84 protein-coding genes, 1 tRNA gene and 1 other RNA gene (2 of these 86 running past the window's edge) are annotated in these 115343 nt (G+C 63.5%); 46 read left to right on the top strand and 40 right to left on the bottom strand.

Annotated features, from left to right (window positions below; genetic code table 11):
• The 18 genes from lpxC to MAIT1_RS04165 form a co-directional block, all read right to left on the bottom strand.
• On the bottom strand, window positions 1-14 hold the beginning of the coding sequence (gene lpxC / locus MAIT1_RS04080) for a UDP-3-O-acyl-N-acetylglucosamine deacetylase (protein WP_349678466.1). 907 nt of this gene lie to the left of the window's left edge; 14 of the gene's 921 nt are visible here — the first part of the coding sequence; it begins with the start codon at window positions 12-14; the stop codon falls past the left edge of the window.
• A 368-nt stretch (window positions 15-382) separates the two neighbouring features.
• Window positions 383-1756, bottom strand: a complete 1374-nt coding sequence (gene ftsZ / locus MAIT1_RS04085; protein WP_085440983.1) for a cell division protein FtsZ — start codon at window positions 1754-1756, stop codon at window positions 383-385.
• An 85-nt stretch (window positions 1757-1841) separates the two neighbouring features.
• On the bottom strand, window positions 1842-3083 hold the full coding sequence (ftsA, locus tag MAIT1_RS04090; protein WP_085440985.1) for a cell division protein FtsA: 1242 nt from the start codon (window positions 3081-3083) through the stop codon (window positions 1842-1844).
• Window positions 3084-3329: 246 nt separating this feature from the next.
• Window positions 3330-4052, bottom strand: a complete 723-nt coding sequence (locus tag MAIT1_RS04095) for a cell division protein FtsQ/DivIB (RefSeq protein WP_085440987.1) — start codon at window positions 4050-4052, stop codon at window positions 3330-3332.
• Window positions 4049-4978 carry a D-alanine--D-alanine ligase family protein gene (locus MAIT1_RS04100; RefSeq protein WP_085440988.1) on the bottom strand — a complete coding sequence of 310 codons (930 nt, stop codon included), beginning with the start codon at window positions 4976-4978 and terminating at the stop codon, window positions 4049-4051. The genes MAIT1_RS04095 and MAIT1_RS04100 overlap by 4 nt, the downstream gene beginning before the upstream one ends.
• 119 nt (window positions 4979-5097) lie before the next feature.
• Window positions 5098-6039 (bottom strand): UDP-N-acetylmuramate dehydrogenase, encoded by a 942-nt coding sequence (gene murB, locus MAIT1_RS04105; RefSeq protein ID WP_158089304.1) that lies wholly within the window; start codon window positions 6037-6039, stop codon window positions 5098-5100.
• A 201-nt stretch (window positions 6040-6240) separates the two neighbouring features.
• Window positions 6241-7647, bottom strand: coding sequence for a UDP-N-acetylmuramate--L-alanine ligase (gene murC / locus MAIT1_RS04110; protein WP_085440993.1), 1407 nt, complete (start codon window positions 7645-7647; stop codon window positions 6241-6243).
• 267 nt (window positions 7648-7914) lie between these two features.
• Window positions 7915-9033, bottom strand: a complete 1119-nt coding sequence (gene murG / locus MAIT1_RS04115) for an undecaprenyldiphospho-muramoylpentapeptide beta-N-acetylglucosaminyltransferase (protein ID WP_085440995.1) — start codon at window positions 9031-9033, stop codon at window positions 7915-7917.
• A gap of 213 nt (window positions 9034-9246) precedes the next feature.
• Window positions 9247-10419, bottom strand: a complete 1173-nt coding sequence (gene ftsW, locus MAIT1_RS04120) for a putative lipid II flippase FtsW (protein ID WP_085440997.1) — start codon at window positions 10417-10419, stop codon at window positions 9247-9249.
• Window positions 10420-10662: 243 nt separating this feature from the next.
• A complete protein-coding gene (murD, locus tag MAIT1_RS04125; protein ID WP_085440999.1) occupies window positions 10663-12099 on the bottom strand; it encodes a UDP-N-acetylmuramoyl-L-alanine--D-glutamate ligase in 1437 nt (478 codons plus the stop codon).
• A 2-nt stretch (window positions 12100-12101) separates the two neighbouring features.
• A complete protein-coding gene (gene mraY / locus MAIT1_RS04130; protein ID WP_085441001.1) occupies window positions 12102-13181 on the bottom strand; it encodes a phospho-N-acetylmuramoyl-pentapeptide-transferase in 1080 nt (359 codons plus the stop codon).
• A 354-nt stretch (window positions 13182-13535) separates the two neighbouring features.
• Window positions 13536-14972 (bottom strand): UDP-N-acetylmuramoyl-tripeptide--D-alanyl-D-alanine ligase, encoded by a 1437-nt coding sequence (locus MAIT1_RS04135; protein ID WP_085441002.1) that lies wholly within the window; start codon window positions 14970-14972, stop codon window positions 13536-13538.
• A complete protein-coding gene (locus MAIT1_RS04140) occupies window positions 14969-16507 on the bottom strand; it encodes a UDP-N-acetylmuramoyl-L-alanyl-D-glutamate--2,6-diaminopimelate ligase (RefSeq protein ID WP_085441004.1) in 1539 nt (512 codons plus the stop codon). The genes MAIT1_RS04135 and MAIT1_RS04140 overlap by 4 nt, the downstream gene beginning before the upstream one ends.
• A gap of 6 nt (window positions 16508-16513) precedes the next feature.
• Window positions 16514-18589, bottom strand: a complete 2076-nt coding sequence (locus tag MAIT1_RS04145; protein WP_085441006.1) for a peptidoglycan D,D-transpeptidase FtsI family protein — start codon at window positions 18587-18589, stop codon at window positions 16514-16516.
• Window positions 18586-18852, bottom strand: coding sequence for an FtsB/FtsL family cell division protein (locus MAIT1_RS04150; RefSeq protein ID WP_085441008.1), 267 nt, complete (start codon window positions 18850-18852; stop codon window positions 18586-18588). Before MAIT1_RS04150 ends, MAIT1_RS04145 begins: the two co-directional genes overlap by 4 nt.
• Complete coding sequence (rsmH, locus tag MAIT1_RS04155; RefSeq protein WP_349678467.1) at window positions 18849-19814, bottom strand: 16S rRNA (cytosine(1402)-N(4))-methyltransferase RsmH; 966 nt, start codon at window positions 19812-19814, stop codon at window positions 18849-18851. Before rsmH ends, MAIT1_RS04150 begins: the two co-directional genes overlap by 4 nt.
• Window positions 19815-20182: 368 nt before the next feature.
• An RNA gene (gene rnpB, locus MAIT1_RS04160) (RNase P RNA component class A) lies at window positions 20183-20598 on the bottom strand.
• Window positions 20599-20691: 93 nt separating this feature from the next.
• The gene (locus MAIT1_RS04165) at window positions 20692-21141 is read right to left on the bottom strand and encodes a hypothetical protein (RefSeq protein ID WP_085441010.1); all 450 of its coding nucleotides are present in this window, start codon (window positions 21139-21141) and stop codon (window positions 20692-20694) included.
• A gap of 552 nt (window positions 21142-21693) precedes the next feature.
• On the opposite strand from MAIT1_RS04165, the gene MAIT1_RS04170 reads away from it, so the two are divergent.
• Window positions 21694-22509, top strand: coding sequence for a hypothetical protein (locus MAIT1_RS04170; RefSeq protein WP_085441012.1), 816 nt, complete (start codon window positions 21694-21696; stop codon window positions 22507-22509).
• Between the two features lie 450 nt (window positions 22510-22959).
• Here the strand turns inward: MAIT1_RS04170 and MAIT1_RS04175 are convergent, their stop codons facing one another.
• From MAIT1_RS04175 to MAIT1_RS04190, 4 genes are all read right to left on the bottom strand, one after another.
• Entirely contained in the window at window positions 22960-24564 is a 1605-nt protein-coding gene (locus MAIT1_RS04175; protein ID WP_085441014.1) for a SpoIIE family protein phosphatase, read from the bottom strand.
• A gap of 114 nt (window positions 24565-24678) precedes the next feature.
• Window positions 24679-26607: an ATP-binding protein gene (locus MAIT1_RS04180; RefSeq protein ID WP_143814643.1), complete on the bottom strand. Its 1929-nt coding sequence runs from the start codon at window positions 26605-26607 to the stop codon at window positions 24679-24681.
• An 87-nt stretch (window positions 26608-26694) separates the two neighbouring features.
• A complete protein-coding gene (locus MAIT1_RS04185) occupies window positions 26695-27609 on the bottom strand; it encodes a TIGR02285 family protein (RefSeq protein WP_085441017.1) in 915 nt (304 codons plus the stop codon).
• A 119-nt stretch (window positions 27610-27728) separates the two neighbouring features.
• Entirely contained in the window at window positions 27729-28259 is a 531-nt protein-coding gene (locus MAIT1_RS04190) for an alpha/beta hydrolase (protein ID WP_085441019.1), read from the bottom strand.
• A gap of 269 nt (window positions 28260-28528) precedes the next feature.
• Here MAIT1_RS04190 and rsgA point away from each other — a divergent pair, with 269 nt between their 5' ends.
• Entirely contained in the window at window positions 28529-29584 is a 1056-nt protein-coding gene (rsgA, locus tag MAIT1_RS04195) for a ribosome small subunit-dependent GTPase A (RefSeq protein WP_085441021.1), read from the top strand.
• 294 nt (window positions 29585-29878) lie between these two features.
• Complete coding sequence (locus tag MAIT1_RS04200) at window positions 29879-30286, top strand: secondary thiamine-phosphate synthase enzyme YjbQ (RefSeq protein ID WP_085441022.1); 408 nt, start codon at window positions 29879-29881, stop codon at window positions 30284-30286.
• A 286-nt stretch (window positions 30287-30572) separates the two neighbouring features.
• On the opposite strand, the gene MAIT1_RS04205 is transcribed toward MAIT1_RS04200, so the two are convergent.
• Window positions 30573-31211 carry a Rieske 2Fe-2S domain-containing protein gene (locus tag MAIT1_RS04205; protein WP_085441024.1) on the bottom strand — a complete coding sequence of 213 codons (639 nt, stop codon included), beginning with the start codon at window positions 31209-31211 and terminating at the stop codon, window positions 30573-30575.
• A 492-nt stretch (window positions 31212-31703) separates the two neighbouring features.
• On the opposite strand from MAIT1_RS04205, the gene MAIT1_RS04210 reads away from it, so the two are divergent.
• From MAIT1_RS04210 to MAIT1_RS04230, 5 genes are all read left to right on the top strand, one after another.
• Window positions 31704-32153 carry a GatB/YqeY domain-containing protein gene (locus MAIT1_RS04210; protein WP_085441026.1) on the top strand — a complete coding sequence of 150 codons (450 nt, stop codon included), beginning with the start codon at window positions 31704-31706 and terminating at the stop codon, window positions 32151-32153.
• 82 nt (window positions 32154-32235) lie between these two features.
• A complete protein-coding gene (gene dnaG, locus MAIT1_RS04215) occupies window positions 32236-34146 on the top strand; it encodes a DNA primase (RefSeq protein ID WP_085441028.1) in 1911 nt (636 codons plus the stop codon).
• A 128-nt stretch (window positions 34147-34274) separates the two neighbouring features.
• A complete protein-coding gene (gene rpoD, locus MAIT1_RS04220; protein WP_143814644.1) occupies window positions 34275-36338 on the top strand; it encodes an RNA polymerase sigma factor RpoD in 2064 nt (687 codons plus the stop codon).
• A 15-nt stretch (window positions 36339-36353) separates the two neighbouring features.
• A tRNA-Ile gene (locus tag MAIT1_RS04225) sits at window positions 36354-36429 on the top strand.
• A 266-nt stretch (window positions 36430-36695) separates the two neighbouring features.
• Window positions 36696-37910 (top strand): tyrosine-type recombinase/integrase, encoded by a 1215-nt coding sequence (locus MAIT1_RS04230; RefSeq protein WP_085441030.1) that lies wholly within the window; start codon window positions 36696-36698, stop codon window positions 37908-37910.
• 279 nt (window positions 37911-38189) lie between these two features.
• Here the strand turns inward: MAIT1_RS04230 and MAIT1_RS04235 are convergent, their stop codons facing one another.
• Together MAIT1_RS04235 and MAIT1_RS04240 are read right to left on the bottom strand one after the other, a co-directional pair.
• A complete protein-coding gene (locus tag MAIT1_RS04235) occupies window positions 38190-39173 on the bottom strand; it encodes an IS3 family transposase (RefSeq protein WP_198947790.1) in 984 nt (327 codons plus the stop codon).
• Between the two features lie 11 nt (window positions 39174-39184).
• Window positions 39185-39487 carry a transposase gene (locus tag MAIT1_RS04240; protein ID WP_085440078.1) on the bottom strand — a complete coding sequence of 101 codons (303 nt, stop codon included), beginning with the start codon at window positions 39485-39487 and terminating at the stop codon, window positions 39185-39187.
• Window positions 39488-39565: 78 nt separating this feature from the next.
• Here MAIT1_RS04240 and MAIT1_RS21450 point away from each other — a divergent pair, with 78 nt between their 5' ends.
• Window positions 39566-40228, top strand: a complete 663-nt coding sequence (locus MAIT1_RS21450; RefSeq protein WP_143814645.1) for a hypothetical protein — start codon at window positions 39566-39568, stop codon at window positions 40226-40228.
• 495 nt (window positions 40229-40723) lie between these two features.
• Here MAIT1_RS21450 and istB read toward each other — a convergent pair whose 3' ends face one another.
• The gene (gene istB / locus MAIT1_RS04250; protein ID WP_085439986.1) at window positions 40724-41524 is read right to left on the bottom strand and encodes an IS21-like element helper ATPase IstB; all 801 of its coding nucleotides are present in this window, start codon (window positions 41522-41524) and stop codon (window positions 40724-40726) included.
• Window positions 41521-43020, bottom strand: a complete 1500-nt coding sequence (istA, locus tag MAIT1_RS04255; protein ID WP_143814646.1) for an IS21 family transposase — start codon at window positions 43018-43020, stop codon at window positions 41521-41523. The genes istB and istA overlap by 4 nt, the downstream gene beginning before the upstream one ends.
• 452 nt (window positions 43021-43472) lie before the next feature.
• Between istA and MAIT1_RS04260 the strand changes: the two genes are divergently transcribed.
• Window positions 43473-46133: a PAS domain S-box protein gene (locus tag MAIT1_RS04260; RefSeq protein ID WP_085441034.1), complete on the top strand. Its 2661-nt coding sequence runs from the start codon at window positions 43473-43475 to the stop codon at window positions 46131-46133.
• Between the two features lie 17 nt (window positions 46134-46150).
• Here the strand turns inward: MAIT1_RS04260 and MAIT1_RS04265 are convergent, their stop codons facing one another.
• The 4 genes from MAIT1_RS04265 to MAIT1_RS04280 form a co-directional block, all read right to left on the bottom strand.
• Window positions 46151-51178, bottom strand: coding sequence for a PAS domain S-box protein (locus MAIT1_RS04265; RefSeq protein ID WP_085441036.1), 5028 nt, complete (start codon window positions 51176-51178; stop codon window positions 46151-46153).
• Window positions 51179-51385: 207 nt separating this feature from the next.
• Window positions 51386-52183, bottom strand: a complete 798-nt coding sequence (locus MAIT1_RS04270) for a DODA-type extradiol aromatic ring-opening family dioxygenase (protein WP_085441038.1) — start codon at window positions 52181-52183, stop codon at window positions 51386-51388.
• A complete protein-coding gene (locus tag MAIT1_RS04275; RefSeq protein ID WP_085441227.1) occupies window positions 52180-52758 on the bottom strand; it encodes a YceI family protein in 579 nt (192 codons plus the stop codon). The genes MAIT1_RS04270 and MAIT1_RS04275 overlap by 4 nt, the downstream gene beginning before the upstream one ends.
• 51 nt (window positions 52759-52809) lie before the next feature.
• Window positions 52810-53343, bottom strand: coding sequence for a cytochrome b (locus MAIT1_RS04280; RefSeq protein WP_085441040.1), 534 nt, complete (start codon window positions 53341-53343; stop codon window positions 52810-52812).
• A 108-nt stretch (window positions 53344-53451) separates the two neighbouring features.
• On the opposite strand from MAIT1_RS04280, the gene MAIT1_RS04285 reads away from it, so the two are divergent.
• The 3 genes from MAIT1_RS04285 (at window position 53452) to MAIT1_RS04295 (ending at window position 58806) form a co-directional block, all read left to right on the top strand.
• Window positions 53452-54372, top strand: a complete 921-nt coding sequence (locus tag MAIT1_RS04285) for a LysR family transcriptional regulator (RefSeq protein ID WP_085441042.1) — start codon at window positions 53452-53454, stop codon at window positions 54370-54372.
• Between the two features lie 145 nt (window positions 54373-54517).
• Window positions 54518-56134 carry a vWA domain-containing protein gene (locus MAIT1_RS04290; protein WP_158089305.1) on the top strand — a complete coding sequence of 539 codons (1617 nt, stop codon included), beginning with the start codon at window positions 54518-54520 and terminating at the stop codon, window positions 56132-56134.
• Between the two features lie 185 nt (window positions 56135-56319).
• Complete coding sequence (locus tag MAIT1_RS04295; RefSeq protein ID WP_158089306.1) at window positions 56320-58806, top strand: response regulator; 2487 nt, start codon at window positions 56320-56322, stop codon at window positions 58804-58806.
• On the opposite strand, the gene MAIT1_RS04300 is transcribed toward MAIT1_RS04295, so the two are convergent.
• On the bottom strand, window positions 58803-60860 hold the full coding sequence (locus tag MAIT1_RS04300) for an ATP-binding protein (protein ID WP_085441048.1): 2058 nt from the start codon (window positions 60858-60860) through the stop codon (window positions 58803-58805). The genes MAIT1_RS04295 and MAIT1_RS04300 overlap by 4 nt on opposite strands.
• Window positions 60861-61081: 221 nt before the next feature.
• Here MAIT1_RS04300 and MAIT1_RS04305 point away from each other — a divergent pair, with 221 nt between their 5' ends.
• From MAIT1_RS04305 to MAIT1_RS04400, 20 genes are all read left to right on the top strand, one after another.
• Window positions 61082-61585, top strand: coding sequence for a TonB-dependent receptor plug domain-containing protein (locus MAIT1_RS04305; RefSeq protein ID WP_085441050.1), 504 nt, complete (start codon window positions 61082-61084; stop codon window positions 61583-61585).
• Window positions 61582-63216 (top strand): TonB-dependent receptor, encoded by a 1635-nt coding sequence (locus MAIT1_RS04310; protein ID WP_085441052.1) that lies wholly within the window; start codon window positions 61582-61584, stop codon window positions 63214-63216. Before MAIT1_RS04305 ends, MAIT1_RS04310 begins: the two co-directional genes overlap by 4 nt.
• Before the next feature lie 4 nt (window positions 63217-63220).
• Window positions 63221-64093, top strand: a complete 873-nt coding sequence (locus MAIT1_RS04315; RefSeq protein ID WP_143814647.1) for a DUF4198 domain-containing protein — start codon at window positions 63221-63223, stop codon at window positions 64091-64093.
• Entirely contained in the window at window positions 64090-65106 is a 1017-nt protein-coding gene (locus tag MAIT1_RS04320; RefSeq protein WP_085441055.1) for a 4Fe-4S binding protein, read from the top strand. Before MAIT1_RS04315 ends, MAIT1_RS04320 begins: the two co-directional genes overlap by 4 nt.
• A complete protein-coding gene (locus MAIT1_RS04325) occupies window positions 65106-65762 on the top strand; it encodes an urease accessory protein UreH domain-containing protein (RefSeq protein WP_085441056.1) in 657 nt (218 codons plus the stop codon). The genes MAIT1_RS04320 and MAIT1_RS04325 overlap by 1 nt, the downstream gene beginning before the upstream one ends.
• Window positions 65759-66619 carry an energy transducer TonB gene (locus MAIT1_RS04330; protein ID WP_085441057.1) on the top strand — a complete coding sequence of 287 codons (861 nt, stop codon included), beginning with the start codon at window positions 65759-65761 and terminating at the stop codon, window positions 66617-66619. The genes MAIT1_RS04325 and MAIT1_RS04330 overlap by 4 nt, the downstream gene beginning before the upstream one ends.
• Before the next feature lie 12 nt (window positions 66620-66631).
• Window positions 66632-67222, top strand: a complete 591-nt coding sequence (locus tag MAIT1_RS22415) for a MotA/TolQ/ExbB proton channel family protein (protein WP_085441058.1) — start codon at window positions 66632-66634, stop codon at window positions 67220-67222.
• A gap of 2 nt (window positions 67223-67224) precedes the next feature.
• A complete protein-coding gene (locus MAIT1_RS04340) occupies window positions 67225-67641 on the top strand; it encodes an ExbD/TolR family protein (RefSeq protein ID WP_085441059.1) in 417 nt (138 codons plus the stop codon).
• Window positions 67642-67941: 300 nt separating this feature from the next.
• Window positions 67942-72042 carry a PAS domain S-box protein gene (locus MAIT1_RS04345; RefSeq protein WP_158089307.1) on the top strand — a complete coding sequence of 1367 codons (4101 nt, stop codon included), beginning with the start codon at window positions 67942-67944 and terminating at the stop codon, window positions 72040-72042.
• Between the two features lie 289 nt (window positions 72043-72331).
• Complete coding sequence (locus tag MAIT1_RS04350) at window positions 72332-73021, top strand: CpsD/CapB family tyrosine-protein kinase (RefSeq protein ID WP_085441061.1); 690 nt, start codon at window positions 72332-72334, stop codon at window positions 73019-73021.
• Window positions 73022-73093: 72 nt separating this feature from the next.
• Window positions 73094-74188, top strand: a complete 1095-nt coding sequence (locus MAIT1_RS04355; RefSeq protein WP_085441062.1) for a polysaccharide biosynthesis/export family protein — start codon at window positions 73094-73096, stop codon at window positions 74186-74188.
• A gap of 101 nt (window positions 74189-74289) precedes the next feature.
• On the top strand, window positions 74290-76194 hold the full coding sequence (locus MAIT1_RS04360; RefSeq protein ID WP_158089308.1) for a GumC family protein: 1905 nt from the start codon (window positions 74290-74292) through the stop codon (window positions 76192-76194).
• A gap of 56 nt (window positions 76195-76250) precedes the next feature.
• Complete coding sequence (locus tag MAIT1_RS04365) at window positions 76251-78818, top strand: DUF4962 domain-containing protein (RefSeq protein WP_158089309.1); 2568 nt, start codon at window positions 76251-76253, stop codon at window positions 78816-78818.
• Window positions 78819-78822: 4 nt separating this feature from the next.
• Window positions 78823-80364, top strand: coding sequence for a lipopolysaccharide biosynthesis protein (locus MAIT1_RS04370; protein ID WP_085441065.1), 1542 nt, complete (start codon window positions 78823-78825; stop codon window positions 80362-80364).
• Window positions 80361-81731, top strand: a complete 1371-nt coding sequence (locus MAIT1_RS04375; protein ID WP_085441066.1) for an O-antigen ligase family protein — start codon at window positions 80361-80363, stop codon at window positions 81729-81731. Before MAIT1_RS04370 ends, MAIT1_RS04375 begins: the two co-directional genes overlap by 4 nt.
• Complete coding sequence (locus MAIT1_RS04380; RefSeq protein ID WP_085441067.1) at window positions 81728-82873, top strand: glycosyltransferase family 4 protein; 1146 nt, start codon at window positions 81728-81730, stop codon at window positions 82871-82873. Before MAIT1_RS04375 ends, MAIT1_RS04380 begins: the two co-directional genes overlap by 4 nt.
• On the top strand, window positions 82870-83859 hold the full coding sequence (locus MAIT1_RS04385; protein ID WP_085441068.1) for a glycosyltransferase family 2 protein: 990 nt from the start codon (window positions 82870-82872) through the stop codon (window positions 83857-83859). The genes MAIT1_RS04380 and MAIT1_RS04385 overlap by 4 nt, the downstream gene beginning before the upstream one ends.
• A 9-nt stretch (window positions 83860-83868) precedes the next feature.
• Complete coding sequence (locus tag MAIT1_RS04390; RefSeq protein ID WP_085441069.1) at window positions 83869-85002, top strand: glycosyltransferase family 4 protein; 1134 nt, start codon at window positions 83869-83871, stop codon at window positions 85000-85002.
• The gene (locus tag MAIT1_RS04395) at window positions 84995-88162 is read left to right on the top strand and encodes a heparinase II/III domain-containing protein (protein WP_085441070.1); all 3168 of its coding nucleotides are present in this window, start codon (window positions 84995-84997) and stop codon (window positions 88160-88162) included. Before MAIT1_RS04390 ends, MAIT1_RS04395 begins: the two co-directional genes overlap by 8 nt.
• Window positions 88155-88925 (top strand): WecB/TagA/CpsF family glycosyltransferase, encoded by a 771-nt coding sequence (locus MAIT1_RS04400; RefSeq protein WP_085441071.1) that lies wholly within the window; start codon window positions 88155-88157, stop codon window positions 88923-88925. Before MAIT1_RS04395 ends, MAIT1_RS04400 begins: the two co-directional genes overlap by 8 nt.
• Here the strand turns inward: MAIT1_RS04400 and MAIT1_RS04405 are convergent.
• The 5 genes from MAIT1_RS04405 to MAIT1_RS04425 form a co-directional block, all read right to left on the bottom strand.
• Entirely contained in the window at window positions 88919-90307 is a 1389-nt protein-coding gene (locus MAIT1_RS04405; RefSeq protein ID WP_085441072.1) for an undecaprenyl-phosphate glucose phosphotransferase, read from the bottom strand. The genes MAIT1_RS04400 and MAIT1_RS04405 overlap by 7 nt on opposite strands.
• Window positions 90308-90358: 51 nt before the next feature.
• Window positions 90359-91489: a carboxylate--amine ligase gene (locus MAIT1_RS04410; RefSeq protein ID WP_085441073.1), complete on the bottom strand. Its 1131-nt coding sequence runs from the start codon at window positions 91487-91489 to the stop codon at window positions 90359-90361.
• Window positions 91486-92541: a polysaccharide deacetylase family protein gene (locus MAIT1_RS04415; RefSeq protein WP_085441074.1), complete on the bottom strand. Its 1056-nt coding sequence runs from the start codon at window positions 92539-92541 to the stop codon at window positions 91486-91488. The genes MAIT1_RS04410 and MAIT1_RS04415 overlap by 4 nt, the downstream gene beginning before the upstream one ends.
• Window positions 92542-92559: 18 nt before the next feature.
• On the bottom strand, window positions 92560-93528 hold the full coding sequence (locus tag MAIT1_RS04420; RefSeq protein ID WP_085441075.1) for a formylglycine-generating enzyme family protein: 969 nt from the start codon (window positions 93526-93528) through the stop codon (window positions 92560-92562).
• A 126-nt stretch (window positions 93529-93654) separates the two neighbouring features.
• Window positions 93655-94902, bottom strand: a complete 1248-nt coding sequence (locus MAIT1_RS04425; protein WP_085441076.1) for a multidrug effflux MFS transporter — start codon at window positions 94900-94902, stop codon at window positions 93655-93657.
• Between the two features lie 288 nt (window positions 94903-95190).
• Here MAIT1_RS04425 and MAIT1_RS04430 point away from each other — a divergent pair, with 288 nt between their 5' ends.
• The 9 genes from MAIT1_RS04430 to MAIT1_RS04470 all read left to right on the top strand — a co-directional run bounded on the left by MAIT1_RS04430 (window position 95191) and on the right by MAIT1_RS04470 (window position 106991).
• Entirely contained in the window at window positions 95191-95490 is a 300-nt protein-coding gene (locus MAIT1_RS04430; RefSeq protein ID WP_085441077.1) for a hypothetical protein, read from the top strand.
• Entirely contained in the window at window positions 95483-97201 is a 1719-nt protein-coding gene (locus tag MAIT1_RS04435) for an HAD-IIIC family phosphatase (protein ID WP_085441078.1), read from the top strand. The genes MAIT1_RS04430 and MAIT1_RS04435 overlap by 8 nt, the downstream gene beginning before the upstream one ends.
• Before the next feature lie 125 nt (window positions 97202-97326).
• A complete protein-coding gene (locus tag MAIT1_RS04440) occupies window positions 97327-98364 on the top strand; it encodes an SGNH/GDSL hydrolase family protein (protein ID WP_143814649.1) in 1038 nt (345 codons plus the stop codon).
• 31 nt (window positions 98365-98395) lie between these two features.
• On the top strand, window positions 98396-99253 hold the full coding sequence (locus MAIT1_RS04445) for a polysaccharide deacetylase family protein (protein WP_085441080.1): 858 nt from the start codon (window positions 98396-98398) through the stop codon (window positions 99251-99253).
• 3 nt (window positions 99254-99256) lie between these two features.
• Window positions 99257-100414 carry a hypothetical protein gene (locus MAIT1_RS04450; RefSeq protein ID WP_085441081.1) on the top strand — a complete coding sequence of 386 codons (1158 nt, stop codon included), beginning with the start codon at window positions 99257-99259 and terminating at the stop codon, window positions 100412-100414.
• Window positions 100415-100439: 25 nt separating this feature from the next.
• Window positions 100440-101912, top strand: a complete 1473-nt coding sequence (locus tag MAIT1_RS04455; RefSeq protein ID WP_085441082.1) for an SDR family NAD(P)-dependent oxidoreductase — start codon at window positions 100440-100442, stop codon at window positions 101910-101912.
• A 220-nt stretch (window positions 101913-102132) separates the two neighbouring features.
• Window positions 102133-103176, top strand: coding sequence for an IS110 family RNA-guided transposase (locus tag MAIT1_RS04460; protein ID WP_085441083.1), 1044 nt, complete (start codon window positions 102133-102135; stop codon window positions 103174-103176).
• Window positions 103177-103874: 698 nt separating this feature from the next.
• Window positions 103875-104942 (top strand): ABC transporter substrate-binding protein, encoded by a 1068-nt coding sequence (locus MAIT1_RS04465; protein WP_158089310.1) that lies wholly within the window; start codon window positions 103875-103877, stop codon window positions 104940-104942.
• Between the two features lie 15 nt (window positions 104943-104957).
• Window positions 104958-106991 carry an ATP-binding protein gene (locus MAIT1_RS04470; RefSeq protein WP_085441085.1) on the top strand — a complete coding sequence of 678 codons (2034 nt, stop codon included), beginning with the start codon at window positions 104958-104960 and terminating at the stop codon, window positions 106989-106991.
• Window positions 106992-106994: 3 nt separating this feature from the next.
• Here MAIT1_RS04470 and MAIT1_RS04475 read toward each other — a convergent pair whose 3' ends face one another.
• From MAIT1_RS04475 to MAIT1_RS04485, 3 genes are read right to left on the bottom strand one after another with little or no spacing between them, the layout of a single operon-like run.
• A complete protein-coding gene (locus MAIT1_RS04475; RefSeq protein ID WP_085441086.1) occupies window positions 106995-108131 on the bottom strand; it encodes an ABC transporter ATP-binding protein in 1137 nt (378 codons plus the stop codon).
• A 6-nt stretch (window positions 108132-108137) separates the two neighbouring features.
• The gene (locus MAIT1_RS04480) at window positions 108138-109823 is read right to left on the bottom strand and encodes an ABC transporter permease (RefSeq protein ID WP_085441228.1); all 1686 of its coding nucleotides are present in this window, start codon (window positions 109821-109823) and stop codon (window positions 108138-108140) included.
• 23 nt (window positions 109824-109846) lie between these two features.
• Window positions 109847-110872 carry a Fe(3+) ABC transporter substrate-binding protein gene (locus tag MAIT1_RS04485; protein ID WP_085441087.1) on the bottom strand — a complete coding sequence of 342 codons (1026 nt, stop codon included), beginning with the start codon at window positions 110870-110872 and terminating at the stop codon, window positions 109847-109849.
• Window positions 110873-111114: 242 nt separating this feature from the next.
• Between MAIT1_RS04485 and hemP the strand changes: the two genes are divergently transcribed.
• From hemP to MAIT1_RS04505, 4 genes are all read left to right on the top strand, one after another.
• Window positions 111115-111273, top strand: coding sequence for a hemin uptake protein HemP (hemP, locus tag MAIT1_RS04490; protein WP_085441088.1), 159 nt, complete (start codon window positions 111115-111117; stop codon window positions 111271-111273).
• A 124-nt stretch (window positions 111274-111397) separates the two neighbouring features.
• Complete coding sequence (locus MAIT1_RS04495) at window positions 111398-112663, top strand: LbtU family siderophore porin (RefSeq protein WP_085441089.1); 1266 nt, start codon at window positions 111398-111400, stop codon at window positions 112661-112663.
• 11 nt (window positions 112664-112674) lie between these two features.
• A complete protein-coding gene (locus tag MAIT1_RS04500; RefSeq protein WP_085441090.1) occupies window positions 112675-113964 on the top strand; it encodes an imelysin family protein in 1290 nt (429 codons plus the stop codon).
• A gap of 262 nt (window positions 113965-114226) precedes the next feature.
• Window positions 114227-115343, top strand: partial view of a di-heme oxidoreductase family protein gene (locus MAIT1_RS04505; RefSeq protein ID WP_085441091.1) — the 5' portion only. 323 nt of this gene lie beyond the right edge of the window; the window shows 1117 of its 1440 coding nt (coding positions 1-1117); the start codon lies at window positions 114227-114229; the stop codon falls past the right edge of the window.

Genomic DNA, 115343 nt, shown 5'->3' on the forward strand with positions numbered 1-115343 from the left:
CGTTGAAAGACCATGGCTCTATCCATTCTCGCGGATGCGCCGTTGGATGGCGTGGCCTGGTCGGGGTCGCCATCGTCGGCTTGTGACGCCTTTACGCCAAAATCCTGAACAGGGATCGTCGACATTCCGACAATCTCCTGCCGCTCCCAGGGGGATTGGCGCTGCTGAGTCACAAGCATGCATAAAGCGTGCTATTTTATGTTAACTACACTATTTTCTCACGCTCACAATATCAGGAAACACTGATTATCGAATGGATTGCAACGAAAAAGTTCCCGGAGATTGGGAAGAGCGTGGGGGAAAAACGGTCATACTGGGGATTTCCCGTCGCGCGGTCAAGCAAATTCTCGGCTCGCCGCGCGACGGGAAACGCTCCCAAAGGTCAGTCCATCTGCCGACGCAGGAAGGTGGGGACGTCGAAATCCTGCTCGTTATTGTCGCTCATTTCATTGCGATTGACCTTGATGTCGCTCATCTGCGGACGACGGCGACCCGGACGGTTGCTGCGCAGCTCATGCACGCCCGCTTGATCGGCGCCCTGGTTGGGCATTTCGAACTCGGCGGGGGTGGGCAGAGTATAGGCTTGGGGAGCCTCAGCGGCGGGAGCGGCAGGCTGTTGCTGGGCCACGGGCGCCTGCGGCTGCTGGGTCTGCACGTTGTGGGTCATGCCCGAGGCGGGCTGCGGCTGATTGTATTTTTGATTCAGGTGCGCGTTCATGGCGGCTTGGCGCTGGGCCACGGCCTGGGGCAGAGGCTGCACGTTGGCGGCCTGGGCGTTGGGGAAGGCCAGCTGCTCGGCCTTGCCGATGCCGGTGGCCACCACGGTCACGCGCACGCTGTCCTCCATGCGTTCGTCGAGCACCGCGCCAAACACGATGTTGGCGTCTTCGTGGGCCAGATCGCGCACCACAGAAGCGGCTTCGTCGATCTCCTGCAGGGCCATGTTGTAGCCGCCGGTGATGTTGATCAGCACGCCGCGGGCGCCCTGGATGGTGACATCGTCCAGCAGCGGGCTGGAGATGGCGTTGGTGGCCGCTTCCAGCGCACGGGAGTCTCCGGTGGCTTCGGCCGCGCCCATCATCGCTTGGCCCATCTCCTCCATCACCGTGCGCACGTCGGCGAAGTCCACGTTGATGAGGCCGGGGATGGTGATCAGGTCGGTGATGCCGCGCACTGCTTGATGCAGCACGTCGTCGGCTTTGCGGAAGGCTTCGATCATGGTGGTGTTCTTGCCCACCACCGACAGCAGCTTCTGATTGGGGATAGCGATCACGGTGTCCACGTGTTCGCGCAGCATGTCCAGACCCTCATCGGCGAAGCGCATGCGCTTTTTGCCTTCGAAGTGGAACGGCTTGGTCACCACCGCCACGGTGAGGATGCCCATCTCTTTGGCGGTTTTGGCGATGATGGGGGCTGCGCCGGTGCCGGTGCCGCCGCCCATGCCGGCGGTGATGAACACCATGTCGGAGTCCGTTAGCGCTTCTCTGATGCGCTCTTCGGATTCACGCGCGGCGTTCATGCCCACTTCGGGCTTGGCGCCAGCGCCCAGGCCGCGAGTGACCTCGGCGCCGATCTGAATGCGGGTGGTCGCCAGGTTGCGCTGCAGCGCCTGGGCGTCGGTGTTGCAAACGATAAACTCCACGCCCTCGAGTTGGGCCTGGATCATGTTGTTCACGGCGTTGCCGCCGCCGCCGCCGACGCCGACGACCTTGATACGGGCGTCCATTTCGTCCGTGTGTGCAAACTCAAAGTTCATTTTCTTCCCCCTATGCCCGACCCGGCAAGTCTGCGCTGACCTGTGAATTGATTTTTGTGACTGCGAAATTTCTTGTTTGCTGCTTTTAGAATGCGCCGTTGAACCAATTGCGCATGCGCTGCAACACCGAAGCGGCCCCCCCGGTATGCTCCGGGTCGTAGCCGATTCGGGACGCGTCCCGACTGAATCGGTTGGCGTATTGCACCAGCCCCACGGCCGTAGAGTAGACCGGGCTGGAGACCACATCGGTGAGTCCGCCGAACCCTTGCGGGGGGCCGCGACGCACCGGCTTGTTGAAGACCTCTTCGGCCAATTCGGCCACGCCCTGGGTAATGGAGGCGCCGCCGGTCAAAACAATGCCCGCCGCAATCTGATCCTCAAATCCGGAGCGGACGATTTCGCGCTGCACCAGAGTGAACAACTCCTCGACGCGCGGTTCAATGATTTCCGCCAGGATGTGGCGCGCCAGTTGACGCGGCTGGCGGTCGCCAATGCTGGGCACTTCGATGGTCTCTTCGGGGTTGACCAGAGAGGCCAGGGCGCAGCCGTATTTGCGTTTGAGCTGTTCGGCTTCGCGGGTGGGGGTGCGCAGCCCCACGGCGATGTCGTTGGTCATATGCTCGCCGCCGATGGCCAGCACGGCGGTGTGTTTGATGTGGCCGTCGGCGAAGATGGCGATGTCGGTGGTGCCGCCGCCGATATCCAGCAGGCAGACGCCCAGCTCTTTTTCATCCGAGGTCAGGCAGGCTTCGGAGGAGGCCAGTTGCTCGAGGATGATGTCGCCCACGTCCAGGCCACAGCGGTTGGCGCACTTGATGATGTTTTGCGCCGAGGCCACCGCGCCGGTGACGATGTGCACCCGCGCCTCCAGGCGCACGCCGGACATGCCCAGGGGCTCCTTGATGCCGTCCTGGCCATCGAGGATGTACTCCTGCGGAATGATGTGCAGAATCTCGCGATCCATGGGGATGTTCTGCGCCCGTGCGGCGTCCAGCACCCGTTGGATGTCGTTATGGGTGACTTCGCCCTCTTTGGTGGCGACCACGCCATTGGAGTTGGTGCTGCTGATGTGGGCTCCGGCGATGCCGGCGTAGACCATATTGATCTCCACGCCCGCCATCACTTCAGCCTCTTCCACCGCCATGCGCATGGATTCGACGGTGGAGTCGATATCGATCACCACGCCTTTGCGCAGACCGCGTGAGGGGTGAGCGCCCAGGCCAATGATATCCACCCGCCCGTCCGGCTGCACGTCGGCGACGATGCAGCAGATCTTGGTGGTGCCGATATCCAAGCCAATGATGAGGTTTTGGTCGTTTCTGGCCATATTCCATCCAGCCGGGGGTTGCTCGATCGCTCTTTAGAAAAGCATGAAAAGCGGCGCGACAAAAGCGTTAAAGAACTTTTTGCGAGCTGTCGATCAATCCCGGTCTATGACTCCGCGTCAATGGTGTGATCCCCGTCCCACGTCCCAGTGCGTGGGGGCCATCCTGCAATCCCTTGTCAGGCCAAAGTTTGCGCAATGCGCAATCGCTGGCGCGGCCCAAGCCAGCGTGATCCGACGAGCGGTGGATTAGCCGGTGCGTGGACCGGACTCCTCCTTCTCCAACGGGCGCACCGCTGCGCGTCCCGCCACCCGCAGATCCACCTGCCGGATCCGCCGATCCAGTATTCTGTACCGATTCTGCAAGGCGTTCAACAGCTTCAATTCACTTTCCAACCGATTCGACAACAAAAGGCGCACTCCTTCGCGGGTATACAGCACCCAGCGGCCGCCGGGCAGAGCGGTGACTTCGGACAATCGGGTTTTGAGCCAGGGGCGCTCTTCCAGCGCCGTCATGAACTGGGTGACGCGCTCGGGACGCTCATTGGGGGCGCTGAAATCGTCGGTGATCACCGGCAGAATCAGCGGGTCGCCGGGTTCGGCGGCCTTGATGCGGCGCCCGGCTTCATCCAGCAGATAGAGGGTTTCGCCTTCGCGGCTCATACACAGCGCGCGTTTTTCGGTGAGGTTGATGTCCAGCGTGCTGGGGAAGCGGCGCGACACTTGCGCCTCCTTCACCCACGGACGCTCCAGCAGCGCGGTGCGCAGCGCAATGGGGTCGATGCGCAGCATGTTGCGGGCTTTATCGATGCCCAATGCGCTGACGGTCGCCTCCACATCGGTGTGTAGCGCGCCCTCGATGCGAATCTCCTGCAGCGGGAAGCGACCCGGCGCGTGGGCGGCCTGCCAGCCGAATACGGCGGCGGCGGCCAGTACGATGAACAGCGCGCCGATGAGGGTGGAGCGGGTCATGCGCGGCTCCAGGCCGAGGCCAGAATGCGCTCGGCCAGCTCATCGAAGGGGATGCCGGCGGCGGCGGCGGATTGCGGCGCCAGACTCAGTTCGGTGAGGCCCGGGATGGTGTTGGCTTCCAGCAGCCAGGGGGCGTCGTCGGCGTCGAGCATGAAGTCGACCCGCGCCAGTCCGTGGCAGCCTAGGGCGTGATACGCCGCTACGCCGATTTCGCCCACGCGCCGGGCCACGGCCTCATCCAGGCCGGGGGGCGGAATCAGATACTCGGTGCAGCCCTTGGTGTACTTGTTGCGGTAGTCGTAGAAGCCCTCTTTGGGGCGAATTTCGATCAGCGGCAGCGCCTCGCCATCGAGGATGGTGAGGGTGAGCTCGCGGCCTGTGATCGCCTGTTCGGCCAGCACCCGGGGCGAGACTTCGGCGGCGGCGGCGAGGGCTTGTTTCAGTCCGTCGGCGTCATTGGCGCGGCTGACGCCGACGCTGGAGCCATTGGCCAGGGGTTTGATGAAAAGGGGGAAGCTCAGACCATCGATGTGGTCGGGGGCGTGAGCGGGGTCGTCGATGCGCAATTCGCGCCAGGGCGGGGTGGGCAATCCGCCATCGGCGAACAGGCGTTTGCTGATGGCCTTGTCCATGCAGATGGCCGAGGCGGCCACGCCGGAGCCGGTATAGGGCAGCCCCATCACCTCCAGCAAACCTTGCACCGCGCCATCTTCACCGTAAGTGCCGTGCAGGGCGATCACCACTACGTCGACATGGGCGTCGCGCAGTTGGGCTGGCAGGTCGCGGGTGGGATCGATGACGACCACATCGTGGCCGCGACGAGTCAACGCCGCGCGCAGGGCTTCGCCGCTGCGCAGGCTCACCTCGCGTTCAGCGGACAGGCCGCCCATCAACAATCCTATGCGTCCAGCGTCTTGCTGCGCCATGACCGCTCCCCTGTAGCCCGTGCGTTGTGCTGTTATCGGGCCGACCCCAACCAAAACTCTGCGAACCTGCCAAATTCACTCAAACCCTGCGCCGGTGACTGTTCGGCGCGGGTATTCTTCTAATCTGCATCAAGCGGCGGCTCCGTGACCAGCCGATGGCGCTCCACCAATCCCACTTCCAGCGTCAGGTCCACTCCCGTGACGGATTTGACCTGGTGGCGCGTTAGATCAATCAAAGCGCGCATGTCCGAGGCCCGGGCGCCGCCGCGATTGACAAAAAAATTACTGTGCTTCTCCGAGATCTGCGCCGCGCCGATGGCGTGGCCGCGCAGTCCGGCTTGGTCGATCAGGCGCCAGGCGCTGTGGCCCGGCGGATTGCGAAACACGCTGCCCGCGCTGGGAAACGCCAGCGGCTGGGCGTTGGTGCGTTTGCGATTGTTCACCCGCATGCGTTGCCGAATCGCTTCCGGGTCATCCCGCCTCAGGGTAAACTGGGCGGAGACAAACAGCCAATCCTTGGGCGCGCTGGTGGCGCGATAGCGCATCCCCAGCGCGTCAACATCCAACGTGTGCAGGGCGCCGTCGGGGTCCATCAGGGTGGCGGTTGCGACGATGTCGCGCATCTGCCCGCCGTAGGCCCCGGCGTTCATACGCAGCGCCCCGCCCAACGAGCCGGGAATGCCGCACAAAAATTCGGCCCCGCTCAAGCCGTTGCGGCGCGCAAAGTGGGCCAGCGCGCGGGTGTCTGCTCCGGCTTCGGCTTCGATGCGCGCATCCTGATCATCTGCGCAAATGAAACTTATCCGCTGCAAACCGCCACACAGCGTAACGGCGACGCCATCAAATCCGTCATCATTGATGAGCAGGTTGCTGCCGCCGCCCAGCAAGAGAACCGGGATATCGCTCGGCCAGGCGCGTCGCCAAAGCGCCAGATCGTCTAAATTCTGTGGAGAAAACAGCCATTTGGCAGGGCCGCCCATGCGCCATGTACAGCGATCGGCGAGAAGCGCCCCGGACGCAACCTGAGTTTGCAAACTCGCAATGGGAAACGCGCCACTCACGCTGAAAATGCCCCCTCATTCTTTTACACTAAAAAACCATATCGCCGAAGGGGTGTTCTGCACCCTTGCCTAAATTTCTGCGCAAGCCGTTGCATCAGGGGCGTATTTTTTTCGCCTCGGCCCCTTCAAGCTACCGGAATCAGCGGTCTAAACCCCTCAACAGGCTGCGCAAAATTCCGCTGATTCCCCACCAAGGCGCGCTTATACCGTCAATCCGGCGGCGAACTGGCGCGCCCGCGCGCTGATATCCCCGGCGCCCAGGAACACCAGCACATCGCCCGCCTGCAGCGCGCCGTCCAGATCCCGCCCCCAGGCGTGGTCGGCGGGCAGCGGCAGGGTTGGCGCGCCGCTGCGCTCGGCGATACCCTCCATCAGCAGCTCCTGCCCGCGCTCGCCGATGGGCCCCTCCGGCGGCGTCTCCCCGGCGCGGTAGATGGCGTCCACCAGCACCAGATCGGCTTGCTTGAAGCAGCTCTGGAACTCCTCCAGATGGTCGCGCACGCGGGAGAAGCGGTGGGGTTGGAACACCGCCGTCAGCCGCCGATTGGGGTAGCCCGCGCGCACCGCCTCCAGGGTGGCGGCGATCTCCACCGGGTGGTGGCCATAGTCGTCGATCACCACCAGATCAGCGGCCTCATGCAGCAGATCAAAGCGGCGCTGCACCCCTTTGAAGCGCGACAGGGTGCGCGCGATCACCGGCCAGGGCACGGCCAGCTCCCGCGCGCAGGCGATGGCCGCCAGGGTGTTGGCCACATTGTGGCGACCGGGCAGGGTGAGGGTGATGGGGCCGAAGGTCTCCACCGCGCCGCACTGAGGATCCTGTCTGCGCACGGTGAAGTGGGTGCGCACCCCCTCCTGACGGATATCCACCGCGCGCACGTCGGCGGCTTCGTCCAGGCCGTAGGTGATGACCCGCTTATCCGCCAGTTTGCGCGCCAAGGCGGCGGTCTCCGGGTGGTCCTGACACAGCACCGCCAGGCCGTAGAAGGGGATTTTGGAGACGAACTGCAAGAAGGCGTCGCGCACGGCGTTGAAGTCGCCGTAGTGCTCCATATGCTCCGGGTCCATATTGGTCACCACCGCGATGGTGGGGGTGAGCTTGAGGAAGGAGCCGTCGGACTCGTCGGCCTCGGTGACCAGAAACTCCCCTTCGCCATGGCGGGCGTTGCTGCCCAGCGCTTTGACGATGCCGCCGTTGACCACGGTGGGGTCCATGCCCGCTTCGTCCAGCAGGGCGGCGGTGAGCGAGGTGGTGGTGGTCTTGCCGTGGGTGCCGGCGATGGCCACGCCGCGCTTCAGGCGCATCAGCTCGGCTAGCATCTCGGCGCGGCGCACCACCGGAATGCGGTGGGCCCGCGCGGCCATCACCTCCGGGTTGTCCGGCGTCACCGCCGAGGAGATGACGATGGCGTCGGCGCCCTCCACCTGCTCGGCGCTGTGGCCTTTTTGAATGCGCGCCCCCAGGCTGCGCAGGCGCAGCACGTTGGCGTTCTCCGACAGGTCCGAGCCGGTGATGCGATAGCCCAGATTGAGCAGCACCTCGGCAATGCCGCTCATGCCGATGCCGCCGATGCCCACAAAGTGGAGTGTGCGAATGCCCGCGTACATGGAGACTCCTTAACGGAATCCTGTCTTTGCAGGATGAAAAGATTGAAAATAGAAGATATTGAGGTCTGTGCCCTCAAACTCCCTTAAGATCAACAGCCAAACCGTGATTCGGGCCATCCACCCCCGCCGGCCCCCTCACCCTTCGGGCCCGCTGCGCGAGTCCGATTCAGCAATCCTGCCGAATCGTGGGCGCTGCCCACACCCGCTGGGGGCGCGGCCCCCAGACCCCGGAAAGTTGGGCCATAAATGTCCCAACTTTCCCCCTGTTTACTTGGTTGCTTGCGCCAACTCGTAGAGCAATCTGGCGGCTTCCTGCGCCGCCTCCGGTCTACCCAGACTCTGCGCCGCCTGCGCCGCTTCAGCCAATTTGGCTGGATTCTCCAAACAGGCGCGTAGAAATTTCTGCAGATATTCGGCGGTGAACCCCTCCTGCCGCTGCATCCAGCCGCCCCCCGCCTCGGTCAACGCCTCGGCGTTGGCCGCCTGATGGTCGTCGGCGGCGTAGGGGTAGGGGACCAGCAGCGCCGGTTTGCCGCACAGCGCCAACTCCGCCACGGTGGTGGCCCCGGCGCGGGCGATCACCAGATCCGCCTCGGCGTAGGCGCGCGCCATATCGTCGATGAACGGCAGACACTCCGCCGCAATCCCCGCCGCCGCATAGCGCGCCTGAAGTTCGGCGGGCTCCATCCCGCGCACTTGCTGGCGAATCTGCAACGCCGCGCCCTCCTGGGCCAACGCGATGGCCGCAGCGGGGACCACCTCGCTGAAGATCGCCGCGCCCTGACTGCCGCCGGTGATGAGCAGACGCAGCGGACGTTGGGCGCTGAACTGCTGCGGGTAGTCGCTGGGCGCGGCGGTCAATGCCGCGCGCACCGGATTGCCGGTGAGGGTTACGCGCTGGCCGTCGAAGGCGTAGTGGGCCTGGGCGAAGCTGATGAACACATGCTTGGCCAGCTTGGCCAGACGGCGATTAGTCAGACCCGGCCGGGCGTTCTGTTCGTGCAGGGCGCAGGGGATGCCCAGCAGCCACGCCGCCGCCATGGCTGGAGCCGAGGCGTAGCCGCCCACCCCCAACGCCACATCGGGCTTGAACTGCTTGAGGACCTTCCGCGCGCGCCACACGGCGGCGGGCAGGCCCAACAGGGTCTTGAGTTTGCGCGTAATACCGCCGCCTTTGAGCTGGCCCACATCGATCAATGCCAACGCGTAGCCCTGTTCGGGGATCACCCGCGCCTCGATGCCGCGCGAGGCGCCCATGAACAGGATCTGCTGCTTGTCGCCAAAGCCTGCCGCTTGCCATGCCTCGGCCACGGCGATGGCCGGGTAGAGGTGGCCGCCGGTGCCGCCGCCAGCGATGAGCAGCCGTTTGGAAGGCGTTTCAGCCATGTCGCACAACTCGTTTGATAATAACGTTCAACAAAAGCTTAGCGCTGCTTAAGCAAGCACAAAACCCATTAACCGAGGTCCAGGAGGGCGTCCCTCCTGGCGGGTTCAGGGCGGCGCCCTGGCGGGTTAAGGGCGGAGCCCTTATGGGGTCTGGGGCGAAGCCCCAGTCTCTTTCATTTTCAAGCAGAACGTCTCAGTTCAATCAGACGTTCGTCAAGCGCGTCCAAACAGCGCCGAGAGGCGGAAGCCCCCTTTGCCGGTGGGTTCGCTGCTGATACTGGGATCGGAGGCGGCGCGGGAGAACGCCAGCAGCAGCCCCACCGCGCCCATGGAGACGATCAGCGATGAGCCGCCGTAGCTCACCAGCGGCAGGGTCAGACCTTTGGGCGGCAGCAATCCCATCACCACGCCCATGTTGGCCATGGTCTGCACGCCGATGAGCATGGAGATGCCGGTGGCGGCCAAGCTCACGAAGCGATCCTGACTGCGGCGCGCGATGGAGAAGCCGCGCCACACCAGAATGCTGAACAGCAGGATCATGAACAGCACCATGAACAGCCCCAGCTCTTCGCCGATCACCGCAAAGATGAAGTCGGTGTGGGATTCGGGCAGGTAGAACTGCTTCTGCCGCCCTTCGCCCAGCCCCATGCCGGTCAAACCGCCGTTGCCGAACGCCAGCAGCGACTGCACCAACTGGAAGTCCGAACCCAGCGGGTCGTCCCAGGGGTCGAGGAAGGAGATCACCCGTTTGAAGCGATACGGGGCCATGATCACGCCGATGGCCGCGGCGGGCACCGCCACCGCCAGCAGGCTGATGATCCACGCCACGCGCACCCCGGAGATGAAGATCATACCCAGCAGCACCGCGCCAGCGGTGACGGTGGCGCCGAAGTCCGGTTCGCTCATCAGCAGCGCGGCGGCGACGCCGAACACGCCGAGGATGGGGGCCAGACCGCCGCGCAGTTTGTGCACCCGTTCGGGGTTGGCGGTGAGCAGGTGCGCCACGAACAGCGCCAGGGTCACTTTGAACAGCTCCGAGGGCTGCATGGTGAAGGCCCCCAGGTTGATCCAGCGCCGCGCGCCGCCGCCTTCGATGCCGATGCCGGGGATCAGCACCAGCATCAGCAGCAGCAGCGAGACCCAGAAGCCGAACTGGCCGATGGAGCGGATGGTGGAGACCGGCAGGCGGCTGACCCACAGCATGGTGAGCAGGCCGCCGCCAGCGAACACCAGATTGCGCAGGGCGAAGTAGGTGGGGTCGCCGAATTTGCGGATCGCCATGGGCGAGGAGGCCGAATAGACCATCACCAGACCGATGGCCACCAGGGTGATGGCCACCGCCATGAGCAGATAGTCGATGTGTGGACCTTTGATGCGATCATTCATGGCCGAATCCTTGGTAACGCCCGTCTGTTTCCGCACGATATTTCATCGCACGGCGCCAGAGATGAACAAACACAAACCCCATAGTCCGCACACAGCCAACTCACGGGGGTCCAGGGGAATTATTCCCCTGGTGCGTGCAGGGCAAAGCCCTGCCGGGTCCAGGGCGGCGCCCTGGCGGGTTAAGGGCGGAGCCCTTATGGGGTCTGGGGCGAAGCCCCAGTCTCTTTCCTCTTCCCAAAGGCTTCAGGAAGCCATTTCCATGGGAGCCAGTCCCTGCACGGCGTCGCGAAACGCCTCGCCGCGATGTTCGAAATTGTTGAACATGTCGAACGAGGCGCAGCCGGGCGAGAGCAGCACGGTTCCGCCGCGGGGTAGCGCCGCGCGGCCCTGTTCGATGGCCGCTTGCAGCGACTCGGCCCGCGCGATGGGCGCGGCCCCGTCCAGTTGTTCGGCGATCTGATCGCTGGCCTTGCCGATGGCGATCACCTGCGTCACCCGTCCGGGCAACAGTTCGCGCAAAGGGGTGAAGTCGCCGCCCTTGGCCACGCCGCCGGCAATCAGAACCACGTTGCGCTCGAACGCCTGCAACGCTTCGATCACCGCCGCCACATTGGTGCCTTTGGAGTCGTTGTAGAAGTCTACGCCATCCACATTGCGCACCCACTCCAGCCGGTGGGGCAGGCCGGCGAACATTTCAAGTGCGCTGCCGATGGTCGGGTAGTCGACTCCGACACTCAGCGCCATAGCTGCGGCGGCTGCGGCGTTGGCGAGATTGTGGGGCCCTTTGATTTTTAAGTGCGATAAATCAAAGAATTTTTTCGGCTTATCCGGAATGCGATGATCCACCATGTGGTGATCCATCGGGTAAATCCCGCCGGGAATGGCCTGCCGCGCGCTAAATGGAATGACTGTCGCTGGTCCCTGTTTGAGTTGCTCCCACACGGGTGCGCAGGCCGGGTCATCGGCATTGATTACTGCGACATCGCCAGCCTGTTGTGCAGCAAAAATATTGGCCTTGGCGGCGCGATAGGCGTCGAAGTCCGCATAACGGTCCATGTGGTCCGGGGCGACGTTGAGCAGACACCCGATCTGGGCGCGGAATCCCGGCAGACTCTCCAGTTGGTAGGAGGAGAGCTCCAGTACATAGTGTGTATTCAATTCATGCCAGAGGGTTAGCGCCGCCTGTCCCAGATTGCCGCCGGTCTCCACCTCCAGGCCATACTGTTCCAGCATCAGTCCCAGCAGGGTGGTGACGGTGGATTTGCCATTGGTGCCGGTGATGCCGAGGAAGGTCGGCGGACCACTTGCCGCATGGGCGTTGGCGTGCTGTTGCAATAGCCACACGTCATTGATCACCGCGACGCCCGCAGCAATGGCGGCGGCGATGGCCGGGTGCGCCCGCGGCACGCCCGGAGACAGCACAATCTGCGCGCACGCTTTCAGCACAGCGGCGTCCAGCGGCTCGAATTTGACGCTGACGCCGGGAATCTGAATCAGCGCGGTGGCGGCGTCGGGGTTGTCGCGTTCGTCCCACGCCAGCACATTCTCGCCCAGCTCGGCCAGGAAGCGCGCCGCCGCTTGCCCCGAACGCCCCAGACCGATGACGGCCACAGGCGGGCTCTTCTTGCGCGGCGGCAGGGGAACCCCCATGCCGCCCGCAGCGTGTTTGGCCGCGCACATCTTCAGCGCACCTTCAAGGTGGCCAGCCCGATCAGGGCCAGAATGATGGAGATGATCCAGAAGCGCACGATGATCTTGGGCTCGGCCCACCCCTTGAGTTCGAAGTGGTGGTGGATCGGCGCCATGCGGAACACCCGCTTGCCGAACAGTTTGAACGAGGTCACCTGCGCCACCACCGACAGGGTCTCCATCACGAACACGCCGCCGATGATCATCAGCACGATCTCATGTTGGGTCATCAGCGCCACACTGCCCAGCGCCGCGCCCAGCGCCAGCGCGCCCACATCGCCCATGAACACCTGCGCCGGGTAGGTGTTGAACCAGAGGAAGCCCAGCGCCGCCCCCACCATGGCGCCGCAGAACACCGCCAACTCGCCGGAGCCGGGGATATACGGGATGCCCAGATAGCTGGCGAAGCCGATGTGGCCGGTGGCGTAGGCGATGATCAGAAAGCTGGCGGCGGTGATCATGGAGGGGCCGATGGCCAGGCCGTCGAGGCCGTCGGTGAGGTTGACGGCGTTGCCGCAGCCCACCACCACCAGCACGGCAAACGGCAGGAACAGCCAGCCCAGATCCACCAGCAGGTTTTTGAACAGCGGAAACGCCAACTGACCGAAGACGCCGGGGTTGACGACGTACTGCAGCAGTCCCGCCATGATCAGCACAATGGCGGTTTGAATCAGAAAACGGGTGCGCCCGGGCACCCCCTTGGGGTTCTTTTTGACCAGCTTGACCGCATCGTCCCAGAAGCCCACCGCGCCGAAGCCCAGGGTGGCGAACAGGGTCAGCAGCACGTAGGGGTTGGTCATGTCCGCCCACAGCCCGGTGGCGGTGACCACCGCCAACAGAATCAGCGCGCCGCCCATGGTGGGGGTGCCCTGCTTCTCCAGCACGTGGCGCTGGGGGCCGTCCTCGCGGATCGGCTGTTGGAAGCGCGCCAGCTTGCGGATCACCATGGGGCCGAACACAAACGAGATCGCCAGCGCCGTGAGCACCGCCATGATGGTGCGGAACGTGATGTACTGAAACAGGTTCAGAAACGACCAGTGGTCCGACAGCGGATAGAGTAGATTATAGAGCATGCGCGGCGTCTCTTTATGGTATGTGACGATCTCTAATTTATCGTTATGAACGCAGGTTTGGCCGGTTACTACTTTGAAAATGAAAGATATTGAGGGCTGCGCCCTCAAACTCCCCTTGGGTCAAAAGCCAAACCGTGATTCGGGCCATCCATGGCCCTCACCCTTCGGGCTCGCTTACGCGAGTCCGATTCGGCAATCCTGCCGAATCGTGGGGCGCCGCCCCATGATTGTTCTTACGGCTCCGCCTAGGGCCGCTGGGGCGCGGCCCTCAGACCCCGGAAAATCGCGCCAATAAATGTCGCGATTTTCCCCCTTTACGTTCGTGCTGACACGTATCTTTGTCCTGATGGCGAGCTATTTCCCCGTTAAGTCTTCCACCAAACGCTCCAGCTTCATGCCCCGTGAGCCCTTGATCAGCACCGCATCATCGGGGCGCAAACGCGGCCCGATGCGTCCCAGCCAATCCGCCGGGTCCGGTTCATACTCGGCGCGCACCCCTTCGGCGTGCTGCAACAGATCCCACAACGCCGCCATCTCGGTCCCGGTCAAAAACACCCGGTCGATGCCCGCATCGCCAATCTGTTTGATGATCTCCCGATGCAGCTTGTCGGAGGCAGCGCCCAACTCCAGCATGTCGCCCAGAATCGCCACCCGATGGTGGGGCCGCCCCAACCAGGAGAGGTTGGCCAGCGCCGCCGCCATGGAGCCGGGGTTGGCGTTGTAGGTTTCGTCGATGATGCGCGCGCCATTCTTGGCCTGGGTCACGCGACCGCGACCGGCGCCGGTCTGGAACGACTCCAAACCCTGGCGAATGGTCCCTTCGCTGACACCCATCATGATTGTGGCCAGGGCGCTGGCGGCGGCGTTGCTCGCCATGTGCTCGCCCACCGCCTGCAAGCGCACCGGCATGGCCGCGCGGGAGTGGCGCGACGACAGGCTCAAACGCATGCCCTGACCCGTGCCCTCCAATCCGGCGTAGTAGAACCCGGCCTCGCCCTTCTGCTTGCCGAAGCTCTCCACCCGGCAGCCTTCGGGAACTTGTGCGCGTAGCGCCGCAAAACGGGGATCGTCCGCCGGCAGCACCGCCAGTCCGCCGGGTTTGAGCCCGGCGATCAACTCGCCCTTGGCGGCGGCGATGGCGTCCAGCGCGGTTTCCGGATCCACCGTTCCATTCTGATCGAAGCCCGCCAGATGGGCGGGCAGAATATTGGTGACGATGCCGATATCCGGCTCGGCGATGCGCGCCAATTCGGCGATCTCGCCTGGGCCGCTCATGCCCATCTCCAGCGCCAGCGCATGGGTCTTGGCGGGCATATTGAGCAGGGTCAGCGGTAGGCCGATGTGGTTGTTGTAGTTACCCGCCGTGGCGTGGGTGGGGCGATCCTTGCGCAGCACCGCCGCCAGCATCTCCTTGACGGTGGTTTTGCCCGACGAGCCGGTCACCGCAACCACGCTGGGATTGACCGCCCGTCGCCACGCCTGCGCCGCATCGGCCAGGGCGGTGACCACGTCCTCCACCAGCAGCGCCGGAATCGGCAGCGGCGCGGCGGGCTGTTGGCTGATCAGCGCGCAGGCCGCGCCGTTGTCGGCGGCGGCGGCGATGTAGTCATGTCCATCCACCCGCTCGCCGGGCAGCGCGACGTAGAGCATGCCGGATTGAATCTGACGGCTATCCTGGCTGGCGCCGCTGATGGCGGGGTTCTGTTCGCCATTTTGTCCGGCGATCAGGCGCGCCTCGGGCAGCGCCTGTTGCATAAAGGCCAGATCCAGACGGGGGGTTGCGTCACTCATGCGCGCATCTCCTGAGTAAGCGCCTCACGCCACGGCGCCAGTGCGGCGCGCGCATGGGCGACATCATCAAACGGTTGCGGACCAGCGGCGCCGGTCTGGGTGGTCTCATGGCCCTTGCCTGCAATCACCACCACGTCGCCGGGCTCGGCCTGGGCGATGAGGGCGGCGATAGCGGCGGCGCGATCGCCGATCTCGTCAATTTTGGCGTCGCCGCCCGCCTCTGAACAGCCGCGCAGAACCTCCTGGCGAATGGCGGCGGGATCTTCGTTGCGCGGGTTGTCATCGGTGATGATGACGGCGTCGGCCAGCCGCGCGGCGATGGCGCCCATGGGCGCGCGTTTGCCCGCATCGCGATCGCCGCCGCAGCCGAACGCCACCCGCAGGCGCTTCTGCGTCAACGGCCGCAGGGTCTCCAGCGCGCGCTGCAGGGCGTCGGGGGTGTGGGCGAAGTCCACAATCACCGTAAACGGCTGCCCTGCGTCGATGCGCTGCATGCGCCCCGGCGCGCCTTTGGCGGCGGCCAGACCCCGCGCGATGGCCTCCAGACCGATGCCCAGCGGCAGCGCCATGGCCGCCGCGCACAGGGCGTTGTCCAGATTGAAGCGGCCCGGCAGCGGCAGCGTGGCCTCCACGGTGGCGTCGCTGAAGGCGTCCTGCAGGGTAAAGCGGCAGCCGTTGGCGTCGAACTGCGGGTTCAGCGCCGCCAGTCGCGGCAGAATCCGCGCTCCGGCCTGCGCCGCGCCATCCACCGCATAACCCAGCAGAATCGGCCCGCCCGCCAGTTCGGCGGCCAAGCGGCGCCCGCTGGCATCGCCCAGATTCAGGCACGCGGTCTGCGGATGCAGACCGCTGAACAGACGCTTCTTGGCCAGATAGTAGCTCTCCATGTCGCCATGGTAGTCCAGATGGTCGCGGCTGAGGTTGGTAAAGCCTGCGCTGACCGGTTGCAGTCCGTCCAGACGGCGCTGATCCAGCGCATGGGAGCTGGCCTCCAGCGCCACGGCGTCGCAGCCGGCGTCGAGCATATCCTTCAAAGTGGCCTGCAGCGTCACCGGATCGGGGGTGGTGAGCCCCGGCTTGCCCTGCATGCCCGGATAGCGGGTTCCGGTGGTGCCGATCACGCCGACGCTCAGGCGCGCATGGCTGAGAATGGAATCCAGCAGCGCGCACACCGTGGTTTTGCCGTTGGAGCCGGTCACCATCAGCAGCCGCAGGCGCTCGCCCGGATGGCCATAGAACGCCGCCGCCAGCAGCGCCAGGGCGCGGCGCGGTTGCGGATGAATCCACTGGCTCACCCCGTCCGGCGTCTCCACGGGCTGGCTTGCGTCATGCAGAATGATCCGCGCGCCCGACGCGATGGCTTGAGGAACGAACTGGCGGCCATCGATTTGCGTACCGCCAATGGCGGCGAACAGCGCGCCAGAGCTGACTTGGCGCGAATCCGCCGTCACCCCGGTGATCAGCAGATCGGCGGGCGCATCGGCGACCAGCCCCGCGATGGGGCGCGCCAGCAGCGTATCGACGCGCACGCTCATCTCCGCCTACCGCAACTTGACGACGGTGGCGCCGTCGTTGAGCTCTTCGATGGCGTAGACCCGGCCCGAACCTTCTACGCGCGGCATGATCCCTTTGGCTTCCAACGCCTCCAGCGCCTGCGCCAGGCTGGCGTCGGTGAGCGCGCCAGCGTCGTTGTCTGCAGGGGCGTCGTCGCCCTTCTTTTCCTCTTCGATATCGCGACTGGGATTGAACACGTAGCCGGAGATGGCCGGCAGCGGCGGCAGTTTTTTCGGCTGCTCCGGCAGCACCGCCAGCAGCGGCAGGATCTCCTGGGCGATCTCCTTGAACACTGGCGCGGCCACCTGACCGCCGTAGTAGGTGCGGCCCTGGGGTTCGTCGATGCTGGTGTAGATCACCAGACGCGGTTCGTCGGCGGGCACAAAGCCCAGGAAGCTGGAGAAGAAGCGCCCCTGTTTGTAGCCGCCGTTGTGGGCTTTACGCGCGGTGCCGGTCTTGCCCGCCACCACATAGCCCTCCACATCGGCCTTGGCGGCGGTGCCGCCGGGGGCAACCACCCCTTGCAGAATCTTGCGCATGGCCCGTGAGGTTTCCGCCTTGAGCACCTGTTGCGGCTCTTCGGTCACCTGCGGCGCCAGCTTGCCGTCGATGAGGCGACGCAGCACCAGTTTGGGGGTGAACAGCAAACCGCCGTTGACCACCGCCGAGGCCGCCGTGGCCAGTTGCAACGGGGTGACGGTGATGCCGTAGCCGTAGGAGCGGCTGGCCTGACCCACCTGCTGGTAGTGTTCGATGTTGGGGATCTTGCCCGAGGCTTCGTAGGGCAGGGGGATGCCGGTGGGGGAGCCGAAGCCGAATTTATACAGATACTGCTCCTGGGAGACCCCCTTCTTGAGCATCTCCAGACCGATTTTGGCGGCGCCGATGTTGGAGCTTTTGTGCAGCACCTGCGCCACGCTGAGAATCTTATGCGAGCGGAAGTCGCGAATGGTGCGGTCGGCCAGGCGGAAGCGGCCATTTTCGGTGTTGATCAGGGTGGTGGGGGTGACCACGCCCTGGTCCAGCGCCGCCGAGATGGTGAACACCTTGAAGGTGGAGCCCGGCTCATAGGCGTCGGTCACCGCGCGGTTACGGCGGTGGTGCGGCTCGGAGCTGGCCAGATTGTTGGGGTTGAAGCTGGGCTGATTGACCAGCGCCAACACCTGCCCGTTGCGCGGATCCATCACCACCACGCTGCCCGCTTTGGCTTTAAAGCGGTCCACCGCTTTGAGCAGGGCGCGATAGGCGATGTACTGCACGGTGGCGTCGATGGAGAGCACCAGATCGCCGCCGGGTTGAGCCGGTTCGATGGTGCGTCCGCCGGGCATGATGCGGCCCAGACGGTCGCGCACGATCAAGCGCGAGCCGGGCTGGCCGCGCAGATGCTTTTCAAACGCGCTCTCCACCCCCTCCTTGCCGACGCCGTCGCGGTTGACGAAGCCGAGGATGTGGGCGGTGACTTCACCCATGGGATAGACCCGTTTGCTGGCGGGCAGGAAGTAGACCGAGGGGATGTTCAGCCCGTCGATGCGGCGCGCCACGCTGGGCGGCACTTCGCGCTGAATCACCGGATACGCGCCCTTCTTGCCCTCATACTTGCGCAGGCGTTCGTCGAGGATGCGCCAATTGACATTCAGGTGCGGCGCCAGCTGTTTGGCCAGCACAGCGATGTTCTCCACCCGATCCATCTCCACCGAGAGGGTCTTTACCGGCAGACTGATGGCCAGGGTGGCGCCGTTGCGGTCCTCGATCAGGCCGCGTTCGGCGGGCACGGCGATCTTGCGCTGATGCTGACCCTTGGCGCGGCCGCCCAGCATCTCCCCTTGCAGCACGAACAGATCCAGCGCGCGCACGGTGAGAATCAGGAACGACAGGCCGAACAGCCCGATCACCAGGTCCAGCCGGTTGCGCGGCAGGAACTCCCGCGCGCCGTAGACCGGGGCAGTGGACGAGCCGCCGCGTCCGCCGAAACGGCGTTTGCCGCGCGAGGCGCCGGTGGGGCGATGTTGGCCGATGCGGTTGGCCAGTTTGGTCAAAAGAGGGGTTCGTCTGCGCGCGTTCATGGCTCCATCACCCGCCACTGTTCCGGCAGCGGCGGCCCCATGCCCAACTTACGGGCGCGGCGCTCCACGCTGTTCAAATCGGTACGGTAGACCCATTCCACCTGCAGGGCGTGCTCTTCATCCACCAGGCGCAGATAGGTCTGTTCGGCCTCGCGCAGATGGCGGTGGGACGCCTGCATGCCGTTGCGCGAGGTGACGATGGCCACGCCGGTGGCCAACAGGACGATCGCCAGCGCGGTATAGACCAGCCAGCTTTTGTTCATGAACGGCGCTCCTTCATACGGGGCTCCTGGCCGCTCTCGGCGGGGCGGCGCTGCAGCACGCGCAGTTTGGCGCTGCGCGCGCGCGGATTGCGCGCAATCTCCTCGGCCTCGGCGGTCAATGGTTTGCGCACCGGCAACAGCCAGTCGCTGGGCTCGGAGCGGGTCGGCAGCGGCGAGCGCGGGTCGGGGTCGGCGGGGAAGGCCGCCTGACGGAAGGTCTGCTTGACGATGCGATCCTCCAGCGAGTGGAAGGTGATCACCGCCAGCCGTCCGCCGGGCGCCAGACGCGCCATGGCGGCGGCCAGACCGCGTTCGACTTCGCCCAACTCATCATTGACGGCGATGCGCAGGGCCTGGAAACAGCGCGTGGCCGGATGGATCTTCTGCTTGTGGCCGCCGGGACAGTTGGCGGCGATGATTCCAGCCAGTTGCAGGGTGGTGGTGAACGGTTGCTCGGCGCGCGCAGCGACAATGGCGCGGGCGATGCGGCGGCTATGGCGCTCCTCGCCGTACTTATAGAAGATATTCGCCAGCGCCTCGGCGCTCTCCTCATTGACCAGATCCGCCGCCGAGGGCTCGTCGCCAGCGGAGTTCATGCGCATATCCAGCGGCCCATCCTGACGGAACGAAAAGCCGCGCTCGGCGGCGTCCAGTTGTCGCGAGGAGACCCCCAGATCCATCAGCACGCCATCCACAGCGGTTACGCCTTCGGCGTCCAGCGCGGATTGCAGCTGCGAAAAGGGGGTGTGATGGATGCGCAAACGCTCGCCGAACTGCTGCTGCAGCGGCGCGGCGTTGGCGATGGCTTCGGGGTCGCGATCGGTGGCGATGAGCAGGCCGTCGGGGGCCGAGGCGTCGAGGATCAGGCGCGTGTGTCCGCCGCCGCCCAGGGTGGCGTCCAGATAGACGCCGCCTGCGCGCGGTTGCAACGCATCAAGCGTTTGCTCAGGCATCACCGCCAGATGATACGACGACGGCGCCTGCCCATTGGGCGGCGAACCAGCGTCATCAGCGGCGCGGGCCGGGCTCTGTTGCAGGACGACTGACAAGAGGTCTCGCTCCCTAACGTGACCTGTGCGAAGGGCGCAAAACGACTGTTCGGCCCCTGCGTACCAAGTTCCCTCTGGCGTGTCCGACGGGTTGCGTAGCTGCCCGGTGAGCGCTGCGCTTTATTATAAAAGTGACCTGAAACAAGACCCACGCCGGATGAGCGTCCCATATTCGGGGCGTCGGGCGCTGCTGTCAAGGCGGCGGGGGCTGTCTGCGCAGCAAAAAACGCGATTCATTCGCTTGATGTGGGCTTTGGCGGGGGAGGTGGATGCGCGCCGTGGGACGCGGCGGGCCTGTAAGCCGGGTTCTGGTCCCCGCGTCTTTCCCACAGGGGGCGGGGCGACGATCATTCATCTAGGGCGACCCTTGCGGGCCGTCTCCAGCAGCCTACCCGGGATCAGCGGACGAATCCGCGTCTCCCCTATTTGGCCTTGCTCCGGGCGGGGCTTGCCGTGCCGCGCCTGTTGCCAGGACGCGCGGTGCGCTCTTACCGCACCCTTTCACCCTTACCGCAGCTCCCCAGTAACGACCGGGGGCGGTGCGGCGGTTTGCTCTCTGTGGCGCTTTCCCTGGGATTGCTCCCGCCGGGGGTTACCCGGCGCCCTGTCTTAAAGCGACAAACTGGGAGCCCGGACTTTGCCTCCCGTCCTGGTGACTGCGAGCAGTCCCGGGACCAGCGATCGTCCGGCCCACCGCGCGTGTCCGACGCGCATCCGGCGCCAGTATGTCATAAACCCCCGGTTGCGCCCAGAGTTGATGCGCTCTCAAGTCACAACTCCATGGGGATCTTCAGTCGGCGCGGAACTGGGCGTGGCAGGCGGCGCAGTTGGCCAGGGCTTGGGCGGCCACCTCGGCGATATCGGCCATGTCGTCGGTTTCGGCGCGGATGACGATCTCTTCAAACAGCATATGGGTGGGCGCGCCGAGCTGTTTGAACTCCATGGGGAGTTTGTCGCGCAGCGATTGCGGCGTGGCGCGCGCCATGCGGTTGCCGGAGTAGCGCGCCGCTTCGATGATGGCGGTGCGATCCTCGGTGGCGATGCCTTGCATGACGCCCTGGATGCTGATGAGCATTTGGCGCATTTCGGAGAGAAACTGCGCCCGCTCCGACGTGGTCATGTGCAGGTGAACGCGGGGGTCCGGGTCGGGCTCGGCGGCGGGGTTGGCCTGGGTGGGCGGCGAGGCGAGCCACGCGAGGAGAGTCAAGGCGAGCCAGGCGGTTTTTCTCTGGATGGGCATATTTGTCTCCGTATGAATTGACGCAATAATCGAAGTGTCATGTGAAGTGCTTTGTAAGCGCAAGGGGCTGGCGTTTGGCGCAGCGGAAAAGTGTGTGCGGGAAAGCGGTCGAACTGGCGATATTTGAGGGGGCCTCCGGCTGGCCGGAGGCGGGGTCTGGGGGCCGCTGCCCCCAGCGGGGTTTGGGGCGGAGCCCCAAGGTTTGGCCGTTGTCGTTTCCCCATTGAAGAGGGTGCGGCGCCAGAAGGACGCTGGATAAGAAGCACCGAGCATGGGGCATGCAAGGAGGCTGTCGGGGAAACGGCGGGTGAGCAGGCGCGCAGCGCCGTCGTCCGCAGGACGGCGAACTGCCCTAAAAGTTGGAGCGTGGGAAAGTCAAAAAGTGTGTGCGGGCGCATGACATTCGGTGCGTCCCCCTGGGATATCGATTCATTTCCAGATGGGCAAGTTGATGAGTGGGGATGATATCTGTCCATGACTTTTGGTATGCTGATAGACATAGCGATATCCCCATGCGGTCTACAAGCCCGCTGATATAAAGGCTATTTGTATATGATGATGCGTGATCCTGATGTCTTTGGCGAAGAGTTTGTTCTGTGCTGGCTCGCAGCGGCGAGGAGTCTTCAAGAGCATGGCGATGGCGAATCTCTCAATTGGATTAAAGACGATCTACACGCTCCTTTTCTTGAACACCTCTCTTTTCGTCTGGGGAACCAACTGTTCTTTATTCGTCTTGAGGATGTCGATCAACGCTTGCAAATTCCGGGTGATCCCATTGGGTTGAACTACATTGCCGAGAGTTGCAATGGCGTCGCGTGCCTGATGCCGATGCGGCTCCGTGAGGGAGAGTGGACGCCGCAAGCGCCCGGGTGGGGGTTGCTGGACGCCAAGAGTGGCCGCAGCTTCGACCCGGTCATGTTGGTGAGCGATGAAGAGATCGAAATGACCGACTGGGAGCTGCATGATTTCGCTGTGCAGGTGACGCGCGCTCGTGTGACAGAGAAACTGAAGCGCCCTATTCAATACTATAATGGCGACCCTGGGATTGCGCCGTCAGTCATCTTTGAAGGCGAAAGCGGTCCGGAGTGGATTGTTGTCGGCGCGGCGCGTCATCCACAACGCGTGGCCGATAAGCCGGAACAGATTGACGAGATCATCGCCCATTGCAAAAACATTGGCGATGTTGGCTATTTTGCTTCGGTCCCGGTGATCAGCGCCAATGACGGTATATTCGATCCGGCGCGGGCGTCAGTGCCTTTATGGCGCGGCCATGGTTTGCGCTACGGTTTTGCAGGGCTGGAACTGCTGTGGAAGAAGCGGGATCACCCTCTGGCCATGATGCGACGGATGTTGCTGAAGCGGCCATAATGGCCCGTTCGCAGCTCTTTGTGAAATTGCATGAGGGGGTTCTGGGGGAGTTCCGGGGAGGCTCATTTAATTCTTTGAATCTGATGCCACCAAAGAGACGCCTGCTTCTTTGCGCAAACACTTTTTAACTTTCCCTGGCGTCGAGTCTTACTGCATTCGCTCCTGTCGGCTGCGCCGACAGATCGCTCACCGCCGCTTCCCCGTTTGCCTTCCGTGCAGGCTCCCCGTTTCGCGCTTCGCTTTCAATCCACTCCCGGCTCGGTCTCCCTTGCCGGGGAAACGGCTTGAAGAGATAAGACCTTGGGGCTTTGCCCCAAACCCCATGAGGGCGCCGCCCTCAACCCGCTTAAGGGGCGCAGCCCCTTAAGAATCCCGCCGCCGACCAGTCGGCGGCCAATAGTCAGCGCTAGCTCGCACTGTGTCACGCAGACACTTTTACTCTTTGCCGGTTCACATCCGCCAGCCTATTACGCTCACATCATCCCGCCGCTTTTGCTCGCCCTGATACGCAACCAACGCCTGCTCCAACCGCTCCGCCTGCTCCGCCATGGGCAGCGTATGAATCTCCAGCAGCAGCTCCCGCAGACGCTTCTTGCCGAACATGCGCTGTTTTGCGCCGCCAATCTGGTCGGTCAATCCATCAGACGTCATGTAGAAGCGCAACCCCGGCTGCAACTCCACGCGATTGGCCGCAAACGCCTGATCCGCCGCCATGCCCCGATAGCCAATCCCGCTCTTGGTCCCCTTGATCACCCGCAGCGCGCCGTCGTCGATCGCATACAACTCAAACCGGGCCCCTACGAAGGTCATGCGCGAGCCGCCGGCGGCGATCAAACACGCCCCCAACTCCAAACCATCGTCGGATTCCCCCTGCTCGCCATGCTGCCGCAGCGTCATCTGCACCAGGCAGTGCAGGCGCGTGATCAGCGCCGCAAGATCTCCCTGGGGAACGTCATGTTTGGCCCGTTGCATCGCGCCGGTGGCGATGAGGGTCATGAATGCGCCAGGCACGCCGTGGCCGGTGCAGTCGCCCAGAATGATCAGCGTCTCATCGCCCCACGTCTCGACCCAATAGAGATCCCCGCCCACCACGTCGCGCGGTCGCCACAGAATGAAGTGGTCGGCCAGACGCTGCTGCAACAGGGCGGCGTCGGGCAGCACAGAACGCTGAATGTGCGATGCATAGTCGATGGAGCTGCGGATCAACGCATACGCTTCGCCCAATTCGCGGGTGCGCGCCGCCACCATCCCTTCCAGATTTTTGGCGTAGTCGGCCAGCTCCGCGTTCTGCTTGAGGATGGTCTGATTGAAGTGATTGATCTGGTCGGCGAAGTACTCCAACTCCAGGGATTCGAATAGATCCGCATCAATGTGGGCATGATCCTTGGCGCTGGCGCGCAGGTCCACCATCAGCTGCTCAAGAGGCTGTTTGACGGTGGCGTCGATGACCCGGAACAGCGCGAAGGTGATGGCGCTCAGGGCGATCAGGAAGCCGATGCACAGGATGTAGATCGCGCCCAGGGACATGCCCATGTACTGTTCCATGTCGACCTGGAAATCCAGCGCCGCCAGCACCGCGTTGGGCTCGATATGGTGGCAACTGGCGCAGTCCAGCGGGCCATCCTGCGTGGCGCGCAGCGGAAAGATGATGCGCATTTTATGGTCGTCGGCAAACAGGCCGGGCAGAATCACCTCTGGCAGTCCCGTGGCGAAGGCGCGGGCGATGTGCGGATCATTTTTCAGCGCCGCCTGTTCGGGCAGACCGAACTGCTCGCTCATGCTGGCGTGACGGATGATGGTGAACGCTTCAATGCCGTTGATGGCGTCGGCCTGCTGAATCAGCTCCTCCTTGTTGGTGAAGGTGCCCGAGAGCATCAGCGAGGAGAGCCCGGCGTGGATGGAGTGGGCCAGAGTGAGCCCCTTGTCGGTCATGGCGCTCTGAATCAGGGTGCGGAAGTTCAGCGCCGTCACCGCCACCATGCTCACGGTGAACAAAAACGAGATCAGAATGATCCATTTGACCGCAATGGTCTTGATGCTGGGCTTGCGGGACATGCGCCCCTCCACTCAGAGTGGGGTCCGCAACTGTGCGGAGCGCTTGGAGTGTTTGCGCTTAGCGTTGATTTTGCGCTTTTAATACGCTGACGTCCAGTGTGAGGGCGCGGGTGGTTATGCAGGCGGCAGGGCGGTTTGCAAGGTGCTGGAGGGGGTGTCGGTCTCGGCGAGTTTATCGGACCAGCGTTGCAGCGCTTCCAGCAGCTCGCGTTTGCGAATGGGTTTGGTCAGGTGCTCGTCGCAACCGACCTCCAGACTGAACTCGCGGTCCCGCTCCAGGGCGTGGGCGGTGAGCGCGATCACCGGGGTGCGCGGGGCGTTGCGCTCCTTCTGAATGGCGCGAATGGCGCGGGTGGCGCCGTAGCCGTCCAGCACCGGCATCTGAATGTCCATCAGCACCAGATCGAAGCCGCCATCCTCGGCGTAGCGATCCACCGCCTCGCGGCCATTCTCCACCATCACCAGATCATGCGGCGTATTGCGCAAAAAGGTCTGAATCAGCATGCGGTTGTCAGCGTTGTCCTCGGCCAGCAGCAGGCGCATGGGCGACGCGGGCTGCGGCGTGGGGGCGGGCGTCGGCTCACTCACGGCGGGCAGTGGCAGGATCAGATGAAAATGGCTGCCCTGGTCCGGTTCGCTGAGCAGTTGAATGGCGCCGCCCATCAGGTGGGTCAGGTGGCGGGTGATGCTGAGCCCCAGCCCGCTGCCGCCATGGCGGCGGGTCAAGGCGCTATCGCCCTGGGTGAAGGGTTCGAAGATGCGCGCCTGCTGATGCGGGTCGATGCCGGGGCCAGTGTCGATCACCTGCAGATGGATGCCGCCGCGTTGGTTGGCCGCCGGGTGCAGGCGCAGCGTCACCGCGCCCTGCTGGGTGAACTTGACCCCATTGCCCACCAGGTGGATGAGAATCTGGCGCAAACGCGCGCCATCCCCCATCACCTGTTCGGGCAGCTCGTCGCTGCTCTCCAGGTGCAGGGCCACGCCTTTTTCGTCAGCGTGCTGAGCAAACAGATTCAGCGTTTCGCGGGCGATGGCAAGGGGATTGAACGGGGCGGGCTTGAGCATCAGAGCGCCGGACTCCAGGCGCGACAGGTCGAGGATATTGTCCACCAGTTCCAGCAGGGCGTTGCCCGCCTGCTGCACCCGCGCCAGCTTCTCGGTGTCATCAGGGTTTTCGCACTGTTCGTAGAGCAGGTCGGTCAGGCCGATCACCACATTCATGGGGGTGCGGATCTCATGGCTGACCATGGCCAGGAACTCGGACTTGGCCTGGTTGGCGTCCTGCGCCTGCTCCACGGCGGTGAGCAGCGCGCTCTCGAGCTTCTTGCGCTGTTGCAGATGCGCCTGACTGGCGTCCAAAAAGGCGTTGCCGCAAGTGGTGAGTTGGCCCAGTTCATCATAGCGATGGCGCGGCAGCTCCGGCAGACGATCGCCGTTCATGTGCGCCGGGTCGATATTGGACCACGTATTCACCATATCGGTGAGCGGACGCGCCAGCAGCCGTTGAAACGCCACAAACAGCAGCAGCGCCAGCAAGAGATTGCGCAGAATGCCGGAGATCAGAATCACCCCGGCGCGGCCAAAGAAGTCGCGAAACGCCACGTCGCGATCCACCACAATGCGCAGGGAGCCATATTGGCGTGATGGATTCTCTTTGGCGTGCAGGGTGACGGCGTAGCGGGAGAGGTGGGTGGTGAACTGTTGCGTGAGCCAACGAGTGCGGCTGTTTTGATCCGGTCGCTCGGTTTTGGCCAGCACCGTGTTGAGGTCGGTGACCAGTTCGGCGGAGCGAATGAAGGGGTAGCGCAGCAGTCCGGCGACAATCTGTTGCGCCGTGAGGTCATCCAAACGCTGCGCAGTCGGCGTGGCGGCATAGGCGGCGACGGTGAGAATCTGCTCGATCTCCGCATCCAGCGCGCGCGCTTCGCGATCAAAGTCCAACCACACCTGGAACGCGCCCATGACGAGGCCCAGCAGCAGCGCCAGCACCATGCCGATGCGCGCCAGTCGCATGGACAGGCTCTCTTGAATCCAAGGGGACACGGGCGTCTCGCTTACAAAGGGTCAGCGCTCAGGCGCTTAGAACGGCGTCGCTGAATATTCAACCATCGAATGGTTCACTGGACAAGTTTATTCCCCTGACGTTGCGGGTTGCTCTGTGTTTGTCCCGGCGGGCGACGCGGGAGCGAAAATGCTCTGAACCAGCGCGTCATACGTCGATGCCGCCTGTTCGTCCAGCGTCCCTTTATAGGGGCCGTAGAGTGTCGGCGTGGCGCGCAGTGTCATGAGGATAGGGTTGATTTTCGCCATCACTGCTTCGCCCCAGGGGGATTTGACGCAGGCGACGTAGTTGAGAGTGTAGGGCGGCGACTCGGCGATGGGCAGGGTGATGAAGCGCTGCGATAGGGACATCTGCTTTTGCGCATGGGTCAACTCAAAGCTGAAGGCGACGGTGTAGTCGATGCGCCGATTATCCAGCATCACCAGCAGATCCTGGAACACCTCATTACTGTAGGAGGGCAGGCTGTTGCGCGGGGTGGCGTGGGCGCCGATTACCGCATCGATGCCGCCGCCATAGGCGCGGCCCTGAGCGAATCCCAGGGTCATGGGAGCCTGGTCCAGCAACGCCTGCAGACGCACGCGGCCTTGATCGTCGCTCCAGGGCGCAAAGCGGTCGCGGTCCCGCGCGCGGATCACCAGACGCCCGGGCAGCACCGCCAGATAGGGTTTGGAGAACAGCAGCGTGCGGGCGCGCTCGGGACGTTTGAACATGCTCACGGCGCAGGCGCGTTGGCCGCTCTGCATGGTTCGCACCATGCGCTTGAGGTTGGCGATTTCGGCGACGTGTTCATAACCGGGCAGGCGTTGTATGAGCGCCTGTTCCACCCGATCCAGCGATCCCTGGCCCCTCTGCGGCCCGGAGACGATGAACACCGGCGGGTAGTCCGGGTGCAGCCAGGTGAGTTGATCCGCCGCCTGGGCGCTGGCGCGGTGTGGCGACATGAGCGCGAGGCACAGCAGGAGCAGCCAGAGTGGACGCAGCATGGTGGTGATCCTGTGGCGGCGGTTAGGGGAGCAGGGATGATTACCGTTTTCGTGAAGTTTCTCCGATTCTCCCACAAAACAGGAGGTTGTGAGAACTGGAAAGCGTGGCGTGGGGTGTTTTACTCGCTTACGGCGCTGGCCTGCGCATGGTCGGCGGCGACGCGCTGGAGCAGTTGCGCAAACAGCATTTCAATCTGCGTCATGCTGGCCAGCAGGCGGTGGCCGTCGGGCAGCACGCACAGGGGGGCGGCGTGGGCGAAAGCGTAGGCGGTGACGTTCTGTACTGGCGCGATCTCATCCATCCAGCCGTGGACGATCTGCAGATGGTCGGCGCAGGGTTGCGGGTCGGGATCGGCATAACCGGGCAGGCCGATGGCGGGCGCCAGCAGCAGCATACCCTGGGGGCGCAGCGAGGCCGAGGCGACGGCGCTCACATAGCCGCCCATGCTGGAGCCCACCAGAACCAACGGGCGTGGTGCGTTGTCGGCGGCGGCGAGCAGGCGCGCCACACGCCCCTCGGGGTCGTTGCGCTGATCGCGGTAGTCGATGGACTCCGTGGTGAAGCCCAACTGGGTCGCCACGCGGGTCAGCGCCAGGATCTTCTCTCCTGCGGGATGGGCCTCTTTGCCGTGGGAGAAGATGACATGCATGGCGCCGGGTCCCGATTACGTGGTGTGGGTTCTGGGGCGAAAATCGCTCCAGATCGGATGCGGTGTGTGGTACTGTTTCACTGTTTATTGGTCAATGATAGGAGCTTTTTTGAAACGCATGGAGCTTGAGTCCTTCCGGGCGGCCTGACGGCCCGGTCTGGACGCGATCCCACATTCCGACTGGTCCCTCCGGTCCGCCCGGCTCTGTTCGCCGGGCTTGGTGATTGAAGCCCGATCCCTCTTGTGCAAGACAGATCGAGGTTCAAGCGATGACGCATGCGCTTTTTTCGACTTCCCAAATGGGCTTTGGCCCCTTTTTTCAGCAACAACTCTCGCTGGATGAGTTCGACGCCGCCACGCCCGCGCGGGTGACCGCGCGCGATGGGTTGATTCTGCAACTCATCACGCCCAGCGGCTTTCAGCGCCTGACGCTGCCCGGCGGCTGGCGGGCGCTGCCCGTCGACGAGCAGCCGGTGGTGGGCGACTGGCTGCTGCTGGATGCGGCGGGCGTTGCGCAGCGACTGCTGGAACGCAGCAGCTTTCTGGCGCGCCGCGCCGCCGGTCATGGGCATCATCTGCAACCCATGGCGGCCAATCTCTCCACCCTGTTTATCGTCACCTCGTGCAATCAGGATTTTAACCCCTCGCGGCTGGAGCGCTATCTTACCCTGGCGCAGGAGGGCGGCGCAGCGCCGGTGATTGTGCTGACCAAGGCGGATCTGCTGGAGAATCCGGCGGATCTGCTGCGACAGGCGCAGCGGTTGGCCCCGGGGCTGATCGCGCTGGCGTTGGACGCCCGCCAAACCGAGGCGCGCACTCTGCTGGCGCCGTGGTTGGGGGAGGGTGAAACGGTGGCGTTTGTGGGCTCCTCCGGGGTGGGCAAATCCACCCTCATTAACACTCTGCGTGGCGAGGCGGCGCAGGCCACCGGGGCGATCCGTGAAGACGACGCCCATGGGCGACACACCACCACCAGTCGCCAATTGTTGCCGCTGGAGGGCGGCGCCTGGCTGCTGGATACGCCAGGCATGCGCGAGTTGCGGGTGGAGGCGTCCGACGCCGGATTGGAGGCGGTGTTTGCCGACGTCGCCGCGTTGGCGGAGCGGTGCCGCTTCCGCGATTGCGGGCATCAGCAGGACGACGGCTGTGCGGTGCGCGCGGCGGTGGATGATGGCGAGATCGATGTGCGGCGGCTGGAGAATTTTCTCAAGCTGCAGCGCGAGCAGGGGTATCTGCGCGAGTCGGCGCATGAGAGTCGCGACCGCCAGCGCAAATTCTCCAAAATGGTCAATTCCGCCAAAGTGACCAAGTTCGGCAGGAGGTAGGTGGGGCGTCGTGGCGCGCGGTGGGGGGATTCCCGTCGCCGCGCGCCAACGCATTCCCGTCTCGACTGAACGGCCAATGTCTGCGTGACGCAGGTTCGGCTCGCGCTGACTATTGGCCGCCGACTGGTCGGCGGCGGGGTCTGGGGCCTGCGGCCCCAGCGGGGCGTGGGGCGGCGCCCCACGGTGTGGCTTTTGATGTTTGGGAGCTCGAGGGCGAAGCCCTCGATATCTTATTGCTTTCCAATGTTCACTTCTGAATGCTAACGCCTATATGAGAACAGAACTGGAGAGACAATGCGCTATCAATTGCATATCGCTACGCAGGCGCGGGAAGAGCTGATCGACATCACCGCACAGGTGGCCGACTGCGTCAAACGCTGCGGGGTCAAAGATGGCTTGGTGAGCGTCTACGCCCAGGGCGCTACGGGGGCGATCATGATTCAGGAGAATTGGGATGATAGCGTGCAGCGGGATGTGGTCAATCTGCTGCGCCAGATGATCCCCCAAGGGGTGTGGCTGCATGACCAGCAGGATGGCAACGGCGACGCCCACCTGAAGGCGGGGCTGGTGGGTCCGTCGGAGACTATACCGCTGATTGACGGCGCGTTGGGGTTGTCGCGTTGGCAGAACATCTTCTTCTGTGAATTCGACGGACCACGGGCGCAGCGCCCCATTGTGTGCACGATTCTGGCGGATCGCTAAAACGCAGAGCGCGCGCGGGGCGAAGAGTTCGCCCCGCGCGCTATAGCGAGTCAAAACCAAAACTGCACAGAACGGCCAGTGTTTGCGTGATGGAGGTTCAGCTTGCGCTGACTATTGGCCGCCGACTAGTCGGCGGCGGGGTCTGGGGTCCGCGACCCCAGCGGGGTGTGGGGCGGCGCCCCACGGTGTGGTAGTTGGTCTTGGGAGCTTGAGGGCAAAGCCCTCGATATCTTTCATTCCCAATACGCAAACTGTCCGATTCTGATTTCAACTGACAATATTCTCCTTAGCCGGTCACCACCACCTGGCCGTCGCGCACTTCGGCGGGAACTTCGCGCAGGCTGGGCTTGCCTGCGGGGTCGGGGCCGACGCATTTGCCGGAGGCCAGATCAAACACCCAGTTGTGGATGCGGCACTCGACCTGCTCGCCATGGTCGATGCCTTTGCACAGGCTGGTGCGGGCGTGGGAGCAGTGGTTGTCATACACCTTCACGCTGGTCTCGTCAGGGCGATAGACGATGACGTCGCCGGTGGCGCGGGAGACGCACTGCATCTTCTTGATGGGGAAGTCGGTCAGCGCGCCCAGCACCGGGTCGGCGGCGGGGGCGGGCTCGGCGTCGGGAACTTCCGGCAGCAATTCCAGCTCATTCAACACCACAATGGCGTCCAGCACCTTGTTCAGACCGGCGGCGGGGAAGGCCATCAGCACGGCGTCGAGGATCTCCTCCTTGGTGGCCCCGGCTTTGAGCGCCTTGGGCGCATACTGACGCAGACCGCGCTCGGTGCCGACGCTGATCTTGGTGACGATCTGGATCAGGTGGCGGGTTTTGTCGTCGAGGGCCTGCACGCTGTGTTTGTAGAAGCCCAGCAGATTGGTGGCCGCCTCGGGGCGGGTCGCGGCCAGATAGCGCAAAGCTTTGGACATCGGATTCTGTCTCCATGAGGGGGACCGGCGCACGCGGCGCGCGCTGGCGCAAATTTTGGGTCACACGCATTGGTACGCTGTGTGGGGCGGGATTTCAAGGGGTGCTGACGCTCTCCGCTCCATGATCCAAATCCCGTGTCAAGCAATTTTTGGGAACTAATCGATTTTGTTCCTTGACAAAGTCAAGGTCAGACAACAGAATCCCGCTTCCAAATCCGACTGGCTTCTTATTCATAAGCCCGTTCGGACCACGCCAGGGATTCAGGCTGGGGAGACCATCGCGCAAGAGCCGGTTACGCGCCGCGCTCACACCGCATCCACAGGAGCCGCATCAGCCTAACCCCGTTGCATCGCCGCATGTGACTGACCCGCTGACGTCCTCCTCTTTCGGTCGCGCCCCCCAGAAAATTGATTGACGACATTGCGCCGTTTCCTGGCCAGTCGTCGTCGTCAGCCAAAATTGGAATAAGCCAGAGTTGGATTGAGAGATTTATGACGATTTCCCAACGCATCTCCGATGATCTGAAAACCGCCATGCGCGCCAAGGACAGCGCTCGCACCGGCGCCCTGCGCATGCTGCGCGCGGCGATCCTCAATGAGGAGAAGTCCGGCGGCAAAGCGATGACGGAAGCCGACGCCATTCGCGTGGTGCGCGCGCAGATCAAGCAGCGTCGCGACTCCGCAGAGGCGTTCCGCAACGCCGGCCGCGAAGAGTCCGCCGACAAGGAGCTGGGCGAGATCGCGGTGCTGGAAGAGTATCTGCCGCCAGCCCTCTCCGAAGAGCAGATGAGCGCCATCGTCGACGCCGCCATCGCCGCCGCCGGGGCAGCCTCCATCAAGGAGATGGGCAAGGTGATGGGCCAGCTCAAAGGCTCGGTGCCGGAAGGGGCCGATATGGGCGCCCTGTCGGCGCTGGTGAAAAAGCGTCTGGCGGGCGCGTAAGACACTGTGTCCCCCTCTTCGGGGGCGGATGGCGCGCGCCTGGCGGGAGTTGTTGCGCACACTATCCGGTTAAGAGGGGCATATGGCGCGATTCGATGACAACTTCCTGTTGGCCCTGCGCGAGCGGGTGGACCTGGTGGCGGTCATCGAGCGCGTCACGCCGCTGAAAAAACGCGGCGCCAACTGGTTGGGACTCTGCCCGTTCCACCAGGAGAAATCCCCCTCATTCAATGTGCGGCCCGATAAGGGCTTCTATAAATGCTTCGGTTGCGGCGCCCACGGCGACGCCATCGACTTTGTCATGCAGGCGCGGGGATTGCCGTTCCCGGAGGCGGTGGAGGCGCTGGCCATGGAGGCGGGGATGCCCCTGCCGGAGCCGGACCAGCCCAACCCGCAGCGCGATCGCGAACGCCAGGAGCGCGACCGTCTGCTGCTGCTGCTGGCCGAGGCCAAAGGCTACTTTCGCCGCCAACTGCACGAACCGGCGGGGGAGCGCGCGCGGCGCTATCTGCACGGGCGCGGGCTGTCGGCGGACACCATAGCGCGGTTTGAGATCGGTTATGCGCCGCCGGGCTGGCGCAATCTGCTGGATCGTTTGGGCGGCGGAGAAGCGGCGGTTGTCGCGTTGGAGCAAGCAGGGCTGGTGGTGCGCAAGGAGGAGGGCAACGTCTACGACCGCTTCCGCGACCGCATCATCTTCCCCATCCACGACCAGCGCGGGCGCTGCGTAGGGTTTGGCGGGCGGTTGTTGGGCGACGGCAAGCCCAAGTACATCAACTCGCCGGAGACGCGGCTGTACAGCAAGAGCGAGATTCTGTACGGCATGAATATCGCCCAGGAGCAGTTGGCGCGCCATCCGCGCCTGCTGGTCACCGAAGGGTATATGGACGCCATCGCCATCGCCGAGCGCGGCGTGCTGCCGGTGACCGCCACCCTGGGCACGGCAGTGACTGAACAGCATATGCGGCTGATCTGGAGCCGCGCCAAGCAGGTGGTGTTCTGCTTCGATGGCGACAACGCCGGACGCAAGGCCGCCTGGCGCGCCCTGGAGCGGGTGATGGATGGCCTGCAGGCCGATCGTCATGCGCGCTTTCTGTTTCTGCCCGAGGGCGAGGATCCCGACTCGCTGGTGCGGCGCGAGGGCGAAGCGGCGTTTATGACGCGGCTGGATGACGCCGATACGCCGGTGGATCTGCTGGTGCGGGGGCTGGCCGAGGATCTGGATCTGGCGGCGCCGGAGGGGCGCGCGGCGCTCAGTCACCGGGCGCGGCCTCTGCTGGAGCAGGTGGCCGATCCGCTGCTGCGCGAATTGATGGCCGAGGAGTTGGGCGCGCGTCTGGGCGGTTTAACCGCCGGGCAGGTGCTGCGCGGCGAGCGCGCCCAGCGCAGCGGCGGCTGGCCAGATCGTTCAGGCGGCGGACGCGGGGCGTGGCGCGACCGACCCGCAGGCGGCGGGCGTGGGGAGTGGCGTGATCGGAATCAAAGCGGCGCGCCCATGGGGCAGCCCCCTCAATGGCGTCGACGCGACAGCGCGCAGGGCGCCGATGGCGGGCGCGATCACGATCAGGCGCTCATGGGGCTGCTGCTCAAACACCCCCGTTTGACGCTGGAGCATGAAGAGGATTTGGCCAAGCTGCGGTTGAAAAATCCTCAACTTCAGCAGCTTTTGACCGAACTGTTGGAGAGGGGCTTTCATCGCGATCCCGCCGATGAGGGGCCCTGGTCCTTCGACGGCATGGACGATGCGCTGCGCCAGTTGGCCAAGCGCATAACGCAAAACGAAGAGGCGGAGTTGGAGTCGCAAGCCTCGGAGTTGCGCGGTTGCCTGCTCACCATGATCGAGCGCGGCATCCAGCGGGAGTACGACCAGCTCATGGCTGGACTGGCCCACGCGGCCAACGACCAGGTCAACGCCATGATGAGTCGTATGAGCGTGCTCAAGCAGGAGATCACCAGCCTGCAACAGCGCCGTGGAGATGGACGCTACCTGTAGTGTAGGGCGGCGCGCCCAACCGGATTAATTGACGATTTGGCGTGACGGCGTTGCGATCTCTTCGCTTCGACGTCGCCAGGAAAGCTTGTTAGATGCTCATGACCGACAGCCAACGGAACGCCAGAAACATGTCCCAGGAAGAGACCAAGCTTGACCACATGAAACAGCTCATTGCGCGCGGCAAGGAGCGGGGATTTCTGACCTACGATGAGGTCAATGACGTGCTGCCGGAGGACATCAGCTCCGGCGATCAGATCGAAGACGTCATGGGCGTGCTCGACGGCATGGGCATCAATTTGGTGGAGTCCGATGACGACGATGAGACGCCGCGCAAGAGCGGCGGGCGCCCGCGTTCGAGCAGTTTGGGCGATCTGGAGGAGATCTCCAGCGACGATGATGAAAGCGAAGATGACAACTTCGAAGAGGGCGGCTCCGGGCGCAGCGAGTCGGGCATCGAAGATATCGACCTGGGCAAGACCGACGATCCGGTGCGCATGTACCTGCGGGAGATGGGCTCGGTGGAGCTGCTCACCCGCGAAGGCGAAATCGCCATCGCCAAGCGCATTGAAGAGGGCTGCAATGAGGTGATTGCGGCCATCTGCGATGCGCCCTGCACCTTCCAGGAGATCATGGGGCTGGCCGACAAACTGCGTTTGGGCGAGGTCTCCTTGCGCGACGTGTTGGATATCTCCACGCCCCAGGATGGTGAAGAGGGCGAGGTCTCCGACGACGAGAGCAACGACGACGATGACGACGAGAACGAAGAGAGCGCCGAAGATCAGAACGAGGATGATGACGATTACGACGCCATAGACGACGAAGATGGCGACGAGTCGAACAAAAAGGTCGCCGCCAAAGCCAGCGAAACGAGCGCGCCCCAGGCCGAAGGGCAGGAGGCCAGCGCCAGCGCCAGCGAAAGCGACAACGAGAGCGATAACGAACAGTTCCGCGAACTGCTGGAGCAGACCCAGGCCACGTTCGACGCGGTGGCCGCCGAATACGCCAAGTTGCAGGAGATTCATGAGCCGTTGGTGGCGGCGCAACTGGCTGGCGACAAAAAGAAAGAGACCAAACTCCAGAAGGAGTATGACGAGCATAAGGCCGCCATGGTGGATATGGTCGCCTCCATCAAATTCTCGCCGCGTCAGCGCGAGCGCTTGGTGGATCGCATCAAACTGCTGGTTTCTCTGGTGCGCGAACAGGAGCAGAAGATCGTCTTCATCGCCGAACGCTGTGGCGTGGACAAGGGCGCCTTTGTCGAGGCGTTCAAAGGCAATGAGGGCAATGAAGAGTGGATTGAGGGTTACGCCAGCGCCAAACAGGCCGGGTGGAAGCGGTTCTACGCCCGCGCCGATGAGGTTCGTGCGGCCATGGCGCGCATCCATGAGGTGGAGCTGGAGGCCGGGCAGAACGTCACCGACCTGAAGCGCAGTCAGAAGGTGGTGCTGGATGGCGAGCGTAAGGCCAGTCAAGCCAAGAAGGAGATGGTGGAGGCCAACCTGCGCCTGGTGATCTCCATCGCCAAAAAGTACACCAACCGCGGTTTGCAGTTCCTCGACCTGATTCAGGAGGGCAACATCGGCCTGATGAAGGCGGTGGACAAGTTCGAATGGCGGCGCGGGTATAAATTCTCCACCTACGCCACCTGGTGGATCCGTCAGGCCATCACCCGCTCCATCGCCGACCAGGCGCGCACCATCCGCATTCCGGTGCACATGATTGAGACCATCAACAAGCTGGTGCGCACCAGCCGTCAGATGGTGCAGGAGATGGGTCGCGAGCCGACTCCCGAAGAGATCGCCGAGCGCATGAGCATGAGCCTGGAGAAGGTGCGCAAAGTGCTCAAAATCGCCAAGGAGCCGATCTCCCTGGAGACCCCGGTGGGCGATGAAGAGGATTCGCATCTGGGCGATTTCATCGAAGACAAGTCGATGCTCTCGCCGTCGGATCTGGCCATCATGGCCAACCTGCGCGACACCACCGGGCGGGTGCTCAAGACCCTCACTGGACGCGAAGAGAATGTGCTGCGCATGCGCTTTGGCATCGGCCTGCCCACCGACCACACACTGGAAGAGGTGGGTAAGAAGTTCCATGTGACCCGTGAGCGGATTCGTCAAATTGAGGCCAAGGCTCTGCGCAAGTTGCGCCACCCCACGCGTTCGCGTAAATTGCGCAGCTTCCTGGAGTCCTAAGCGGCCTCCAGAAGCGGGCCTATAGCTCAGCGGTCAGAGCCGCCGGCTCATAACCGGTCGGTCCCAGGTTCGAATCCTGGTGGGCCCACCAAATTCTGATCCAACCCCGTCCAGGGGAGTCCTGAAAGCCAGCGGAAACGCTGGCTTTTCTCTTTTCTGTTGTCTATTCTTGTCCAAGCCAGTCCAGCCAAATCTGGGGGCATGTGGGGGCATTTCTGGGGGAATCTTGAGATTCTGATTAAACAGATGCCCCCAGTCTGGCAAAGCCTCCTGAATTCCAGAGAGTTCTGGAATTTTCGGGTGTTCCGGCGATATCGGAACCGAACCGAGGACCGTAGCGCAAAGAGAGGTGTTCAGATGCCGCTGACAGACACGGAAATTCGCCGGGTCAAGGCCGAAGGAAAGACTCTCAAGCTGACAGATGGTGGGGGCATGTATCTGGAGGTGTCCCCAACTGGCCGCAAGTGGTGGCGTCTGAAGTACCGCTTTGGCGGCAAAGAGAAGCGTCTTGCCTTGGGCGTCTACCCGGACGTGACGCTCAAGGCGGCGCGACAGAAGCGGGGTGACGCGCGGCGTCTGTTGGCGGATGGCGTCGATCCGGGCCAGCATCGCAAAGCCCAGAAGGCCGCCGCCATCGCCGATGAGCAGGGGGCCTTTGAGACGGTAGCGATGGAGTGGTACGCCAAACACGCGCCGAACTGGACAGATTCCAACGCCAAACGTCTGCTGAGTCTGTTCAAGCGGGATATCTTCCCCTGGATCGGCGCGCGGCCTATCGGGGAGATTACGCCGCCTGAACTGCTGAAGGTATTGCGGCGCATTGAAAGCCGTGGCGCGGTGGAGACCGCGCACCGGGCGCGCGCCAATTGCGGGCAGGTATTCCGCTATGCTGTGGCCATTGGTTTGGCGGAACGTGACCCCACTGGAGATCTGAAGGGGGCGCTTCCGCCGGTCAAATCCAAGCGCATGGCCACGATCATCGACCCTAAAATGATTGGCGAACTGTTGCGGGATATCGACCGCTATGAAGGGTCATTCATCACCCGTTGCGCGCTGAAATTGGCCCCGCTGACGTTTGCCCGTCCAGGGGAGTTGCGTCACGCCGAATGGTCCGAGATTGGCATAGAGGCCAAAGAGTGGCGTATCCCGGCAGGCAAGATGAAAGCGCGCGAGATGCACATTGTGCCCCTGAGCCGCCAGGCGCTGGAAATTCTGGCCGAGATCAAGCCGCTTACTGGCAACGGGCGGTATGTGTTTCCTGGCGTCCGTAGCGCCGCGCGTCCCATGTCTGAGAATACGGTGTTGGCGGCGCTGCGCCGTCTGGGATATGAGAAAGGCCAAATGACCGGCCATGGATTCCGCGCCATGGCGTCCACCCGGCTCAATGAGATGGGCTGGCCCGCCGATGTGATTGAACGCCAGTTGGCTCACGCGGAACGCAACGAGGTGCGCGCCGCCTACAACCACGCCCAGCACTTGGCTGAACGGGTGAAGATGATGCAGGCGTGGGCGGACTATCTGGACGCGCTGCGCGACGGCGCCGACATTTTGCCATTCAAGCGTCAGGCTTGATCCGAAAGCCCGGCCTACCGCGACGGCGGGAAAAGGCGGTTCCTCACCGCCCTGGCCGGGCTCATCTTTGAGGGCGCATGAGGGTGCGCAATGTCCATTTTCCCAGAAGATGCGCCTGAGCGGGGAATGAGAATTGACCTGTTTAGTAAACTATTCATGCGAGAGACCAAAGCGGAGCGTAGAAAAGTAGCCGACTGGCTTAATATGGTAGAACTTTACGAAGGGTTGGTTTGTGCTGGTTCAGCGGAAACATGACAACCGTCTAAACCAAAATATCAGTTAGCTGTTCGCCTTTTCAGCCATTTTTTGGGATGGCTGAAAAGACTGCTTTTGGTGCGTCGTCCGACGCCGTTCTCTGGCCGCCTCAAGCTTTTCATCTCGTTCGGCCAGGATCTGCACATGCCGCCCTTCCAGGCGATCCTGTGGGGTGACGTAGTCGATGGCGCTATGGAGCCGCCGGGTGTTGTAATGCTCGACGTACTTTCCCACAACCCGTTGGGCATCTTCCAGCGATAATGGCGTCTGAGGCCGAATGCACTCACGCTTCAAACTACCGTGAAAACGCTCCAGTTTTCCGTTGCTCTGCGGATAGTAAGGCGAAGTCCTCACATGCGTCATGCCGGATTCCCGGATGAACGCCTTAAAATCGTTGGCAACGAACTGCGGCCCATTGTCTGAGATCAGCCGCGGCTTAGCTTCCGGATAGGCCTCCTGAGCTCGGAGCAGGACCACTTCAACCTCATCTTCCTTCATCGACTCACGAATCTCCCAGTGGAGGATAAACCTGCTACATCCATCCAGGACACTGCACAGATAGTAGAACGTCCCCTGGATATTCAGATAGGAGATGTCCACATGCCAGTGTTTATGCGGCTCCGAAGGCTGTTTGAACCCTGTGCCCTTCTGCGAGGGCGATGGGCTCCAACGACGCATCAGCCCGGCAGTTCTGAGCACACGCAGCACTGAAGAGGGGCTGACCGCCACCACGCCTGCATCCAGCATCATGTAGGTCAGGCGCCGATAGCCCTCTGACGGATGTTCATGGAAAAAGGCGACAATCGCTTCCCTTTCCCAATCGTCCAGCCAAAAATCTCGGGGAATACGGCCATTGTGGTCATTAACCATTCCATAGCGCTTGCGCCATGAATAGAACTTGCCCCTTTGCACGCCTATCCAGTTGATAATTCGGCTCGTGTCGATTTCGCTCTTGTCTGACCAAAACGCCACGAAATCCACCACCGAATCCCGTATGTCCGGCTCCACCCAGCAGCCGTTCAGCTCACCCCAAGACTTTTTTTTAGCGCAACATGCGCCTCAAGAAGCTCAGACATAACTTCATTTTTGGTTGCCAACTTCGCTTCTAGTTCGGCAATCTGTCGGTCACAAGCCTTTTGGCCGCGTTTGTCAGACAAGGCCGCTTCGCCGTTCTCAAACAAAGCCTTTTGCCAGCGATAGTACTGGCTGGGCTGAATGCCCGCCTCGTCGCACAGATCCGAGAGAACCACCTTCTCGACCAGGTGACGGCGCACATAGCCTACCTTCTGCTCAGCCGTAAATCTCCGCTTCTTCCGTTCCATACAAACCTCCGCTTATTATCTACACATTATAAACGGCTTGTTTGTCATTTTCCAACTGAACCGAAACAGGTTTGCTTTGTGTACGTTGCTGACGTAGGAGAGGTCGAAGTAGAAGGTGTAGAGTTTCATGTGGAAGATGATGAGCTATTTATCCGTTATTCAAGTCTCGGCCCACCTCTTGGAAAACCTAAAGACCGCAAAATTGACACCGCCCTTGAAGAAAATATCTTGCATGTCTGCATTAGAAGCTCTCTTGAAAGAAATCTGAACGCAGAACGCATGACGTTACCAAGATTTATCAAGAACCTATTTACAGAAAGAACCCCTGACCCAACTTATCATCCAGATGAAAAAATCTACTGTCTTTCTCCAGACCAGTCTGAATGCGATCGATTGTGGGATAACTTTGCCCATACTGATCCAGATAAAAGCTCTATCGACACAATGCAAGCTCAACATGATAACCAAGGAGATAAAGCTCTAAGCTACATCGCTTCACATATTATGTTTGATGATCCACGCCACGGGAAAACGCGGCGGCATAAAGAGCGCGTTAGGGCCGTGGCGGAAGTCCTTTGGAGACAAGACCCCAACATGACCATTTCAGCCATGGCGGATGATGCCCACATTCTTGAAGTCGCATGCGAAGGAAAAATTTACAGCAAGGAAACCATTCGCGACTGGGTGAAAGATTTGAATCCCACAGGGGGCAAAGGGGGACGCCCGAAGAAAGCGACGTAATATCCAGGCTCCCCCGCATCCAACCGAGAAACCTATTTTCTCCTACGAGACAGGAATTTTTCTCTCCAACAACCCGCGCTACGTTTGCCTCACTGTCCAACCCCGGACGGTGAGGCGCAGGAGCGAAGAAACCCGGCCTTCATCGTCCTACTTGATGGAGGTGAAACATGCTGACCCCTTCCCCCATGGCCCTTGCACGCTCTTTTGAAGCGCCTGTCCTGCCCAAAGAGGGCTATGTGTCAATGGCGCCCGAAAAATGCAGCACCATGGCGCCGCAATAATGCATCACTTGGGCATTGGTTGGGCGCGTAGCGCACAACGGGGTTTGCCGTTTTCCTTTGTCTTTAAAAAAACGAACAAAAACATCTTTTCAACACACTTGAGATTCAGAATGAGGGAGAGGCGGCAGACCTGTGGGAAACGTGTTTTCGTTTTCCACAGGGATAGCGGAGCGTCCGCCTCTCCCGGAGCCGCAAGTGGGCAGGATCGCCAGTTTCAGGAAGGGTCGGTTTTGCTATTTGAGCAGGAAGCTTTTGTTTCTGCAGCGCGCTTTTGCCGTTTGCTTTGATTCAGTCGATAGCTTTCGCCGTTCATCTCCAGGATGTGGACATGATGGGTCAACCGATCCAGCAGGGCGCCGGTGAGGCGCTCGGAGCCGAAGACCTCCGTCCACTCCTCGAACGGCAGGTTGCTGGTCACCATCACTGAACCCTGCTCATAGCGCTGGCTGATCACCTCAAAGAGCAGCTCAGCCCCCGTTTTGGAGAGTGGGACGAAGCCCAATTCGTCGATGATCAACAGCTTGTGTTTACTCAACTGACTCTGGAAACGCTGCAGCCGCTTTTCGTCGCGCGCCTCCATCAACTGGTGTACCAGCGACGCAGCAGTGGTGAAGCCAACCGCCAACCCCTGCTGACAGGCGGCCAGGCCCAATCCCAACGCAATATGGGTTTTCCCGGTTCCGCTGTTGCCCAAGGCGATGATATTGGCTCGGCGCTGAATGTATTCGCAACGCGCCAGCTCCATCACCAGAACCTTGTTCAATGAGGGCATGGCCAGGAAATCAAAGGAGTCCAGGCTCTTGATGGTGGGAAACCGGGCTTGTTTGATACGTCGCTCCACCATGCGCCGCTCCCGCTCAATCAACTCCAGTTCGCTCAGTCGCAGCAGGTATCGGCTATGATCAACGCCTTCCGCCGCGCACTGTTTGGCGATCTTTTCATATTCTCGATAAAATGTGGGCAGTTTGAGCGCTTTGAGGTGGTGCGCCAGGAGGATCTGCGGAGAGTCGTTCATCGCTGCTCTCCTGACGTCAACGCGGCGTAATCCCTGGCGGATGTACGCGCCACATGCACTTCGGGCAAAAAGGGATATCGGGACAGATCCAAACGGAGCGGACGTTGTTCAATGTGCCGGATCAGCAGATGTTTGACCGCCTCAAAGCCAATGGCGCCCAACTTCAACGCCTGTTGCACGGCAAAATGGACCTGTTCAAAGGAGAACGTCTCCAATAGGCGCAGAACCTGAATATATTCCCGCTTGCCCTTTTTACCCAGGCGGGACTCCATCAGACGGCGCAAGGTGGCGAACTCATCTGGCAGTTCCCATCCTTGCAACGGGGCGGCTTGATCCAGCGCCCTGGGTTTCTCCTCCAGCAGCGCCAGATAGTGCAAGGGGTCATAGATGGCGTCCTCACGCGCATAGGAGCGTGGATGCCGGGCAATCACCTCAGCGCCACAGGCGATCACCACTTCGTGGATGTAGCCCCGCACCTGCACATCGTGAAAGCCATAACGCACCGGAACCGAATAGTCATTGGTTCGATAGCGCACCAGCGCCTGGGATGTGACCTTGGCGCTCACCTTCTCGCAAGCGTCGTAGGGAATTGGCGGCAGCGGCAGGAACGCCGCCTGGTCTGTGGAAAATCGTTCTCCGATACTCCGCTGACAGCCTCGCAATGTCTGTTGACGACGCTCCAGGCATTTCTGGCGCAGGTGAGCGTTGAGCGCATCAAACGATTCAAAGCGGGGAGCCGGGACCATGAAGTTGCGTCGGGCGTAGCCGACCAGCCCCTCGACCTTGCCTTTGTCGTTACCTCGCGCCGGGCGGCCAAAGCGGCTATCGAACAGGTAATGGGATTGCAGCCGGATCATCTCTTCGGTCAGATCTCGGCGACCATCCCGGTAAACTTTGACCACGGCGATGCTGGTGTTGTCGTACAGAATGCTTTGGGGAACGCCGCCGAAGTGATCACAGGCGGCGTTATGCCCCGCACAAAACGCTTCCGTGGTTTCCGCGGGGAAGCCCATAACGAAGCTGTCGTCGCTGTAGGGCAGACTCATACAGAAAAAGTGGATCTTGCGCTCCACGCCGCCGATCACGCCGTGCGTTTGCCCAAAGTCCACCTGGGCGTGTCCGGGCGCATGGCTGAGGGGAACAAACTTCTCTTTCAGATGCAGACGCTTGCCGCGCACATACTCCTTGACCGCGCCATATTTCCCGTCGTAGCCGTATTCATCGCACAGCCGTTCATATATCCGCTGCGCGGTGTGGCGCTCCTTCTTGATCTTCTCCAGATCGTTCTTGAGAATCTGATCTATGAACCCGGTGAACGGCCCCAGTTTGGGCAATCTGACCGGCTTGCTCCGCTGGTAGCCTGGCGGCTCAGGGTTCTCCATCATTTTGCGCACCGTGCGCGGATCCAGCTCAAAGGCCTCCGCCGCCTTGCGCTTGCTCATCCCGCCTCTGGTTACCGCCAAACGCACTTCTCTGTACATGCTCACTGAATACATCCTCCCACCCCCTGACCCGGAAACTCTATGACTGAGTTTTCTGAGTTAGAGAGCTTTTTCTGGTGTGGGATTTTTGGACCGCCATTTTTGGACGATCCAAGCTGTTTCAGTGATGCATTTTTACGGCGCCATTCTCATTATGCTCGAGGCGAGTTGGATCGGCGGACCTATCTGCGCCAATTGAGCGATCTGCAACAGCGCTAACGCGCGACGGCGCAACCCGTGAATTCGTTGGGTGAGATTCCCTGTGCGCTTGTTGGTTGGGAGTGGAATAGCGCAACACAACAGAGTCGGGTGGCGGAGAAAACTTTATTCCTACCGCGCCAGACCAAAGAGGGAAGCGGGTTGCGCGCGCAGCGGGCGAGACCAGAGGGCTTGCGCTTGTGCTGTCAGAGCCTGTAAACTCTGATGGCGCCAACAAAATTGCGTCGCGTCGTTGTGAGGGTCGCCATGTGCTGATCTCTTTTTTCCGTTTCTATTTGCCGTTTCTGGCCTTGGTGATCGCCGGAGCGTTGTACGCCTACCACGGCGAACAGACGCGCGAGGTGGATCGCGTCGTCGCCGAGGAGCGGGTGCGGCTGGACAGCGCCACAGCCGCCCTGGAGCGAGAACTCATCGAAGTCGCGCGCGATGTTCAAGCTTTGGCGCGGTTGGTCTCTTTGCAGGATGCATTGGAGAACCCTTCCGCAGCCACGCGCGATCGTCTGGCGCAAGATCTGCTCGGGTTCGCCGCCAATAAGACCATCTACGAGCAACTGCGCTGGCTGGATGAGACCGGGCGCGAGGTGGTGCGCATCGATTTCGACGGACAACAGGCGCACCGGGTCGCCGACTCCGATCTGCAGCACAAGGGAGGGCGCTACTACTTCTCCGAGGCCATGGCGTTGCCCCAGGGGGCGCTCTACGCTTCGCCGCTGGACCTGAATGTGGAGCACCATCGGGTCGAGCGTCCCGATACCCCCATGATTCGCATTGGCGCGCCGCTGTTCAACGCTCGCGGTGAACGACGCGGCATCCTCCTGCTCAACTACCGCGCACAGCGTCTATTGGATCAGTTCACTGCGCGCACGCCGCCGGGCTTGGGCGCGGTGGCGCTGCTCAATCGCCCCGGCTACTGGCTGCAGGGCGGAACGCAGGAGCAGGCGTGGGCGTTCATGTTTGGCCGCGAAGAGAGCTTCGGGCGCAGCTTTCCCGCCGCGTGGCGACGCATCGCCGCCGAACAGGATGGGATGACCTCAGATCCCAACGGCCTGTTTGTGTTTCGCACCATCCACCCCATTCCCGCGCGGGTGCTGAACTCGACTCGCGACGCCTCCTACCCTTGGAAAGCGGTGTCGCATATTACGCCGCAGCAGATCGCCGGATTGGGGCGCCACGCCCGCGATAAGATCGGCTTCGCTACGCTGTTGCTGCTGCTCATCGGCGCGCTGGGCAGCGCTCTCTACGCGCTGGCGTGGCGCCGTCACGAGCGCAGCCACGCCCAGTTGCAGCAGGCCTATGCCAAACTCTCCCAGAGCCATCGGGACGCCCAGGCCAAGCAGGTGGCGCTCAGCGCGCTGGAGTTGCGCATCACCCAGTTGGCCAACAGCTCCTTAAACGGTCACTATATTTATGATTTCACCGTCGGCGCATTCACCTACATCAACTCCCGCTATAGCGAAATCACCGGCTACGATCTGGATGCGTTGAATATCGCCAGCGACGGCAATCCGCTGGAGTTGATCCACCCTGACGAGCGCGATGGCGCCCGCGCCCATTTGGCCGAGGTGCGCAGCCTGCCGCCGCACACGGCGTGTGAGCTGCGCTTTCGCCTGCGTCACGCTTTGGGCGATTGGATCTGGTGTCACGTGCGCGATGCGGTGTTGGAGTACGCCGCCGACGGACGCCCCAGCAGCATGGTGGGCTCTCTGTTGGAGGTGACCGAGAGCATGCGCAGCGAGTTGGCGTTGCGCGCCAGTCTGGCGCGGTTTCAGGCGATCTTCGATAACTCGGGGTTGGGCATTCTGGTCATCGACTGGGAGGGGCGCGTGGTGGAGCACAACACGCGCTTTGCGACGATGTTGGGGTATGCGCCGCAGTCGTTTGCGTGCGAAACCATCGACAGCCACACGCATCCCCAGGACGTTACGGCGCAAGCGGCGCTGTTTGCGCAGGCGCGGCGCGGCGGTGAGGATGTCTTCTCCTTGCGCAAGCGCTACATTTGCGCCGATGGCCAAATCTTATGGTGCCTGTTCTATATCTCTCTCATCGGCCTGACCGGGCAGGAGCGCAACGCCATCGGCATTGTGCAGGACATCAGCAATGAGGTGGCCCTGGAGGAGGAGAAGCAGCGCCAGAGCCAGATCCTGATTCAGCAGTCGAAGATGGCCGCCATGGGCGAGATGATCGGCGCCATTGCGCATCAATGGCGTCAGCCGTTGACCGCGGTGGGCATGGCGCTGTTCAACATCCGCGATGCGTATGCGTTTGATGAGTTGACTGAGGGGTATCTGGAGCAGCAGGTGGAGTCGGCGCAGGGACAGATTACCCAGATGTCGCAAACGATTGACGATTTCCGCAATTTCTTTGCCCCCTCCAAGGCCTCGCAGATATTTTGCGTGGTCAAAGCCGCGCAGCATGCGTTGGCGATTGTGCATCCCCAGTTGCACAACCACGATCTCAATTTGGCGCTGCGCGTTGGGCATAATGGGCGGATTGAGACCCTGACGGAGTTCGCGCGTGAACAGACGCTGGATATATCCTACACCGTGCAGGGATACCCCAATGAGTTTATCCATGTGGTTCTCAACTTGGTGATAAACGCCAAGGACGCCATTATGGAGCGCATTGAACGCCGCCAATTGGAGCCCGGCGAGGGCGCCATCACGCTGACCATCAGCGCCAGTCCCATTGAGGTGGCGGTGGTGGCCACCGACAATGGCGGAGGTTTGGATGACGCCATCATGGCGCGTCTTTTTGAGCCCTATTTTACCAATAAGGTTGAGGGCAAAGGCGCCGGCATCGGTCTTTACATGAGCAAAATGATTATTGAACAGAGCATGGGCGGGACGCTGATGGCGGCGAACCACGGGCCGGGCGCCGAGTTTACCATTCGTCTTCCGCGTGCGGAGTAGCGCAGCGTCGCGTGCGCTCACTCTTCGCGGTCCGAGGCGTTCTCCCCGTCTTGAGTCAGAAGCGCCAACAGGTCGTCCAGCGGTTTGGGCATGTGCAGCAGATAGCCCTGGCCGTAGTCGCAGCCGCACTGGCGTAAAAACGTCAATTGCGCTTCGGTTTCAATGCCCACGGCGATGGTCTGACGACCCAGTGCGCGCGCCACGGCAATGGTGGTCTTGAGCAACTGCTCGGCGCCTGGGTCTTTGCCAATGCCGTCGATGATGCTCCGTCCGATCTTCAGATAATCGAAGTTGACGCTGCTCAATCCGGCCAGGGTGGCGTGGCCGGAGCCGAAGTCATCAATAGCCAGGGCCGAGCCCAACTTCTGCAGGCGCGCCAACTGCTTCTGCTTCTGTCCCTCTTCGGTCACCAGGGCGCGCTCCTGCGCCTCCCAAACGATGGCGTCGGCCTCCATCTGCATCTGCGCCAGATAGCTTTTGAACTTGGCGCACAGATCGCCGTTGGCGAAATTTCGGCTGGAGAGATTAATGCTCAACTTGCACGGGGATGCGCCCGCTTGTTTGAGCTTCTGCAGGGCGTTGAGCGCCTCAAACGCCACCGCGTCATCCAACTCCGCCATCAGATCGCTCTCTTCGGCCACCGGGATGAACTTGCCGGGCATGACCATGCCCATCTGCGGGTGGTTCCAGCGCAGCAGCGCTTCGGCCTGGACCACGTCGCCGGAGTCCAGCGCCACAATGGGTTGGTAGTGGAGGATGAACTCGTCGGCGTGAATGCCCGCCTGGAGGGCGTTCTCCAGGGTGACTTTCTCAAACGCCGTGGTGGAGAGCTCGGGGCTGGCGAAGCGGTAGGTGTTGCGCCCGTTCTCTTTGGATTCATACATGGCGGCGTCGGCGTGGCGGATCATCTCGCCGCAGCTGACGCCGTCGTTGGGGTAGATGGCGATGCCGATGCTGCAGCCCACGGTGACGGAACCGGCGTGGGTCTCAATCGGCTCGTCGATGGCGGTGATGATGCTGCGCGCCACCTTGCCAGCGGCGATGGGGGTCTGCAGCTCTTCGATGATCACCACAAACTCGTCGCCGCCCAGGCGCGCCACGGTGTCCTGCTCGCGCAGCTCCTTGCAGAAGCGTTTGGCGGCGGTGACCAGCACCTCGTCGCCGGCCTGATGTCCCAGTTCATCATTGATGATTTTGAATCGATCCAGATCGGTAAAGAACAGCGCAACCAGAGAGTCGCCGCGCTTGGCCTTATCGATGGCGTGTTGCAGGCGGTCCATGAACAGGGTGCGGTTGGGCAGGCCGGTGAGGGTGTCGTGGCTGGCCAGAAAATCGATCTTCTCCTGCGACTCCTTGAGCTGGGAGATGTCGGTGAGCACGCCCACGTATTGGATGATGCGCTCCTGATTGTCCTTCACCGCCGAGATGTTCAGGTAGGCGGGATAGAGTTCGCCCGCCTTGTTGCGATTGATGATCTCGCCGGACCAGATGCCGGTTTTCTTCAAACGCCGCCACATCTCCTCATAGAACGATTGTGGGTGCTTGCCGGATTTGAGCGCGCTGGCTGGTTTGCCGATCAACTCCTCGGCGCTAAAGCCGGTGACCCGCTCGAAGGCGTCATTGACGCTCAGGGTCAGGCCGTCGGCGTCGGTGACGATGATGGACTCCTGAGTGGCGTTGAACACCACCGATGCCTGCTCCATCTTTAGCATGGAGTGTTTGATTTCGTTGATATCCTCCACCACGCAGATGAGGAAGCGAGGTTCGCCATCCTGAGCGCGCACCAGCGCCACCGAGAGTTTGGCCCAGACGATTTTGCCATCTTTACGGATATAGCGCTTTTCCAGTTTGTAGTCGGTAATCTTGCCGGTGAGCAGCTGTTCGATCTGCGCCAGATCCTTATCCACATCTTCGGGGTGAGTGATCTGCTGAAACGACAGCCCGCTGAGTTCGTCGCGGTCATACCCCAGGAAGTTCAATAAGTTCTGGTTGGCGTTCATCCATACGCCGTTGAGCGCCACTTGCGCGATGCCGATATTGGCCCGGTTGAAGATCGCCTTGTACTTGTTCTCGGAGAGCTCCAGTTGATGCTGGGCGGCCTGCACGGCGCTGACGTCGCGGCCAAAGCTCCATACCTGATGCGCGCCGTCATCGGCGCGGATCAGGTAATCTTCAACGTTCAGTATATGAACCTTGCCGGTCGTGGAGACGATCTCCAGCAAATAGGGCGAACTGTGGCCCTGGTCGATGACCTCTTTATACCGTGCGCGCTGCAGCGACTCCTTTTCGCCGGTCAACTCCCCCCAGCTGCGCGCTAGCAGGGCGTCGCGGCCATAGCCCGAGATCTGTTGCATGGCGCGGTTGGTGCGCACGAACACGCCATCAAGGGTGGTGACCACAACGATGTCGTTGATGCTCTCGAGTACGGTCTCATAGCGTTTGCTCAGGGAGGAGTACTCCTCTTTGATGACGTTGTTGGCCTGGTACATCTCCTTGAGTTCGGCGTAGGCGGTCTGCAGCTCTTCGTTGGTGGATTGCAGCTCCTCGTTGCTGGTCACCAACTCCTCGTTGGTGGATTGCAGCTCCTCGTTGGTGGACTGCAGCTCTTCGTTGGTGGACTGCAACTCTTCGTTGCTGGTCTCCAACTCCTCCACCAGCGTCTGCATATGCTCGCGGGTGCGCTGCAGCTCCAACTCCAACGGCTGGCTCTGGTCGACGCCGTTTGTGCTCCCGGCGCCTGGAATTGGCAGTTCGGCATCCAGCACTTGTTGAAAGTAGAGAACGAAAAAAGCTTGTCGGCCTGCGCGTAGCGGCGCCACGCGTACGCGCACCAGGCGCCGCACGCCATCATCGCCGGTGACGGGGGTGAACGGGGTGGACTCAATCTGTTCATTGCGGGTGGCTTTGCCGATGGCCCCGCGCAGATCGATGGACAGACGCGGGTCGATCATTTTGAACAGGTTGAAGGTGACGTAGCCGTCGCCCATGGAGAGGAACGCCATCTCCCCCTTCTTATAGACGATGTCAAACTGATCGTTGATCACCAGCACGTCGGGCAGTAGCACCTTGGAGGCTTCGTTGAGGATCTGTTCGTGCAGCGGCAGCGTTTTGGGCGCGGCCTCACGGCGTTGTTCAAGACGCTGCTTTTGCACGAATGTGGGCGGTGTAATCCCCTGACTAAAGGCCTTCTGCGCAGCGGCAATGCGCTTGAAAATTTTATGTGAGCGGCTGACGGTGGCGAACAGGTGTTCGTAGTTGGTGGTGTTCTCCGACTTGCCGAGAAACAGCAGGGCGCCGTCTTTGAGGGCGTAGTGCAGCATGGGCATGATGTGGCGCTGGGCTTCGGTGGTGAAGTAGATCAGCAGATTGCGGCACACCACCAGATCGACGTTTTTAAACGGCGGATCCGAGAGCAGATTGTGGTAGGAGAACACCACATGCTCGCGAATCTCCTTTTGCACCTCAAAGGCGTTGTCGTTGATGGTGAAATAGCGCTGGATCTCCTCTTCGCTCAGCTCGTTGATGGAGGCTTCGCTGTAGACGCCGCGCCGGGCCATCTTCAGGGCGTCTTCATCAATGTCGGTGGCGAACACGCGGATGGTCATTGACTGTCTGAGTTCGCGCAGGATCTCGCGCAGGGTGATGACCACTGAATAGGTCTCTTCGCCGGTGGAGGCGCCGGGGATCCAGATGCGCATCTCCTCCAGATCCGGACTGTTTTTCAGGTACTCCCGAAGACGGATCTTCAGATCCTCGAAGGCGGCGCGGTCGCGGAAGAAGCTGGTGACGCCGATGAGGATATCCTTGAACAGCATCACCACTTCGTTTTCATCCTCCTTGAGCTTGTCGACGTACTCCGGCAGGGAGGTGATCTTCAGCGTGAGCATGCGCCGTTTGATGCGGCGGGCGATGGTGTTCTTTTTGTAGATGGAGAAATCCACCTTCTTGTAGCGGTAGAGCAGGTCGAAGATGGCGCTCATGTCGTCGTTGGACTGTGTGAGCTGGTGCTTTTGCAGCACCTTGTTGCGCGGGAAATTGGCCAGCGCCACCAGCTCTTCGCCGATCAGCGCCGGATCGATGATCATGTCCACGCTACAGCCGTTGATGGCGGCCATGGGCATGCCGTCATATTTGGCGCTGGTGGGGTCCTGCACGATGGTGACGCCGCCAGCGGCGTTAACGGCGCGCATGCCCTGGGCGCCGTCGGTGCCGGTGCCGGAGAGGATCACCCCCACCGCGCGATCCTGCCAGTGCTCGGCCAGCGACAGGAACAGTTGGTTGATGGAGGGTTTGGGCAGGAACGAATACTTCTCCGGTTCGCTCAACACGATGCGCCCGGCATCGGAGATCTCGATGTTCTTGTTGGGCGGGGTGATGTAGATGATGTCGTGCAGAACCGGTTCGCCATGCTCGGCGTCTTTAACCGGCAGGGTGGTGGCGCGGGCCAACAGGTCGGTGAGCAGGGTCTTGTGCGTGGGGCTCAGGTGCTGGGCCACCAGATAGGCGGTGTTGTTGCGCTCGGGCAGTCCGCCGACCAGGGCCGAGAGCGCTTCCAGCCCGCCTGCGCTGGCGCCGATGCCCACCATGAACACGCGGTCGTTGTTGGCTTCAGAGAGATCGTTTAGGCCCTTTGATGGCGCCTCGAAATTGCGTGGTTCATAGGAGCGTTGCGACGGTGTGGGGTGGCGCAGCAGATCTTCGATCAAGGCCACGAAGATGCGTTCGTTGACCGGTTTGGTGACGTGACCATTGATCTTGCTGCGCACCGAATCGGTCAGGAAATTATGATCGGCATAGGCGCTCAACACCACGATGGGGGTGGAGGCGTCGATCTGACGGATGGAGGCGATGAGTTCGATGCCGTTTTTCTTTGGCATGCGCAGATCGGTCACCACGATATCGGGCCGATGCTCAATGAATTGCGTAATGCCCTCTTCCCCGTCACAGGCGGTGAACACCTGGGCGAAACGGCGCCGTAAGAAGTCGCCGAATGCGTTGCGGATTTCGTCGTCGTCTTCGACGAAAAGAATCGTGTGCTCATTCATGCGCGGCGCTTGGGGGCTGGCTTGGCGTTATTGGAGAGGGGGAGAGAAAAATTGAGTTGGCGTCATTTTCAATTGGGCTGACGCCCTTTTCACAATGAACCAAAGTGACCAACATACCTGCAAAATAGCACAGTTTTGCAAAATACAGGGGAAGAGTTGGGCGCGAGGGATTGTCCTTTCCCCCTTCGGGGCGCCGATGAGCAGGGGTTACAGGGCGTAGGCGCCCATGTGCAGCGCGCCGTAATCCCAACTGTCATGGAGTGAGTGAATGGCGCGGGCGTCGCCAGCGGCGCCCAGCGCCACAAACAGCGGCGCCAGATGCTCCGGGGTGGGGTGGGCAATGGCGTAGTTTGGCAGCGCAGGCGTTTGGCGAGCCAGGGCGTCCCAATCGCCAACGGCCAGCCCCTGCTCCAGATGGTTGGCGAACTCCTGCGCCCACAGCGGCGGCGGCGCGCCTGGCGCCTGCAACAGGCTGAGGTTGTGGGTGACGGCGCCGGATCCCACCAGCAGAATCCCCTGCTGGCGCAGGGGGGCCAAAATGCGCCCCAACGCCAGCGCATCGCTGAAATCGCCGCTGCTCAGGGAGAGTTGCGCGATGGGGATATTGGCTTCGGGCAGGCACATCATCAGCGGGATCCAGGCGCCGTGATCCAAGCCGCGTTTGGTATTCACCTCCAGATGTGCGCCTGCGTTTGCAAACGCGTGCTCCACCGCCGCAACCAGGGCGGGGGAGCCCTGGGCGGGGTAGCGTTGGCGATAGAGTTCCGGGTCGAAGCCGCCGAAATCATGATGCGTCTTGAGTGGGCCGTTGGCGGTGAGGGTGGGTCTGGGCGCCTGCCAGTGCGCCGAGACCATCACGATGCCGCGCAGGGGCGGTAGCCGCTGACCCAACGCGCGCAGGAAACCACTGGCGGGCGTATCGCGCAGCAGGATATCCGGCGCGCCGTGGGAGAGAAACAGCACGCGGGCCGAATCCAGCGGCCCGGTCAGCGGCTCCTGAGTCATTGACGGATGCCCTCGATGAACAGGTCCAGACGCATCGTCTCCGCCGCCGGGCCCAGGTTGTAACTCACGCCGAAGTCGGCGCGCTTGATGGTCAAACTCCCCTTGTAGCCGCGTCGATAGCCGCCCCACGGATCCTTGCCCGCGCCGATCAACTCCGCTTCAAACCGCACCGGACGGGTCACCCCGTGCAGGGTCAGATCGCCGCGTACAGTCGCCTTGCCGTTGGCTTCGTGGATGGCGCTGGAGACGAAGCGCGCCTTGGGGTAGTTCTCCACGTCAAGGAAGTCGGCCCCGCGCAGATGCTTGTCGCGCTCGGCGTGGTTGCTGTCGATGCTGGCGGTCTCCACCTCCACGGCGATGCGCGCGGCGTTGGGCTGTTTGGGGTCATAGGAGAACGAACCGCTGAGGGTGTTGAAGCGCCCCTGCAGCAGACTATAGCCCAGGTGGGCAATGCTGAACTGCACAAAGCTGTGGGTGGGGTCGAGGGTGTATTGCGCGGCGTGGGCGCGGTTGATGTTGGCGGTCCCCAGCAGCAGCGCGGCGCTGGCGGCGAAGGCGATGAAGGTGTGTTTGATCTGCATGATTTTCAATCCTTGTGGTTGTGTCCCATATGCTCAGGCGTAGGTTTACCAGAACATGCGCCTGAGGGTGTTATCGCGGTCGATGAGGTGGTGTTTGAGCGCGCCTGAGGCGTGCAATGCGATCAATCCGGCCAGCAGCCAGGCGGCGCCGTTGTGCAGTTTGCCCATCTGGTCGGCCTGCCCCGGCCACTGGATCAGCGCCGGGATCATGGGCTCGCCCAACAGCTCCAGCGGGCGGCCATCGGCGGTGGCGATGAGATAACCGCTGAGAGGCATGAGCAGAAACGCGGCATAGAACAGCCCATGGGTCAGACGCGCCAAGCGCCGCTCCCACGGCGCATGGTTGGGGTGGATGGGCGGCTGTGGCGTGACCCTGCGCGCCGCGATGCGCGCCAGAGCCAGTACAAACAGCAGCGCGCCCAGGCTCTTGTGCAGCGTCACCGTCCAGCGGTAGTCGGGGTCGTAATAGGTGAGGCCGGTCATATACCAGCCCAGGGCCAACAGGGAGATGATCAGCGCCGCCATGGTTCCATGCAGCGCGCGGAAACTGGCAGCGTAGCGATGCGGCGTGTGGGGCATGTGTTTGCTCCTTGAACAGAGGAAACCGTTGCAAGGAGCTTACAGTGTTGCTGAAAATTCTTTAATATACAGAATGAGACAATCATCTATTCCAGATTGGAAATAATCATGGACCAACTCGCCGCCATGCAGGCGTTTATTCAGGTGGCCGACGCCCACGGTTTCAGCGCCGCCGCCCAGGAGATGGGGGTGACCCCCGGCGCCCTCTCCAAGCAGGTGGGCGCGCTGGAGGAGCGTCTGGGCGCGCGCCTGTTCCATCGCACCACCCGGCGCTTGAGTTTGACCCAGGAGGGGGCGCTCTATCTGGACCACTGCCGCCGCATCGTCGATGACGTGCAGGAGGCGGATCGCTCGGTGGGGCGTCTGCACGGACGTGTGAGCGGGGTGGTTCGCCTCACTGCATCGCTGGCGTTTGCGCGGCGTCACCTGATGGCGGCGGTGGCGGACTATCTGAAACAGCACCCCGATGTGACGCTGGAGTTCTCATTGGACGAGGGCTATGTGGATCTGGTGGAATCGGGCTTCGATCTGGCCATCCGCATCGGCAAATTGCCCGACTCCAATTTGAAAAGCCGCCGCCTGGGGCCGTTGAAAATCGGCCTGTTCGCAGCGCCGGAGTATCTGGCTCGACGCGGCGCGCCGACCCATCCACGGGATCTGGCGTCCCATGATGTGCTGATCTACACCGCCGTGGCCTCCTCTCCCGTCGGCGTGTTCACCCTGGCCGATGAGACCGGACGCGCGCATCGGGTCAAGGTGAGTGGGCCGCTGCGCGCCAACAACGGCGACGTGTTGCGGCAGGCGGCCATGGATGGACTGGGCATCGTGGAGATGCCGCTGTTCATGCTGGGCGACGCGGTGGCGCGCGGGGCGCTGGCGCCAGTTCTGCCCGCCTGTTGGCGCGAGGAGGGCGGGGTCTACGCGGTGTCGCCGCCGGGGCGCTATGTGACCACCCGGGTGCGTTCGTTGATCGACTTTCTGGCCGCGCGTTGGCGCGATGGTGGCGAGTGGGCGCCGCCCATCGCGTAGATGCGCATTCGACGACTATTGTTGTGCCTGTGGTGCCTATAAAGAAACCTGTGAATATGCGATGTTGAATGTTTGCAGAGACAATGTTGAACAGCGGCGCAAACGCGTGCGCCCCGGCGCGCGGCGGGACAAAGGGAGTGGTGTGATGAAGCGGAAGACGCGGTTGTTGACCCCGGTGTGGGGCGGTGTGGCGCTGCTGGGCGCGCTGGCGGCGACTCTGGCCGGGTGCGGCGTCCCTGCGGGCGGCGGCGTGTCGCCCATGCCCCAACAGCGCATGATGGCCGCCGGCGCGCCGCCCGCTCTGGCGCAGGCGTTGCCGCCGCCGTCGCGCATGCGCCAGGAGGAGCGCGAGAACTATAAAGAGGTGGAGGACAACCCCATCAAGCAGGTAAGCGCGGAGCCGGTCTCCACCTTCAGCATCGACGTGGACACCGCCAGCTACGCCAATATGCGCCGACTGCTCAAGCAGGGCGGTCGCCTGCCCGCCGACGCCATTCGCATCGAAGAGCTGATCAACTACTTCAGCTACGACTACCCCAAGCCCGACAGCGCCGCAAAGCCCCTGGCAGTGAGCGCCAAGAGCTACCCGTCGCCATGGAATCCCAAGACCCGCCTGCTGCATATCGGCGTGCAGGGCTACGCCATCGACGCCGCGCAGCGCCCGGCGGCCAATCTGGTGTTCCTGCTCGACGTCTCCGGCTCCATGGGCGATGTGGATAAGCTGGATCTGGCGAAAAAGTCGTTTGAGTTCCTGGTTAAAGCGCTGCGCGCGGAGGATCGGGTCGCCATCATCGCCTACTCCGACGAGACCACAACCATTCTTGAACCCACCCCTGGGGATCAGGGCCAGAAGATCCTCAACGCCCTGGCCCCGCTGCGCGCTGAAGGCTCCACCAACGGCAGCGCCGGGTTGCAGATGGCCTACGCCCTGGCGCGGCAAAACTTCGATCCGGCCAAGGTCAATCGGGTGCTCATCGCCACCGATGGCGATTTCAACTTCGGCGTCACCCGGGGCAAGACCCTGGAGGAGCAGGTGGCCGACGAGCGCAAAAGCGGTGTCTACCTCTCGGTGCTGGGGTTCGGCGGCGGCAACTACAACGATGAGCTGATGCAGCGTCTGGCGCAGAAGGGCAACGGCGTGGCGCTGTATGTGGACTCCCTCATCGAAGCCCACAAAATCTACGGCGCCGACCTGTTCGCCAACCTCTTCCCCATCGCCAATGACGTCAAGATTCAGGTGGAGTTCAATCCGGCCCAAGTGGCGGAGTACCGGCTGATCGGCTTTGAGACCCGGCAGTTGCGGCGTGAAGATTTCCAAAATGATCAGGTGGATGCGGGCGAAGTGGGCAGCGGCCATCGGGTCACGGCGCTGTATGAGTATGTGCCCGTGACAAGCGATTTCCGCTATATGCAGCCGCTGCGCTATGCGCCCAAAGCCAAAGCCGCCGCGTCCTCGGACGTAAGCCGCGAGATCGCCCATGTGCGCCTGCGCTACAAACTGCCCGGCCAGCCCAGCAGTCAGCTGCTCACCCGCCCGGTGGGGCCGGCGGACGCCTTGGAGAAATTTGAGCAGGCTCCTGCGGATATGCGCTTTGCCGCCGCCGTGGCCGGGTTTGGCCAACTGCTGCGGCGCAGCCCGCATCTGCACGGCTTCGACTTTGCCGCCGTCCGCGCCATCGCCAGCGCCGCCAAGGGGGACGACCCGTTTGGCTACCGCGCCGAGTTCATCAACCTGATCCCCCTGGCCGAGCGGTTGCGCTGAGTTCCGCTTGCGGGCGCCTGCCTGTTTGCCGGCGTTGATAGAGTGTGCGATTCCCTTTTTATTCAAGTCTGTTATGGAGAATTGCACGAAATACGCATAGAGTGAGTTAATGACCTGTTGTGTTGATGCGCCACGTCCCCCTGTGGAGCCGTCAGCACGAACCTGCGTGAGGCGGCGTAATGCGAATGCGCGTGACCGTTCTGGCGGCGATCTCATTGACCATACCCGCGTTGCTGGCGTGCGGGTTGGCGTGGAACGTGTTCAACCTGTCGCGTTTGAATCAGCAGCTGCACCAATTCCAGCGGGCGGCCCACCGCTCGCTGGAGTTGGCCGATCACCTGCGCCAAAGCTCCGATGATCTGACCCGTATGGTGCGCACCTATGTGGTCACCGGCGATGACCACTATCTGCGCTATTTTGATCAAATCCTGGCCATCCGCAACGGCGAGTTGGCGCGGCCGGAGAGCTATATTGGGGTATTCTGGGACTACATCATCCCCGGGGAGCAGGAGCCGCGCTTTGACGGCCAGACCGTCTCATTGCAGACGTTGGTGCAACAAGCGGGGTTTGTCGATGGCGAACTGGCCCTGCTGCGCGAGGCGCACCGGCGCTCGGATGATCTGGTGACCCTGGAGCGGCAGGCCATGGCGCTGGTCAAACAGGCGCAGGCGGCCGGGGAGAGCCCGGCCGATGGCGCGCGCTACGCGCAGGCGCGGCAATTGGTCCACGGTGTGGCCTACCATCGCGCCAAAGCCGCCATCATGCAGCCCATTGACCAGTTCATCAGCAACGCCCAGCAGCGGCTGGAGCAAACCTACGCCCAAATCGTGCGGCAACAGGCGCGGGCCATTCAATTCAGTTGGTTGCTGCTTGGCGCGGTAATTCTGAGTCTATTGTTCGCCTGGCTGCTGCTCTCGCGCGGGATGGTCAAACCCATCACAGTACTCACCCAAGGGGCCAACCGCATTGCCGAGCAGGATTACGCCGTACGTATAGAGCCACCGTCCGCTGAGGAGTTGAGCCGGCTCACCCTCACCTTCAACGCCATGGCCGAATCCATCGGCGATCACATCGCCGCCTCCGCCAGACGCGAAGAGCAGTTGCGTCAGGCCAAGCAGGAAGCCGAGGCGGCCAGTCTGGCCAAAAGCGAATTCCTCGCCACCATGAGTCATGAGATCCGCACCCCCATGAACGCCATTCTGGGCATGGCGGAGTTGCTGTCGGATTCGCATTTGACCACCGAACAGCGCAAGTATGTGGAGGTGTTCCAGCGCGCGGGCAATGCGCTGCTGGATCTGATCAACGATATTCTGGATCTCTCCAAAGTGGAGGCTGGGCAGTTCGAGCTGGACGCCACGCCGTTCGATCTGCAGGCTCTGGTCAATGGGGTGGTGGATATCCTCAGACCCCACGCCGAGTCCAAAGGGCTCTCTTTAAGCCTCGTTCGGGAGGCGGATACCCCGCAATATCTCACCGGCGATCCCAAGCGTTTGCGGCAGGTTTTGGTGAACTTGATCGGCAACGCCATCAAGTTCACCCTGGAGGGGGCGATCGAAGTGCGGGTCGGCGCTGTGCGCGTCGATGAGCAGAGCGTCACTCTGGCGTTTGTGGTGCGCGATAGCGGCTGCGGCATTGAGCGGGAGAAGCTCAGCGAGATTTTTGAACCGTTTATTCAGGCTGACTCCTCCGTCAGTCGTCGCTATGGCGGCGCCGGACTGGGGCTCTCCATCTGTCGCAAGTTAGTGGAGATGATGGGGGGGCGCATTGGCGTGGAGAGCGCGGCCGGACAGGGCAGCGCATTCCATTTTACCGCTCGCCTGCTGCGCGCCAGCGTGGTTTACGACGATTCGGCCAGCACGCTTAAGGCGCAGGAGTCGCTACGGGGATTGCGTGTGCTGTTGGTGGATGATGACGCCAATAACCAGATGATCTTTTCGGAGTTGTTGCGCAAGGCCGGTTGTTCCGTGCAGAGCGTGGGCGGGGCGAAGAATGGCTTGTTGGCGCTGGAGCAGGAGAAACAGGCCCCCGTTCAGGTGATTTTGCTCGATTACCACATGCCGGGAGTTGACGGCTTGCAGTTGGTGGAAGCGCTCCGCACGCGCTGGCGGGAGGCGGGGCCGCCCATCATTCTGCTGACCTCCGATGATCGTCGCGATGTGTTGAATCGGGCGCATTCGCTGGGGGTGACGACGCTGATCAAACCGGTCAGTCGAGAGGAGCTGCTGGGGAGCATCGTGCGGGCGTTGCAGGCGCCGTCACAGCGGCCAACGGCGGCGGAGCCACAGAATTTGCGCATCCTGTTGGTGGAGGACTCGCCAGACAATGTTCTGCTGATTGAACGCTATCTGCGTCCCACCGGGCACGCCTTGACGGTGGCGGTGGATGGCGCTTCAGCGCTGGAGCGGTTTGCCGCCCAGCGCTTCGATCTGGTGCTGATGGATATTCAGATGCCCGATATGGATGGTTACGCCGTGACTGGCCGCATGCGCGCTTTGGAGGCGCGCGAACAGCGCGAGCGCACGCCGATTCTCGCGCTCTCAGCCCATGCGCTGGCGAGCGATGAAGAGAAGAGTTTGCAGGCTGGTTGCGACGGTCATCTGGTCAAACCCATCAGCAAAGGTCGTCTGCTCGACGCCATCGCCGCCATCGTGCGCGAACCCGCAATGTCTTAACGGCTCGTCTGCTGTGGTGATGCGTTCCTCGCAGGGGCGTCGCTCCGCGCGGCGATGTCTGCCAGAAACGCCATCAAATCCCGTTTCTTGATCGGCTTGGTCAGGTGCCCGTCGCAACCAGCGCGCAGGCTCTGGTTGCGCGCTTCATCATAGGCGTGGGCCGAGAGCGCCCAGATCGGCGTGGGCGCGCGCTGGCGCATCCGCTCCCAATTACGGATCTCCTGGGTGGCGGCGTAGCCGTCCATCAGGGGCATCTGCACGTCCATCAACACCAGATCAAACGTATTTTCACAGAACGCATCCACCGCTTGGCGGCCATTGTTGACCACCGTGAGGCGGTGAGGGCTTTTGTGGGTGTAGGCCCGCAGCAGCGCCACGTTATCCTCTGAATCCTCCGCCACCAGGATGCTGAGTCCCATGGGCGCAATCGGCGTTTCAGACGCAATCCCATGGGCCGGGTTCTCTTCCACCGGCGCAGGACAGGCGGGTAGGGGAAGCTCAAAGGCGATGGTGCTGCCTGCGCCCTCCTGGCTCTCAATGGCCATTTTGCCGCCCATCTTCTGTACGATGTCGCGACAGATGGCCAGTCCCAACCCTGAGCCGCCAAAGCGTCGGGTGATGGTGGCGTCGGCCTGGGAGAAGGGCTGAAACACATGCTCGAGCTTGTCGGCGGGGATGCCGATGCCGGTGTCGGTCACGGCGAAGCGATAGCAGATGTCGCCGCTGCGGCGCACGGAGATGGCGACCTGCCCGGCGGGGGTGAATTTCAGGGCGTTGCCCACCAGATTGATCAACACTTGGCGCAAACGGTGGGCGTCGCCCATCACCCATTCTGGCAAGCCGTCGTCCAGTTGGGTGATCAGCTCCAATCGCTTGTCGCTGGCCTCCTGCTGAAAAATGCGGGCAATGGCGTGGACCAGCGTTGGAATCTGCAGCGGGGTCGGGTGCATCTCCAACTCTCCCGCTTCGATTTTGGCGATGTCCAGAATGTCATTGATCAGGCTCAGCAGCCCTTCGCCAGCGCTGTGCGCGGTCTCCAAATAGGATTTGCGGCGCGGGTCTGTCTCCTCGGCGAGCAGCAGTTCGCTCATGCCCAGAATAACGTTCATAGGGGTGCGAATTTCATGGCTCATATTGGCCAGGAATTCGTTCTTGGAGCGGTCGGCGGCCTGGATGCGCTCCATGTAGCGGTGGCGGACCAGCAGGTGCCAGCGGATCCACAAGCCCATGATCAGCGACAGGATCAGACTGCCAAACAGCATGAGGGTGCGGTGGGGCGAGGGTTGGCTCCAGCCCGCCAGCGGCGCGCCCGCCAGCACCCAAGAGCCGTCTGGCAGATGCACCGTTTGCCGCACCGCATTGCCGGAAAACAGCGCGGCGTCGCCAAAAAAGACGTCGCCCTGCTCGCCATTGCCATCGCGTCCGCGCAGCGCCACGCGCACGCCGCCCACCACTTCGCGTAAACCGGCCTGCTGATAGAGGCGCTGCTGGTCGATGACGATGCTGGCCAATCCCCAATAGCGCTCCGGTTCGCCCCCTTGCGGCGGAATGTAGACCGGCGTGCGGCTGATGAAGGCCACCCCGCCCTGTACCAGATTCACCGGTCCGGCCACCACCGTACGGCGTTGGCCGATGGCGCGGCTGATGGCGGGCCACTGGGCGTTATTGGCGCGATAGTCCAGGCCAATGGACTTCTCGTTGCCTTGGATGGGATGGACGTATTTCAGGATATCGCCAGGCGCTAGACCGATATTGCGGATATAGGCGTTGTGGCGCAGCAGGCCCGCGGCGATGCCGTGAAAGTCGGCCTGATCGATATCGGGGTGAACCTGCACGTAAGCGATCAACCCACGGGTGAGATGAAAGTGGCGGTTGATCTCCCTCTCCAGCTGCGCGCGCAGGGTGCTGAGCTGGTCGATCACATCCACCCGCAGCGCATCCTGGTAGCGCCGCTCCTCCTGCCACACGCCGAACAGGCACAGCGCCAGCGTCAATACGAAAGCCAGCGCGCCGAATTGGTTGGGGCGCCACATGGTGTCTCGGCCTGCTGGCATGAGAGTCCCTTTTTTTGCGCTAGCGCTGCTGGAGCGCCGGTCAATTAAAATTCTGCCAAATTACGCCCTTGAGGTCCATCTTGTCTCACGCGCGTCATGGATTTTTCACTGCGTCATATCACGCACAGAGGCGTGGCAAATAACACATTGAAAATAATGTAGTTTATCTCTACCATCCGCAGCTGTTCAGACAACTTTACTCTGCAGCTCAGGATCGCTTCATGTCGTCACACACTGGTATTGCCCGCACCCTGCGTCGCTCCGCCCTGTTAGGGTTGAGCGGCCTGACCTTCGCCATCTCTGTTGCGCCGCGCGCCGCACTCGCCGCCGAGGCGGTGGACGCCGCTGAGCGGCTGGATGAGGTCAGCGTCACCGCCACGCGAATGGCCCGCGCCACCCAGGAGATCCCGGCGGCCATCAGCGTGGTGGGGAGTCAGCGCATTGAGTCCGAGCGCATGGTCAACATCAAGGACGCCATCCAAGGCGCGCCGGGGGTGTTGATCGACAGTGAGAGCGGCGGCTACAGCGCGCGTCTGATCATTCGCGGCGCCGGGCAGAAGGCCAACTACGGCATTCGCGAGATCATGGTGATGCGCGATGGCGTGCCCATCACCGACCCCGACAGCTTCACTCGCCTGGACTTCATCGACAGCCAGGACATTGAGCGCATCGAGATCACCAAGGGGCCGGGCTCCATCCACGGCTCCGGTTCGGCGGGGGGGTGATTCAGATCATCTCCAAATCGGTATTCGACAGCGCCGACCGCCTGCGCGCCGGTTATGGCGAGCAGGGCGCGCGCAACGCCCATGCGCGCCTGGGCAAGGTGTGGGACAAGCACGCCGCCTCGGTGACATTCTCCCATCGCGCCAGCAATAACCAGTGGCGGCGCAACAATGAATACGCCTCCAGCCAGCTGAGCTTCAAACACGGCTATCTGTTCGATGGCGGCGGCGCCCTGGAGAGCGAATTGAGCTTCAGTCGGGTGGATCTGCAACTGCCCGGCTCCATGGGCGATGCGGAGTTCGCCGACTATCTGGCTACTGGGCGGCAAACCGACACCAAGGACGCCTGGAAGAACTCCGCGCGCGACTCCAAGATCATCTTCTTCAACACCCGTTGGGAGGGCGAGGTGGGCGAGTGGCGCTTCAAACCGCGTCTGTTCGCCACCCACTGGAGCCACTTCCACCCGGTCACCGGGGTGATCAACGTCAGCGAGAACAACCTGCTCTACGGGGTGGATCTGGAGGGCGACCGCAGCCACCAACTGTTTGGCCCGGCATCGTTGGTGATGGGGGTGACGGCGCGGCGCGACAGTTCGCTGGACGCCGAGAAGTATGAGTACGCCGACGTCGTCACCGGCTGGGGCGGACGCATCTCCAGCACCCTGAGCGACCGCCAGGGGGCGCTGCTGGAGGAGCAGGACACCATCAACACCCTGTTTGGCGTGTATGCGCTGGAGAGTTTGAAGCCCGTTGAGAACCTGACGCTGGACCTGTCGGTCCGCTACGACCGCTCCATGTTCGATATCGACACCATGGAGTATGGCTCCTACAGCTATTCAACCGGAACCTACATCGCCGGGAGCGGCGCCAGCAGCGTGAATCAGGACTATAATCTCTGGTCGCTGTCGGCGGGGGCGGCCTATGCGCTGAATCCCACCTGGACGCTATTCGCCAATGTGGCCCAGAGCGATCAGGTCCCCTCCAGCCAGGAGATCGAGAGCAACACCGGTCTGCAGGCCTCCACCGCGCGCAATGTGGAGCTGGGAGTCAAAGCGCGGCTCCGTGGCTGGCAACTGGACGCTTCGGCCTACTGGACCAAGGTGAGCGATGAGATCGTGTCGGTGTTGGACAACGGCCAGACGGTGTTCCAGAACGCCGGCGGCACGCGCAAGCTGGGGGTGGAGCTGGCCGGCGAGTGGCGTCCGCTGGAGGGGCTGAGCCTGGGCGGCAGCTGGACCTACAGCGACATCACCTTCGACTCCTTCAATGAGGTGATCTCCAGCGTCAACTATGACCGCAGCGGCAACCGTCTGCCCTACGTGCCGTTGCAGCAGTACGGCCTGTGGGCCGCCTATGAGCACGCCAGCGGCTGGTCTGGCCGGGTGCGCGCACAGTCGTGGGGCAAGTACTGGATGGACAACGCCAACTCCGAGCAGTATGGCGGCTACGACTTTGTCACTCATGTGGACGTGGGCTACAAAACCGGCATCCACCGCTTCAATCTCAATGTGGAGAATCTGTTCGACAAGCGCTACGCCATTGAAGCCACCAAGGACTCTCGCGGCACGCGCGCCTATAGCGGCGCCGCGCCGCGCTCGGTGATGGCCTACTGGACGGTGGATCTGGAGGGCTGAGGCGATGCGCGTTTCTGTCACCGCATGTCTGGCTCTTGGGGTTGTGGCGGGGCTTGCGCTCGCGTTGAGCGTCCCGGCTTTGGCGCAGCACGCCCATGGCGCGGCGGGCGGGTATGGCGGCGCGGGCAAGCGTGACCAGCGCCCCGCGCCGAGTTGGACCGATGCGCCGCTGCTGGAGAGCGGCCATTCGCGGCGTCAAGCGCTGTTGCGGGCGGAAAATCTGCGCGCAACGGAGTACTGGGTGTCGCGGCCGGATCGCCCCGAGCCGGAGTTGCTCGCCACCGGCGCGCGCGGCGTAGCGTTTGCGCCCGACAAAACCGATCCCGGCGGCTACCATCGGCTGATTGCGCGCCAGCAGGGGCCCCATGGCGCGCGCACCGCCACCACCTTGCGCTATTTCTCCAAACCGGGACCGGCGCCCTATGCGCTATTGGCGCAGGCGCTGCCCGGGTTGGAGGTGGTTCCCGCGACCCTGCCGCGGGAGCACGGCCACTTCCGCGCAGGCGAAACCTGGGAGTTTGTGGCGCGCTATAACGGTCAGCCGTTGGCGGGACAGATCCTCACCCTGACCTCGGAGTTGGGGCAGAGCGTACGCGCCGCCACCGATGCCCAGGGGCGCGCGCGGATCACCCTGCCGGAGCGTTTCAAACGGGCGGAAGGGGGGCATCGGCGCGCCACCACCCGATTTGTGGTCGCCACCACTCTTCTTCAGGGCGGACGCCAGGAGCAGGCGGCGTTCAACGACCACTTCATCGCCCCCCAGAGCGAAGGTAAAAGCGCGCCGTTGGGGTGGGGGTTCCTGGCTCTGGGCATGCTCCTGGGCGCGCCGCTGTTGCGCCAGAAATCGTCGAGTCAAAACCAGGAGACGCGCCCATGACCGCCGCTCTGAATCTCAGCCGCATCCGTTTGGCGGTGCAACTGGTGATGCTGGTGATCACCGTCTATGGCGGGGTGGTGCTGGGTCACTATCTGTCCGACAAACTCTCCAACGCGCTGCCCGCGCTCTCCTGCGCCTTCGACCAGCAGAACGGGGCCTACTGCACGCTGATTCCGTTTCAGCATCAGATGCACCACCGGGTGGGGGAGGTGATTGCGCGCAGCGGCCAGTTCGCCATGGCCACGCTGGTTCCGCTGGGCTTTACGTTTCTGTCGTTCTACATCCTGTTCTTCTTCCTGAATAAGGCGTTCTGCGGCTGGATCTGCCCGTTGGGAACGTTGCAGGAGCTGCTCTATCGCCTGGGGCGCGTGTTGCGGCGTCCGTTCCACCGTTTGCACGGGCGCGGGTTGTCGCGAGTGCGGCCCATCAAGTGGATCGTGCTGCTGGGATTGGTGTTTCTGCTGCCGCTGCTGGCGGGATTGGGGCATCTGCCCCATGCGGCGGGGGACGCCTTCTGTCAGGTGTGCCCGGCGCGCATCGCCACCACCCTGCTCACCGGCGACCTCAATCAAGTGACCGTCGCCACCACCGGCACGGCGGAGTTCCTCTTCAGCGCCCTGCGCGCCACCCTGTTCGGCTTTATTGTCATCGCCGCCCTCAGCGTGCGCCAACCCTTCTGCCGCGTCTGCCCGATGCTGGCGCTGCATGCGCTGCTGCGTCGTTTCTCGCCGCTGCGCCTGCGCAAGCAGGAGGAGAGCGAGGCGTGCGGTCGCTGCGATCTGTGCGCCCGCGCCTGCCCCATGGATATCCCCGAGGTGGCCGAGCAGAGCGGGGCCAAGGCGTTCCATGACGACTGCACCCTGTGTGGCCGCTGCGTGGAGTTCTGTCCCCATGATGATCGCCTGCAACTGAAATTCGGCCCCTGGATGCTGTTCCGCTCCAGCCGCGACTACTTCCGCCGCCGCAGCCGCTTGGAGCGGCCTGAAGGCGGCGCGCGATCGGAGTCCCCCTGATGCCGCCGCTGGCGTTTGACGGCGCGTTGAGCCTTGCCTCGGCGTGGATTCTGGGCCTCTCCACCGGCTTGACCCTGTGCGCGCTCTCCTGTGTGCCCGCCATGGGCAGTTGGGCGCTGGCGCGGGCGGGCGGCGGATTGCAAGCGCTGGGCGACACCGTGCTGTTCCTGGCCGGGCGGGTGACCGGCTACACCCTGTTGGCGGGGGGCGCGGCGTGGTTGGGACAGACCCTGTTGCTGTGGCGCGAAGCGTGGCCGGTGGAGGCGATATTGGGTGTTGCACTGATCGCCTCCGGGATGCTGCTGGCGTGGCCGCGTCGCAGCGGCCAGTGCGCGGGTAGTCATGGTCGGCGCGGGGAGTCCTGGCCGCCGTTTTTCCTCGGTTTGAGTTTGAGTCTGATTCCGTGTCCGCCGCTGGCGGCGCTGCTGTCGGCCAGCGCCAACGCCGCCGACTGGCTGCACGGGGCGCTGCTGGGCGGCGCTTTTGGGGTGGGCGCGGCGCTCTCGCCGGTGCTGCTGATTGCGCCGCTGTTCGGTCTGTTTGGCAAGTCGCTGACCACAGCGCAGCCGTGGCTGGCGCGCTGGACCCGGCTGGCGGGGGCGGCGGCCCTGGTGGCGCTCGGCGTGGCGCGTCTGCTGGGCGGAGGCGCGGCGTGACGGTTGCGGCCAGCATCGCGATGCGGCATCCGCTGGAGCCGGTGGAGGCGCGCCGTGACGCCCTGTGGGCCGTCGGTGCGGCGCTGGCGCTGCATCTGGCGCTGGCCACAGCGCTGCTGCTGGGCGTACGCGCGCCGACGCCGCCAGTCACATTACAGAGTTTTCAGGTGGTGATTCTGCCCGAGGCGGAGGCGCCGCCCGAGGTTGCACAAACGGAGCCCGCGCCGCCGGAGCCAGTTGCCGAGCCGGAGCCCGCGCCGGAGGAGCCCGTTGCTGAAGCGGAGCCTGCGCGGGAGGAGCTCGTTGCTGAAGCGGAGCCCGCGCCGCCGCAACCCATTGTCGCGCCGGAGCCGCCGCCGGAACCCGCTTTGGAGCCGGAGTCGGCTCCTGTGGTGAATACAACCCGCGCCGCGCCTGCGCCACAGCGCCGCAAACTTGCGCCGCCCCGCAAACAAGTCAAGTTGGTCGCTGCGCCGCCAAAACAGCCCGCGCCGACCCCGCCCAGCCAGTCAGTGGCGACGCCCCCTCGCGCCGCCTCGGCGTCGACCACTGAGGCCGTCGCTGCGCCGCCGCGTTTTACGCCGCCGGTGGGCCATGCGGGCTATCTGGACAATCCGCCGCCGCAATACCCGGTGCTGGCGCGCCGCCGGGGGTTGCAGGGGCGGGTGCTGCTGCGCGTGGATGTGGGACGCACGGGAGAGGTGCGCAGCGTGCGCGTCAAACAGGGCTCCGGCCATGCGGTGCTGGATCGGGCCGCCCGCGCCACCGTGCTGGGGTGGCGCTTTCGTCCCGCCACCCGCAATGGCGCGGCGGTGGTGGCGCAGGTGGATGTGCCGATTCGATTCGTTCTGCAATAAGGGGAAGAGGCGATGATGTGGTTGAATTGGTGGCAGGACGCCGATTGGATTGTGCGCGGCGTATTCCTGTTGTTGATTACGCTGTCGGCGGTGAGCTGGAGCGTGCTGACGGCGCGGGCGCTGCGTTTCGCCCGTGTGTTGGAGCGCGAACGGGGCCTGCTCGACGCGCTGCGCGATGTGGTCGCCTCCACCTCCATCAACACCCCCTCCACCCGGCTGCTCACCCAACGCGATCTCTATCATGCGCTCTCCGCCGAGGGGCGTGAGGCGCTGCGCGGGCAGACGTTGCGCGAGATCCGTCTGGAACTGGAGAACGGCCTGACCATTCTGGCCACCATCGGCAACGCCGCCCCCTTCATCGGCCTGTTCGGCACCGTGTGGGGCATCATGAACGCGCTGCACGGTCTGGGCGGCGCGGCGCTGAATATGGAGATGGTCACCGGCCCGGTGGCCGAGGCGCTGGTGGCCACCGCCGCCGGTCTGTTCGTCGCCGTGCCCGCGGTGGCGGGGTACAACTATCTGGTGCGCAAGCTGCGCCATGTGATGGGGGCGGTCGAACGCAACGCGCTGTGGATGACCGAACCGGAACTGGGAGAGTTGTAACCATGGCGGGCTCCTCTTCATCCGGCGGCGGCGACTTCGATGCGCCGCTGGCGGAAATCAATGTCACCCCGTTGGTGGATGTGATGCTGGTGCTGTTGGTGATCTTCATCGTCGCCGCGCCGCTCATGGCGCAGGCGCTCAAGGTTGATCTGCCCCGCGCCGCCGCTCCCAGCGACGCCGAACCCCATGTGATTGCGCTGGTGGCCAAGGCCGATGGCGTCACCCTGCTCGATGACGTCGTGATCGAGTCCGAGGCATTGGAAGCGGCCCTGAAGGCGCGCTTTGCCGACAACCCGCAGGCGGTGCTGCGCCTGGGCGCCGATGCCGCCATCGCCTATGAAGAGGTCGCGCGTCTGCTCTCCATAGCGCAGCGCGCGGGTATTCGCCGTATCGCCTTCGCCACCCGCGCCGCGCCGTAAATCTTTCCCCGCCCTCTCTGTTTCCCGTTTGTTCAGCCCACGCCCAGCGCGCCGTGAAGCGTTGTGACATCTGCTGTTGCCGTGCGCTTGAGCACGACTGAGCGCGGTTTCGCCATTTCAGGCGAAATCGTTGTGGATTCACTCGCTTCATGTTTGCTTAAAGCGATTTGAATTTACGCGCCCGGGGAGTATGCTGGTGACATCGTTGCGCCGACTGGATCCGCGGAAGCTCTCCCCATGGGAGCGCATGGGAGAGGAATGGCGCAGCCCTCTCTGTCGCCTGGAAGGTACCGTTCGGGAATGAAAAATTCGCGCAACGTCTGGGAGATTCTGCTGCTGGCCGCCGTCTATTTCGTCACCGCGCGATTGGGACAGCAGTTGGCGATTCCCCCAGGCAACGTGACGCCAGTGTGGTTGCCGTCGGGCATCTGCCTGGCGTGGTTGCTGGTGCGCGGCGTCCAGCTCTGGCCTGGCGTGTTTCTGGGCGCCTTTCTGGGCAATGCGTGGGCCTATTTTGACGCCAGCTCCGCCTCTTTGATGCTGCGCGCGCTGCTGGCCGGCGGCGCCAATGGCGTGGGCGACGTCATCGCCATCGCTGGCGCGGCGTGGGCGTTGAGCCATCTGACCGACGCCTCCCGCCTGTTTGACGACGCCAAGAACACCACGGCGTTTCTCCTCATCGGCGGCGTGGTCGGCTCCTTTTTTAGCGCGTTGTTGGGGATCTCCGGTCTCACCATCAGTGGCTTTTTGGCGCCGGAGCATCTGATCTTCCCCTTCTTGACCTGGTGGACCGGCGACGCCATGGGGGTGGTGTTTTTCACCCCCATCATCTTGGAGTTGGCGCAGTGCAAAAGCGTGCGCGCTCTGCGGCCGACCGTCGAGGCCTTCCTGCAGACGGGACTGTTTGTCCTGTTGGGCGGGATCGCCTTCTTCCACCCGGAGGTTGCGCCGCCTGCGTCGCTGCTGCTGGCGTTGGCGCCATTGCTGATTTGGAGCGTGTTTCGCTTCTCCCAAGCGGTGCTGTTTGGTCAGTTGTTGCTGCTGGCGTCAATCGCAATCATAGCCACCGCCATGGGGCGCGGTCCGCTGTTGATCGCCGATGACCTGACCGCGTCGTTGATCCACCTGCAGGCGTTTCTCGGCGCCATGGCGCTGTCGGTCTTCTATCTGAACAGCCTGAATCGCGAACTCCAGGCGGCAAACAGCGGGTTGGAACGCAAAATTGTTGAGCGCACCCAGGAGCTGCAGGAGGCGAATCGACGGTTGCGCCATGAGGTGGCTGAGCGTCAGCAGGCTGAAGCCTCTCTGAATGAGAGTCGCCAAGAGTTGCTGGAGGCGCAGGAGATCGCCCATGTGGGCAACTGGATCTGGCGCATCGAAGATGGCTCATTGAGCTGGACAGATGAAATTTATCGCATCTTTGGCTTTGCGCCGCAGGCCATAGAGCCAACCTACGCGGCGTTTTTGCAAGCAGTGCACCCCGATGATCGCGAGCGGGTGGAGGCGGCGGTTAAGGCTGCTCTGGATGATCCGGACGTCGCCTATGGGGTGGAGCATCGCATCGTGCGTCCAGATGGCGAAGTGCGCGTGGTCAACGAGTTGGGGCGCATCGAGCGCGATGCCGCCGGGCGCGCGGTGCTGATGATCGGCGCGGTGCAGGACATCACCGAGCGCACGGCCCTGGAGGACGCCCTGCGACAGTCGGCGGTGGAGTGGAGCGCCGCCATGGACGCCTATCCAGACGCCATTTATCTGCTGGATGAGACCCGTCATCTGCGGCGCGCCAACCAGGCGTTTTTTCAGATGCTGCGCATGACGCCAGAGCAGGCGGTTGGCGAACATATCGCTACGCTGATGCACCCGCAGGGAGAAGAGCGCCCATGTCCGGTGTGCCAGGCGCAGTTGGATCTGCGCGACGCCGTCATCACCATGGAGTCCGAGCATCCCAACAATCCGACTGGTCGCCCGATAGAGATCACCGTTACGGTGGTGCGGGACGCCGCTGGCGCAGTCAGCGGCATACTGATGAATCTGCACGATCTGACCGAGTCGCGCCGGGCGCAGCAGAGCCTCATAGAGAGTGAAGAGCGTTTTCGCACCGTGTTTGAGCAGGCCGCCGTGGGCATCGGCCACGTGGCGCCGGACGGTCGCTGGCTGCGGGTGAACAATAAATTGTGTCAGATTGTCGGTTACGCCCGAGAGGAGTTGCTGCAACTGAGTTTTCAGGAGATCACCCACCCCGACGATCTGAATACGGATATTGAGCTGGTGCAGCAGATGCTGCAGCGCAAGATCGAGCACTACACGCTGGAGAAACGCTATATCGCCAAAGATGGACGCACCATTTGGGTCAATTTGACGGTGGCGTTGGTGTTCAAGAAGGGTGGCGAGCCAGACTACTTCATCTCGGTGGTGGAGGACATCAGCCAACGCAAACGCGCCGAGGCGCAGCTGTTGGAGAGCGAAACGCGCTTCCGCTCGCTGTTCCGCTCCATGAACGAGGGCGGCGCTTTGCACGAGTTGGTGTTGGACGCCTCCGGTCAAGCGGTGGACTATCGGATTTTGGAGGTCAACGCCGCCTACAGCGAGATTCTGGGCATTGCGAAAGAGCAGGTGGAAGGGCGTTTGGCCACACAGGTGTACGGCGTCCCAGAAGCGCCCTATCTGGCGGTCTATCAAGAGGTGGTGGAGAGTGGCCAGAGCCAGCGTTTTGATGCGGAATTTGCGCCGTTGCAGCGCAGCTTTGAGATTTCAGCCTTCTCGCCAGGGGAGAACCAGTTCGCCACGGTGTTTACCGATATCACCGAACGTAAAGAAGCCGAGCGCAAGCTCAACGCAGCGTTGGGTGATCTGGAGCGCGAACGCACCTTCTTGAAATCGTTGATTCAGAGCCTGCCGGACCTGGTGTGGATGAAGGATCCCGACGGGGTCTATCTGATGTGCAACCCCTCGTTTGAACGCCTGTACGGCGCCAAAGAGGCGCAGATTGTCGGCAAAACCGACTATGACTTCGTGGAGGCGGAGTTGGCGGACTTCTTCCGCCGACACGATCTGCGCGCCATTGAGAACGATGCCCCCTCCCGCAATGAGGAGTGGCTGACCTTTGCCGTGGGTGGCGCGCGGGCGCTGATGGAGACCACCAAAACCCCGGTGCGCGACCGCCATGGCGCGGTGATCGGCGTGCTGGGCATTGGTCACGATATTACCGAGAAAAAGCAGGCGGAGGTCGATCTGATTGAAGCCAAGGAGCGCGCCGAAGCCGCCAATCTGGCCAAAAGCGAATTCCTCGCCACCATGAGCCATGAGATTCGCACTCCCATGAACGTCATTGTGGGGCTATCCGACGTGCTTCTGGAGACGGTCACGGATGCGGAGCAGCGCAAGCATCTGGGGCGCTTGCAAAAGGCCAATAAAAGCTTGCTGGATCTGGTGGATGCGATTCTGGATCTGAGCCGCATCGAGGCCGGGCGCATCACCCTGAAGTCGGCGCCCGCCAACCTGGCCCACATGATCGAAGAGACCGTGAGCATGATGAGCGTGGTGGCCGAGCAGAAGGGGCTGCGGCTGGAGGCGGAGATCGCCGCGGGTGCGGACCGGTGGGGGTTGCACGATGAAAAACGTCTGCGTCAGATTCTGATCAATCTGATCGGCAATGCGGTCAAATTCACCGAATCCGGGCGGGTGAGCGTGAGTCTGGTCATGGAGCAGGAAGCAGGCGCGCCCGCGCTGCGCTTGTGTGTGCGCGATACCGGAATCGGCATCGGGCCGCAGAATTGCGAATCGATTTTTGAGAAATTCACCCAAGTAGACTCCAGTTACGCGCGGCGCTACAGCGGCGTTGGACTGGGGTTGGCCATCACCCACAAGATCATCGACGCCATGGGTGGGCGCATCTGGGTGGAGAGCGCATTGAATGAGGGCAGCGCATTCTTTGTGGCGCTGCCGTTTGAGCCTGCGAAGCCGCCGCAAGAGGATGCCCCTGCGTCGGCTTCGGATGCCGCCGCAAACGCTGCTCCACGCGCGTTGCGGATTCTGCTGGCGGAGGACTCCGAAGACAACCAGCTGCTGATTCGCACCTATCTGAAGCCAACGTCGCATCAGTTGACAGTGGTGATGAATGGCGCCCAGGCGGTGGCGACGGCGTGCGCGGAAACCTTCGACATCATCTTGATGGATATTCAGATGCCGATTATGGACGGCTACGAAGCGACGCGCAGAATCCGCGCCGATCAGCAAGAGCATGGCAAACCGCACACGCCCATCGTGGCGCTGACCGCCCACGCGTTGGAAGAGGATGCGGTGAAGAGTTTGGCCGCCGGGTGTGACGGGCATCTGACCAAACCTATTCGCAAAGCCAAGCTTCTGGGCGCGGTGGAAAGTATTGTGGCGGGCGCGATGTAGAGAAAAAAACACGCCACGCGCACAGCCGCGTGACGACGGTGTGGCGAAATCTGCGATGAATCTTTCGCCAAGTCGTCCAGGGGATGCCCTTTTTTATTGTCGCCAGCTTGACTTGCTATGGAATGTGTGGAATTTTTTGAGGGTGCATTAGTGTACGCTTAATTTTCTTCAAGTCTCCGCCCAATCGAGAGAGCCCGCTTTCAGAGCGCTGGTGTGAGCACGGGGATTCCCGGTGTTGCGTCAGGCGTTGTTGAGCACGCACGGGGTGGCGGTCGAAAGGCAAAGTCAGATGGGCAATTCCACCGCATCGGCTGCTCCCGGCCATCTGGTCGGTCCCATGCGCTCCTGGTTGCGCCGCAGCCAAGGCGCGCTGGCTGGGGTGAAGGCTAGCCTGCGCTCGGTGTCGCGGGAGGAGGAGACGCGTTCCGTATTGGTGGCCAGCAGCGTCTCCAAAGAGGGCGCTTCCACCACCGCCGTGAGTATGGCCTACGCCCTCGCCGCATTGGGTCGTTCACGCGTGCTGCTGGTGGATGGCAATTACGACGCCCCGCAACTGCACCAACTCTTCAATCTTCCCATCGGCCCCGGCTTCTCCGATGTGGTGACCCGGGACGTCGACCCCCAGAGCGTGATTCACGCCAGCGAATTCAAAGGCCTGGATGTGATGACCAGCGGCTCGGCGCCGGATCGCTCGCTGGATGTGTTCGAATCCGATCAGTTTGATCCCGTCATCGACGCCCTCGAGCAATCCTATGACTACCTGATCATGGATTGCGCGCCGTTTCTCAAAGCCTCGGATACGCTGCTGGCGGCGCAGAGCTTTGACGGCGTGATCCTCACCATTCGTTGTGAGTCCACCAAACGCGAAGTGGTCAATCTGGTGCAGAGCAAGATCGCCAAAGTGGGCGGAGACGTGCTGGGCGTGGTGCTCAACCGGCGCCGTTTCTACCTGCCGCGCTTCCTCTATGGATGGCTGTAACGTGGGCGCTTCCATCTCATTGCTGTGGCCTGAGGCGCTGTTGACGCGCAAAGGATCGAACGTGTGTCTGTGATGAAACTTCCTCTCTCCCTGTTCCGCCTCATTGGGCTCGGCGTCGCGTTGGTGTTGCTTGGCGGCTGCTTGGCGCGCGGTGAAGACAGCACGCTGTTCCAGACTTCGGCTGCGCGCGAAGCCAATGAGGAGACGCCCCACGAAATCACCTCGTTTAGCGTCGGCAATCACGATTTTCAGATCTTCTCGGACTATCAGATCGCTCCGGGCGACCAGTTGGACGTGCTCTTCTCCATCCGCACCTGGGAGTTGGAGTCCGATTTCAAACTACACATCGGCGATCAGATCCACATCAAGTTTCCCAATGATCCGCATCTGAACGAAACGCAACGCATCCGCCCCGATGGCAACGTCACGCTGCCCTATATCGGCGACCATCTGGTGGCCCGAAAGTCGCCGGACGAGATTCGCGTGGAGCTGGAGAAGCGCTACAAGACCATTTTGCGCAACCCCGACGTCTATGTGGTGGTGGAGGAGTATCTGTCGCAGATCCGCGAGTTGAAAGTGGACCTGAAGACCTCGGCGCGGGGCCTGAGCCGCCTGGTGACGGTGCGGCCGGACGGCTACACCACCTTTCCCATGCTGGGCGATATGCGCGTGGCGGGCCGCACCGTGCCGGAGGTGGCCGAAGAGATGAACAAGAAGTACAACAAGATCAGCCCCAGCCTCTATGTGGACCTGTTCCTGGAGAGCCACGCCGGAGCGCAGATCTACGTCATGGGCGAGGTCAACAACGCCGGCGCCCATGTGATCCGCAAGCCGGTGACGGTGATTGAGGCGCTGGCGCTGGCCGGCGGCGGCTCCACCAATGCGGTGCTCGACAATGTGATGGTGGCGCGCAAGCATCAAGGCCGCATGATCACCACCAGCGTCAATGTGCTCAAAGCGCTGCGTATGGATAAGGACAGCAAGTTCTTCTACTTGCAGCCCGACGACATCGTCTTTGTGCCCAAAACCGACATTTCGGTGTTTGCCCAGTTCATGACGCAGTTGCGCCAGACCTTCTGGTTCAACGGCTGGGCGCTTGGGTTGGGTCAGAACCTCTCCAACGAAGGTCTGATCCGCACCAAATATCCTCAGCTTCAGCGTCAGTAATCTGAATGCGGGATCGTAGCTAAGACTCCAATCGCCCCACCGGCGGCCTGAACATGGCCGCCGTGTGCGGGCGCGGCAAGCGTGTTAAGGAGAGCCGGATCATGGCCATGAACCAGACGGCGGGTGAGAACTTTCTCAAGGAGCTGGTGTTTACCATGTTCGCGCAAAAGCGCGTGCTGGTCAGCGTGGCCTCGCTCCTGTTTGTGGTGTTTGTGGCCTACGCCTTCCTCTCCCAACCGGTCTACCGCGCCGAGGGCTCCTTCCTGGTCAAATCCAAACGCGCCCAGCACAGCCCGGACTCGTTGGAAGAGGCGCAGTTGCGCGTGCAGCCAGTGCAGAAGGAGGATCTCTTCTCCGAAGCGCAAATCCTCACCTCTGACGATGTCGCCTTGAAGACGGTCAAGAAGCTGGTGGCGGAGAAGAAGCTGGTGATCCCCGAGCTGCCCGGCGCCGAACCGGGCGCCGATTTGGAGAGCGTCTTCGCCGAGGCGGTGCGCGCCAGCCTCTCCACTGAGGTGGCGGAAACCTCCAACGTGTTGATGATCTCCATGACCTGGGGCGACGCCAAGCAGGCGCAGTTGATCCTCGATACGCTGATGTGGACCTATCTGGCGCACCGGCATGAGATTCTCAATCCCGCCGGGCAGAAGTCCTTCTTCGATAATCAGGTGGATAACTACCTGACCAATCTGAAAGACAAGCAACAGGAGTTGCTGGGGTTGGTGACCGAGAAAGTGGCCCCGGACCCCCAGCGCGAGATTGAACAGAATCTGTTGTTGCGCCAGCAGTTGCAGAGCTCTCTGGTGGCCGCCGAACGGCAGCTGATCGAGACCGAACGCAGCATCGAGCTGTTGGATAAGGCGTTGGCGTCGGATCGGGTGCAGCTCTTCTCCTTCATCGACAACCCGGTGATTCAGGGTTACGGCAACAAGCTGCAGGATCTGCTGATCCAGCAGACCGCCGTGCGCAAGACCTTTGTGGATGGCAGTAAGCCGACCATCTCCATCGCGCGACAGATCGACGACGCCTATCAGGCCCTCAAGCATGAGGTCTCCGCCTATCGCGGCAGCGTGGAGGCGCGCGCGGACACGTTGACCCAGGAGATCGACGTGCTCACGCAGAAGATCCGCGAAACCGATGCGCGCAATGTGGACCTGCGCCGCACCCAGGTGGCCATGGAGCAGGTCAATCGCGAAGCCAAACTGCTGGAGTACACCTTCGAGACTTTCTATCAACGCCGTGAGCAGTCGGACATTCAGGGCGCCGAGGGGGCCAAGGGGCTCTACTCCCAGGTGGTGATTCTGGGCCGCGCCCAGGCGTTGGACAAGCCGGTCAAACCGAAGAAGAAGCTGATCGTCGTCGGGGGCTTTCTGCTGGCCTGCATGACCGGCTTCTTCTTCGCCGTGATCAAGGAGAACTTCGACCACTCCTTCAAGCGGCCCGAGGATGTGGACGCCTATGTGGGCGCGCCCATGATCTTCTCCTTGAACGACTTCGGCGCGGCGACGGAGGAGGGCGGCAAGAAGGGCGCGCCTTCAGCTACGCCGCCGCCCTCGGCCACCCCCGCCAAGAGCGCGGCGGCGTTGGCGCTGACCCTTTCATTGGGCGTGGGGCTTGGCGCAGGTGGGCTGCAGGCATACCAAGTGGGGCGCCAAGGTTTGATTACCCCGATCCAGGAGCGCTGGGATGAGACGCTGCAGCTGGCCCACCGCTTGCGCACTCAGACAACTGACGCCATGTCGCAAATGGGTTGGATCGGGCGAAAGGAAACGTTTTCGTCAGCGCCTGCCTTGCAGGGTGTGGGCTCACCCGTGCTGGTCCAATTGATTCAGCAACGGCAGGCTGCGCGTTCTGTCCTGTTAGCCAAAGCGAACCCGGCGCCGCGCAAGGCCAATGCTCTTCGCACCAGAACGCCGCTATTTTTCCCTCTGCAGGGACAACCGGTCTACGTGACCGAGCGCACGACCCCGGCTCAAAACCAGCGCAAAGACTCCAGTGCGGGCTGATGCGCGCTCTTGCGCCGTCACACGCCACTTCCGCCTTTACTGAGGATATCGACTCCATGAGACGAACCCTCCTCCTGCTGTTTGTTGCGCTTTGGGTTTGCCATGTCGCCGCCCCGGCGCGCGCCGCCGAGGCGCTGCGCGTGACGGCGGAGTCGGTGCGGCCCGGCGACGGCATGACGGCGCAGGCGGGGGATGCGGCCTGCCCCATCCGCATTCGCGGCCAGCAGAGCGACGGCAAGGAGCTGGCCACGCTGTGGCGCGCGGTCGAGTTGCAGCCGGGGGCCCACTATCGGTTGCAGGGGTGGGTCAAGCTCAACGCCTATGATGATCGGCGCTTTCCCCCCCGCTTGGCGCTCTCTGCGCGCAACGCTGCGGGCAAATCTCTGAAGAACTACGACACCGAGACCTACGACATGGCCGATTGGCCGGGTTGGAGTCGCTTGCTTGTGGATTTCCAGGCCGACCCGGCGGCGCAGTCGGGCAAGCTGCTGCTCAAGCACAAGAAGAAGCTCCCCATCGCCGCCGACATCTGCCTCAAGGAGATCACCCTGCAGCGCTTTGACGCGCCGCCGCCGCCGTTGCGTCTGTCTCTGGATGTGAGCGAGGCGGTCAAGCAGCGTTTGGGCGGGCCGCGTCCGCGTCTGTTCGTCACCGCCCAGAGGGTGCAGGCGTTGCGAAAGAGTCTGGATACGGTCCCGTTCGACCGCTTCTGGCGCACGGTGCAGGCGCGCGCCCACAAAGAGGGCTCCGCCGCGCCGCCCGCCAGCGCCACCCGCTATGACAGCGACGCCATTCGCGGTTTGGGCGAAGGGCTGCCCTATCTGGCGCTGGCCTATCTGATGCGCGGCCAGGACAACGATCTGGCCATGGCGCGGCGCTGGATGGACGCCCTGGCCAGCTATCCGGATTGGGCCGATAACAGCGATATCGGCGCGGCCTTGCTGTTGATGGATATGTCTATCGCCTACGACTGGCTGCATGACCAGTGGAGCCCCGCCGAGCGCGAACGCTATCGGGCGAAGATCGCGCTGCAGGCCGAGCGTCTGTATAAAGTTCTGATCAACCATGAGATGTGGTGGAGCAACGACTACCTGCAAAACCACAACTACACCAGCGTCATGGGCTTGGGGCTGGCGGGATACGCGCTGTATGGCGAGGATCCCAACGCCGCCTCCTGGCTGGCGGCGGCGGAGCGCAATTTCACCCGCGTGCTGCGCGTGCTCTCCCCCGACGGCGCCTCCCATGAGGGGATCAACTACTGGGGCTTCGGCATCGAATCGCTGTTGCGCTACCATCTGGGGGTGGCCCCGGCCATGGGGCTGGAGCGGGTGAAGAGTAACCCCTACATGCAGCACGCCGCCAAATATCGCCTGCATGCCGCCCTGCCGGGGTATCGCGACAATGTGGACTATGCCGACGCGCCGCGATTTGAGTGGCATGGCCCCGGCTATATTCTGCGCGCGCTGGCGAGGATCTATCAGGACGGCGTGGCGCAGTGGTTGGCCGACAGCATTGAGGCGGCGCGGGCGCGTGATCCGGCGCCCGGCTCCGACGGCGCGGGCCTCTCCTGGGAGGATTTGCTCTGGTACGACCCCGCCGTGGGCGCGGTTGAGCCGGATGGTCTGCCCACCAATGCGCTGTTTGACAATCTGGGGCTGATGATGGCCCGCGATGGCTGGGGCGATGACGCCGCCTGGGTCTTCTTCAAAGGCGGATCGCCCGGCGGCGATCACGCGCGCAAACACGGCATGTACCCCGGCTCCCACATCCATCCCGACGCCGGGCAGGTGATGCTGTGGGCCGATGGCCGCTGGCTGCTCAACGATGATGGCTATGTGCTGCTCAAGCGCGCCGCCAACCACAACGTCATCACCATCAACGGCGTGGGGCAGCTTGGTGAAGGCGAGAAGTGGTTCGACTGGAAGGCGGCGCGTAACGGCGACGCCCATGCGCGGATCATCCGCGCGGAGTCGTTGGGGCAGGGCTATTTGACCGAAGCGGAGTTGGCCGGCGCCTACCCGGCCCGCGCCGGGCTCGCCTCTTGGCGGCGCACGGTGCGCTTTGAGCCCGAACAGCACAGCATGCAGGTGGAGGACGCCATCACCCTGAGCCGCGCCGGGACGATTCGCTATCTGATGCACATGGACCGCGCCGCCGCCCAGGCGGGCGAGATGACCTACTGCTTGAGCTCCAATGCGCGCGCCACGCTGGAGGCGAAGCCCGCACTGGCGCGGACCCATTTTGACGGCTACGCCATCGCCCCCAAGGAGCGCAAGCGCGAGGATAATGGCAATTATCGCGGCATGCGTCTGAGCGCCGAGAGCGAGCGGGTGGAGAAGCAGCATTTTGTGTGGCGGGTGACCTGGGGCGAACCGTGTCAGGCCGCAGCGGCGGAGTCGCCGCCCGAGCCCGAGGACGCCTCGCCCGCGCTGCGTCGCGTCGGCGGGGCTTCCACCGACGGCTCAGGCGACCTGCGCGATGTGAGCGCCGAGAGCGGCGCGGCGATTCGCTCCCGGGTGCGATCACGGATGGAGGGCGTGCGCGCGGAGCGCGAACATAAGCGCGCCCCACGCGCACGGCGCACGCGCCAGGGCTACAGCCTTTTCCCCTCGGTCAACCCGTAACCTCATGGGCGCCAACGCAAGCGCCGCCCCAGCGCCGACAGCGGGGCCCAGCCGCACCAAGAAAGCCGGTCTGACCATGCTCACGCGGTTGCTGACGCAACTGGTGGGCATCATCATCTCGTTCGCCATCACCCCGGCGCTGGTGGCGGGATTGGGCGCGGAGCTGTACGGCGCCTGGCAGGTGATTCAGCGCATCATGTCGCACCTGGCCGTGGGCCACTTCAAACCCATGAGCGTGCTCAAACTCACCCTGGCGCATCGCCAGAGCGACCCCGACGTCGCCGCCAAACGGCGTCAGGTGGGGGCCTCGCTGATGGTGTGGCTGGCGGCGTTGCCGCTGGTGCTGGGGTTGGGGGCGCTGGCGCTGTGGTTCCTTGAGCGCCTGATTCCCGTTGCGCCGGAACTGCGTGACGGCGTCTTCATCGCCATGTCCATCGCCGTGTTCATCGTCGCCCTCACGCCGTTGGCGGGAGCGCCCATGGGGGTGCTCAAGGGGCAGAATCTGGAGTACCGCGCCATGGGCGCGCAGCCCACGGTGAAGCTGCTGGCCTATGGCGTGATCTACGCTCTGGTGGTGATGGGCTTCGGCCTGCCGTGGGTGGTGGCCGCCTATGGCGGACAGATCTTCGTGGTGGGCGCGCTGTGCTACTGGATCGCCCGCCGCCACGTCTCCTGGCTGGGGGTGGCGCGCCCCTCGCGGGAGGAGTTTCGCGGCTTCTTCCGGCTCAATCTGTGGTCGCTGCTGTCGGCGTTCATCCAGCAGGTGTTTCGCGGCGGCGATCTGATTCTGATCAGCATGACCCTGGGGCCGGCGCTGGTGACGGTCTACACCCTCACGCGGGCGGCCATGCATCGCACCATCGAGCCGATCATTGCGCTGTTCAACGCCGGTCTGCCGGGCATGGGCGAGCTGGTGGGCGCGGGGGATCTGCAGCGGGCCGCGCAGGTGCGGCTGGAGATGGTGCGGGCGCTGCTCTTCTCCGCCGGGGTGGTGGGCTGCGTGGTGCTGCTGCTCAACGAGGCGTTCCTGGCGGTGTGGGTGGGGGCCAAATTCTACGGCGGCGATCTGCTCACCCTGCTGCTGGTGCTGACGGTGACCATCGGCGCGCTGACGCGGGTGGAGGAGATCCTCATCGACTCGGCGCTGCAACTGAAGCACAAGTCGCTGTTCCAGGCGGGCGCGGGGGCGGCGTTCATCGGCGGCTTCCTGCTGCTGCAGCCGCATCTGGGATTGATGGCCGCGCCCCTCTGTCTGCTTTGCGCCCATGGCGCAGTGCTGCTGCTCTACATGTGGTTGAATGCGCGCACGCTGGGGGAGCCGTTTGGGGCCTTTGTGCGGCCGCAGATCGCGCCGCTTGCCATGGCGCTGACGCTGCTGCTGCTGTGCCGTTGGGCGCTGCCGGAACCGGCCATCGCCGGGTGGGGCGGACTATTCGCTTACGGCGTCCTGCTCACCCCCGCCTTCGCCGTCGCCGCGTGGTTTCTGGTGCTGCGGGCTGAGGATCGCAAACGGCTGAAAAAACGCTTGGGGAGGCTCCGCAAATGAGCGCAAATTCGCGCACTTTCACGCCGCCTGTGCTGGAGTCGCCGCCGTCGCGCCTGCTGTTTGCGTTGCTGCTGCTGGGGGTGATGATGCAGTTCATTCCCTTTCCCAAACTGCCGGTGATCCACATCGCCCCCATCAATGTGACCTTGGGGTTAGGGCTGATGGTGTTCGCGTTCAACATCCACCGCATCTTCAGCATCCAGAACCACGTCATCATGTTGCTGTTTTACATGGTGATGTTCTTTCTGGTTTACACCTTTGTGACCAAGTTCAAGGATCCAACCGAGGGGCTGGAGCTGGAGTATGTGCGCACGGTGACGTTGTGGCTGCTGTTTGCGGTGGCGTGTCGCAACCTCGACGATGTGCATACGCTGATCAAGGCGATCTGCATCGGCGTGTTTATCTCGGCGCTGTTTGGTCTGTTGATCCACTTTCTGGGCGACCCGTGGCAGGGCATTCGCAACTGGCTGCTGCAGGACACCAGCGCGGTGGAGGAGGGCATCAGCGGCAAGGGCATGTGGATCTCCGGTCTGGCCGGGCGCCACTTCTCGTTCGGTTATCTGATGGCCGCGGCGCCGATTCTGGCCCTCACCTGCTATCAGGCGCGGCGTAAGTGGATCTGGTTCGGGGTGATGGCGGTGATGCTGCCGGCGCTGTTTCTCAACGCCGAACGCTCCTCGTTCCTGACTGCGGGCATCGGCATGATCTACCTGCTGTTCCGCTGGAAGCGCGCGGGGGTGTTGGCCTTCCTGGTGATGGCGCTGGTGGCCGGGGTGGTGCTGGAGGGCTCGCGCGACGTGGAGAACCGGCGCCATCAGTCGCTGGTGGGACGCTTCCAGGACAAGGGGTTGTCCGACACCGTGGATCGCCTGTTGTGGCAGCTCAACGGTGTGGAGACGGTGTTCAAGAACCCGTTTAGCGGGGCCACCAACCGCCGCTATGAGGAGACCGTGTTGGGGCGGCACATTCTGGTGCGCGATCCGAGCATCAAGATCCCTTACGCGCACAACCACTACATTGTGGTGGGTATGCTGGTGGGGCTGGTGGGGTGGCTGTTTCTGGCGGGGGTGCTCTACAGTCTGCGGCGCACGATTCGACAGTATGTGGAGAACGCTGCGGGCGAGACGCGCCATGCGCAACTGGCGTTGGGCGCGGTGGTGTCGCTGATCGCGGTGATGTGCAACGGGTTGTTCCACAACGCTGGGGTGTTCACCAGCGAGCCGCTCACCATCTGCCTGGTGGGGGTGGTGATCGCTGGCGCGCAGATGCGCGGGTCGGCGCATCCCGATCCCGAGACACAGCCTGCGCCGGAGCCTGAAACGGCGCCCGCGCCCAGACGTCGGCGGCGGCGCAGGAGGAGGGCATGAGCAAACGCATGGGCTACTTCATCGCCAACGGCAACGGCGTGCATACTTGGCGGCGGGTGGGCTCGTTGGCGCGGGAGCTGGCGATTCACCAGCAGTTGGGCGCGCGCGGCTGGGCGGAGACCCTGTTTACCTACGATAGCGAGCGCGATCCCGGTCCGCTGCCGCTGCCGCCCTCAGCCCGCATCATCACCAAATGGCCGCTGGGGTGGATGCGCTGGAAACTGCGCAAACTCTATTACGCGCTGATTCCTTTTCTCTATTTCTTCCACGGGCGGCGCCTGCAGGTGTTGATGACCGACCAGGCGGGATTGGGCTGGCCCGCGCTGTGGGCGTCGAAAGTGTGGGACGCGCGGCTGTTGGCGCGTTGCGGCTATGTGTATGGCGCTCAGGCCGAACAGGCGGGCTGGAGCGGTCCGGCCCACGATAAGCGCATTACGGCGGAGCGGAAGGTGTTCACCCAGTGCGATGCGGCGGTGACGCCGACGCCGGAACTCAAAGCGTGGGTGGTGGCCCACTACGGTCTGCCCGCCGCGCGGGTGCATGTGATCCCCAACTATGTGGAGACCGAGCGTTTCGCCCCCGACCCTGCCGTCGAACGCACGCCAAACAGCGTATTGATGGTGGGGCGGCTGCACCCCAACAAGCGCATCGAGGTGGTGATTCGCGCCCTGGCGGGGTCGGATTACACGCTGACGCTGATCGGCTCCGGGGCGTTGAAACGGGAGCTACAAGCGCTGGCGGCGGAGTTGGGGGTGACGCTGAACCTCATCGACCGCGTGCCCAACGAAGAGCTGCCGCGCTACTTCCAGAGCCATGCGGTCTACGTGTTGATGGGGCTCACCGAGGGGCACCCCAAGGCGTTGATCGAGGCCATGGCCAGCGGCGCGGCGTGCATCGGCGCGCCCACCCCGGGGGTGGGCAACATCCTGGCCGACGGCGACAACGCCCTGGTGTGTGAGGCCGAGCCCGAGGCTGTGCGCAGCGGATTGGATCGACTGTTTGGCGATGCGGCGCTGCGCGCGCGCCTGGGCGAGAACGGGCGTCGCACGGTGTGTGAGCGCTACGCCCTGGAGCGCGTTGCGGCGCACTATGATCGGGTGTTGACCGCCTTGGCCGAGCGCTCGCCGCTGGAGGCCGAATGAGCGTCCCGGCCCTCTCGGTGCTGATGCCCGCCTATAACGCCGCCGCCACCCTGGAGGCGGCGGTGGCGTCGATTCTGACGCAGAGCTTCGGCGACTTTGAGCTGCTCGTGGTCAACGACGGCTCCAGCGACGACACCGGAGCGTTGCTGGATGAACTGGCGCGACGCGATGGGCGCATTCGCGTCATCCATCAGCACAATCAGGGGGTGGTGCGCTCCCTCAACACCCTGTTGGAGCAGGCGCGCGCGCCGCTGCTGGCGCGCATGGACGCCGACGACCAGTGCGACTCTGAACGCTTCGCCAAGCAGATCGCCTATCTGCAGGCTCATCCTCAGACCGGCATGGTGGCCACCGGGGTGCTGGAGATCGCCCCCAATGGCCTGCCGTTCCGCTCGGTGTGCCATCCGGACGACCCGGCGCTTCTGGCCAGCATGCTGGCGGCGGGGCGCAATCCGGTGGCCCACGGTTCGGTGATGCTGCGTCGCAGCGTGTTGGCGCAACTGGAGGAGCCGCGCTATCGGCTGGCGGCGGCTTCGGAGGATCGCGATCTGTGGGCGCGGCTGGCCGCCATCAGCGCCGTGGGCATGCTCTGTGAGCCGCTCTATCTGTTGCGTCGCGGCGGCGGGTCGGTCTCCTTCCGCGCCGCCCAGGTGCGCGAACGCTATCTGGGCGAAGTGGGCGAGACGGAGGAGCAGATTCAACGCATCGAGGCGGATCTGAGCGCCGCCATCACCGACGCCGACCCCACCGCTGGCGCGCAGGGGTATGATCTCTATCTCAATGGCAAAGCATTCTACGCCCATGGCCGCTATGGCGAGGCGCGCGCCTGCTTCTCCGCCCTGCTGGGCGACCCTCGCTGGCGCAAACGCGGCGCGGCGTTTCTGGCGCTGGCGTGGCTGGGGCCGCTGGGGCGCGGCGCGTTGCGCGGCTATCAGCGGCTCTTCTCCGCCAAGGCGCGGCTGGGCTGCCCCGGCCTGGGCTATTAGGAGGCGGGCGTGAGTGAAGATCATTCCACCGCCAAGCCGTCGGTGCTGTTTCTGCTCAACACCCTGACCATGGGCGGCTCCGAGCGCAAACACGTGCTGCTGGCCAACTGGCTGCACGCGCGCGGTTGGCGGGTGGAGATCGCCTATCTGAAGGCGCCGCATACGCTCAAGGAGCTGCTGGATCCGGCCATTCCGCTGCACTTTCTGGATCGGCGCGGCAAGTGGGATCCGCGCGTGGTGCGGGCGTTGAGCAAGCGTCTGCGCGAAGGGGCGATCGAGACCCTGTGGGCGGTGCAGCACTACCCCATCGTCTACGCCTTTCCCGCCGCGCGTCTGACCGGGCGGCGGCTCTACTGCTCGCTCAACAAAACCTTCTTCCGTCGCCGCCGAGATGAGCTGAAGATGGCGCTGTATGCGCCGCTGTTCCGCCGCGCCGACCGTCTGCTGTTCGGCTGTGAAGCGCAGATGCGCTTCTGGATGCAGCGTTATGCGCTGCCCAGCGAGCGCTGCGGCTTCATTCACAACGGCGTCGATGCGGCGCGCTTTGATCGCGCGCCGCTGCTGGCCGAACGCGAGCGGCTGCGCGCCCAGTGGGGCGTGGGCGATGATGAGGTGCTGTTGGGCGCGGCGGCGACGTTTCGCCCGGTCAAGCGGTTGGAGGAGTTCCTGGAGGCGGGGCGGCGTTTGATGGAGCGCGGCGCGCCGCTCAAACTGGCGCTGGTGGGCGACGGGCCGGAGGCGGACAAATACCACGCCTTTGTGCGCGATAACGGTCTTGCCGAACGGGTGATTCTGCCTGGACGCATGATGGACGTGCGGCCCGCCTTGGCGGCGTTTGACGGCTTCGTGCTCAGCTCCATCGCCGAGACCTTCTCCAACGCCGCGTTGGAGGCGATGGCCATGGGGCTGCCGGTGGTGATCAGCGATGCGGGCGGCGCGCCGGAGATGGTGTTTGACGGCGACAACGGCTACCGCTACCCCCCCGGCGACGCGGCGGCCTTGAGCGACGCCATGGCGCGGCTGCTGGACGCCGAACACCGGCATAAGCTGGGGCAAAACGCCCGCGCCACTGTGTTGCAACGCTTCACCTTTGAGCGCATGGCGCGGCAGGTCGCCAGCGTATTGGAGAGCGGCCATGAGTAAGCCACGATTGCGGGTGCTGATTCTGGCCCCGGCGGGGGGCAACCCCCATGTGCTGGTGGGCAAGCCCGGCGGAGTGGGGCTGTATACGCGCAACCTGCTGCGGCGCATGGAGCCGGGGGTGGAGATGGTCCACTTCGTCACTGGCAAGCGCCCGGGCGACCCCGGCTGGCTGTGGCCGCTGCGCCTGCTGGGCGACGCCATTCGCCTGAAGTGGACGCTGTTCTTTCAGCGTTTTGATATCATCCATCTGAACCCCTCGCTGAACCCCAAATCGACCCTGCGCGATGCGCTGTTTCTGGCGACCATCATCGGCATGCGCTGGTGGCGGCGGCCCCGGGTGCTGGTGTTCTTTCGCGGCTGGGAGTGGTCCACCGCCGACGCGATTCAACGCAGCGGTTGGAAGCGTCGCGGATTCCGCTTTCTGTTCGGCGCAGCGGATCACATTCTGGTGCTGGCCAGCACATTCCGTCAGCGGCTGGAGCAGTTGGGCTTCGATGGCGCGCGCATCGAGCTGGCCGCCACCATGTTCGACGGCGACTTGATCCCCACCGAGCCCGCGCCGCCCCACGACGAGATTGGCGTGCTGTTCCTCTCCAGCATGAACCGCAACAAGGGGGTGACGGAGCTGCTGGAGGGGTTCGCCCAGGTTGCCGCCGAATTGCCGCAACTGCGCCTGACTCTGGCGGGAGAGGGGAGCGCCCGCGCTGGCGCGCAGACGTGGGTGGCGGCTCAGGGCTTGGGCGATGTGGTGAGTCTGCCCGGCTATGTGAGCGGCGCGGCCAAAGGGGCGTTGCTGCAACAGGCGGACATCTTCGCCCTGCCCAGCCGCCATGGCGAGGGCTGCCCCAACGCGCTGCTGGAGGCCATGGGCGCGGGCTGCGCGGTGATCGCCTCGCGCGCCGGCGGCATACCCGATGTCATCACTTCCGACGAGCATGGCGAACTGCTGCCCGAGGTCAGCGCCGCAGCGGTGGCCGACGCGCTGCGCAAGCTGGCGGGGGATAGCGAGCGGCTGGCGCGCTGTCAGGCGCACAATCGCGAGACGGCATGGGCGCGCTATGAGTCGCGTCAGGCGGCGCGGGAGATGGCGCAGCGTTACCGCCGCATGCTGATTGCGCCTGCATCGGCGACGGGCGGCGGCAAGCTGCGTTGGTATGCGGCGCGGCTGCGCGCCATGAGCCTGGGCGAGATAGCCTATCGCGCGCAGCGCGCAGTGCAAAAACGTCTGGAGCGGCGCGGCTGGCTGACCCTGCCGCAGCCGCCTGCGCCCACTATCGTTCCTGCCACGACATGGTTGAAGATCCCGGAAAACGAGGATCCCACCGTCTACACAGCCGCCGCCGACGCCATCCTGGCTGGGACCATTCCGCTGTTCGATGAGCCGACGCCAGGGTTGGGCCAGCCGCCCAACTTCAACGCCGACCCCGCCACCGGCGACGAGCCGTTCGCTGCGGGCGGGGCCGACCGCAAGCACAGCCACAGCAACCCGGAGAAGAGCCGCGCCAAACGCCGCATCTGGGAACTCAACCGGCATCTGCACTGGGTCACTCTGGCGCAAGCGTGGCGGGTGAGCGGCGACAAACGCTATCGCGACGCGCTGCTGGAGCAGATGCGCGCCTGGCTCGACCAGTGCCCTTATCGAACCGGCCCCAACTGGACCAGTCCGCTGGAGATGGGGGTGCGGCTGATCAACTGGGCGCTGGTGTGGCAGATCCTCGGCGGTCCCCACGCCGATTGCTTCCAGGGCGGATTGGGGCAGGAGTTGCGCGATCGTCTGTTGGCGGCGGTGATGCAGCAGGCGCACTATATCCAGCGCCACCTGTCGCGCCACACCTCGGCCAACAACCACCTCATCGGCGAGTTGGCCGGACTCTACGTGGCCAGCCGCGCCTGGCCCTACTGGCCCGCCCTGGCGCGTTGGGGCGAAGACGCTAAATGGGAGCTCAACGAACAGATCCACCTCCAGGTTCACGTCGATGGGGTGGGCTGCGAACAGACTCTGGATTATCAGGGCTTCATCGCCGAATTCTTCCTCATTGCCGCGCTCGTCGGCGCGCGCACCGACGACGCTTTCAATGCCGCCTACAGCAGCCGCATGGAGCGTATGCTGGCGTTTCTGCACGCCATGCTGGATGCGGGCGGCCACCTGCCGCAGATCGGCGATGCCGACAATGGCCGCGCCTTCTGTCTCAATCCGGCGCGCGACCCAGCGCCGCAAGCGTTGCTGCGGCTGGGCGCGGTCTGCTTTGCGCGCGCTGATTTTCAGGCCCAGGCCGGGGCGCTGGACGTGCAGAGCCGCTGGCTCATGGGCGCGCACGGGCGCGATCGCTGGGCGGCGCTGGCGCGCACCCCCAAAGCGCCCCGCAAACAGGCCTTCCCACAGGGCGGTTACTATATTTTAGGACAGGAGTTCGAGACCGCCGATGAGGTCCACGCGTGTGTGGATTGCGGCCCGTTGGGCTATCTGGCCATCGCCGCCCACGGCCACGCCGACGCCCTGGCGCTGACCCTCTCCCTGGGCGGCGTTCCCATCCTGGTGGATCCCGGAACCTACGACTACCACGCGGGCAAACAGTGGCGCAGCCACTTCCGCTCCACCGCAGCGCACAATACGGTGAGCATCGACGGCGCCGATCAATCCACCCAGAGCGGTCCGTTCCTCTGGCTCAACCATGCGCAGAGCGCATGCGAGGCGTGGGAGCCGGAGGCGGCGGATGACCTGTTCGTGGGCGTCTGTCACGGCTACGAGCGTTTGCCCGATCCGCTGACCCACCGCCGCGAGGCGCGTCTGTTCAAGGCCGAGAGCCGTCTGACCACCCAGGATGAACTGATCTGCCGCGCCCCTCATGAGGCGACCCGCACCTGGCAGTTCGCCGCGGGCGCCGCAGTGACTCAGAGCGGCCCGCAGGAGGTTGAGGCGGTGGTGGGACCGTGGCGGGTAACCCTGCGCGCTGATGAAGCTGACGCCCGATTGGAGATCATCACCGGTCGGGAGGAGCCGCCTGCGGGCTGGGTCTCCGACCGTTATGGACGCAAGCAGGCGGCGCCGTGTGTGCGCTTTATCAACACTGTCGCCGCCGCCACTACATTAAAGTGTGAAATCCGTTGGCGCCGCGACGCCGACACAGAGGAATACCAGGGGAGCAAATCCCATGCGTGAACCCATTACCTTTCTGGGCGTCCCCATGCACCCATGGAGCATGGCCGAGACCGTCACCGAGATCGAGCGCCGCCTGCGCAACGGGCGCTTCATTCAACACGGCGTGGTCAATGTGGCCAAAGTGGTGGCGATGCAGGATAACCGCGACCTGTTCGACGCCATCGCCTCGTGCGACATCATCAATATCGACGGCATGGGGGTGGTGTGGGGGGCGCGCTTCATGGGTCATATGATCCCTGAGCGGGTGGGCGGCATCGACCTGTTCCACAAGCTGCTGGAGATGGCCGAACGCACCGGGGATTCGGTCTATTTCCTCGGCGCCAAGGAGGGGGTGATTGATACGGCGGTGGCCAAACTGCAAGCGCGCTACCCGCGACTGAATGTGGCGGGATACCACCACGGCTACTTTTGGGAGGATGAAGAGGCTATGGTGCGGGAAATCGGCGCCTCCGGGGCCAGCCTGCTGTTCGTGGCCATCTCGCCGCCGAAAAAGGAGATCTTCATCGCCAAATGGGGCGATCGGCTGAATGTGAAGTTCGCCATGGGGGTGGGCGGCACGTTGGATGTGGTGGCGGGCAAGACCAAACGCGCGCCGCTATGGATGCAGCGTTGGGGATTGGAGTGGTTCTTCCGCTTCCTGCAGGAGCCCCGGCGCATGTTCTGGCGCTACTTCTCCAGCAACAGCCGCTTCGCCCTATTGCTGCTCAAAGCGCGCCTCGCCAAGCTCTTCTCGCGCCGGGCGACGGCGGCGGCGGATCAGTAGGCCGTATCCTGCCCTTTGATCACCACGTAGATGGTGCGCAGAATAATCCAGAAGTCGAACGACAGCGACCAGCAGCGCAGGTAGTCCAGGTCGTAGTCGGTGCGCCGCTCCATATCCGACAGGTGCTTGATCTCTCCGCGCAGACCATTCACCTGGGCCCAGCCGGTGATGCCCGGACGCACCTTGTGGCGCAGCATGTAGCCCTTGATGATCTTGCGGTACTCCTCGTTGTGCGCCACCGCGTGGGGGCGCGGCCCCACCACGCTCATTCTTCCCTGTAACACATTGAAAAATTGAGGTAGTTCATCCAGCGAGGTGCGGCGGATAAACGCGCCGATGCGGGTGATGCGCGGGTCGTTCAGTTTGGCCTGGGTCAGCTCCTTGCCATCCTCCTGCACCGTCATGGAGCGGAATTTGTACACCGTGATCTCTTCGCCCTTCATGCCGTAGCGGCGTTGGCGGAAGATCGCCGGGCCGGGCGAGTCTAGCTTGATGGCGATGGTCAGCGCCAGCATCACCGGGCTGAGCAGAATCAACGCCGAGGTGGCGGCCACAATATCGAACAGGCGCTTTTTGAGCGCGTTCATACCATAAAACGGCGTCTCCACCACCGCCACGATGGGGATGCCATTGATGGTGTCAAAGCGCGCCTGGATCAGGTCGAACAGGAAGATATCGGGCAGAAAGTAGATGGAGGCGGTGGAGTCCTGCACCGCCTGAATCAGATTCATGATGCGCTCTTGCGAGGTCATGGGCAGGGAGATGTAGACCGTATCGACCTTGCTCTTTTTCACATAGTCGATCACATCGCCGGACTTGCCCTTGAGCTGCTCCTCGCCCAACCCTTGCAGGCGGGAGATATCGCGATCATCAAAAAACCCCAAAAACTCCTTGCCCAACATGGGGTTCTGCTCGATCTCATTGGCAAAGCGCGTGCCCACGTAGGTGGCGCCCACCACCAGCACCCGTTCGCGATTGGCGGTGTCGCCGGAGTACAGATGGTTCAGCGCGGTGTGCAGCGTCACATGGCCCAGAAAGATGATCGCCGGAGTGATGAACAGCCAGGTGAGCAGCACGTAGCGGGGGAAATCATCCGGGGTGGGATGGACCATGCGCCACAGCAACACCATGCCCACCACCAGTCCCCACGACTGGAACAGTTGCCGCCCTTTGTTGCCGATCAGGTCGAATACGTTTTGGCACACCGCCACGCCGGCAAAGGCGATGTAGGTCATGGCGCCCACGGCGATAATCTGCAACTGCTGATAGGCGTTGAGTTCGTGGCCAAAACTCAGATGCACATACAGCAACGAGATGGCGGCAAGAATCGGCGCTACGGAGCGCTGGGAGAGTTCAATCAGTAAAGGGGTATGTCGAGCCATGGGGAATAGGGCACCGTTATTCTAAAAAACTTGCGAAAGTGCTGAGGAGAATTAACGTCGAAACAGCCCCAGCATATACCGGAGGTACCAAGAAATCCCCAAGAAAAATGAATCTTTGGTGACGGCAGGGTCGAGCAGATCGGAAACCACGTCGCCGACGCGATGGCGGTGACGCAGGGCGGTGGCCAGATCCGAGGCGACGAACTGCACCCGACGCCCGGCGTCATAGGGGGTGGCGGGAATCGGTTGACCCAGCGCCGCGCGCACATAGTTGAGCGGGAAATTGACCCCGCAACTCACCGACAGCAGCATGGAGCCCCAGAATTTGGGATTGATCTCGATCAGGCAGAACTCATCCTCGGCGGGCATGTATTTGAACTCGCACATGCACACGCCGCTGTAGCGGGATCCCTGCACCAGCTTGCGCCCGGCGGCGATGAGCTTGGGGTGGGCGTAGCTTTCGCAACTGGCGCTGACGCCGCCGCTGGGCGGGTTTTCACGAATGCGCAGATGGCAGAACTCGCTGAGGATCTCGCCGTCGCGGGCCAGCGCGAAGTAGCCGCAGCCCTGACCGTCGATATACTCCTGGGCGATCACTCCGCGCGCCACCGCCATGGGGTTGCGCTGGGCGAATTCGGCGATGATGTCGTGGGCCTGCTCGGCGCTGTGGGCGTAGCGCACGAACTTGGCCCCGCCCTCCTGTATGGTCTTCACCACCACCGGATAGCTGAGTCCAGCCTCGGCGATGCGCGCTCCGGCGTCGGCCTGCCGCACCGCCACGGTGCGCGGCGTGCGCACCCCCACGGAGTCGGCGAAATCGGCGGATTGCTGCTTGTCGTGCAGCATGGCCCAGGTCTCATGGGGCGGCAGCAGCAGGCCGACTCCGGCGTCGAGAAACGCCTGTGCGTGGCGGCTGAAGTAGCGGCTGGCGGCGATGCTCACCGGCACAATGGCGTCGACGCCGTGGGCGGCGAGGCGTTGCAGCCAGAGTTGGGGATCGGGATCGTCGTCATAATCCAGCGCCGCCGGAATGCGCGCATCCAGGTGGTGGAAGAAGCTGTCCGAAGCGCGCGCGCTGGCGCCGACCACACGGTAACCGTGGGCGCGATACTGGTGAATCATCACCTGCGCATGACGTGGGGCGTGGTCGGAGATGAACAGGGTGGCGGCGGGGGTTGTCATGGGCGGACGGACTCCTGGGCGGCGGGGCGCGCGGCGGCTTTGAGGGCGGCGGCGCGCTGCGTGATGCTCACCGCCTGGTGGCTCTGGCTGTGCGCGATATCATCCAGAAAGCGGTCCAGCCGCGCCACCGAGTCGGGAGTGAGCGCCTTGGGATGGCTGACCACGGTGAAGTGGTCGATGCCCGGGTCGCGGCGCGCGCGCTTCTCTTGAATGCGCAGCGCGCGGTTGAGCAGGCGCGCTTTGAAGCCGTCCGCCGACACCGGCAGGGAGGTGATGGTGAAGAGTTTGGCGAGCGCCTCGCCGCGCCCCATGGCGGTGGGCGCGCCGTCGCCGAACTTCTGATGTTTCGCGCCGCCCAGTTTGCGCGTCAGCGCCAAGCGCCAGTAAAAATCGGGGGTGACCGGCGCGGCGGTGATGGCCAACTCTACAAACGGGCCGCCGGTGGGGCGCAGGGGGTCGTCGTCAAAGCGCCACAGCGACTGCTCGGGGGCGGCGCGGAAGTCATACGGTTGGTGTGGGTGGTCGCGATAGCCGTGGGCGAACACGGTGGAGTCGAGCCACAACCCCTGCGCCAGCAGCGCATCGCGCACGCTGTGGAAGGGTTGCAATGACCAGCCGCCGCCGCGATGGGCCAGCAGAGGCGCGGAGACATAGGCGCGCAGGTGGTCACAGGCCTCGGCGATGATCCGCGTCCGCTCGTCGGCGGGTAAGTTAGGCAGGGCGAAGCGTTGGTAGTCGAAGCGCCAGGCGCCGTCCGCATAGGCCGCGCCATCCCAGTGGGGGTGGATGTGGGGCTGGATATCGTGCCCGGCGGCTTGCAGACGCTCCAGTTGCGCCGCCACCAGATCGTGCTGACGCTGGAATTCGGCGAAGCGCGCGCGATCCTGATGCAGACGGACCAGAAAACAGGCGTCCACAAAGAAGGTCATGCGCGCCTGATGCCGTTTGCCCAGCGCCATCAGCGCCTCGGTGGGCTCCAGCAGACACCTCTCCACGCTGCCGACGCGGGCGCCGAAAAAAACCTCGTAGTCAAATGTGAGGAAGATATCCATGGCCTGGGCGCTGCGACCTCAGGGCGTCCACACCAGTCGGAAACCGACGTCGTCCAAGCGGTGTTTGGGGCTCCAGTCGTTGCGTTTGCTGGCGCGCGCATCCAGAGCTTTGCTGCGCCAACTGCCGCCGCGCACCACCCGGCTGGGACTGCTCTGCGGGCCGACCGGGTTGTCGCGTGGACTGTAGAGATAGTAGTGCGGGGCGAAGCGATCCCGGGTCCACTCCCAGACATTGCCCAAGGTATCGTAAAGGCCCCAATCGTTGGGAGTGAAGCGGCCCGTCGGCGCGCTCACCAGATAGCCGTCATTACAGGCGTAATCGGCGCCGGGACCGCGTTTGAGCGCAGTGGGGGCGGGCGGGTCGCTGATGTTGGCGTAGCGGCACATCAACTCTTTGGTCTCGCCCCAGTGGCGCACACTCTTGCCGCCAGCGCGCGCGGCGTACTCCCACTGCGCCTCGGTAGGCAGGTCGAAGCGCCCCGGATGCAGGGTGTTGAGCCACTTGGCGTAGTTCACCGCGTCCAGCCAGGAGAGCATCACCGCCGGGTGTTGATCGCGGTCCAGGGAGAAGCCTTTGGCGCTGCCGCTGTCATGCTCGGGGCGCCACAGGCGAAACTGCGCGTTGCTCACCTCCAGGGTGGCGACCCAGAACGGGTCCAGACACACCTCGTGGGCGGGGCGTTCGTTATTGGGTTCGCCCAGATCATAGCCCATGGTGAAGCAGCCGGCGGGGGCTTTGACGAAGGTGAGGCCGGTGGTGGGCTCGGTCCAGCGGTCGGGCGGGTTTTGCCACGCCAGCACCCGCTCTTCAGCGGCCTTTTGCTCGACTTGCTGTGTTGGCGAAGGCTCGCCGGTGAGCAGATCGATCTTTGGGTCGCTCAAAGCGCATCCGGCCAGCAGGACGAGCCCGGCGACGGTGGTGATGAGGCGAAGCGACGCGCGGCGCGCGGCGTGGGAGGTTGTCCGAGGCAAAGTGCGTTGACGCATGGTCTATCCAGAAGCAGTCGCGGTGAAGATGGCGCAGCGCCGAAACAGACGCGCAATTCTCTATACTAATGCAATATGGACGGATTCCAAATGGTTGCCGTGCGTTTACAGCTTCAGGCGGGCGAATCAGCCGCCGCTAGCCTCGACTTCAACGGGCTCCGGGCGGGCGTGGGCCCAGGTCAGGATGCCCAGCGCCAGCGCGCCCAGCAGGGCGAAGCCGCCGATGAGCGGGGTGGCGGCGCCGTCGTAGGATTGCCCAATCAGCGTTCCCAGGGTGACGGAGACAAAGGTGGAGAACGCCCCCACCACGGCGGCGGCGACCCCGGCCATGTGGCCGAAGGGGGCCATGGCCATGGCGTTGGCGTTGCCAAACACAAAGCCCATACAGAAAAACGACACCCCGCCCCACAGCATCAGCCCGGTCAGCGAGAGCGGCGCATGGCCCAGATAGAGGGCGCACCACGTCACTGTGGAGAGGGTGGTGAACACGCCGATGGCCGAGCGGGTGAGCTTCTGCACCTCAAACCGCCGCAACAGGCGGGAGTTGGTGATGGAGCCCGCGCCGATGCACAGCGCCAAGGCGCCGAAGTAGAGTGGGAACTTCTCGCCCAGGCCGAACTGCTCCTGCAACAGCTGCTGCGCCGAGGTCAGGTAGCCGACGAAGGCGCCGAAGGAGAGCCCGGCCACCACCATGTAGGCCAGGGAGCGGCGGTGGGCGAACACCGAGCGCGCCTCGCGTAGGGTCTGCCGCAGGGAGAAGGGGACGCGACGCGCGGCGGGCAGGGTCTCCGGCTGGCGCAGGGCGAACCAAGTGAGAGTCAACAGTCCCATCAGCAGCAGCATGGCGAAGATGGCGCGCCACGGCGCCACCAGCAGAATCACTTGTCCCAACGCCGGCGCCAGGGCCGGGGTGAGGATGAACACCGCCATGATCAGCGACATGATGCGCGCCATCTCCGGCCCCAGGTATTGATCGCGCACCAGCGCCAGGGTGATGGTGCGCGGACTGGCCACGCCCAAGCCCTGTAGGAAGCGCCCGGCCAGCATGGCCGGAAAGCTCTGCGCGCTCATGCAGGCGATGCTGCCCAGCAGGAACAGCCCCAGGCCGGTGTAGATGGCCGGTTTGCGCCCCAACGCGTCGGCCATGGGGCCGTAGAGCAGTTGGCCGAAACCAAAGCCCAGAAACAGCGCCGAGATCACCAGTTGATTGCTGTTGGCGTCGGGCGAGCCGAGAGTGTGGCCGATCTGCGCCAGGGCGGGCAGCATGGCGTCGATGGAGAGCGCCACCATGGACATCAGCGCCGCCATCAGCAGGATGAATTCAGCGGAAGCGCGGGGCGGAGCGGGGCGCGAAGGGGCGGCGGGTGCGTTCATTGGTCAAACGGGTCCAGCGGAGAGTGGCGCGGCCGACCTTGGCTGCGCAGGAGCCGTCCATCATACACCTTTATAAATGCATTGGCTCCCGCTGTTTGGGATTCGTCCGCGTTGAGGAAGTTTCCCGCAGTGATCTGCGTAGAGGTCTCCCTGCCGGGCGCGAAGCGGGCAGCCCTCTTGCCGATATCGAGAGATGTTGTTACAAAGACTAAGGGAAAATGCGGCGGTTGGCGTGATCCAACCGGGGTAACGCCCCGCCGGAACGGGGCTCTACGGTAAGGTGGCGGTATGGCGCAGAATCGGGATGTGGTGGAGCAGGCGGTGTATGCGGCGCTGGGCGCGGTCAATGATGAGTTGCCGCCGCAGCAGGCGTTGCCCCTGGAGGCGGAGACCGTGTTGCTGGGCGAAACCTCGCCGCTGGGGTCGCTGCAGTTGGTGAATCTGATCCTGGCCGCCGAGTCCGACCTGGAGCAGAAGCTGGGGGTGACCCTGGCGCTCACCGACCATGAAGAGATCTTTGACGATCCCGGTCCCCTCAATACGGTCTCTACGCTGATTGACTGGATCCTGCAGGTGATGAATGACTGAATCGGCCCCGCACGCGGCGGCGCCCTTTTCGCTGCTGCTGGTCTCCGACTTCAATGTCGGTTCGCTGGTGGGGCTGCTCAATAACGCCCCCTCCAGTCGTCCCCTGCAAGCCCGCGCCGCTCCTTTCGGGCAGGCGATTCCCACTCTCTTACAACTGGCCCAGAGCGCCCAGCCGCAGCACGACGCGCTGCTGGCGTGGAGCCGCGCCGAGGCGATCAGCCCCGCTTACGCCGCGCTGCTGGCTGGCGATCCCGGCGCGCTGGCGGACCTGGACGCCGACGTGGAGGCCTTCGCCGCGCGCCTGCTGGCCGCGCGCGCTGGCGCCAGCGCGATTCTGGTCCCCACTTGGACCCGCCCCTGGAGCGAGCGCGGCCTGGGCCTGATGGATATGAGCGCGCCCGATGGCGCAGGGGCGGCGCTGCTGCGCATGAATGCGCGTCTGCTGGAGCGACTGAGTGGAGAGCGCGGCGTCTACCTGCTGGATGCGGCGCGCTGGCAGGCGGCGGTGGGGCCCGACGCCATCAATCCCCGCCAGTGGTACCTGACCAAATCCCCCTTCGCAAATCCACTGTTCAAACTGGCCGCCCAGGAGATCGCCAACGCTCTGCAGGCGCTCATGGAGACCCCGCGCAAGCTGGTGGTGGTGGATCTGGACAATACCCTGTGGGGCGGCATCGTCGGTGAAGTGGGGCCGCTCAACGTCACCCTGGGCGGACACAGCCCGGTGGGTGAGGCGTTTGTGGATTTTCAGCGCGGCCTGCTGGCGTTGCGGCGACGCGGCGCGCTGCTGGCCATCTGTAGCAAGAATCAGGAGTCGGTGGCGCTGGAGGCCATCGCCAACCACCCGGAGATGGCGCTGAGGCCGGACGACTTCTCCGCCTGGCGCATCAATTGGGAGGATAAGGCCGCCAATATCGCCGATATCGCCGCCGAGTTGAATCTGGGGCTGCAGTCGGTGGTGTTTCTGGATGACTCGCGCGGTGAGCGCGAGCGGGTGCGCGCGGCGCTGCCGGAGGTCCTGGTCCCGGATCTGCCGGAGAGCCCCATGCTCTACCGCCGCCTGCTTGATGGCCTGCACTGCTTTGACAGCGCGCAGATGACTGCTGAGGATCGCCAACGCAGCCAGATGTATGAGACCGAGCGTCAGCGCCAAGCGGGACGGGCGCAAGTGGGCGATCTGTCGGCGTGGCTGGCGTCGCTGGAGATGGTGGTGGAGGTGGCGCCGCTGAACCCGGACAATCTGCCGCGCGCCGCGCAACTCCTCAACAAGACCAATCAGATGAACCTGCGCACCCGGCGCATGAGCGAAGCGGAGTTGAGCGCCTGGGCGGCGCAACCGCAGTGCGCGATGTGGGTGTTCCGCGTGGCCGACAAGTTCGGCGATCTGGGCGTCGTGGCGCTGCTGGGGGTGGAGATTGAGGGCGATACCGCCCAGGTGAGCGATTTTGTGGTCAGTTGCCGGGCGTTCCAGCGCGGATTGGAGGAGACCATGCTCGCCTATGCCCTGGAGCAGCTGCGCGGCCGCTCGGGCGCAACCTCCGCCGTGGCGCAGTGCCGCGCCGAGTTTCTGCCCACCGCCAAAAACGCGCCCTGCCTGGAGTTTTGGACCAAACGCTCGAGTTTTGCTCAGGAAACCGAGCGTTGTTTTACCTATTCTCTCTCGGCCAGTTTGCCAATTCCCGCCCATGTTCGTTGTCGCGAAAGCGGCTGAAATAAAATGCGTGCGGGGTCAGGCGGCGCAGATGTTGCAGACGATATTTCTCATTATCATCTGTCGGAACGAGAGGCGTTCGGGTGCTGAGATTTCTGAAATTTTCGCTGATTTGGCTGATCATATTGGCTGTTTTTCTGGAACTGGCCAACGCTCTGTTCCTGCATGTTCTGTTGCCTGGGCAAAGAGGCTATTTCCGCAGTTCGTCGCAAGCCCTGCCCCACCATTGGCTGGTGGAGGAGTTCCCGGGAACGGAAATCACCATCCGCCAAGGACGTCGGGTCACGCCGCAACCGCAGGGGCGCAGCCAGCGGATCGCCTTTCTGGGCGACTCCATCACCTTCGGCAACGGCCTGCCCAATGGGTTGACCCTGCCCAGTCTCACCGCTGGGGAGCAGTCGCGCTTTCACGCCGATAACTATGGCGTGACCGGATACAGTTTGGTGGATTACGTCCAGGTCGCCAAGCGACTGCCCCAGGATCGTTATCGCTATGCGGTCGTTACTTTAACGCCCAATGACGCCTATCCCGCCAGCCCGTTTTTCTATGCCCTTCTGGTGAAGCCGGACGAGCGGATCACGCTGTATGAATCCTATCAGCCTGGGCTGGCGGGTTGGGTGAAAAGCGCCTTGACCCAGTATCTGCCCATCGGCTACGCCGCCATGGTGATTGGCCGCAGCGTCTATCAGAGGTTGACCTCGAGCGGTCAGGGCGCGGTGGCGGAGAGCGGCGGCGGCGCTGGCGAGATCGCGCCGCAATACTGTTACGATGAGATGGCGGCTCTCGCGCAATCCCACTTGCGCGAGCATGTCGCGCAGCAACAGATCTACGCCAATCCCGGCGTGCGCCAGCGTTATGTCCAGTGGTTGATGCGGCTGCGCGATGCGCTGCGCGCACGCGGCGCCGAACCGGTGGTGATTCTCAACTATTCGTTCCACCAGTTGGAGCGCGGCGCCGAACCCTATCGAAAGTTTGTGCAAGATCTGCTCGGGCAAGCGGGCGTCGCCTATCTGGACTTGTATGAACAGCATCGTCAGAATCGTCGCCAATGCGGCTATTTCGTCGATCCCGGGCACCCTGGCGAAGCGCAAAATCGATTTGTGGCAAAAGAGTTGAGCGCTTGGTTGTTGCAGCGGGAAAGCGCGCGCGCGGCAGGGCGTTAGAGATGCCTGTGCGCGCCAATGGGGGACGGGCATGAACGACGCGCTGCGACTGCCGCTGATCGAAACCTACGCGCAGTGGTCGGCGCGGCCATTTTCGCTGGGGCGCATGACGCGTCAGGCGGCGCGCGCCGCGGCGTTGTGGGGGCTGTCGCTCACGGCGTCGCCGCGTCGGGGCGATGGCTGGATCCGCTTTCCCTACTACCACCATGTGTTCGACGACGAGCGCGCAGGCTTTGAGCGTCATCTGCGCTGGATGCGCGACTGGGGCGAGTTCATCTCGTTGGATCGCGCGGTAGAGCTGCTCAGTTCTGCGGAGCCATTTGGCGGGCGCTACTTCTGCGTCACCTTCGACGACGGCATCGCCAACTGTCTGCACAACGCTCTGCCAATTCTGCAGCGCCACGCCTGCTCGGCGGCGATCTTCGTCGTCACCGACTGCACCGGCCTGAGTCTGGAGCGCGACGCCGCCGCGCTGAGCGCTTTTTTCTCCCACGCCAACTACCCTGGGGCCACGCCGTTGCTGGATTGGACGCAGTGTCGCCAACTCACCGACGCCGGCGTGACCATCGGCTCCCACACCGCCAACCATGTGCGTTTGACGGATCTGGACGCCGCCGCCGCGCGCGCTGAACTCCAGCGCTCCAAACAGGCCATCGAAACGCATCTGGGCGTTCCCTGCGACCACTTCGCCTGCCCTTGGGGCGGCCCGGGGCGGGATTTTGATCCGCAACGCCATCCGGACATGGCCAAACAGCTGGGCTATCGCTCCTTTCTCACCACTGTGCGGGGGCTCAATCGCCATGGCGATTCGCCTCTGGCCATGCGTCGCGACCACCTGTTGGCCAACTGGCCGCGGCATCAACTGCGCTACTTCCTGCGAGGCGCGTAGGTTATGACCACGTCCAAGCCCCGCGTGAGCATCCGTCCCATTGTCGCCGATGACTACCCCGCGCTGCGCGCTCTGTGCCAGCGGCTGAATATGCGCGTCATCCCCGAGGCGGAATGGCGCGCTTTGCTGTTTGGCGCCATGGCGCAACTACCCGGCGTGGCGACGCCGGTGAGCGGTTGGGCGGGGTTCCGCGCCGATGGTTCGGCGGCGGGCTTCCTCGGCAGCATCCCCATGCGTTATCGCTGGCGCGGTCAGGATATCCGCGCGGCGGCGGCGCACTGCTGGGCGGTGGATGAGGATTCCCGCCACATCGCGCTGGGTCTTCTCAGCCGCTTCTTTCGCCAACCGGAGATCGACCTGTTTCTCAACACCACCGCCAATCTGGAGAGCGCCAAGGCGTTCGAAGCGTTTGGCGGTCATGCGTTGCCCACCGGCGAGGCCGCGCGGGGGGTGCTGTTCTGGATTACCGGCGCCGCCGGATTCGCCCGCGCCATGGCGCGGGCCAGGGGCTGGTCCGGAGCGGCGGCGTTTGGCGCGGGGGTGGCGGGCGTGCTGGCGGGTCCGGCGCTGAAACTGGCGGGCGTTGTGCGCAGCCAGCGTGCTGGGGAGGGGAGCCGCGGCGACTCTGTGGCGGCGCAGGAGATTCTGATTTCGCAACACCGCACGCCCGATGCACGTTGGGATCGTTTATGGATGCAGGTGGAGGCCAACAGCGGCGCGCATCTGCTGCGGGTGCGCGATGCCGCCAATCTGCGCTGGCAGGCGCAGTTTGCGTTGCATGACGATACTGCGCAGCTGCTGTTGGCCGAGCGTGCGGGCGCGCCGGTCGCCTCGGCGTTATTGTTGCTACGGGATGACGCGCAGACGGGCTTGCGGCGCATGATTTTGGCCGACTGGCTGCAGGCCGACTCGGACGCGGTGGTGACGCAGCGTCTGCTGCGCGCGGCGTTGGCGGTCAGTGGGGAGCGCGGCGCGCATCTGCTGGAGGCGCCGGGATTGTCGCCCCAACGCGCACAGCGGTTTCGCCAATTGGCGCCGTTTGAGCGCGCCTACGCGCGCACGCCGTTCTATTGGAAGGCGCGCGACGCGGCGCTGGACGAAGCGTTGCGGCAGACGCAGGCGTGGGACCCCACGCCGCTGGATGGCGACGCCATTTTTTAGCATGCACTCTTGATCAGGGGCCGACGTGGAGATCGATAAACCCAACGGTTTTACCGAACAGGAGCAGCGGGCGTTCGCCCGGCTGTCGGGGGACGTCAACCCCATCCATCTGGATGCGGCTACCGCGCGGCGCACCCCGTTTGGCCGCCCCATCGCCCATGGGGTGCATGTGGTTCTGTGGGCGTTGGAGCAGGCCATGGCCCAGTGGGATGAGGCGTCTGGCGCGCGCTGGCGGCTACAGCGGTTGCGCACCCAGTTCACCCTGCCGTTGCGGGTGGGCGAGCCGCTGCGTCTGCGCCTCAACGCCAATCAGCCGCAAACCTGTGAGCTGGAGGTGTTGGATCGCTTTGGTCAAAGCGCCATGAGCATTCACGCCGTTTTCGAGCCAGCGCAGAGCGCGCTGACGCCGCCCAGGGATGATGATCCCCCTGTTGAACAGCCCCAGGACGCCGAACTGGCGACGTTGGTGGGGCAAACAGTGCGGCCGCCCCTGCATCTGTCGCCCAGTGGCGCGGCGGCGCTGTTGCCGACTCTCAGCCGCATGCTGGAGCCGGCTCAGTTGGCGTTTTTGGCCGCCTGTAGCGCTGTTGTGGGGATGCGCGCGCCGGGGTTGCGTTCGCTGTTTCTCAAACTGGCGCTGGAGTGGGACGCCGCGGTCGATCTATCTGACGCCCAGGGCGCGCAATACGAATATGGCGTGACGGGATTGAAGATGCGCGGCTCTCTGGCCGCCATTGGCGTGGCGGGCGCCGGATTGCGCGGCGAGTTGCTGGCGCAGCGGCGTCCAGAGGGGGTGGAGCAGCCCGCGGCGGCGGAATTGGCGGCGCTGCTGGAGGGGAATAAGCCTTTCACTAATTGTCGCGCGTTGGTGGTGGGCGGCTCCCGCGGTCTGGGCGAGGTGGCGGCCAAGCTGCTGGCGCTGGGCGGCGCTGAGGCGCTGCTCACCTCCCGCTCCAGCGGCGGCTCGGCGCAGAAGGTGGTGGAGGAGATTCAAGCCTTGGGCGGCCGCGCCCGCGCCATTGCGCTGGATATCGCCGATCCCGCCGGACTGCCGGAGCAACTGGATGGTCGTGCGCCGGATCTGCTGGCCTACTTCGCCACCCCGCCCATCTTCGTGGCCGCGCCGGGCCACTTCTCGGCGCAGATGTTCCGCTACTATACCGACTACTACGTGGATGGTTTTCTCAATCTGCTCGATACCCTGGCCCCGTTGGGGCTGCGCGGCATGCGCATTCTCTACCCCTCCACCGCCGCGCTGGACGCCTCGCGCAGCCCGGAGTTGGGGCCTTATGCGGCGGCCAAGGCGGCGGGGGAGCAGTTGGGATTGCATGCCCAGCGCTGTTGGGGCGTGCGCGCGCACATGCCGCGTTGGCCGCGTCTGGAGACCGATCAGACCCTCTCGCTGACCTGGGGGCCTGCGCAAGAGAATCCCAGCGGCGCGATTCTGCTGCAGGCGCTGATGCACACTTGGGGCGCTAGGGCGGATTCGCCAGAATAATAGTCACCGCAATTCAGAATTGCACAGGCTCCTCAATGTTTGTGTGACACAGGTAAAGCTTGCGCTGACTATTGGCCTCCGGCTGGCCGGAGGCGGGATTCTTAAGGGTCTGTGACCCTTAAGCGGGTGTAATGGAATGGTCCGCTCCGCTACCCAAACGGCCTCGCAATGGGCCAAGATGGTGGTGTGTTTTTCCATCTAAACGGAGTCGGAGCGGACCATGAGCAATCATATCGAAAACGGACAGGTACGGGTACTGGGGATTGATCTGGGCAAGAGCGTGTTTCAGTTGCATGGCGTCGATGCGAGCGGCAAAAGCGTTCTCAAGAAGCGACTGAAACGAGACGAGCTCCTGGAGTACATGGCGCAACTGCCGCCGTGCCTGGTGGGGATGGAAGCCAGTAGCGGCGCCCACCATTGGGCGCGGAAATTTCAGGGATATGGGCATGCTGTGCGTTTGATGGCGCCGCAATATGTGAAGCCCTACGTGAAGCGGCACAAGAACGACAGCGTGGACGCAGAGGCGATTTGCGAAGCGGTACAGCGTCCGAATATGCGTTTTGTGGGGATCAAAAGCGTTGCCCAGCAAGAAATTCTAGCGTTGCATCGGGTGCGCAGTCTGGCGGTGAAGAACCGCACGGCGTTGGTGAACCAGATTCGCGGACTGCTTGCCGAGTATGGGATTGTCTTTCCCAAGAGCATCAAACAGGCGCGGCGGGCGATTGTGCTGATTTTGAGTGATGAGAGCTCGGAAATGAGCGCCAATTTTCGCGTAATTCTGGAGGATGAGCGCGATGAGCTGGCGCATTTGGATGAGCGCATCGGCAAATATGAGTGTGAGATTGAGGCGCTGGCCAAGGCGGATCCACAGTGTCGGCTATTGATGACGATCCCGGGAGTGGGACCGATCACGGCGACGGCGCTGTTGGCGTCGGTGGGGGATGTGCGGGCGTTTAAGAATGGCCGGGAGCTGTCGGCATGGATAGGGTTGGTTCCGAATCAGCACTCCACAGGGGGCAAGGCGTGGCTGACGGGGATCAGCAAGCGGGGAAACGGTTATCTTCGCACCCTGTTGATTCATGGGGCGCGGGCGGCGTTGCGCGTGTGTGAAAACAAGCCGGATCGCCGCAGCCAGTGGGCAGTGTCGGTGTCGGAACGTCGCGGCGCGAATAAAGCGGTGGTGGCGCTGGCCAACCGCATGGCGCGCAGCGCGTGGGCGATGCTGGTGAAGCAGGAGGCCTATGGGGCCAGCGCCGCTGTGTAGAGAGAGCGCAATACAACTCTAAAAGAAAAACAGGCCGATAAGGAAAGAGAAAGAGATCCCACCAGCCAGGTTGCGAGAGAGAGTCGAGATTGATGGCGTGAAACGGCATAGCCCTGCGTGGTCAAGAACCTGTTTCGCCCAAGGGCCCATAGAGGCCGAGGGTGTGTTGAGGAGGGCCACGCGCAAATTCCATCAGGGCCAGAGGGCGACAAGCCCCTCATCAACAGGCCGGATACATGGGCGCGACTAAGCCTCACACATCAGTGGACATTTTCTCTTGCCGTGGCGGAGCGGACCATACATGGGCGGAGCCCACGATTTGGCAGGAATGCCAAATCGGACTCGCGCAGCGAGCCCGAAGGGTGAGGACCAGGGATGGTCCGAATCACGGTATAGTTGTTGATCTTGGGAGCTCGAGGGCGGAGCCCTCGATATCTTCTCGCTTCAAATGTCTAATTCTCTTCTGCGGCGACTATAACGTCATGCCGCCTGCTGGTTATGCAGGGGCTGCGGTCATAGTCACCCCTTGCGGGCGTTTTGATGGCGCAGGGTGAACTCCTGGCTTTTTTTTGGCGCAAACGGGAGAAAAACGCCTCTTTTGCAGGGAGAGGGCGCGTCGGCGCTATGAAAAATTCCCTTTAGGGCGCCATAATGGAATTCACGCAATGTCTCAATCAAACACCGGAGTGAGGAGCCCCATGTTTCTGCGCGCACAGGCCGATGGCAACGCGACATGGCGCAGCGTATTGCTGTGCTGTGTGGCGGCGTTGATGGCGCTGGTTGGGGCAACGCGCGCGCTGGCGGTGCCGGAGTCAGGGCGGCAGTACCGTCTGCTGATAGTGGATAGCCAGCTGGGCATGCCGTATGACGAAATCCGCGCCGCCTTGCTCACCACATTGGGGGATGCGGGTTATCGTCTGGGCATCAATCTGAATATCGATCTCCACGCCATCGGCAATGATGCGCAACAGGGCGAGGCGCTGCTGCGCAAGAGCCTGGATCGACCCTACGATGTGGTCTATGTCGGCGGCACCGCAGCGGCCATCGCCGCCCAGCGCGCGTTGGCTGGCGCGGCTCGACCGGTGGTGTTCGGCGCGCCGACGGATCCGGTGGGCTTGGGGTTGATCAAGACGTTTGACGCTCCCCCCACAGGTAACTTCACCGGCGTTAGTTACCCGGTGCCGCCGCGAGCGCGCCTGCGCTTTGTGCGTCAGTTGTTGCCGAAGGCGCGCACGTTTGGTTTGGTCTACGCCGATATGCCGCAGTCCCATAGCTATAACCGCTGGATCCGCAAGCTGCTGGCCACCGACCCCGAGTTCCGCGACATCCGCGTCATCTTCCGCTCCGTGCCGCTGATCACCGGCGAGCATGGCGATGAAGAGATGGCCCGGTTGGCCGCCCCCATCATTGAAGAGCTCACTGAACAGGTCGATCTGTTTCTCAAGCCCAACGATCAAATGGGCGTGCGGCGCCATCTGGCCGAAACTCTGGCCAAACTCTCCACCAAACCGGTGATCGGCATCGTCAAGAACGATGTGATGGACCGTTGGGGCGCCACGGCGGTGATCTATCCCTCCCATGAGAGCATTGGTCAGCAGGCTGCGCAGATGATCCAGCGTCTGTTTGAGGGCGCGTCCGTTGCCGACATCACGCCACAATGGCCCAAGCGCTATGGTTACGCGGTGGACCTCAATGGCATCCGGCGGCACCATTTGACCGCGCCGGTGGGGTTGTTGCAGTTGGCGGGCGCCAACATCATCAAATAGAGTTGACGCAGGCGTATGAGGCTCTCGCGCAAAATCCCCCTGATCACCGTCGTCACTCTGACGATCTTCCTGCTGGCCAGCTCCATCGCCAATATCTGGCACTTTCGCAACGCTTATACCGAGGCTTTGATCAGCGGCAGTTTTGGTCTGGCGCACAGCATCAACAGCATTCTTAATGAGATGCTGGCGCTGGGGTTGCCGCTGGAGTCCCTGGATGGGATGGACGCCAAATTGCGAGAGATCATCCGCAACAATCCGCGCTACGTCTACGCCGGGGTCGCCGATATCCAGGGCCGGGCGATGTTCCACAGCGATCCGACCTTGGTGGGCAAGCAGTTTGGCGACGTCTATCAGCGTCGCGCGCAGGCATCTGAGGAGCCGATTTGGCAGCTCTACCACCGTTTTGATGGTCGCGTTTACTTCGATGTGAGCGTGCCGGTGCGCGATCCCAAAGGGGAGCGGCTGGGCTCTGTGCGCATCGGTTTTCCCACCTCGGTTGTCTCGGACAAGGTGTGGCTGGAAGCCGGGCGACTGGCGCTGAACACCTTGGCGGTGTTCGTGGCGTTGGCGTTGGCGTTATCCCTATTTCTGAATCGAGTGGTGAGCCAGCCGTTGCGGCTGCTGGCGCGTCGCGCCGAAGAGATCAGTCAGGGCAATTTCGCCGCCCATAGCGAGGGCCCGATGTTGCGCGCCGATGAGATCGGCGAGCTGTCGCAAGCGGTCGAACGCATGGCCAAAACCCTCGACACCCAGTTCCACACGCTGGAGCAGACAGTGGCCGAGCGCACCGCCGAACTGCAGGAGAAGACGCGGCTTCTGGGCGCCGAGCTGCAAGTGCGCGAGAGCGCGCAGGTGGCGCTGCATCACGCCAAGGAGGAGGCGGAGGCGGCCAACCAGGCCAAGAGCGCCTTCCTGGCCACCATGAGCCATGAGATTCGCACCCCCATGAACGTCATCGTGGGCATGAGCGAGCTGCTGCTGGAGTCCGAGCAGAACGCCGAGCGGCTGCGCTATCTCCAGGTGGCGCAGAACGCCGGCGAGGGGCTGCTCGGACTGATCAACGATATTCTGGATCTGTCCAAAATCGAAGCCGGCCAGTGGAGCTTGCAGAGCGCGCCCTTTGCGCTGCGGCCGTTGGCCCAGGGCGCGGCGCAGATCTTTGAGGAGTTGGCGCGGGAAAAGGGGCTGGATTTCGCTGTAGAGATTGCGGCGGATCTGCCGGAGTGGATCGAGGCCGATAAAGAGCGCTTGCGGCAGGTGTTGATCAACCTGTTGGGCAACGCCTTGAAATTCACCCACCAGGGGGCGGTTCGGCTGGAGGCGAGTCGGCGGGAGGGCGATATCTTGCGGCTGACGGTGCGCGATACCGGCATCGGCGTGCCGGAGGCGATGCAGGCGCAAATCTTCACCCCGTTTACTCAGGTGGAGTCCGGCGCCACGCGGCGCTACGGCGGCACCGGTCTGGGGCTCACCATCTGCCAACGCATTGTCGCGAAGATGGGCGGCGCGATGAGTTTGGAGAGCGCCGAAGGCGTCGGCAGCGCGTTCCATGTGGAGTTGCCGTTGGTTGCGGCGCAACCGCAAGCGCACATGGATGGGACGCTGGGTGAGGTCGGCGCGCAGATGGGCGTGGCGGCCAGGGGCTTGCGGATTCTCATTGCCGAGGATTCCGAGGATAATACGCTGCTGCTCAAAGCCTATTTGAAAAAGACGCCGCATTTGACCAACTTCGTCTCCGACGGCGAAGAGGCTGTCCAGCGCGTGCAGGAGGGGGGCGACTACGACTTGGCGCTGATGGATGTGCAGATGCCGCGTATGGATGGCTATACCGCCACGCGGCGGATTCGCGCCTGGGAGGAGCAGAACGGCGCGCGGCGGATTTTGATCTATGCGCTCTCAGCGCACGCCTTTGTGGAGGCCGCGCAGCACAGTGAAGCGGCGGGGTGTGACGGCCATTTGACCAAGCCGATTCGCAAACGCGAGCTGCTGCAGTTCCTCGCCGAGATTGCGCAAGGGGGCGCCGTTATGGCGGGAAAAGCGCAGAAGTAGGGGCTATGCTCTGACTGTCGATGTCGCCGCCGCCAAAAACACCGGCATCGCTTCGCCGCTGACCCGCACCGGCAGGCGGTCGCCAATGGCGTGGTCGTGGTGACTCTCCACCAGGCTGAGCACATGGTCCGAGGCGTCAGCGGGAATGCCGCCGCTCAGGGCGTTATCGGGCAGCGCCAGGGTGTAGAGCGACTCGGCGCCCAGAAACGACTTGTCCAGAATCTCCAAACTTAAATCGCTGCTCTCATCGTGCAGCAGGTCATCGGGGCGGAACAGCACCCGCACCGCGCGGCGGCCTTCGGCGTCGGCCTGGGGCGTGACGGGAACCTGTCGCGCCTTGATCCGCCCCAACGGCGTTTCGATGCACCCATCGGGCAGAATGAAGCCGGGCAGCATCGTCCCTTTGCCGATGAACCCCGCCACCATCTCATCGGCGGGGTGGTGATAGAGATTATACGCGCTATCCCACTGCCGCAGCCGTCCATCCCCCATCACGCCAATCACATCGGCCATGGCGAACGCCTCATGCTGGTCATGGGTCACCAGCAGGCCGGTGACGCCATCCTGCTGCAGCGCGTGGCGCACGTCCCGCGCCAACTGCTGGCGCAGCTCCGCATCCATGCTGGAGAAGGGTTCGTCCAGCAGCAGCAACTCCGGGCGCGGGGCTATGGCGCGGGCCAGCGCCACCCGCTGCTGCTGGCCGCCGGACATCTGATGCGGATAGCTTTTGGCCATCTGCGGCAGCCCCACCAGCTCCAATAGCGCCGTCACCCGCTGCTTGCGCGCCGCGCGCGGCAGATGGCGCAGGCCAAAGGCGATGTTGTCGGCCACGTTCAGGTGGGGGAACAGGGCGAAGTCCTGAAACACCATGCCCACTCGGCGCTGCTCCGGCGGCGTCATTTGCGTTGTGTTGACTACGCACTGGCCGCGCAAGCGGATCTCGCCAGCGGCCAAAGGCTCAAACCCGGCGATGGCGCGCAGCAGCGAGGTCTTGCCACAACCGCTGGGACCGAGAAGGCAGCCGATTTGGCCCGGCGGCAGATGAAACGACACCTCTTGCAGAACCGTCACCGCGCCATAGGCGACGGCGGCGTGGCGCACGCTCAGTTGCGCGTTGGCGGCCAGATCGATTTTGGACATGAGACTCTATTCCTGTGTCTGACGACTGGCGGTGATGGCGCGGCTGAGCAGGATAACCGGCAATACCCCCACCGCCACAATGGCCAGCGAGGCGGGCGCGGCGTCGGCCAGACGCTCATCGGAGGCCAGCTCATAGGCGCGCACCGCCAGGGTGTTGAAATTGAACGGGCGCAGAATCAGGGTGGCGGGCAGCTCCTTGAGCACATCCACGAACACCAGTAGCAGAGCGGTGAGCAGCGCTCCGCGCAGCATCGGCAGATGGATGCGTCCGAGAATGCGCCAGCCGCCTGCGCCGAGGGATTTGGCGGCCTCATCCATGCTCGGTTTGATGCGTCCCAGGCCCGACTCCACGGTCTGTAGCGACACCGCCAGAAAGCGCGCCAAGTAGGCGAACGTCACCGCCGCCAGGGTGCCGCTGAGAATCAGCCCGGTGGAGAACCCCAGATGGGCGCGCGCCCAGGCGTCCACTGTGTTATCCAGCGCGGCGAAGGGCATCGCCACCCCCACGGCGATCACCGTGCCGGGCACCGCGTAGCCCAGTCCGGCCACCCGCGTGGCGGCGGTGGTGACGCGGGAGGGGGCGATGCGCGCGCCATAGCCCAGAAACAGCGCCAGCAGCAGCGCCAGCGCCGAGGCCAGCGCCGCCAGCATCAGCGTATTGCCCGCCAGTTGCGCAAAGGCGCCGCCAAACCCCTCTTCGGCGATGGTGACCGCCCACAGCGCCAACTGCCCGGCGGGCAGCAGGAAACCCAGTAGCAGCATCAGCGCGCACAGCAGCGTGGCCCCGTGGCGGCGCCAGCCGCTTAGCACAAAGCGGCGGATCGCCTGATGGCGTTGGCTGGTGTGGTGGTACTTGGCTTGGCGACGACCATAGCGCTCCAGCAGAATCAGGCTGAACACAAACAGCAGCAGAACTCCCGCCAGTTGCGCCGCCGCCGGGGCGTTATCCAGGCCGTACCAGGTGCGGAAGATGCCGGTGGTGAAGGTGGAGACGCCGAAATATTGCACCGTGCCGTAGTCGGCCAGGGTCTCCATCAGCGCCAGCGACAGACCGGCGATAATGGCCGGACGCGCCAATGGCAGGGCCACGCGGCGGAACGCGCCCCAGGGCGATTCGCCCAGGGTGCGGCTCACATCCAGCACGCACAGCGATTGGTTGAGGAACGCCGCCCGCGTCAGCAGATAGACGTAAGGGTAGAGCACCAGGGTGAGCATCAAGCCAGCCCCGCCCAGGGAGCGGATCTCCGGGAACCAGTAGTCGCCGTAGCCCCAGCCGGTGAGATCGCGAATCGCCGTTTGCAGCGGGCCGGAGAACTCCAGCATGCCGGTGTAGGTGTAGGCGATGATGTAGGCGGGCATGGCCAGCGGCAGCAGCAGCGCCCATTCGAACACTCCGCGCCCGGGGAAGGCGCACATGGCCGTCAGCCACGCCGCGCTCACCCCCAGCAGCAGCGTCCCCGCCGCCACCAACAGCATGAGAATCAGCGAATTGGATACATAGTCGGCCAACACGGTGTCTGCCAGGTGCGCCCACACCGCGCCTGACGGCAGCAGCAGGTGGCCCGCCACCACCAGGGTGGGCAGGCTCATCAGCAGCGCTGCGGCGACCACGCCCATGCGCCACCAGCGCTGGGCGCGCCGCGTCGTGGCGGGCGCCTGCGCAGCGCTCACGGCGGGAGGATTGGCGGTCATGATCTTGGCGTTGCTCTGGGCCGTCACTTCCACCCGGCGCGGTCCATGAGCATCACCGCGTCGGGATTGCGCAGTCCCAGCTGGCTCAGATTCAGCGTATCGGCCTTGAAGTCGCCCCACGATTTGAGCAGCGCGCTCACTGGCGCATCGGAGCGCACCGGATACTCGCCATTGGTCTGCGAGTACCACGCCTGGGCCTCCGGCGTGGTGAGGAAGCGGATCAGTTTGACCGCCTCATCCACGTGCTTGGCCGAGCGGGTCACCGCCGCCCCGGAGACGTTCACATGGGTTCCGCGATCCTCCTGGTTGGGCCAGAACACGACCATTCGTTGCGCCGCAGAGCGCTCGTTGGGGTCTTTGGAGAGCAGCATGCCCGCCAGGTAATAGGTGTTGGCGATGGCGATGTCGCACTGGCCGGAGGCCGCCCCCTTGATCTGGTCGCGATCGCCGCCGCGCGGCGGCCGGGCGAAGTTCTTGACGAACTGTTTGGCCCACTGCTCGGTGGCCTGCACGCCGTTGACAGCGATCATCGACGCCACCAGCGACTGATTATAGATGTTGCCCGAGGAGCGAATGCAGATGCGCCCGCGCCACATGGGATCGGCCAACTGCTCGTAGCTGCTCAACTTGGTCGCATCCACCTGGCCTTTGACGTAGAGGATGGGGCGTGCGCGCAGGCTCAAGCCGAACCAGTGCCCCTCCGGGTCGCGATAGGCCGACGGAATCGCCGCTTTGAGCTCCGGGTCATTCACAGCTTGCGTCACCCCAACCTGTTTGGCGCGGTGCAGGCGCCCGGCGTCGGTGGTGAGCAGCACGTCGGCAGGGGAGTTGATCCCTTCGCTCTTGAGCCGTTTGAGCAGCGCATCAGCCTTGCCGGTGACCAGATTCACGCGGATGCCGGTCTCAGCGGTGAAGCGATCCAGCAGCGGTTTGATCAACTGCTCTTTGCGCGCTGAATAGAGATTGACCTCGGCGGCCAGCGCGGCGCTGGCGCCGAGACTGATGAGGCTGATCAGGCTGAAGGCGACAAGGCGAATGGTCCAAGGCATATCGGATTTCCCCGTTTTCTCTTGTTGGCTGCGGTGACTGGCAAACAAATGCGTCAATCAAATTTCAAACTCGGATGCAATTAAGAATCATTCCTCTTTCTGTGTCAAGCAGCTCTCTCCCTGGAAGATAATATTGAGAAGTATTCACAATAAACTTGACATGCAAATAGCAATCGTTATCATTGCCGACGTTGAAGCCAGTTGGCTCCGCGCAGTTCACCTTATCAATATAGGGATTCAGCATGCTCAAATCCAAACAAACCAACCCTGCCGTCGCCAAGCCGCGCGCGGTGACCAGTCGGGAGCTGTTGGGCGCGGAGGGGCGGTTGACCATTTTGCATGAGGGCAGCGCCTACCATCTGCGCATCACCAGCAACAAGCGATTGATCCTGACAAAATAGCGGCTTGCCGCGATTTTTCCTTCCGTTCCACCCAGCCAGTCGCTCGGTTTGCGATGCGGTCAGCCAGGCAGGAGCCCGTGCGCCAGATGTGCGCATGAACTTCCTAACAAACCTGGAGAGAGCTGTGTTGAACAAACCGAACCGATCCGCATATCACGCCGCGCTCATGGCCGTGGCCCTGGGCGTGGCGGGGCTGCCCGCCGTGGCGGGGGCGGAGTCCATGCCGTCGCCGGAACAGTTGTGGCAAATGATCCAGCGTCAGCAGCGGCAGATTGAGCAACTCAAGCAGAAGCTGGGCGAAACCGACCACGCTGTGCGGCAGGTGGCGGAAACTCAGGCCGAACCGGCCAAAGGCTCGGCGAGCCTGCCCGATTGGGTCAATCGCATCAGCCTGAGCGGTAAAATTGAGGTGGACGCCACCCACAGCGACGACCTCAATGGGGACTGGAACGCCACCAGCAACGATTCCGCCAGCGACATTGTGGTCTCTACCGCTGAGGTGGACATCGCCGCGCAGATCAACCCGTGGGCCAACGCCCATGTGACCCTCAAGTATGAGGAGGACGCCGATCAAACGCGCATTCAGTTTGATGCGGGCTCCATCACCCTGGGCAACACGGAGAAATATCCCTTGTGGCTGACGGTGGGCAAGGAGGTGGTTCCGTTCGGCAACCACAGCAGCGCCGCCTTCAGCGATCCGCTGACCCTGGAGTTGGGCGAGACCGATGAGACCGCCGCCATCGTCGGCTGGAGCCTCAACGGCTTCACCGCCCAGGGCTACCTGTTCAATGGCGACTCGCGCAAATCCGGCGACTCGGACAACAAGATCGAGAGCTTCGGCGGCATGTTGGGTTATGCCGGTCAACTCGGCTCGGTGAGTCTGGACGCCGGGGTGGGCTACATCAACAGCATCGAAGACGGCAAGATCGGCGACACCCTGGGGAGCGGCGGCGCAGCGGGCAATGTGGACGCCATCAGCGACCACATCGGCGCATGGAATGTCCATGCGGTGCTGGGCATGGCGGGTTTTTCGTTGATTGGCGAGTACTTCACCGCCGCTGAGGCGTTCCAACCGGCGGAATTGACCTGGATGGGGCGTGGGGCCAAGCCCCGTGCGTGGAATCTGGAGCTGGACTACGAAACCGAAATCGGCGGCTACGGGACCACCTTCGGCCTCGCTTACGGCGGCACGGCGGAGGCGCTGGATCTGGGGCAGCCGGAGGCGCGCTGGATCGCCCTGGTCAATGTGGGGATTCTCGACGGCGTGTCGCTGGGTCTGGAGTGGGCCCACTCGGAGGATTACGGGACGGCGGACACCGGCGCGCGGGTGGCGGCTGGGACGGGCGGCGATCGTGACGTGGCCACGCTGCGTCTGGCGGCGGAATTCTAAGGAGAGAGAGCATGCATTATCACAAACCTCTGCGTGGCGCGCTGCTGGCCGCCGCCATTGTGCTGGGCGGGGCGCTGTCTCCGTCGCTACAGGCCGCTGAATCGGCGAACCCGGCGGCGGTGGTGAAAACCTACGCCGACATCGCCGAGGCCAAGTACGCCGACGCCTTGAGCACCGCACAGAAGTTGTCCAAAACCATCGGCGCGTTCCTTGATTCCCCCAGCCCTGAGGGGATGGCGCGGGCCAAACAGGCGTGGCTGGCGGCGCGCGCTCCCTATCAGCAGTCCGAGGCGTATCGCTTTGGCAACAAGCTGGTGGACGACTGGGAGGGCAAGGTCAATGCCTGGCCGCTGGATGAGGGGCTGATCGACTACGTGGATGGCGCCAGCTATGGCGCCGAGAACGAAGAGAACCCCTACTACGCCGCCAATGTGGTGGCCAATGCCCGCGTCAAAGTGGGCGGCCAGACGGTGGACGCCACGGTGATCAACAAGGCGTTGATCAAGCAGTTGCACGAGATTGGCGAGGTGGAGGCCAATGTGGCCACCGGCTACCACGCCATCGAGTTTCTGCTGTGGGGTCAGGATCTCAACGGCAACGGCCCCGGCGCGGGCAACCGCTCCTGGAGCGACTTCGCCGTGGGCGAGGGGTGTGTGATCGGCCATTGCGCCCGGCGTCGCGCCTATCTGCGCGCGGTGACCGATCTACTGGTGGACGATCTGGCGGAGATGGCCGCCGCCTGGACGCAGGGTGGGGCGGCGCGTCTGGCGGTGACCGATAACCCGCAGCAGGGGCTTACCGCCATGATCACCGGCATGGGCAGCCTCTCCTATGGCGAATTGGCTGGCGAGCGCATGAAGCTGGGGTTGATGCTGCACGACCCCGAGGAGGAGCATGATTGCTTCTCGGACAACACCCACAATTCGCACTTCTACGACGCCCTGGGCATTCGCAACGTCTACCTGGGCCGCTATGTGGGGGTGGATGGCCGCGTGGTGAGCGGGCCGAGCCTTTCGGACCTGACCGCAGCGGCCAATCCGGCGCTGGACCGGGAGATGCGCGCCAAGCTGGACGCTACTCTGGAGGCGTTTACCCGGATGAAGGCGGTGGCTGAGGGCGGCATGGCCTATGACCAGATGATCGGCGCGGGCAACAAGCACGGCAACGCCGTGGTGCTGGCGGCCATCAATGGCCTGGTGGATCAGACCCGCAGCATTGAGAAACTGCCGCAGGCGCTGAATCTGAGCGGCGTTGCGTTTGAGGGCTCCGACAGCCTCGACAATCCCAGTTCGGTGCATTGAATCAAGTCAGTGTTTTTGTAGAACCTGAGTGACGCAATAGGCTATGGATCAGATAAGGCTTTCCATGGGCGCACAAAGCCAACTTACGAGGGTCCAGGGAAATCATTTCCCTGGCGGGTCAAGGGCAGAGCCCTTGCGGGTCGAGGGCGGCGCCCTCGTGGGGTCTGGGGCAAAGCCCCAGTATCTTTACGCTCCTCAATCACTTGTTAGACGTTTGGTCCAGGGCCCCAGCGTTGGAATATGCATCAGCATATTGCTCGGAATGCTGGCGGCGGCATGGCTTGGGACGGCCCATGCCGCCGCCGTTCCCGCCCTGGAGGCGGGGGAGCGGCTGGCGGGAGGCGCGGCGACCAATCTCCGGGTGACGGGGCGTCGCGTCTTCTCCCAGCCCTCGGCGACGCTGGGCGCCGATGGACGCATGGATTTTGTCATCGGCAATGGCTTCTTCAAGCGGCTGTGGGTCTCCGCGCCCAGCTCCACCAAGGCCGCCGATGGTTTGGGGCCGCTCTACAACGCCCGCGCCTGCCAACGCTGCCATCTGCTCGATGGACGCTCCTCGGCGCCCCACTCCGGGCCTGAGGATTGGGGGCGGGCGCTGGCCATCGATGGCGAGTCGCTGCTGCTGCGCCTCTCCATTGCGCCGCGCGATGACGCCGAGCGCGCGCTGCTGGCCAGCGGCAAGCAGGCGGTGATTCCCCATCCGATCTACGGCGGGCAGTTGCAGACCGCCGCCATTGTTGGCCATCAAGCCGAGGCGATGGCGCGGGTGACTTATACCGCACAGACGGTGGATTTGGCCGGGGGCGAATCGGTGACGCTGCGCGCGCCGGTTTATTCCATTGAGGCGCCCGCCTATGGCCCGTTGGACCAGACCGCCATGATCAGCCCGCGTTCAGCCCCGCCCATGATCGGACTGGGGCTGCTGGAGGCCATTGATGAGGCCGACTGGCTGGGGCTGGCCGATCCCGACGACGCTGATGGCGATGGGATCTCCGGGCGCGCCAATCGGGTCTGGAGCGCGGCGCATCAGCGCATGATGCCCGGGCGCTTCGGCTGGAAGGCGGGGCAGGCCACGGTAGAGGATCAGGCCCACGCCGCCATGGCCGACGATATCGGCGTCTCCAACGCCCTTAAACCCAACCCGTGGGGCGAGTGCACCGACTTGCAGAAGGATTGCGTCACCGCGCGCCATGGCGACGACCCCCAGTACGATCATCTGGAAGCGCCGCCCGCAGTGATGCGGACGTTGGTGCACTACAGCCGCCATTTGGCGGTTCCGGCGCGGCGCAATGTGGTGAATCCACACGTTCTGGCGGGCAAACAGGCGTTCCATGACGCCGGTTGCGCCGCCTGTCATGCGCCAACCTTCGTCACCCGCA

The sequence above is a fragment of the Magnetofaba australis IT-1 genome, assembly GCF_002109495.1.
Taxonomy (GTDB): Bacteria; Pseudomonadota; Magnetococcia; order Magnetococcales; family Magnetococcaceae; genus Magnetofaba; species Magnetofaba australis.

Excerpts from the sequence above, each read along its gene's own strand:
- MAIT1_RS04360 (WP_158089308.1), top strand. The coding sequence starts at position 74,290 with ATGGCCATGAACCAGACGGCGGGTGAGAACTTTCTCAAGGAGCTGGTG.
- murC (WP_085440993.1), bottom strand. The coding sequence starts at position 7,647 with ATGTACGCGGGCATTCGCACACTCCACTTTGTGGGCATCGGCGGCATC.
- MAIT1_RS04465 (WP_158089310.1), top strand. The coding sequence starts at position 103,875 with ATGTTTCTGCGCGCACAGGCCGATGGCAACGCGACATGGCGCAGCGTA.
- murG (WP_085440995.1), bottom strand. The coding sequence starts at position 9,033 with ATGGCTGAAACGCCTTCCAAACGGCTGCTCATCGCTGGCGGCGGCACC.
- MAIT1_RS04425 (WP_085441076.1), bottom strand. The coding sequence starts at position 94,902 with ATGAACGCACCCGCCGCCCCTTCGCGCCCCGCTCCGCCCCGCGCTTCC.
- MAIT1_RS04400 (WP_085441071.1), top strand. The coding sequence starts at position 88,155 with ATGCGTGAACCCATTACCTTTCTGGGCGTCCCCATGCACCCATGGAGC.
- MAIT1_RS04450 (WP_085441081.1), top strand. The coding sequence starts at position 99,257 with ATGACCACGTCCAAGCCCCGCGTGAGCATCCGTCCCATTGTCGCCGAT.
- MAIT1_RS04415 (WP_085441074.1), bottom strand. The coding sequence starts at position 92,541 with ATGGATATCTTCCTCACATTTGACTACGAGGTTTTTTTCGGCGCCCGC.
- MAIT1_RS04280 (WP_085441040.1), bottom strand. The coding sequence starts at position 53,343 with ATGCCCCACACGCCGCATCGCTACGCTGCCAGTTTCCGCGCGCTGCAT.
- MAIT1_RS04420 (WP_085441075.1), bottom strand. The coding sequence starts at position 93,528 with ATGCGTCAACGCACTTTGCCTCGGACAACCTCCCACGCCGCGCGCCGC.
- MAIT1_RS04175 (WP_085441014.1), bottom strand. The coding sequence starts at position 24,564 with ATGTCCCGCAAGCCCAGCATCAAGACCATTGCGGTCAAATGGATCATT.
- MAIT1_RS04290 (WP_158089305.1), top strand. The coding sequence starts at position 54,518 with ATGAAGCGGAAGACGCGGTTGTTGACCCCGGTGTGGGGCGGTGTGGCG.
- MAIT1_RS04170 (WP_085441012.1), top strand. The coding sequence starts at position 21,694 with ATGATGATGCGTGATCCTGATGTCTTTGGCGAAGAGTTTGTTCTGTGC.
- MAIT1_RS04270 (WP_085441038.1), bottom strand. The coding sequence starts at position 52,183 with ATGACTCAGGAGCCGCTGACCGGGCCGCTGGATTCGGCCCGCGTGCTG.
- hemP (WP_085441088.1), top strand. The coding sequence starts at position 111,115 with ATGCTCAAATCCAAACAAACCAACCCTGCCGTCGCCAAGCCGCGCGCG.
- MAIT1_RS04375 (WP_085441066.1), top strand. The coding sequence starts at position 80,361 with ATGAGCGCAAATTCGCGCACTTTCACGCCGCCTGTGCTGGAGTCGCCG.
- MAIT1_RS04410 (WP_085441073.1), bottom strand. The coding sequence starts at position 91,489 with ATGACAACCCCCGCCGCCACCCTGTTCATCTCCGACCACGCCCCACGT.
- MAIT1_RS04135 (WP_085441002.1), bottom strand. The coding sequence starts at position 14,972 with ATGAGTGACGCAACCCCCCGTCTGGATCTGGCCTTTATGCAACAGGCG.
- MAIT1_RS04470 (WP_085441085.1), top strand. The coding sequence starts at position 104,958 with ATGAGGCTCTCGCGCAAAATCCCCCTGATCACCGTCGTCACTCTGACG.
- MAIT1_RS04315 (WP_143814647.1), top strand. The coding sequence starts at position 63,221 with ATGCGCGTTTCTGTCACCGCATGTCTGGCTCTTGGGGTTGTGGCGGGG.
- istB (WP_085439986.1), bottom strand. The coding sequence starts at position 41,524 with ATGAACGACTCTCCGCAGATCCTCCTGGCGCACCACCTCAAAGCGCTC.
- MAIT1_RS04460 (WP_085441083.1), top strand. The coding sequence starts at position 102,133 with ATGAGCAATCATATCGAAAACGGACAGGTACGGGTACTGGGGATTGAT.
- MAIT1_RS04210 (WP_085441026.1), top strand. The coding sequence starts at position 31,704 with ATGACGATTTCCCAACGCATCTCCGATGATCTGAAAACCGCCATGCGC.
- MAIT1_RS04430 (WP_085441077.1), top strand. The coding sequence starts at position 95,191 with ATGGCGCAGAATCGGGATGTGGTGGAGCAGGCGGTGTATGCGGCGCTG.
- MAIT1_RS04145 (WP_085441006.1), bottom strand. The coding sequence starts at position 18,589 with ATGAACGCGCGCAGACGAACCCCTCTTTTGACCAAACTGGCCAACCGC.
- MAIT1_RS04100 (WP_085440988.1), bottom strand. The coding sequence starts at position 4,978 with ATGGCGCAGCAAGACGCTGGACGCATAGGATTGTTGATGGGCGGCCTG.
- MAIT1_RS04365 (WP_158089309.1), top strand. The coding sequence starts at position 76,251 with ATGAGACGAACCCTCCTCCTGCTGTTTGTTGCGCTTTGGGTTTGCCAT.
- MAIT1_RS04095 (WP_085440987.1), bottom strand. The coding sequence starts at position 4,052 with ATGACCCGCTCCACCCTCATCGGCGCGCTGTTCATCGTACTGGCCGCC.
- MAIT1_RS04475 (WP_085441086.1), bottom strand. The coding sequence starts at position 108,131 with ATGTCCAAAATCGATCTGGCCGCCAACGCGCAACTGAGCGTGCGCCAC.
- MAIT1_RS04355 (WP_085441062.1), top strand. The coding sequence starts at position 73,094 with ATGAAACTTCCTCTCTCCCTGTTCCGCCTCATTGGGCTCGGCGTCGCG.
- MAIT1_RS04445 (WP_085441080.1), top strand. The coding sequence starts at position 98,396 with ATGAACGACGCGCTGCGACTGCCGCTGATCGAAACCTACGCGCAGTGG.
- MAIT1_RS04435 (WP_085441078.1), top strand. The coding sequence starts at position 95,483 with ATGACTGAATCGGCCCCGCACGCGGCGGCGCCCTTTTCGCTGCTGCTG.
- murD (WP_085440999.1), bottom strand. The coding sequence starts at position 12,099 with ATGTGCGCGGCCAAACACGCTGCGGGCGGCATGGGGGTTCCCCTGCCG.
- ftsZ (WP_085440983.1), bottom strand. The coding sequence starts at position 1,756 with ATGAACTTTGAGTTTGCACACACGGACGAAATGGACGCCCGTATCAAG.
- rsgA (WP_085441021.1), top strand. The coding sequence starts at position 28,529 with ATGACGCATGCGCTTTTTTCGACTTCCCAAATGGGCTTTGGCCCCTTT.
- MAIT1_RS04380 (WP_085441067.1), top strand. The coding sequence starts at position 81,728 with ATGAGCAAACGCATGGGCTACTTCATCGCCAACGGCAACGGCGTGCAT.
- MAIT1_RS04230 (WP_085441030.1), top strand. The coding sequence starts at position 36,696 with ATGCCGCTGACAGACACGGAAATTCGCCGGGTCAAGGCCGAAGGAAAG.
- MAIT1_RS04295 (WP_158089306.1), top strand. The coding sequence starts at position 56,320 with ATGCGCGTGACCGTTCTGGCGGCGATCTCATTGACCATACCCGCGTTG.
- MAIT1_RS04350 (WP_085441061.1), top strand. The coding sequence starts at position 72,332 with ATGGGCAATTCCACCGCATCGGCTGCTCCCGGCCATCTGGTCGGTCCC.
- rpoD (WP_143814644.1), top strand. The coding sequence starts at position 34,275 with ATGTCCCAGGAAGAGACCAAGCTTGACCACATGAAACAGCTCATTGCG.
- MAIT1_RS04395 (WP_085441070.1), top strand. The coding sequence starts at position 84,995 with ATGAGTAAGCCACGATTGCGGGTGCTGATTCTGGCCCCGGCGGGGGGC.
- MAIT1_RS04500 (WP_085441090.1), top strand. The coding sequence starts at position 112,675 with ATGCATTATCACAAACCTCTGCGTGGCGCGCTGCTGGCCGCCGCCATT.
- MAIT1_RS04165 (WP_085441010.1), bottom strand. The coding sequence starts at position 21,141 with ATGCCCATCCAGAGAAAAACCGCCTGGCTCGCCTTGACTCTCCTCGCG.
- MAIT1_RS04485 (WP_085441087.1), bottom strand. The coding sequence starts at position 110,872 with ATGCCTTGGACCATTCGCCTTGTCGCCTTCAGCCTGATCAGCCTCATC.
- mraY (WP_085441001.1), bottom strand. The coding sequence starts at position 13,181 with ATGCTCTATAATCTACTCTATCCGCTGTCGGACCACTGGTCGTTTCTG.
- MAIT1_RS22415 (WP_085441058.1), top strand. The coding sequence starts at position 66,632 with ATGATGTGGTTGAATTGGTGGCAGGACGCCGATTGGATTGTGCGCGGC.
- MAIT1_RS04325 (WP_085441056.1), top strand. The coding sequence starts at position 65,106 with ATGCCGCCGCTGGCGTTTGACGGCGCGTTGAGCCTTGCCTCGGCGTGG.
- MAIT1_RS04205 (WP_085441024.1), bottom strand. The coding sequence starts at position 31,211 with ATGTCCAAAGCTTTGCGCTATCTGGCCGCGACCCGCCCCGAGGCGGCC.
- MAIT1_RS04480 (WP_085441228.1), bottom strand. The coding sequence starts at position 109,823 with ATGACCGCCAATCCTCCCGCCGTGAGCGCTGCGCAGGCGCCCGCCACG.
- MAIT1_RS04345 (WP_158089307.1), top strand. The coding sequence starts at position 67,942 with ATGAAAAATTCGCGCAACGTCTGGGAGATTCTGCTGCTGGCCGCCGTC.
- MAIT1_RS04190 (WP_085441019.1), bottom strand. The coding sequence starts at position 28,259 with ATGCATGTCATCTTCTCCCACGGCAAAGAGGCCCATCCCGCAGGAGAG.
- istA (WP_143814646.1), bottom strand. The coding sequence starts at position 43,020 with ATGTATTCAGTGAGCATGTACAGAGAAGTGCGTTTGGCGGTAACCAGA.
- MAIT1_RS04285 (WP_085441042.1), top strand. The coding sequence starts at position 53,452 with ATGGACCAACTCGCCGCCATGCAGGCGTTTATTCAGGTGGCCGACGCC.
- MAIT1_RS04305 (WP_085441050.1), top strand. The coding sequence starts at position 61,082 with ATGTCGTCACACACTGGTATTGCCCGCACCCTGCGTCGCTCCGCCCTG.
- MAIT1_RS04340 (WP_085441059.1), top strand. The coding sequence starts at position 67,225 with ATGGCGGGCTCCTCTTCATCCGGCGGCGGCGACTTCGATGCGCCGCTG.
- MAIT1_RS04385 (WP_085441068.1), top strand. The coding sequence starts at position 82,870 with ATGAGCGTCCCGGCCCTCTCGGTGCTGATGCCCGCCTATAACGCCGCC.
- dnaG (WP_085441028.1), top strand. The coding sequence starts at position 32,236 with ATGGCGCGATTCGATGACAACTTCCTGTTGGCCCTGCGCGAGCGGGTG.
- MAIT1_RS04140 (WP_085441004.1), bottom strand. The coding sequence starts at position 16,507 with ATGAGCGTGCGCGTCGATACGCTGCTGGCGCGCCCCATCGCGGGGCTG.
- MAIT1_RS04200 (WP_085441022.1), top strand. The coding sequence starts at position 29,879 with ATGCGCTATCAATTGCATATCGCTACGCAGGCGCGGGAAGAGCTGATC.
- MAIT1_RS04265 (WP_085441036.1), bottom strand. The coding sequence starts at position 51,178 with ATGAATGAGCACACGATTCTTTTCGTCGAAGACGACGACGAAATCCGC.
- MAIT1_RS04370 (WP_085441065.1), top strand. The coding sequence starts at position 78,823 with ATGGGCGCCAACGCAAGCGCCGCCCCAGCGCCGACAGCGGGGCCCAGC.
- MAIT1_RS04405 (WP_085441072.1), bottom strand. The coding sequence starts at position 90,307 with ATGGCTCGACATACCCCTTTACTGATTGAACTCTCCCAGCGCTCCGTA.
- MAIT1_RS04320 (WP_085441055.1), top strand. The coding sequence starts at position 64,090 with ATGACCGCCGCTCTGAATCTCAGCCGCATCCGTTTGGCGGTGCAACTG.
- ftsA (WP_085440985.1), bottom strand. The coding sequence starts at position 3,083 with ATGGCCAGAAACGACCAAAACCTCATCATTGGCTTGGATATCGGCACC.
- MAIT1_RS04150 (WP_085441008.1), bottom strand. The coding sequence starts at position 18,852 with ATGAACAAAAGCTGGCTGGTCTATACCGCGCTGGCGATCGTCCTGTTG.
- ftsW (WP_085440997.1), bottom strand. The coding sequence starts at position 10,419 with ATGAATGATCGCATCAAAGGTCCACACATCGACTATCTGCTCATGGCG.
- MAIT1_RS04185 (WP_085441017.1), bottom strand. The coding sequence starts at position 27,609 with ATGCTGCGTCCACTCTGGCTGCTCCTGCTGTGCCTCGCGCTCATGTCG.
- MAIT1_RS04240 (WP_085440078.1), bottom strand. The coding sequence starts at position 39,487 with ATGGAACGGAAGAAGCGGAGATTTACGGCTGAGCAGAAGGTAGGCTAT.
- MAIT1_RS04300 (WP_085441048.1), bottom strand. The coding sequence starts at position 60,860 with ATGCCAGCAGGCCGAGACACCATGTGGCGCCCCAACCAATTCGGCGCG.